Source organism: Emticicia fontis (genome assembly GCF_054779675.1).
Genome location: NZ_BAAGXU010000066.1, coordinates 578259 through 687859, shown reverse-complemented (window position 1 = coordinate 687859; position 109601 = coordinate 578259). Strand labels below are relative to the sequence as shown.

General features: G+C 38.7%; 95 protein-coding genes and 1 pseudogene (1 of these 96 only partly in view). 41 read left to right on the top strand and 55 right to left on the bottom strand.

The window, feature by feature from the left end; genetic code table 11:
- The 13 genes from ACYVFA_RS28235 to ACYVFA_RS28175 all read right to left on the bottom strand — a co-directional run.
- Nucleotides 1-1995: glycine-rich protein (locus ACYVFA_RS28235; protein ID WP_460475219.1), on the bottom strand; the 1995-nt coding region annotated here is incomplete at its 3' end.
- Between the two features lie 110 nt (nt 1996-2105).
- Nucleotides 2106-2450 carry a LytR/AlgR family response regulator transcription factor gene (locus ACYVFA_RS28230; RefSeq protein WP_460475218.1) on the bottom strand — a complete coding sequence of 115 codons (345 nt, stop codon included), beginning with the start codon at nt 2448-2450 and terminating at the stop codon, nt 2106-2108.
- Nucleotides 2451-2810: 360 nt separating this feature from the next.
- Nucleotides 2811-4304, bottom strand: a complete 1494-nt coding sequence (locus tag ACYVFA_RS28225) for an FGGY family carbohydrate kinase (RefSeq protein WP_460475217.1) — start codon at nt 4302-4304, stop codon at nt 2811-2813.
- A gap of 60 nt (nt 4305-4364) precedes the next feature.
- On the bottom strand, nt 4365-5324 hold the full coding sequence (locus ACYVFA_RS28220) for an ABC transporter permease (protein WP_460475216.1): 960 nt from the start codon (nt 5322-5324) through the stop codon (nt 4365-4367).
- 29 nt (nt 5325-5353) lie between these two features.
- Nucleotides 5354-6838 carry a sugar ABC transporter ATP-binding protein gene (locus tag ACYVFA_RS28215; RefSeq protein ID WP_460475215.1) on the bottom strand — a complete coding sequence of 495 codons (1485 nt, stop codon included), beginning with the start codon at nt 6836-6838 and terminating at the stop codon, nt 5354-5356.
- A gap of 6 nt (nt 6839-6844) precedes the next feature.
- The gene (locus ACYVFA_RS28210) at nt 6845-7450 is read right to left on the bottom strand and encodes a DUF2291 family protein (protein WP_460475214.1); all 606 of its coding nucleotides are present in this window, start codon (nt 7448-7450) and stop codon (nt 6845-6847) included.
- A gap of 12 nt (nt 7451-7462) precedes the next feature.
- Nucleotides 7463-8380 carry a D-ribose ABC transporter substrate-binding protein gene (locus ACYVFA_RS28205; RefSeq protein WP_460475213.1) on the bottom strand — a complete coding sequence of 306 codons (918 nt, stop codon included), beginning with the start codon at nt 8378-8380 and terminating at the stop codon, nt 7463-7465.
- 4 nt (nt 8381-8384) lie between these two features.
- Nucleotides 8385-9785 (bottom strand): DUF1593 domain-containing protein, encoded by a 1401-nt coding sequence (locus ACYVFA_RS28200; RefSeq protein WP_460475212.1) that lies wholly within the window; start codon nt 9783-9785, stop codon nt 8385-8387.
- A 6-nt stretch (nt 9786-9791) separates the two neighbouring features.
- Entirely contained in the window at nt 9792-11408 is a 1617-nt protein-coding gene (locus ACYVFA_RS28195) for a DUF5060 domain-containing protein (protein WP_460475211.1), read from the bottom strand.
- A 4-nt stretch (nt 11409-11412) separates the two neighbouring features.
- On the bottom strand, nt 11413-12369 hold the full coding sequence (locus ACYVFA_RS28190) for a transketolase family protein (RefSeq protein ID WP_460475210.1): 957 nt from the start codon (nt 12367-12369) through the stop codon (nt 11413-11415).
- Nucleotides 12370-12418: 49 nt separating this feature from the next.
- On the bottom strand, nt 12419-13225 hold the full coding sequence (locus ACYVFA_RS28185) for a transketolase (protein ID WP_460475209.1): 807 nt from the start codon (nt 13223-13225) through the stop codon (nt 12419-12421).
- A 123-nt stretch (nt 13226-13348) separates the two neighbouring features.
- The gene (locus tag ACYVFA_RS28180; RefSeq protein ID WP_460475208.1) at nt 13349-14743 is read right to left on the bottom strand and encodes an L-fucose/L-arabinose isomerase family protein; all 1395 of its coding nucleotides are present in this window, start codon (nt 14741-14743) and stop codon (nt 13349-13351) included.
- A gap of 73 nt (nt 14744-14816) precedes the next feature.
- Nucleotides 14817-15584: a DeoR/GlpR family DNA-binding transcription regulator gene (locus tag ACYVFA_RS28175; protein ID WP_460475207.1), complete on the bottom strand. Its 768-nt coding sequence runs from the start codon at nt 15582-15584 to the stop codon at nt 14817-14819.
- Nucleotides 15585-15830: 246 nt separating this feature from the next.
- On the opposite strand from ACYVFA_RS28175, the gene ACYVFA_RS28170 reads away from it, so the two are divergent.
- From ACYVFA_RS28170 to ACYVFA_RS28160, 3 genes are read left to right on the top strand one after another with little or no spacing between them, the layout of a single operon-like run.
- Nucleotides 15831-16787, top strand: coding sequence for an esterase (locus ACYVFA_RS28170; protein ID WP_460475206.1), 957 nt, complete (start codon nt 15831-15833; stop codon nt 16785-16787).
- Nucleotides 16788-16817: 30 nt separating this feature from the next.
- A complete protein-coding gene (locus ACYVFA_RS28165; protein WP_460475205.1) occupies nt 16818-16976 on the top strand; it encodes a hypothetical protein in 159 nt (52 codons plus the stop codon).
- A gap of 37 nt (nt 16977-17013) precedes the next feature.
- Nucleotides 17014-18519, top strand: coding sequence for a nucleoside hydrolase-like domain-containing protein (locus tag ACYVFA_RS28160; protein ID WP_460475204.1), 1506 nt, complete (start codon nt 17014-17016; stop codon nt 18517-18519).
- 76 nt (nt 18520-18595) lie between these two features.
- On the opposite strand, the gene ACYVFA_RS28155 is transcribed toward ACYVFA_RS28160, so the two are convergent.
- The 7 genes from ACYVFA_RS28155 to ACYVFA_RS28125 form a co-directional block, all read right to left on the bottom strand.
- Nucleotides 18596-19993, bottom strand: coding sequence for a DUF4832 domain-containing protein (locus ACYVFA_RS28155; protein WP_460475203.1), 1398 nt, complete (start codon nt 19991-19993; stop codon nt 18596-18598).
- 193 nt (nt 19994-20186) lie between these two features.
- On the bottom strand, nt 20187-20429 hold the full coding sequence (locus tag ACYVFA_RS28150; protein WP_460475202.1) for a hypothetical protein: 243 nt from the start codon (nt 20427-20429) through the stop codon (nt 20187-20189).
- 218 nt (nt 20430-20647) lie between these two features.
- A complete protein-coding gene (locus ACYVFA_RS28145; protein WP_460475201.1) occupies nt 20648-23167 on the bottom strand; it encodes a tail fiber domain-containing protein in 2520 nt (839 codons plus the stop codon).
- A 146-nt stretch (nt 23168-23313) separates the two neighbouring features.
- Nucleotides 23314-23925, bottom strand: a complete 612-nt coding sequence (locus tag ACYVFA_RS28140; protein WP_460475200.1) for a TetR/AcrR family transcriptional regulator — start codon at nt 23923-23925, stop codon at nt 23314-23316.
- 187 nt (nt 23926-24112) lie between these two features.
- Complete coding sequence (locus tag ACYVFA_RS28135) at nt 24113-25273, bottom strand: Gfo/Idh/MocA family protein (RefSeq protein WP_460475199.1); 1161 nt, start codon at nt 25271-25273, stop codon at nt 24113-24115.
- 17 nt (nt 25274-25290) lie between these two features.
- The gene (locus ACYVFA_RS28130) at nt 25291-26661 is read right to left on the bottom strand and encodes a putative oxidoreductase C-terminal domain-containing protein (protein ID WP_460475198.1); all 1371 of its coding nucleotides are present in this window, start codon (nt 26659-26661) and stop codon (nt 25291-25293) included.
- Between the two features lie 16 nt (nt 26662-26677).
- On the bottom strand, nt 26678-28087 hold the full coding sequence (locus ACYVFA_RS28125; RefSeq protein ID WP_460475197.1) for a Gfo/Idh/MocA family protein: 1410 nt from the start codon (nt 28085-28087) through the stop codon (nt 26678-26680).
- 668 nt (nt 28088-28755) lie between these two features.
- Here ACYVFA_RS28125 and ACYVFA_RS28120 point away from each other — a divergent pair.
- Complete coding sequence (locus tag ACYVFA_RS28120) at nt 28756-30051, top strand: APC family permease (RefSeq protein ID WP_460475196.1); 1296 nt, start codon at nt 28756-28758, stop codon at nt 30049-30051.
- A 100-nt stretch (nt 30052-30151) separates the two neighbouring features.
- Entirely contained in the window at nt 30152-32059 is a 1908-nt protein-coding gene (locus tag ACYVFA_RS28115; protein ID WP_460475195.1) for a B12-binding domain-containing radical SAM protein, read from the top strand.
- A 9-nt stretch (nt 32060-32068) separates the two neighbouring features.
- Here the strand turns inward: ACYVFA_RS28115 and ACYVFA_RS28110 are convergent, their stop codons facing one another.
- On the bottom strand, nt 32069-32437 hold the full coding sequence (locus tag ACYVFA_RS28110) for a LytR/AlgR family response regulator transcription factor (RefSeq protein ID WP_460475194.1): 369 nt from the start codon (nt 32435-32437) through the stop codon (nt 32069-32071).
- A 304-nt stretch (nt 32438-32741) separates the two neighbouring features.
- Between ACYVFA_RS28110 and ACYVFA_RS28105 the strand changes: the two genes are divergently transcribed.
- From ACYVFA_RS28105 to ACYVFA_RS28080, 6 genes are all read left to right on the top strand, one after another.
- Nucleotides 32742-34256 carry a hypothetical protein gene (locus ACYVFA_RS28105; RefSeq protein WP_460475193.1) on the top strand — a complete coding sequence of 505 codons (1515 nt, stop codon included), beginning with the start codon at nt 32742-32744 and terminating at the stop codon, nt 34254-34256.
- Nucleotides 34257-34317: 61 nt separating this feature from the next.
- A complete protein-coding gene (gene kynU, locus ACYVFA_RS28100; RefSeq protein ID WP_460475192.1) occupies nt 34318-35592 on the top strand; it encodes a kynureninase in 1275 nt (424 codons plus the stop codon).
- A 158-nt stretch (nt 35593-35750) separates the two neighbouring features.
- Nucleotides 35751-36068 carry an ArsR/SmtB family transcription factor gene (locus ACYVFA_RS28095; RefSeq protein ID WP_460475191.1) on the top strand — a complete coding sequence of 106 codons (318 nt, stop codon included), beginning with the start codon at nt 35751-35753 and terminating at the stop codon, nt 36066-36068.
- A 180-nt stretch (nt 36069-36248) separates the two neighbouring features.
- A complete protein-coding gene (locus ACYVFA_RS28090) occupies nt 36249-36677 on the top strand; it encodes an SRPBCC family protein (RefSeq protein WP_460475190.1) in 429 nt (142 codons plus the stop codon).
- Between the two features lie 280 nt (nt 36678-36957).
- Nucleotides 36958-37980, top strand: coding sequence for a tetratricopeptide repeat protein (locus ACYVFA_RS28085; RefSeq protein WP_460475189.1), 1023 nt, complete (start codon nt 36958-36960; stop codon nt 37978-37980).
- Between the two features lie 48 nt (nt 37981-38028).
- A complete protein-coding gene (locus tag ACYVFA_RS28080; protein WP_460475188.1) occupies nt 38029-38670 on the top strand; it encodes an MBL fold metallo-hydrolase in 642 nt (213 codons plus the stop codon).
- 1 nt (nt 38671) lies between these two features.
- On the opposite strand, the gene ACYVFA_RS28075 is transcribed toward ACYVFA_RS28080, so the two are convergent.
- A complete protein-coding gene (locus tag ACYVFA_RS28075; protein ID WP_460475187.1) occupies nt 38672-39064 on the bottom strand; it encodes an iron chaperone in 393 nt (130 codons plus the stop codon).
- Nucleotides 39065-39200: 136 nt separating this feature from the next.
- Here ACYVFA_RS28075 and ACYVFA_RS28070 point away from each other — a divergent pair, with 136 nt between their 5' ends.
- The 3 genes from ACYVFA_RS28070 (at nt 39201) to ACYVFA_RS28060 (ending at nt 40928) form a co-directional block, all read left to right on the top strand.
- Nucleotides 39201-39953, top strand: coding sequence for a hypothetical protein (locus ACYVFA_RS28070; protein WP_460475186.1), 753 nt, complete (start codon nt 39201-39203; stop codon nt 39951-39953).
- Between the two features lie 89 nt (nt 39954-40042).
- Complete coding sequence (locus ACYVFA_RS28065; protein ID WP_460475185.1) at nt 40043-40438, top strand: DoxX family protein; 396 nt, start codon at nt 40043-40045, stop codon at nt 40436-40438.
- 25 nt (nt 40439-40463) lie between these two features.
- Complete coding sequence (locus ACYVFA_RS28060; protein WP_460475184.1) at nt 40464-40928, top strand: hypothetical protein; 465 nt, start codon at nt 40464-40466, stop codon at nt 40926-40928.
- Between the two features lie 78 nt (nt 40929-41006).
- Here ACYVFA_RS28060 and ACYVFA_RS28055 read toward each other — a convergent pair whose 3' ends face one another.
- Entirely contained in the window at nt 41007-42089 is a 1083-nt protein-coding gene (locus ACYVFA_RS28055; protein WP_460475183.1) for an aminotransferase class V-fold PLP-dependent enzyme, read from the bottom strand.
- Between the two features lie 104 nt (nt 42090-42193).
- A complete protein-coding gene (locus tag ACYVFA_RS28050; protein ID WP_460475182.1) occupies nt 42194-43423 on the bottom strand; it encodes a M16 family metallopeptidase in 1230 nt (409 codons plus the stop codon).
- A gap of 96 nt (nt 43424-43519) precedes the next feature.
- On the opposite strand from ACYVFA_RS28050, the gene ACYVFA_RS28045 reads away from it, so the two are divergent.
- Complete coding sequence (locus ACYVFA_RS28045; protein ID WP_460475181.1) at nt 43520-44647, top strand: glycosyltransferase family 4 protein; 1128 nt, start codon at nt 43520-43522, stop codon at nt 44645-44647.
- 1 nt (nt 44648) lies between these two features.
- On the opposite strand, the gene ACYVFA_RS28040 is transcribed toward ACYVFA_RS28045, so the two are convergent.
- Nucleotides 44649-45278: a LysE family translocator gene (locus tag ACYVFA_RS28040; protein WP_460475180.1), complete on the bottom strand. Its 630-nt coding sequence runs from the start codon at nt 45276-45278 to the stop codon at nt 44649-44651.
- A gap of 92 nt (nt 45279-45370) precedes the next feature.
- Nucleotides 45371-46357 (bottom strand): ribonucleotide-diphosphate reductase subunit beta, encoded by a 987-nt coding sequence (locus tag ACYVFA_RS28035; RefSeq protein ID WP_460475179.1) that lies wholly within the window; start codon nt 46355-46357, stop codon nt 45371-45373.
- Nucleotides 46358-46611: 254 nt separating this feature from the next.
- Between ACYVFA_RS28035 and ACYVFA_RS28030 the strand changes: the two genes are divergently transcribed.
- The 6 genes from ACYVFA_RS28030 (at nt 46612) to ACYVFA_RS28005 (ending at nt 51141) form a co-directional block, all read left to right on the top strand.
- Complete coding sequence (locus ACYVFA_RS28030; RefSeq protein WP_460475178.1) at nt 46612-47760, top strand: serine hydrolase domain-containing protein; 1149 nt, start codon at nt 46612-46614, stop codon at nt 47758-47760.
- A 139-nt stretch (nt 47761-47899) separates the two neighbouring features.
- Entirely contained in the window at nt 47900-48715 is an 816-nt protein-coding gene (locus ACYVFA_RS28025; RefSeq protein WP_460475177.1) for a M48 family metalloprotease, read from the top strand.
- A 144-nt stretch (nt 48716-48859) separates the two neighbouring features.
- Nucleotides 48860-49387, top strand: coding sequence for a CvpA family protein (locus tag ACYVFA_RS28020; RefSeq protein WP_460475176.1), 528 nt, complete (start codon nt 48860-48862; stop codon nt 49385-49387).
- Nucleotides 49388-49391: 4 nt separating this feature from the next.
- The gene (gene mscL, locus ACYVFA_RS28015; protein WP_460475175.1) at nt 49392-49763 is read left to right on the top strand and encodes an MscL family protein; all 372 of its coding nucleotides are present in this window, start codon (nt 49392-49394) and stop codon (nt 49761-49763) included.
- A gap of 165 nt (nt 49764-49928) precedes the next feature.
- Nucleotides 49929-50564, top strand: coding sequence for a hypothetical protein (locus ACYVFA_RS28010; RefSeq protein WP_460475174.1), 636 nt, complete (start codon nt 49929-49931; stop codon nt 50562-50564).
- Nucleotides 50565-50670: 106 nt separating this feature from the next.
- On the top strand, nt 50671-51141 hold the full coding sequence (locus tag ACYVFA_RS28005) for a YbjN domain-containing protein (protein ID WP_460475173.1): 471 nt from the start codon (nt 50671-50673) through the stop codon (nt 51139-51141).
- Between the two features lie 79 nt (nt 51142-51220).
- Here ACYVFA_RS28005 and ACYVFA_RS28000 read toward each other — a convergent pair whose 3' ends face one another.
- From ACYVFA_RS28000 to ACYVFA_RS27990, 3 genes are all read right to left on the bottom strand, one after another.
- Nucleotides 51221-52396, bottom strand: a complete 1176-nt coding sequence (locus tag ACYVFA_RS28000; RefSeq protein WP_460475172.1) for an RDD family protein — start codon at nt 52394-52396, stop codon at nt 51221-51223.
- 262 nt (nt 52397-52658) lie between these two features.
- Nucleotides 52659-54254 (bottom strand): RagB/SusD family nutrient uptake outer membrane protein, encoded by a 1596-nt coding sequence (locus ACYVFA_RS27995; protein ID WP_460475171.1) that lies wholly within the window; start codon nt 54252-54254, stop codon nt 52659-52661.
- A gap of 18 nt (nt 54255-54272) precedes the next feature.
- Nucleotides 54273-57659, bottom strand: a complete 3387-nt coding sequence (locus tag ACYVFA_RS27990) for a SusC/RagA family TonB-linked outer membrane protein (protein ID WP_460475170.1) — start codon at nt 57657-57659, stop codon at nt 54273-54275.
- A 650-nt stretch (nt 57660-58309) separates the two neighbouring features.
- Between ACYVFA_RS27990 and ACYVFA_RS27985 the strand changes: the two genes are divergently transcribed.
- From ACYVFA_RS27985 to ACYVFA_RS27945, 9 genes are all read left to right on the top strand, one after another.
- On the top strand, nt 58310-59578 hold the full coding sequence (locus ACYVFA_RS27985) for an ROK family protein (protein WP_460475169.1): 1269 nt from the start codon (nt 58310-58312) through the stop codon (nt 59576-59578).
- Nucleotides 59579-59588: 10 nt separating this feature from the next.
- Complete coding sequence (locus ACYVFA_RS27980) at nt 59589-61130, top strand: sulfatase family protein (protein WP_460475168.1); 1542 nt, start codon at nt 59589-59591, stop codon at nt 61128-61130.
- A gap of 22 nt (nt 61131-61152) precedes the next feature.
- A complete protein-coding gene (locus ACYVFA_RS27975; protein ID WP_460475167.1) occupies nt 61153-62577 on the top strand; it encodes a glycoside hydrolase family 125 protein in 1425 nt (474 codons plus the stop codon).
- A gap of 176 nt (nt 62578-62753) precedes the next feature.
- On the top strand, nt 62754-64187 hold the full coding sequence (locus tag ACYVFA_RS27970; RefSeq protein WP_460475166.1) for an alpha-L-fucosidase: 1434 nt from the start codon (nt 62754-62756) through the stop codon (nt 64185-64187).
- Nucleotides 64188-64200: 13 nt separating this feature from the next.
- Nucleotides 64201-65118, top strand: coding sequence for a metallophosphoesterase family protein (locus ACYVFA_RS27965; protein ID WP_460475165.1), 918 nt, complete (start codon nt 64201-64203; stop codon nt 65116-65118).
- A gap of 35 nt (nt 65119-65153) precedes the next feature.
- A complete protein-coding gene (locus ACYVFA_RS27960) occupies nt 65154-66197 on the top strand; it encodes an isoaspartyl peptidase/L-asparaginase family protein (protein ID WP_460475164.1) in 1044 nt (347 codons plus the stop codon).
- 103 nt (nt 66198-66300) lie between these two features.
- Nucleotides 66301-67677 carry an alpha-L-fucosidase gene (locus ACYVFA_RS27955; protein ID WP_460475163.1) on the top strand — a complete coding sequence of 459 codons (1377 nt, stop codon included), beginning with the start codon at nt 66301-66303 and terminating at the stop codon, nt 67675-67677.
- Nucleotide 67678: 1 nt separating this feature from the next.
- Nucleotides 67679-69847, top strand: a complete 2169-nt coding sequence (locus tag ACYVFA_RS27950) for an alpha-galactosidase (RefSeq protein ID WP_460475162.1) — start codon at nt 67679-67681, stop codon at nt 69845-69847.
- Between the two features lie 23 nt (nt 69848-69870).
- On the top strand, nt 69871-70830 hold the full coding sequence (locus ACYVFA_RS27945) for a glycoside hydrolase family 18 protein (protein WP_460475161.1): 960 nt from the start codon (nt 69871-69873) through the stop codon (nt 70828-70830).
- A 61-nt stretch (nt 70831-70891) separates the two neighbouring features.
- Here ACYVFA_RS27945 and ACYVFA_RS27940 read toward each other — a convergent pair whose 3' ends face one another.
- Both ACYVFA_RS27940 and ACYVFA_RS27935 read right to left on the bottom strand, forming a co-directional pair.
- Entirely contained in the window at nt 70892-72079 is a 1188-nt protein-coding gene (locus ACYVFA_RS27940) for a DUF5009 domain-containing protein (protein ID WP_460475160.1), read from the bottom strand.
- 6 nt (nt 72080-72085) lie between these two features.
- Nucleotides 72086-73201, bottom strand: a complete 1116-nt coding sequence (locus tag ACYVFA_RS27935) for a family 20 glycosylhydrolase (protein WP_460475159.1) — start codon at nt 73199-73201, stop codon at nt 72086-72088.
- Nucleotides 73202-73588: 387 nt separating this feature from the next.
- Between ACYVFA_RS27935 and ACYVFA_RS27930 the strand changes: the two genes are divergently transcribed.
- The 6 genes from ACYVFA_RS27930 (at nt 73589) to ACYVFA_RS27905 (ending at nt 79176) form a co-directional block, all read left to right on the top strand.
- On the top strand, nt 73589-74608 hold the full coding sequence (locus ACYVFA_RS27930; protein WP_460475158.1) for a Kelch repeat-containing protein: 1020 nt from the start codon (nt 73589-73591) through the stop codon (nt 74606-74608).
- A 2-nt stretch (nt 74609-74610) separates the two neighbouring features.
- Complete coding sequence (locus tag ACYVFA_RS27925; RefSeq protein WP_460475157.1) at nt 74611-75303, top strand: glycosyltransferase family 2 protein; 693 nt, start codon at nt 74611-74613, stop codon at nt 75301-75303.
- Nucleotides 75287-76540, top strand: a complete 1254-nt coding sequence (locus ACYVFA_RS27920) for a hypothetical protein (RefSeq protein WP_460475156.1) — start codon at nt 75287-75289, stop codon at nt 76538-76540. The genes ACYVFA_RS27925 and ACYVFA_RS27920 overlap by 17 nt, the downstream gene beginning before the upstream one ends.
- A 133-nt stretch (nt 76541-76673) precedes the next feature.
- The gene (locus ACYVFA_RS27915) at nt 76674-77228 is read left to right on the top strand and encodes an RNA polymerase sigma factor (RefSeq protein ID WP_460475155.1); all 555 of its coding nucleotides are present in this window, start codon (nt 76674-76676) and stop codon (nt 77226-77228) included.
- The gene (locus ACYVFA_RS27910; protein ID WP_460475154.1) at nt 77206-77997 is read left to right on the top strand and encodes a hypothetical protein; all 792 of its coding nucleotides are present in this window, start codon (nt 77206-77208) and stop codon (nt 77995-77997) included. Before ACYVFA_RS27915 ends, ACYVFA_RS27910 begins: the two co-directional genes overlap by 23 nt.
- A gap of 99 nt (nt 77998-78096) precedes the next feature.
- On the top strand, nt 78097-79176 hold the full coding sequence (locus tag ACYVFA_RS27905) for a hypothetical protein (RefSeq protein ID WP_460475153.1): 1080 nt from the start codon (nt 78097-78099) through the stop codon (nt 79174-79176).
- Between the two features lie 55 nt (nt 79177-79231).
- Here ACYVFA_RS27905 and ACYVFA_RS27900 read toward each other — a convergent pair whose 3' ends face one another.
- Nucleotides 79232-80215, bottom strand: a complete 984-nt coding sequence (locus ACYVFA_RS27900; protein ID WP_460475152.1) for an alpha-ketoacid dehydrogenase subunit beta — start codon at nt 80213-80215, stop codon at nt 79232-79234.
- 157 nt (nt 80216-80372) lie between these two features.
- Here ACYVFA_RS27900 and ACYVFA_RS27895 point away from each other — a divergent pair, with 157 nt between their 5' ends.
- The 3 genes and pseudogenes from ACYVFA_RS27895 (at nt 80373) to ACYVFA_RS27885 (ending at nt 83076) form a co-directional block, all read left to right on the top strand.
- Nucleotides 80373-81656 carry a DUF5690 family protein gene (locus ACYVFA_RS27895; RefSeq protein ID WP_460475151.1) on the top strand — a complete coding sequence of 428 codons (1284 nt, stop codon included), beginning with the start codon at nt 80373-80375 and terminating at the stop codon, nt 81654-81656.
- 277 nt (nt 81657-81933) lie between these two features.
- Nucleotides 81934-82296: pseudogene (locus ACYVFA_RS27890) on the top strand (REP-associated tyrosine transposase); the annotation flags it as partial.
- A 90-nt stretch (nt 82297-82386) separates the two neighbouring features.
- Nucleotides 82387-83076 carry an SAM-dependent methyltransferase gene (locus ACYVFA_RS27885; RefSeq protein ID WP_460475150.1) on the top strand — a complete coding sequence of 230 codons (690 nt, stop codon included), beginning with the start codon at nt 82387-82389 and terminating at the stop codon, nt 83074-83076.
- On the opposite strand, the gene ACYVFA_RS27880 is transcribed toward ACYVFA_RS27885, so the two are convergent.
- On the bottom strand, nt 83068-83727 hold the full coding sequence (locus ACYVFA_RS27880) for an ATP-binding cassette domain-containing protein (RefSeq protein WP_460475149.1): 660 nt from the start codon (nt 83725-83727) through the stop codon (nt 83068-83070). The two genes, ACYVFA_RS27885 and ACYVFA_RS27880, sit on opposite strands and share 9 nt — an antisense overlap.
- A complete protein-coding gene (locus ACYVFA_RS27875; RefSeq protein WP_460475148.1) occupies nt 83724-84026 on the bottom strand; it encodes a hypothetical protein in 303 nt (100 codons plus the stop codon). The genes ACYVFA_RS27880 and ACYVFA_RS27875 overlap by 4 nt, the downstream gene beginning before the upstream one ends.
- A gap of 264 nt (nt 84027-84290) precedes the next feature.
- Here ACYVFA_RS27875 and ACYVFA_RS27870 point away from each other — a divergent pair, with 264 nt between their 5' ends.
- Nucleotides 84291-84884, top strand: coding sequence for a hypothetical protein (locus ACYVFA_RS27870; protein ID WP_460475147.1), 594 nt, complete (start codon nt 84291-84293; stop codon nt 84882-84884).
- Between the two features lie 57 nt (nt 84885-84941).
- On the opposite strand, the gene ACYVFA_RS27865 is transcribed toward ACYVFA_RS27870, so the two are convergent.
- The 7 genes from ACYVFA_RS27865 to rseP form a co-directional block, all read right to left on the bottom strand.
- The gene (locus tag ACYVFA_RS27865) at nt 84942-86186 is read right to left on the bottom strand and encodes a porin family protein (RefSeq protein WP_460475146.1); all 1245 of its coding nucleotides are present in this window, start codon (nt 86184-86186) and stop codon (nt 84942-84944) included.
- A 266-nt stretch (nt 86187-86452) separates the two neighbouring features.
- Nucleotides 86453-87700: a hypothetical protein gene (locus ACYVFA_RS27860; protein ID WP_460475145.1), complete on the bottom strand. Its 1248-nt coding sequence runs from the start codon at nt 87698-87700 to the stop codon at nt 86453-86455.
- A 94-nt stretch (nt 87701-87794) separates the two neighbouring features.
- Nucleotides 87795-89036: a hypothetical protein gene (locus ACYVFA_RS27855; protein ID WP_460475144.1), complete on the bottom strand. Its 1242-nt coding sequence runs from the start codon at nt 89034-89036 to the stop codon at nt 87795-87797.
- A gap of 88 nt (nt 89037-89124) precedes the next feature.
- Nucleotides 89125-90024 (bottom strand): 3-keto-disaccharide hydrolase, encoded by a 900-nt coding sequence (locus ACYVFA_RS27850; protein ID WP_460475143.1) that lies wholly within the window; start codon nt 90022-90024, stop codon nt 89125-89127.
- A gap of 202 nt (nt 90025-90226) precedes the next feature.
- A complete protein-coding gene (locus ACYVFA_RS27845; protein ID WP_460475142.1) occupies nt 90227-90409 on the bottom strand; it encodes a hypothetical protein in 183 nt (60 codons plus the stop codon).
- Between the two features lie 51 nt (nt 90410-90460).
- A complete protein-coding gene (locus ACYVFA_RS27840) occupies nt 90461-90982 on the bottom strand; it encodes a DUF6702 family protein (RefSeq protein ID WP_460475141.1) in 522 nt (173 codons plus the stop codon).
- Between the two features lie 60 nt (nt 90983-91042).
- On the bottom strand, nt 91043-92377 hold the full coding sequence (rseP, locus tag ACYVFA_RS27835) for a M50 family metallopeptidase (protein ID WP_460475140.1): 1335 nt from the start codon (nt 92375-92377) through the stop codon (nt 91043-91045).
- A 254-nt stretch (nt 92378-92631) separates the two neighbouring features.
- On the opposite strand from rseP, the gene ACYVFA_RS27830 reads away from it, so the two are divergent.
- On the top strand, nt 92632-93615 hold the full coding sequence (locus ACYVFA_RS27830; RefSeq protein WP_460475139.1) for a YpdA family putative bacillithiol disulfide reductase: 984 nt from the start codon (nt 92632-92634) through the stop codon (nt 93613-93615).
- A 14-nt stretch (nt 93616-93629) separates the two neighbouring features.
- On the opposite strand, the gene ACYVFA_RS27825 is transcribed toward ACYVFA_RS27830, so the two are convergent.
- From ACYVFA_RS27825 to ilvD, 14 genes are all read right to left on the bottom strand, one after another.
- A complete protein-coding gene (locus tag ACYVFA_RS27825) occupies nt 93630-95726 on the bottom strand; it encodes a penicillin-binding transpeptidase domain-containing protein (RefSeq protein WP_460475138.1) in 2097 nt (698 codons plus the stop codon).
- Nucleotides 95727-95756: 30 nt separating this feature from the next.
- Complete coding sequence (locus ACYVFA_RS27820; RefSeq protein ID WP_460475137.1) at nt 95757-96143, bottom strand: FtsL-like putative cell division protein; 387 nt, start codon at nt 96141-96143, stop codon at nt 95757-95759.
- Nucleotides 96144-96386: 243 nt separating this feature from the next.
- Complete coding sequence (locus ACYVFA_RS27815; RefSeq protein ID WP_460475136.1) at nt 96387-97193, bottom strand: phytanoyl-CoA dioxygenase family protein; 807 nt, start codon at nt 97191-97193, stop codon at nt 96387-96389.
- 96 nt (nt 97194-97289) lie between these two features.
- Nucleotides 97290-98267 carry a glycoside hydrolase family protein gene (locus tag ACYVFA_RS27810; RefSeq protein ID WP_460475135.1) on the bottom strand — a complete coding sequence of 326 codons (978 nt, stop codon included), beginning with the start codon at nt 98265-98267 and terminating at the stop codon, nt 97290-97292.
- Between the two features lie 26 nt (nt 98268-98293).
- Nucleotides 98294-99181, bottom strand: coding sequence for a class I SAM-dependent methyltransferase (locus ACYVFA_RS27805; protein WP_460475134.1), 888 nt, complete (start codon nt 99179-99181; stop codon nt 98294-98296).
- Nucleotides 99182-99334: 153 nt separating this feature from the next.
- Complete coding sequence (locus ACYVFA_RS27800) at nt 99335-100000, bottom strand: acetyltransferase (protein ID WP_460475133.1); 666 nt, start codon at nt 99998-100000, stop codon at nt 99335-99337.
- Nucleotides 100001-100013: 13 nt separating this feature from the next.
- The gene (locus ACYVFA_RS27795; RefSeq protein WP_460475132.1) at nt 100014-100712 is read right to left on the bottom strand and encodes a WbqC family protein; all 699 of its coding nucleotides are present in this window, start codon (nt 100710-100712) and stop codon (nt 100014-100016) included.
- Nucleotides 100713-100715: 3 nt separating this feature from the next.
- A complete protein-coding gene (locus ACYVFA_RS27790; protein ID WP_460475131.1) occupies nt 100716-102755 on the bottom strand; it encodes a hypothetical protein in 2040 nt (679 codons plus the stop codon).
- Between the two features lie 82 nt (nt 102756-102837).
- Nucleotides 102838-104124, bottom strand: coding sequence for a threonine ammonia-lyase (ilvA, locus tag ACYVFA_RS27785; protein WP_460475130.1), 1287 nt, complete (start codon nt 104122-104124; stop codon nt 102838-102840).
- A 166-nt stretch (nt 104125-104290) separates the two neighbouring features.
- Nucleotides 104291-105334: a ketol-acid reductoisomerase gene (gene ilvC / locus ACYVFA_RS27780; RefSeq protein ID WP_460475129.1), complete on the bottom strand. Its 1044-nt coding sequence runs from the start codon at nt 105332-105334 to the stop codon at nt 104291-104293.
- Between the two features lie 104 nt (nt 105335-105438).
- On the bottom strand, nt 105439-105978 hold the full coding sequence (gene ilvN / locus ACYVFA_RS27775) for an acetolactate synthase small subunit (protein ID WP_116985660.1): 540 nt from the start codon (nt 105976-105978) through the stop codon (nt 105439-105441).
- Nucleotides 105979-106125: 147 nt separating this feature from the next.
- Complete coding sequence (gene ilvB / locus ACYVFA_RS27770) at nt 106126-107886, bottom strand: thiamine pyrophosphate-binding protein (protein ID WP_460475128.1); 1761 nt, start codon at nt 107884-107886, stop codon at nt 106126-106128.
- Nucleotides 107887-107928: 42 nt separating this feature from the next.
- Nucleotides 107929-108660, bottom strand: a complete 732-nt coding sequence (locus ACYVFA_RS27765) for a class I SAM-dependent methyltransferase (protein WP_460475127.1) — start codon at nt 108658-108660, stop codon at nt 107929-107931.
- Between the two features lie 10 nt (nt 108661-108670).
- Nucleotides 108671-109601, bottom strand: partial view of a dihydroxy-acid dehydratase gene (gene ilvD / locus ACYVFA_RS27760; RefSeq protein WP_460475126.1) — the 3' portion only. It continues 749 nt past the right edge of the window; 931 of the gene's 1680 nt are visible here — the last part of the coding sequence; its start codon lies beyond the right edge, outside the window — the gene reads right to left on this strand; its stop codon occupies nt 108671-108673.

Genomic DNA, 109601 nt, shown 5'->3' with positions numbered 1-109601 from the left:
ACTTGGTGAACACACTACTTTTGTAGCAGGGGCTGTGATAGTTGGCGCAGAGGGTTGGGTTACAATCTGCAAACCTGTAACTGCGGTACTTGATGGGGAAGTACAACTACCCACGGTACAAGTGGCTGTAATACTATAAGTGCCTGCACTTGATAAAACTAAACTTGTTCCTGATGTACCTGTTGACCAGTTTACTGTTCCTGCGCAACCGCTGGCTGTTAAAGTCAAAGTACTTGGTGAACACACTACTTTTGTAGCAGGGGCTGTGATAGTTGGCGCAGAGGGTTGGGTGGTTACTGTAACAGGATTAGTAGCTATCCGGCTGCTTTCGCATGGTGATTCAGCACAGGATGCATAATAATTTATATTAGCTGTTGGATTCTGGTTTAAATTCGTTCCTGTTCCAATTGAAATACCCCCAGTCGCCTGGTTATACCAGGTAACTGTTCCAGCGCTACAAGCGGCAGTCAGCGAAACAGAGCCGCCTGAACAAACACTTGTATTATTAACTGATACATCTGTTGGAGTAGAAGGAGGGATATTAATAGTTAAACTAGTGGTAGCCGCCGGTGAATTACAGCCACTGAAACTATAAGCAATGGTGTAAGTTCCGGTACTACTATTTAATAAATCAATCATACCTGTGTTGGGGTCGATTGCTAAACCTGCCGGAGAACTTGAAAAAGTCCCGTTAGGTAGACCTGTAATGGTTACACTTATGTTGGTAGCAACTGTTGGCTTACAATAGCTGGCGCTACTATAAGAAACAGAGGTAGGTACTGCATTGACAGCCACGGTAAAACTACAGGTTTTAGGAGTGCCGTTATCATCAAATTCAAAGGTATTTGTGGTTATTCCAATCGGGAACAAGGCACCTGATGCTAACCCGGCAGTTTGCGTTACGGTTCCCCCATAGGTTATTTCAATTTTACCATTGCCTGTTTGTATACCTGCCTCCATATTACCATTAGTAACTCCTCCAATATAGCCTGAGCCTCCACCACCACCCCGGCAGTTGCCACTTCCGGCACCGCCATACCAGCCGCCGCCACCACCATAGCCTTCACAGCCACAATTATTTCCTGCTGGAGTTCCTCCTTGTCCGAAACTACCTCCCAGGACAGGAACATTAAAACTGACACAAGTCCCATCTGCGCCACCGGCTGTTTGTGTAGCTCCTTTGCCACCAGGATTTGTATTAAAATCGGAACCTCTGTAGCCATCACCTCCCGTCAGTCCTCCACCTACACCACCTACTACGTGCAAAAAACTCCAATAACCAGCACCACCGCCACCGGCAGCTACTATTTTTCTATCGTTTAATGTATTACCTCCTTGTCTTATATCAGACGCTCCTCCACCACCTTTGCCTGCTCCATCTCCATCACCACCGCCATTCCAGCCACCAAGAATAGAAGTTGCCTGTCCACCCACATATATTTTTAAAGTTTCTCCGGGTGTTACACTCAGAGTACCTTCACTATAACCGCCAAAGTTTGTATTATTTACCCAGTTTGCGCCTCCCTGTGCACCCCATAGTTTAACATTTATGGTTGTTACGCCACTCGGAACCACCCAATCAACTACATCACCTGTAAAATTAAAAGTCTGGCTCTGGAAAGGGACATTGTCTGAAATGGTTGGACTAGTATAATTAACTACTGCCCCACAATTAGTTGTGGCATCAGTAGTAATTGAAGAAGGACATGTAATTGTTGCGTTGGTAGCCGCTGTTGACAATGGTCGCACAAGTTTCTTTTTTATTTCCTGGGAGCCACTTTTATTGTTTTCCTGATTAGTAGTGTTTCTTCTGGCAGAGTTGTTTTTCTTCTTCGCATCTTTGCTGATAATCGTTCCATCGCTTGCATACGAAACTGCTTCAGGCTTACTAATGTCATTTGCATTATCGGGCTTTTGTGCTTTAGCAATGAAACTTGCTAAACACGAAAATAAGATTAGCAAGCAAAGGTTTTTAATAGTAAAAAGTTTTTTCATGGTAGAATAATTCAATTGAGGATATTGTATTTTTTTGATGGTCGTATATAGAATAAAGGAGAAGAGAACCTATCTAGATAAAACTCATAATGAAGTTGCTCCTGTTTTTTCTACCACGAAAGGTATTTAGTATTGGTATTTTTAGATTTTTTTAGAAAATTTTTTACTCGCCTTCTTGAGATAGTAATAGATTCGTCGTTTCCCATTCTGATCGTAGAAGCGTCCTTCTGAAAATCAGCTATATAATTAAGGTTGATAATAACAGAGCGGTTAGGTCTGAAAAAGGATTGGTTGAATAAGCGTCGTTCGAAGATTCCTAGTGTTCGGGAAGACAATACAGTGCTGCCGTCTTCCATTAAGATGTGCGTGTAATTAATATCAGCTTTAAGCATTAATATCTGGCTTGGCCTGACAGTAAGATGCCTGTCAATAGTTATCAGTAATTCGTTATTCATTGCAGAAATTATAAATAGATGAATTTATTGCGACAAAACTAAGCCGCAAGCCCAGATATTTGTTAGCGCATTTTGGACATTATCTTACTCATTTTGAACTCTGCCAATAAAATTACACTGTTCAATAGGTGTTAGTAGTTTAAGGAAAAGAACAAACGACGAGAATGTACTTTTTGAGTGGTACTGCCAGATAGAGATAGGTAGAGAGAGTTACTCAATAAGAGTTGGTAACAGTAAGACTTATGCCGATATGGCTGAGTAGATAGTGATATAAAAATATTACCTTCAATTCCTGACTAAATATCTCTGGAATTGAAGGTAATGGTATTACTATATATTGCTCTTTTAAGAACTGATTCGTTATTGACTTTTACCAGCTAATATCCATTTCTTCCAGCCTTCATAAGCCAGATGGACATTTGTATTTGAGAAGTCTGGCTGTATTTCTTTGGTTTTGGCCTGATTGAGTTTTTTTAATTGTTCAATGCTTTCATAAATGCCGCTCTTCAAACCTGCAAGGTAAGCAGCACCTAGCGCTGAAATATCTGCATTTGATTGTTTTTTGAGTGGAATACCCAATAAATCAACCAGAAAACGAATCACAAACTGATTGCGGGCAATGCCACCATTCACAGAAATAGATTGCAAAGCGCCGGCCATATCCCGACTCATGGCTTCAATCACATCCTTTATCTGATAGGGAATACTCTCTAAAGCGGCTCTTACGATATGGTTTTTGCCAGTGCCAAAGGTCATGCCTTCAATAGATGCCCGGCGATTCATTTGCCAATGAGGCCCACCTAATCCACTAAAAGCAGGTATCAGATATACTCCGGCATTATCAGATACAGCATTAGCCATCGCCTCTGTTTCGGATGAGTGTTGGAACAACTGGAGCCCATTTTTCAGCCATTCGATAGTTGAGCCACAAGCCACAATGGCTCCCTCAAGTGCATAATCAATCCGGTTTTCAGTACTCCAGCAAACAGTTGTCAGCATTCCGTTTGAAGAAATGATTGGTTTGTCTCCGATATTCATCATGATTGAACTGCCCGTACCTAAAGTTACTTTGGCAGTTCCCTGTCCAAAACAACCTTCACCAAAAGTAGCCGCATGAGAATCACCAATGAGGGCATTGATTTTAATAGATACATCGGTATCTCCGAAATCAAAATTCCAGCCTCCAAATTCATGAGATGAGGGATGGACTTCAGGTAGATTCAATTTTTCTAATCCCCAGAGTTTCAGAATTTCTTCATCCCAGCTAAGGGTGTTAATATTAAAAAGGAGCGTTCTGTGAGCGTTAGTATAATCGGTTTTAAAAGATTGTCTCTTTGTAAGTTTATAGAGTAACCAGCAATCAACTGTACCAAAATACAATTCGCCTTTATCTAATTTATCTTTTAACGAACTATCATTTTCAATCAGCCAAAGCAGCTTAGTGCCAGAAAAGTAGGGGTCAATAATCAATCCGGTTCTTTCTTTAATTAGCGGCTCCTGATTTTGAGCTTTCAGTTTTTGGCAAACATCAATTGAACGCTTGCAAGCCCATACCACGGCAGGCGAGAGCGCTTTGCCTGATTCATCCCAAAGGATGAAAGTTTCTCTCTGGTTACTGATGCCACATGAATCAACATCGGTTATACTAAATCCTTTTTCAGTAAAATCTTCCAGACATAGCTTTACTGCTGCTAAAACATTTTTATAAATGCCTTCGGGATCTTGTTCAACAAAGCCATTATCAAAATAATCAGTATATAAATCAGCATGACCTTTGGCCACAGGATTACCTGTTTTATCAAAAACAATCGCTTTGGTACTACTGGTACCCTGATCTATGGCAAGAACAAACATGAATAGGTTGAATTTAAGGTATGGGTGATTGGTGTTAAATGTCGGTTTAGTTCAGGATACTTATTTTTTCTTACTTTTCTGATCGATGATGACAGCTAATAATATTACTAATCCCTTTACCACTTGCTGCCAGAATGGAGAGACATTTAATAGTATCAGTCCGTTGTGTAAAACTCCTATAATAGTCGCCCCGATAACTGTACCAGTTACCGAACCTATACCACCGGATAAGGATGTACCACCAATCACCACGGCTGCAATCGAATCTAATTCATAACTGGTTCCTGCATTGGGTTGTGCAGAATTAAGGCGCGAACTCACTAAAATACCCCCAACAGCAGCCATCATTCCGGCAATACCGTATACTGCCAACTTTACATTATTAATATTAATACCTGAAAGAAAAGCTGCTTTCTCGTTTCCACCAATGGCATAAATATAACGCCCGAAAGTAGTTTTTTTACTGATAAATACTACTACCAAAACCACCACCAGCGAAATCCAGACAGGCACCGGGATGCCGATTAGCCAGCCAGAACCAATAAACTCGAAACTTTTGCCTAAACTTGAAATGGGCATACCTTCGGTATAAAGCATGGTTGCGCCACGAGCAATGGTAAGCATAGCTAAAGTTACTACAAAAGGTGGGAGGGAGAATCGGGTAATGACCCATCCATTGAAAATACCAATGAGCAAACCTATCAATAAAGCGGCCAGAATACCTCCTAAAGTGGTAAAACCAATGAATAAATCGAAGGATTCAATGGCAATGCCATTTTTCAATAATCCGGCACAAACGGCAGACGTAAAAGCCAGTACAGAACCTATTGACAGGTCGATACCTGCAGTTAATACAACTAGAGTCATACCAACCGAAATGCAGACATTAACCGAAATCTGGCGTAATACATTCCAGAGATTATTGGCAGTCAGGAATTTATCTGACAAGAGACTAATAACCAGGCACAGCACAAAAAGTGCTATTAATGACTGCGATTTCTTTAATAGTTCTTTATTCATCTATTTGGGTGAATAGGTTGGGTATCGTGTTAAATAGCGGCTTTCAATAATTTATCTTCATGCGCTTCCTCTGCCGAAAATTCTGCTTTCAGTTTGCCTTCTGCCATCACCAGTATTCTATCTGCCAAAGCCAGCAACTCAGGTATTTCTGAGGATACTACGATAATGCTTTTGCCCTCAGCTGCCAGTTTTTTGATGATTTCATATATCTCTTTTTTGGCATTAATGTCAATTCCCCGGGTAGGCTCATCAAGCATCAGAATCCTTGGATTAGTTGCCAGCCATTTAGCTAAAACTACTTTTTGTTGATTGCCTCCACTTAGATTGACACATAATTGTTGTGCTGACGGGGTTTTAATGGCTAAGGCTGAAATGTAGTCTTTGGCAAGCTCTTGTTCCGACTTAGCATTTAAAATACTATTTTCTGGCAAAGTAGTCAGGCTGATATTTGAAGCAACGTTCATACCTAATACCAAACCTTCAGTTTTTCTATCTTCCGTAACAAATGCCACTCCATGTTTAATGGCATCTTTAGGTGATTTTATGTTGACTGCCTGATTACTAATAGAAATATTCCCGGTACTCTTACTGGCATTCAATCCGAAAATAGTTTCCAGAAGTTCAGTTCTCCCTGCACCCATTAGTCCAAAAATGCCTAGTATCTCACCTTCTTTCAGTTCAAAAGAGATATTATCAAGCAGATTCCTGGTTTTAATAGTTGGGTGGGGTAGGGTGATTTGCTTAATGCTTAATAAGGTTTTTGTCGCTATATTATTGGCTTGCTTTTTCTGAATCAATACCTCCCGGCCTACCATTTTCCTGATTAAGTCCTGCTCTGTGGTGTGGCCCATTTCTCCTGCATCAATACTGTTACCATCCCGCATAACTGTATAGCTTTCGGCAATTCTGAACAGCTCATCCATTTTATGCGAAATGTAAACAATGGTCTTACCCTCTTTCTTTAAATCAGCAATAATGCGGTGCAGGTTTTCAATTTCTTTATCACTTAGAGCTGAGGTTGGCTCATCCATTAAAATCACCTGTGCGTCGGCTAATAAAGCTTTGGCAATTTCTATTAATTGTTGCTCACCTACTTTCAGATTCTCGACTAAAGTATTGGGCGAAATAGTGAGCTGTAATTTAGCAAGTAGTTCTTTAGTTATCTGAGTCATCTTAGGGGTATCCAATAATCCCCAGCTGTTCCGGATTTCCTGACCTAAGAATAGATTTTCTACAATATTCAGTGCAGGAATCAGGTTTAGTTCCTGATGGATAATGGCTATTCCTGCCTTTTGCGCGTCTTTGATATTTTTAAACCTGACAGGCTTTTCATTCAATAGAATTTCCCCTTCATAATCAGTATAAACGCCCGTCAATATTTTCAGAAGTGTAGACTTTCCTGCCCCGTTTTCACCCAGAATCGCATTGACTTTCGATGGATAAAATGTCAGATTTACCTCGTTGAGTGCTTTTACTCCCGGAAAAGATTTCGATATATTGATAGCCTTTAGCACCTGATATTATTCTGATTTAGAGATTTTGACTGGTAAAATGCTTAATGTACTTTGTTTATCCTTTCCTTTGTTTAATTTGGTTGCACCTGTTACAACTATCTTATCTCCTATATTAATATTCTTCAAATCTTCCGGAATAGCTTTCTCCCTGATAATGGTATTCAATGCTTCCGAGAGTTTATTAAAATCAGCATTGGTTTTGAAATCGGTTAATTTAACCAGACCAGAAGCATCTCTGATAGCATTACCGAAGATATATTTAGTATCTATGCTGAAGACCGTATTGTCATCAGTCATTACTTTCAACCCATCGTCTTGTTTTTCCAATACTTTGCCTTCACCCTTTACCATAAAGTAGGCTGAATTGCCAATACCCAGGCGATTCCCATAAGCCTTAAATGTGGAATCCTGATTCGATTGAAGGGATGCCATTAATTGCGAAAGTTCAACAGCATGAGTGCTTTTAAGAATGCCCTGATAATATAGAGAGTCAGCAAATATCTTGAAATCAAAACTGGTTTGTTTCTGCTTTCTTACCTCGCTTAATTTCTTGAAGTAAACAGAGTTATAGCCAAGAATCAACAGGATTACTATGAATATGCCTTTTTTCATAAAGCTATTTTGTTATTGATAATTGCCTGCATTGGCAACCGTTACCAATTCTACTTCTACAGGTACTCTTTGTGGGAAATCCCGTTTGCCTTTAAAATACTCATCGGCATATTGGGCTGCTGTTTTTGCCATTACTTTTGGATATTGCATACCTGTGGCTACAATTTTCTTTTCTTTAATTTTCTCAACCACATCGGAAGCGCCATCAAAACCAAATACCTTTACTTTATCCGCCTTGCCAGCTGATTGTAATGCCCGATAAGCCCCCATCGCCATCGCATCGTTTCCACAGAAAACGGCATCGATATCCGGGTGAGCCTGCATGATGGTTTCTAATACTTCCATAGCCTTATTGCGGTCGAAATCACCACTTTGCTGGGCTACCATTTTCAGATCAGGAAATTTATCTACTACCGAATGAAATCCCCCTGACCTTGCCCAGGTGTTATTATCACCTACCAAACCAATGATTTCAGCATAATTTCCTTTTTCTTTTAATGCTTTTACAAACGTTACCCCAATCTCAACACAGCCCGAATAATTATCTGAAAGTATCTGGCTCGTGGCTGCATTATCGGCGTTGATTTCTCTGTCCATGCAAAAAACCGGAATACCTGCCTTCTTTGCTTTCATTACATTAATAATAGAACCATCGGCATCTGTCGGATTAAAAAGAATCGCATCGAACCCGGATGAAATGAGGTTTTCAAAATTATCCGATTCGGTAGCAGGATTATTCTGCGAATCGAAAATCTTGGCTTCATAGCCTAGTTTCCGGGCATTCTCTGCCGCCGATTCTGCTAAAACCACAAACCAAGGATTATTGAGCGTAGAGATAACTACGGCAATTTTAGGTTTTTCGGATGAACTATCTTTACACGAGATACTTGTTAAGCTCAGCATAAAGACCAAAAAGAATGCTTTTTTCATGTTTTTATGGGATAACATTTACTATCACTCTTTGGTAACGGGTCAGGCTTGGTGTACCGTTGTCGGTCACTTCCAGTATAAAATGCATGGTTTTGGGTTCGGTAACTTTAGGCGCAACAAAACTGATTTCCTGATTTGCAGGCTTATTCAACACAAACCGACTGGCAGGCAGACTGCCCACTTCTTTATAGAAAAACCAGTTATAAGTCAGGTCATTATTATCAGGGTCAGTTGCCTTACCTGTCAAAGTGACATTTGCGCCTGATTTTACAGTGATGTTATTCTCATGACCTAATGAAACTACCGGAGGATGGTTGGCTTCTTTATAGGTTTTGGCTACACACCAATCCATGCGGGCAAAGAAATCATTCTGAAAGGCTTTTCTCCAACGCCAGATAGTGGCTTGGTTGCTTGTATGGTAGGCTTTGGTAATATCACTATATACTTCGTCTTGCGTATCTGTCCAGATTGGGCGGGTTTCCGGCTCATACATATACTTTTTGAATTGCGGGATATACAATTCATATCTACCACCCCAGCTTCCATAGTTTGGATTTTCAGGAGAATTCAGTCCATTATTGATTAAACCCATAAATGCCGGACTGTCTCCTTCCATTAAGAAATCTATTTTTGGATATTTTTCACCCAACGACCCATGATTCTGGCGGACGTGCTGATCCAGGTATTTGTTGCGGACAATAGTCGTATCAGCTCCTGTAAAACGTCCATGAAAAATATCTCCCGAAATACCTGTCCATGTAGCAAAGTGATATTGTCCACCGCCATTCTCTTCATAACCCGGGCTAACGACATAGAATAAATCAGGAAAGTTTTTACGAATCCAGGGGCCTGTATCATCCTGATCTGAAATAGTATAAACGCGAAGTTTTTTAACGATTTGAGAAATCTCAGCAGATTTTTTAATCTTTTGCAGTTTGAATAGAGCTTGTGCCAATACATTGGTACCTCCCCAGGCTTGAATATATAAAGGACGGGTATCGTTTTTCAGCATACTTTGTATGAGCCATTTAGAGCCTTCTGAGTCTTTACCCTCTCCTAAACCCTCTTTACCAAAAACAGGTAAGCCTTTTTTTATAATTGAATGCACGTAAGCTTCGGTAGGATAACCTTTTTCATGTATTTCAAGGTTGTCTCTTACTTTTCCATAAGCCTCTGTAATTTCATGCAAACGCCATTCGGCGGTTTTAGTTCGTTGCCAGCAGGAGGTAGTGGCCACGAGGCCTTCAATATCAAACTGATTGGAGTAAGTCAGGAAACGCACGTAAGACATAGCATCGTCTGGCTCATTTTCAATATCTGTCAACACAAATACCCTGGGTTTTTGTGCATAACTCAATTGGCAGGCCAGAAAGAATAGTAAAAAATTAATGACTTTGTTTTTCATAGGTTGTCAGGGTATTTCAGTAATTCTAAGGGCAATATAAGGTTTTAACGGCAGTCTTACTTTCTGATTTTCTTTGTCCAGAATCCGGTAATCGTTGGGCTCAGTGGCTACAAAAACCGAATTGACAGGGGTGACGGACATATCCCATGTATCTATGATTTCTACTTTATATTTAGAACTTGCTTTTGGTCGTTCGCAACTGGCATTTTTATGAGGCAGGTTAAACGACCATGTTTCGTTGATTTCTTTACCAAAATAGACAAGATAGGTTCCTTTCCCATTAGTCGCAGTTTTAAAATCACGGCTTACATCGGCCATTTCTAATGGCCCGGTCTCTGAGACTATCTTTCTGATAAATCCGGCCCTTTTCCAGCTATTGCCTTTAAACTTTCCTCCCTTTGCCCAGAAAATTGTGTCTCGGAGATCTTTAAACATGAATGACTCTCCGTGTGTAACATAGGTGCCGCCAATCAATCCCATCCAGATCAGGTGATTCATTTCTTCGCCGCTGTATCTTCCCCAACGAGACTTTAAATTTCCTTCATAGCCCACTTCATCAAAAAGAATGGGTTTTGAATAAATACTTCTGACTATTGCAGCCCCTCCCCAATTTATCACCGGTGATTCATCCTGAATAGAAGTATGGGTGATTTCAGGCATCTGGTAATTAAAATATTTGGCGGTGCTGCCATGAATAGAACAGAGGTGACGATATGGGTCTGCTTTTACTACTGCTTTAATCAGTGTGTCCCAATCTTTATCAGTCTTACTTTTTACATAGTCATACTCATTTGCCAATGACCACCATATATTGCGAAAAGAAGACAGACGAGCTACTAAATATTTAATATAGTTGAGATTGGCTTCCATGGGCATTTCATCAAATCCCCAACGGCCTTTGTCATAAGGATGAAAAAGGATCAGATCTGCTTCAATGCCTGATGTTCGTAAATCATCAATACGTTTTTCTAAATGTTGAAAGAAGACAGGATTAAAGCGGTTGAAATCCCAGATCTTTATCTCATTACCTTTACTATCTTTTTTAACTTCTTTTATTTCATAAGGATAAATAACAGGCTCTTCTTTTACCAACTCATAATTCTTAGGAAACACACACATCCTGATTTTATTAAATCCCGAATTCTGTAATGATTTCAGCGTTTGTTCCTGAATATCATTAGCCATGTGTGTCCAGGCATAGGCAGTTGTTCCTAGTGGAAAATAAGCGGTGCTATCGGCATATTTAAAGTGATAGGTTTGAGAAACTCTGACAATGCCATGATTTTTTGCACCAGTCTTTATGCATTGAAATTCTCCTTTTTTATTGTTTAATGTAGCTATTGAGCTATTGGTTTTATATTGCCAAGCACCAGTTTTTTCGGGCATCAACCGAATGATGTATCTGTTATCTCCATCGTAAAATCCGGCAACAGTAATCGTAGTATCCTTATGAGTGAATGTGGCTGATAGGGTATTGTCTGAAAAGTTATTTTTGCCCGAAGCATTTTCTAATATTAACTCAAATCTATCCCATTGCTCAATTTTCTGTTGAGAAAAAAGAGCTGTGCTTCTTAAGAAAAAGCAGATAAATAAGTTGAATATGAAAATCCTAAATCTGAACATTAGCCTAACTTTGAATCAATGATAAAACTGTATTTGTCAATCCTTTTTCTGATATACCATAATGCTCAAAAATCTCTGACTGTGAACCTGAAACCGTGTGGTCATCGGGAAGACCTACTATTTTGAATGTATTATGAAAACCATTTTGCAAAAGCAATGAAGCAACGGCTTCACCTAATCCTCCATAAACAGAATGTTCTTCTACTGTAATAATTGGCTTGCCATTAGCTGCCAGCTCTTTTACTAAAGCACTATCTAAAGGCTTGATGGTGTGCATACTTATCACAGTGCAGGTAATTCCATATTCTTGGCTTAAAACTTCCGCTGCCTGTAAACAGGGTAATACGGCTTCACCTGTCGCAATAAATGTTAAATCATTTCCTTCCTGAATAATTCGCCCTTTACCAATTTTAAAATCATTCCCTCCTGATTCACTATTGAGTGAGGCAGGCATATTTTTCTTGCCGAATCTGATATAAATCGGGGTTTTCATTTCAGCAGCCTGACAAATGGCTTGTTCGGTTTCGTAATTATCAGCGGGGGCTACAATCGTAATATTATTGATGGCTCTCAATACCGCGTAATCATGTAAGCTATGGTGTGTGCTACCTAATGCCCCATAACTGACACCCGCCGAAATACCAATCAATTTAACCGGATTGTCAGAATAACAAACATCATTTTTGATTTGCTCTAAGGCCCTTGCTGTCAGGAAACAAGCCGGAGAAACGGCAAATGCCTTTTTACCCATACTGGCCAATCCAGTAGCTATACCTACGAGGTTTTGTTCCGCTATTCCGACTTCTACGATTTGCTCAGGGAAACGCTGCCCAAATGCTACCAGTTTACCCGAGCCACGAGAATCACTTGTGACTACATAAATATCTTGATCCTGTTCAGCCAGAGACTGCAACGTTTCTGAGAAAACCTCCAGATTTGCTTTACTTATTATATAATTCATAATTCCGGTCAAATACAGATAGGTAATTGATCTGTGTTTTTCTGCCTGCTTAATTTAACTCTGCTAATGCTGCCTCATACTGTTCAGCACTTGGTACTCCATGATGCCATTTCAGTACATTTTCCATATAGCTTACACCTTTGCCTTTGGTAGTATGTGCAATCACAAATGAGGGTTTCCCTTGTTCAAATGGCAAACTTTCCAAGGTTTGGGCGAGGGCTTCTACATCATTGCCATCCACGTGCCGAACTGTCCAGCCAAATGCTTCCAGTTTTTTATCTAAAGGTTCAAGACCCATAACTTCGGCATTAGGGGCTGTAATCTGTAATTTATTATAATCTAATATGGCGCAGAGATTATCTAATTTATAATGTGTGGCAAACATAAATGCCTCCCAGTTAGAGCCTTCTGCCATTTCACCATCACCCAATACAGTGAAAACCCTTACCGGAGATTTATCTTTTTTCGCTGCCAATGCGTTTCCGCAGCAGATAGACAGACCATGACCCAAACCTCCGGTGTTTTGTTCTATCCCTCTGATTTTTTTGGTGGGGTGGCCAATATAAGGAGATTGATACTTGCACAAAGTCAATAAATCTTCTTCCGGGAAAAAGCCTTTATCTGCCAGCACCACATACAGTGCTTCTACACAATGCCCTTTGCTTTGTACATATCTATCCCGCAAAGGAGAATCAAAGTTTTCAGGCGAAATATTCATAATTCTATTATACAATACATTAAGAATATCAATGACCGACAAACTCCCACCCGTGTGCCCGGCTTTGGCATTATAGATGTATTTCAGAATGTTTCTTCTGTAGAGTTTTGATTTTGCCTGTAATGCTTTGATTTCCATTTTCTTTGACCTTTTGGACGGCATTTTTTAAATCAAATGACTTTAGAAAGTGCCGATTTCTTGGTAGAGACAGGGCATTGCCCTGTCTCTACACGATATATTGCAATATTTCTCTGTCTTTTATTAATGCTTATAAATGTCCCAACCCATATAGTTGCCCAATGCCTCTTCCAATATACGGGCAGTTTTAGAGGCATTCATTACTACGTGGTGCTCGAAACCGTTTCTGCAAACATATTTCATGAGCCCCTGTAAATCAGGGATTTGTGCTACTGCCCGATTCCCGAAAGTGTTCAATGGGTCGTTAGTTAATTCTCCTTCTCCGATGTATGCTTTAATAATCCCTTTAGGGTCATCAGTACTGATACGTCCATAAGTTAATGGCATAGCAGGTGTACGACCGTCTAAGGCACCATAAGTATTTTCTACCCCAACGGTTGTTCCTAAAATCGGTGCATTGCTGATTTCAATATCAGGCAAAAATGATTTTGCCCAGTTGCCACAGTGAAACAATACGCATTTGTTTTCATCATCTGCATAGTTATTATTCCAGTCTACTAAGGCACTCGGAGAGCCAGATGCCAATTGCATAGCATACATCGAAAGCGTACCCGTCACATCTACCTCGCAAGCACTAGGCAACATATTTTCCGACATGATACTCATGCTTGTACATACATTACAGCCATAGTTTTGTTGCAGCGATGTCCAGCATTGAATAGCTGTCGCATCCAGCACATTCTCTTCCATTATTTCTTTCAGTACCACATCTAGTCGGGCGATTTGTAGCATAGCTTCGCTAGGTGTTCTGCCTTTCGGTGCGTATGCATTAATTGATTCCAGATGTTTTTTTACTTTAGTATCATCCGTTGCCAGTTTATTAGCCCTTCCTAAAATCTCGGATAAATCGAAAGTCGTTACGGTAATACCATTTCTTTGGAGAATTTTCTCTGAATAGCGAACGGTATTAAATGCACCCGGTCTTGCTCCGATTGCCCCGATTCTTACATTTTTCAAACCTTTTACTACCCGACAAACGGCTACAAAATCTAATAAATCTTTCTGAAAGGTTTCGCTTGATGGCAGACTTACATGCTGACTTGTCAGTGTATACTTGATACCATATTGATAAAGGTTATTGCAAACTGAAATCTTACCACACCATGAATCGCGGCGATTTACCACATTCATTTTGTTGAGGTCATCAGGATAGGCTTGAATCAATACAGGTACATTCAATCCGGCTAATTTAAGCGTATCAGCTACTCCTTTTTCATCGCCAAAATTTGGGAGCAATACCAATATCCCTGTAATTTCCTCCCGATGGGCTTTAAACAATTCGGCACATTTCTGCGCTTCTTTAAATGTTTCTATCCCACCTAGTTTGGTTTCGTTACTATCAACCAGAATAGGTTTAAGATTTAATTTGGCAAAAACATCAATGATTTCGGTTCTTGCTTTTTCTACTAAACTATCAGGAAAAAAATCTCTGTTTCCGATGATGATTCCAATACTCATTTGCTTGTCTTTGAACACAATTTATATTTTGTCGTAAATGTCTGCTGTTTCTGAATCTCTGTCTTTCTGAAGTCTAGGCAACGATTACCTCAATCTCATTTTCTCTGAAAACATCCTTGTGTTTTTCTTCTATTCCTGCATCTGTAATGATGTAATCTATCAATCCTAGTGCACCTAAACTGGCCAAAGCACTCTTGCCTATTTTAGTACTGTCTGCTACCAGATAGGTTACCTCTGCTGCATCAATCATCGCTTTTTTTACTACCAGATCACTGATACTTGGATAGGTCAATCCTGATTTTAGTGAAATGCCTGCTGTGGCTAAAAATAGCTTCTGCACATTTAAGCCCTTAAAGAAATCGGCCGCTTTCTGTCCGGTTAATGATAGGGTAGGAGGTTTGAACTCTCCGCCTGTCATAATTACCTCAATGCTGGGTTCTGTGCCGAGCATCAAAGCTATATTGAGCGCATTGGTAATTACTGTTAAGCTTTTAATGCCTGAAGTTTTTATCTTTTTGGCGATTTCGGTAGTAGTACTGCCCGAATCCAGAATAATGGTATCACCCGTTTCAATAAATTCCAGACATTTCTGAGCGATTACTTCCTTCTTATCCAGATTATCCTGATGTACCAACGAAAAACTCCGCACCTGGTCTTCTACATTTTTCAGATAAGCACCGCCGTGTTCCTTTATAATGAGATCTTCGGCTTCTAGTTTTTCTAAATCCTGTCTGATGGTGACTTCTGTTACTTTAAAGAGACGCGCCAAATCGACTACTTTAGCCGAACCGTCTTCACGCAACAATTCTAAAATTCTATCTCTCCGCTGATTTGGTAGCATGGTCTATATAATGAATAATAAATGTTTATAGATGAATAATCAGCAATTTACATATTTAAAATTCATTTTCCTGAAGCAAAACTAAAAGAAAACAAAAGAAGTAAAAAGAAAATAAACGAAAATATTTGACAAATGATTTTTGCCTTTATTTTCGCAATCAAAAATAAGTCAAAGTATTTATTTGAAAAATTATAAAACCATCAAATAAATGAAAAACGGCATTTTCTTTTTAATGAATAAAAAAATATGCTTTATTGTGTTATGCTTCTGGCATTGCCAATGCTAGCACAAGCACAGAGGCGACCAAGTAAAATTGTTTCGCCTGAAGTATTATCTGATAATTCGGTTATTTTTCGTATCAAAGCGCCTGATGCCAATTCGGTGCAATTGTCAGGCACCTGGCCAAAAGAATTTAAGAATATGATTCTAATGGTGAAGAAGGATTCAGTTTTTGAAGTGAAAGTAGGGCCATTGCCTTCAAATATGTATGAATACGAGTTTATTCTGGATGGTATACCTACGCTTGACCCAAACAGCAGCATGGTAACTCGTGACGGTGCCTGGATTCAGAACCGATTAATGGTACCAGGTGAACAAGCGGATATGTATGAGGTAAAGCCTGTTCCGCATGGTGATTTAAAAGCTGTCTGGTATAATTCTGCTACTCTAGGCACAGAGCGAAGAATGTTTATTTATACTCCTCCGGGCTATGACAAAAGCAAAAAGAACTATCCGGTTTTGTATTTACTACATGGCAGTGGCGGAGACGAAGAGGTATGGTTGAGCAGAGGTAGAGCCAATTATATCATAGATAACCTGATTGCAACGGGTAAAGCAGAACCTATGATTGTGGTGATTACGAATGGAAATCCGGTTACAACTGCCGCACCTTTAGACCGTTCGGCATCCGTGCAGAATAAAATAGCCCCTGGTATGAATTCTATGGCGTCAGGCAAGTTTGAAGAAAGCCTGGTTAAAGACGTGATGCCTTATATTGAAAACAATTATAGAGTGATTGCCGATGCTAACCATCGGGCTATTACTGGTTTTTCAATGGGAGGGTATCAGACGCAAAATATTACCAATGCGAATCCTACCAAATTTAAGTATATTGGCGTAATGAGTATGGGTTTATTCTCAACATTCATAAAAGATGGCAGCTATAATAAAGAAGCGCACGTAAAGCAACTGAAAGAATTATAGAAGAATAACCCGAAAGTATACTGGATTGGGATGGCGAAAGACGATTTCTTGAATGCGAGTGTAGTGAAATTAAAAGAGCTTTACGATGAAGTCGGTGTTAAGTATACTTATAGAGAAAACGAAGGCACTCATGACTGGAATGCCTGGCGATTATATTTAAGTGAATTTGCCCAACTGGCATTTAAGTGATAGAAAGAAATAGTAGGTTGAAACTAAATACTAAAAAATGAAAAACAAGCTCAGTTTATTATTATTCCTGTTTATAGGTATATTTCTGACTAATATGGCTATCGGACAGTCGAAACCCAGAACGATTGTAACTACAGATGGTGAGATAGATGATGTAGATTCGTTTATCAGAATGTTGCTGTACGCGAATGAATTCAAAATAGAAGGGTTGGTATATAGCAGTTCGATGTGGCATTATAAAGGTGATGGGAAAGGAACGAAGTTTGTTTCTGAAATGGCTATGACGAAGAACCTGTATAAAGAAAAAACTGACCTTCGCTGGCCGGGTGTTACCTGGATGCAGGACTTGATTGTAGCTTATGAAAAAGTATACCCAAATCTTATTCTGCATGATAAATCATTCCCAACGGCTAGCTCGCTTCGTAAACTGATAAAAGTAGGGAATATTGATTTTGAAGGCGAAATGGAGAAAGTAACCGAAGGCTCAGAGCATATCAAAAACAAATTACTGGATGCCACAACTGAGCCAATCTATCTGCAAGTGTGGGGTGGAACCAATACAATTGCCAGAGCTTTGAAATCGATAGAAGAGCAATATAAGAATACCCCTCAATGGTCGCAGATTTACAAAAAAGTTTGCCAGAAAGCCATCATCTATGCTATTCTGGATCAGGATGCTACCTTTAAAAAATACGTAGAGCCAAACTGGAAAGACATCAAGGTGTTCTACAATGCCAGCCAGTTCTGGTGCTTTGCCTACCCTTGGAAAAGAGCCGTTCCACAATCGCAACATTATTTACTAGAGGGTAAATTTATGGGGGACGAAATTATCAATAATCATGGCCCGCTGACGAAGATGTATTATAGCTATGGCGATGGGCAAAAACAGGAAGGTGACGACGAGCATATACATGGTGATTTAAGTAAAGTAAAAACCGGACAATGGGGCGAATTTGGTAAGTATGATTTTATCTCAGAAGGAGATTCACCATCCTATTTGCATTTGATAGATGTAGGTTTAGGAAATATCCAGAATCCATCGTATGGGGGTTGGGGCGGTAGATTAAAACAATCGGCAGATAATCCGAATCGTTGGGAAGATGGAAAAGAAGTGGCCGATTATAATCCATATACCCAGAAAATGGACTTAACCTATCCACAAACCCGTTGGATAGAGCCGATTCAACTGGATTTTGCTTCCCGTGCCGATTGGTGTGTGAAAGACTTTAAAAATGCTAACCATGCACCAAAGGTTTCAGTAAAAACCAATGCAATTAAAGCCAAGGTCGGTAGTAAAGTGCAGATTGTGGCAAGTGCCAAAGACCCGGATAATAATAAAGTAAATTTCAACTATTGGCAATATAAAGAAGCCGGAACCGCCAAAGAAGCCGTTGAAATAAACAAGAAAACTAACGAAACAGCTGAAATAACATTGCCGGCAACATTGAATAGCGGAGATACCATTCACATTATTGTTGAAGGGAAAGACGAGGGTACCCCTGCCTTAACGCGATACCAACGCGTGATTATTACAGTTTTGTAACAAGTAAATCTTTTCATAACAAAAAAGGTTTCTCTTAGCCGTAGAAACCTTTTTTGCTGTAAGATGTGTATCACTATTAATTACCAACTGTTAGCTCAACTTTTAAATCATTATATCCTCTCGTTGAATCCCATATATCTTCATTAGCTAATCTGACAGCGTATTCTACTCTATCTTTTATGGAATCAGACATATCAGGTAAATAAAGATATAAGTGATATTTGCCAGTACTGGTATTTGCAGGAAGTTTAATCTGCTCAACAATTTTGCCGAATTTCCCAAGCCATTTCCTGAGGTCAGTTTTTAATACTACTCTTACTTCTTTATTGTTTTTAGTGTTCACTAAAACCAGATAGGCTTTTCTTTCATTAAACATGGCAGCGAAACCTTTATTCTCAATATTTAATTCAATCTTGAATGGTTTTGATCTTGATACTTTTTGGGGATAGCTAATGGAATTTAATTGCAATCGATAACCGAGATTATTAAATATCTCGTCATAGCAAGCATCGCCACTTTTCCACTGGTTTATTAATTCCATCGGATAATCTGTATTGAGAAAAGACCAGTGAAATTTTCTCAATTCTACCAAGGCATTAGGACAATCTGAACGTGGAGAGTTGACCTTACAGGTTTCTCCTCCCATCGGTAAATATTTGGTCTGGTTTTCCATAAAACCATACTCAGTACGAATTTTGGCTTTCACATAAGTGCCTAAGTCTGTATCACTGGCTAAAAAACAATCATTGTGAAAACCTATGCGAGACTGAGTCGATTTATTGAAGGCCACTGAGTTATTAATACTCGAATTGCCATACATTCCAGTTTTGTATCGGGGTGTTCTTATCTGAATCATACGGCTATCAGGTAAAGCATCTAGCAGGGCATCAATTACCTGTTTTCTTGCCGGATATTTTGGTTCAGGGTTAAGTACAGTAGGAATACCAAATTCCTCTTGTGTCGTTGCGTGCCACTCACCATAAGTACCTATAAACCCAGCTTGCAATACGTAAATCACATCTACATTCTTCTGAAAAAGCGGTTTTAATTGTTGGATATGACTTAAAATCATGTCTTTTGTTGCATCTCTTACACTCGCTTTTGAGTTTTTAGTATAAGAGAACCTGATCACGGCTTTTAACCCAACTTTTCGGAGCATATCAAAATCAGCTTGCACATTATCCAGGTAATTTTGCGAGATAGGAGTATTAATAAAGTCTTCCAGATAGAATCCTCTGTAAATCAAGGAGATATTAGCTCGTTTTAATGTATCTAATACATTCTCTTTAAGTCTTGAGTAATACTTTGAATTGGTATCAAAGTGCTGATAAAAACCTCTTTCAGGGTTAAATATTTTCTCTTGTGTAGGCTTATAATCACTATACTTTACAAGTGAAGTGGCATTTTCATTTAGCTTACCCACAAAAGAAAAACAACAGACTGAAATGAATAAAAGAAATAATTTGATTTTCATAATTTTAAATAATGTTTATTCCCGAAATCTGGTCTCTAAGTAACTCAATTAACCTTTACATTGTTATTAAGAACTGGTTAAATTAAATGATAACATCTTAGGCTCCAATGTATTCGTTTCAGATTTGGAATGGCTTTATAAATAATAAAAGCTACTCTGAAAGTAGCTTTTATTAAACCCATCTTATTTCGGCTTATGGCTTTATATTTAGCAGCGCTTCATTTTTAGCCAGAATTCTTTTCTCTTTGTTCTTTCTCCTACGTTCTATTTCGTAGGCATTCACGCGTTCCTTATTTACCTTGCGGTACTCTTTGCAATACTCTTTCATTTCATCCCGATGTTGTTCGGCATACTCACGAGACCTCTGATTCAGTTTATCCCTGTGTTTTTCTCTGTATTTTTTCTGATACTCTCTTTGATAGTCAGTCGTTTTCATAATTGTAAGTATTTTGCAAAAGTTAGATTTACGTATCCAAAAATAGCAAGTTTTTCGAATCATCATAGTTTTTTCAATATTTTTATTTAGCGGAGTATTAGAGCTATTAGATAGGATAAGATTTTATCATACTTTGTTGATTCTAAAAACCAATAATCAATAAAAAAGACAGCCGCTAATAGCAACTGTCTTTCGGAATTCAATCGTTGTAATGTTTATTATTTCCCTTTTTGACTCACCAATAGCCTATTTTTCAGACTTTCTACGTCTTGCGCTAATTGGTTGATACGTTGATTTTCTTTTTCCAGCACCTCAATACGTTTAAGTAATTGTTGAGTAGCAGAAATGTTTAATGTTGTGAGTGCTTCGTAATCGACTGTACGGAAATCGTTTACCTCTTTACCATATACAAAGACATCCCCACTTCTTTCAGAACTGACCTGAATGCCTTTCGCTGAAACAGCTATTACTTCAACAATTTCCTCTTTTTCGTCAGTAATCAATTTAAGTTTGTCACCTGCTTTTAAAGTTGTTCTGGTTAGTGGAATAAATCCTTTTTCGATAGCGCTTAGCTGGTAAATATCAGGAACAAAGTCTGTCATCTTAGTTACAGCAGCAGGAAACACCCTTTCTACCTGTTGGGCAATTACTTTTTTGTATGGTGTATTTCCTTTTGAAAGAGAATCGATTAACTGATAATCAGTTATCTGAATATTTTTTAACACATCGAGGTCTTGTGCATTATCAGATAGACCCTTTACTTTCTTGATACGGACATCAGAGTAGACGTTTAGTTCAGAAGTGGCAATGCGGTCTGAAGTATAGATAGAGTAATAATTTGTTCCATTTGTAGTTCCTGTCGAAGCACTGCTATTCAAATATCCATAAGATAAATTGTTTGTCAGACTACCATTGATTACCAGTCTTGCTTTGGTAGGGTTTTCAGTGCCAATTCCTACGGCACCATTGCTTTTGATAATCATTTTAGACCCCGATCCGTTTTTTAACAATAGATGCCCCGCACCTTCGCTATTGGCATTTCCGGTAGATACAAACTCCCAGTTACCGCCGCCATTAGAAGTATTATTGAGAGCAAACCATGTGCCTGTGGTAGAAGAACTGGTGGCACGTAGTGTAGCATTGCCAGTCGATTTTACCTCTAATTGAGCAGAGGGTGTAGCAGTATTAAAACCTACAGTGCCATTTGTAGAATTAATAAACATTCTGACAGCAGATTCATCCTGTATCAATAAATTACCTGCACCCTCTCCATTATCTTTTCCGGTAGAAATAATTTTCCAGCTTTTTCCACCAGTCGAAGTATTTTCTAATTTAAACCATGAGCCAAGTTTAGAAGTACTTGTTGCGCGGAAAATTTCGTTGTTTGCCCCAAATATTTCCAGTTGAGAATCAGGATCATCGGTTCCTATTCCTACTTTGCCAGCATTTGTAACAACCATGCGCGCTTTGTCACCCCCCTCTACTACAAAAGAGCCGAAGTTATCCTGGCCAATATCTATAAAACTATTGCCAATACCTTCAAAACGCATTTGAGGAGCCACATTAGTTTTTGACAATAACCGGGCAATTACTAAGGCATTATTATAAGATTCCCAGTTCTGTACGATGAATCGCCCGTTTTCATTAGCGATTACCTCTAATTTGCTTGCCCCCTCATATGGGGTATGCGCGCCTATAATTAATCGGCCGTTTATCCCCATATTGCGCTCAAGAAAATCTCCGTAAATTAAAGGGGCAGAATCATCTGAGTTATGAATATATAATTTATCATTCCCAATTGCATTTGCACCGGCAGCGTTTCCTATAAATACATTATAACTTCCTGTTGAATTAAAACCTGCATTGGAGCCTATTGCAACATTTGACCCACCTGATGTATTATTAAGAAGTGCCAACCGCCCGACGGCGACATTAAATGCTCCGGTTATGTTAGTTTCCAAAGCACCTGCTCCTATAGCCAGATTGTTACTGCCAGAAGTAATTTCTTTTCCCGCATTAAAGCCAATAAATGTGTTATACTTTTGAGTTAAATCATCGTTTTTCCCTGCACCTTCACCTATGAATACTCCCAAGCCAGTATTGCGAATATCAATTCTACCATTTATTTGGGCATTTCCATTTACTTCAAGCATTTCTGATGGATTCAGAACTCCTATACCAACCCGACCATTATTGCGCAGAATCATCTTTGTACCGCTCTGGTCTTTGAAATGGAGTTGGCCAAAGCCACCGTTTTCACTCGTGGTACCTGATCCTGAATGGAATAATTGCCACTCTGATGAGATAGGGAATCCATCAGTTGACCCCGTAACTCCACTGGAAAGTCTTATCCCGGTTCCTGAAGAATTATTTCCGCTAAAACTGGCAATTATATTTGTATTGTCTTTTCTGACATCTAATTTGTAGGAAGGCGCATCAGTGCCAATCCCTAGGTTGAATGGAATATTCTGATATAAATGGTTGGTATTACTTACAGCCCAGTATGTATCTGTAAGAAATTGATAAGGCATCCAAATACCATAACCCTTGTCATCTGACAACATGACGTTGAACAAACCTGCACCTTCGGTCATTCTAAAAAAACGTGTTGATAATGTGTCGGTATTGGTTTGTGATTTGGGTAATATAGTTACACTTTGCGAGAAAACTTCTGATAAAGTAATAATGGAAAAAAGAATTGATAGGGTTAAATGTTTCAATTTTATAGATGTATTCATGGGTGAAAAATGATTTATCTGAGGTGAGTATTAGCTTTAAGTTTTAAGAGAATTGATTATAAAAGTTTAAATACACAAAATTGTTCGACAAAATTGTTTAATATGAATTAAAAAAATATGACCCAAAGGTCATTTTTTCGTAAAAATCAAGGCCTGATGCCATTGAGCACGAATGCCTTGATTTTACTTCTTCTTTTCCTGATAAATGCCTTCATGCCTTCTTCGCCTCTATTCTCTTTGGCTTTTACGTAGGCCATTGTCAGGTAGGGCATCACACATAAGCCGTATATATTCATGATTAGATCTTCTCCGGTTACATCCTCATTCACAGTCCCTTGTTCTTTCTCTTTTTTAAGGATTTCATCTAACTGGAAAGGAATGGTATCTTCTCTTGAATGTGCCAGAAAATGGGCTAATTCTTCTGATTCATTAAATAGATTGACCAGAAAACTGGGTAATCCGGGTTTGGCCTCAAACAAATCACTTACTACTTCTATAATGCCACTCACCAGTGTATCTAAATCAACCTGTTCGCCTATCAGACGCTTCATATGAAAGAAGACCGTGTTAAGTGTGCTTTCCAATATCTCCTGAAAGAGCGATTCCTTGGTTCGGAAATAATAGTGCAACATCGTACGGCTAATGCCTGCTTCTTCAGCAATCTGGGTAGTACGAGTACCTTTAAATCCATTCCGGTGGAAAACCTTCTCAGCAGCTATTAATATTTTTTGTTTGGTGTCGTGATCTATTTTGGGCATAAACTAAATTGTTAGACAAAATTGTTTATAAAAAATTTGTAAAGCAAATTTTTGTCAGTTTTTTGAATAAGAATATTTTTTGAGCAAACAAACCATAAAAAAAATGCCATTGCTACTTAGTATGGTTTGTTCTAAGTAACAATGACAATTTGGTAAAGGTTATAAGAAACCTGTAAAAATCCAAGTATTATCCCGTGATTACTAATTTCTTCGCAAACTTCTGCGCTTTCAATGATAATTCAGTTGCTAAAAAACAATGGTCTTGTGTCATAGCTGTTTCGGTTCTGTTCACAATATCACTTACCAACTGACCGCCGAATGGCAATGGCTCTTTGCTACAATCAATATATTTAGTTTCCTTATTATTAACCAGATACAGGTTATTACCTGTGTCTTTGATAGCAATATCTATATTCTTACGAATCTCAATAAAGCCCTCTGTGCCCAGGATAGTTAATCGGCCATCACCCCAGGTTTTTAGTCCGTCGGGAGTAAACCAGTCTACTCTGATATATCCCGCACCCCCATTTCCTTTTACCATCGCATCACCGAAATCTTCAAAAAGCGGAAACTCAGGATGGTTCACATTCCCTACCTGTGAACTGATAACCTCGCCTTTAGTAGACCCTGTGAAGAACAAAAACTGGTCAAACTGATGTGAAGCAATATCTGTAATGATACCCCCGAATTTACTACGGTCGAAAAACCATTCCGGGCGGGTTTTGGTATTCATTCTGTGCGGCCCTAAGCCAATGGTTTGAATTACTTTACCAATTACACCTTCTTTTATTAATTCACCTGCTTTTACGGTCGCTCTGTTTTCAAAGCGTTCGCTATACATAATCGAATAAATGCGCTTGGTTTCTTTCTGTACTTTTCTTGCCTGTGCCAGTTGTTCAAGGCTTGTAATACCTGGCTTATCAGACATAAAATCTTTGCCATGCTGCATGACTCTTACGCCTAATGGCGCTCTTTCGCTGGCAATAGCCGCACTTAAAACCAACTGAATCGATTTATCTTCCAGAATCTCCTGCTCGCCGGTAGCTTGTTTAACATTAGGATACCTCTTTACATAAGCCGCCATTAAGTCAGGCTCTTTGGCATAAACTGCTACTAGCTCGCCACCACCACGGATGATGGCTTCTGTCATGCCATAAATATGTCCGTGATTCAACCCAATCACCGAAAAACGAATACTTGGTACCACATTTTTATAGATATAAGGAGCTTCGATGGTGCTTGTTTTGGCGGCAATTTCATTCACAAGGCTTGAAGATAGTACTATACCAGCGGTGCCTGTCAATGTATTCTTTAAGAATTTACGTCGGTTGTTCTGATTGTTTTCCATAGTTAAATCAGGTTTGTTTATTGGGTTTTGGTTGCCAGTTTTAAGGCTTGGGTAGTTGTATAATATTTGGCGAGCATATTAGGTACTTCCCATGCAGGTAATTTACCTTGTTTCAGATACTCCAGATACTTTTCTGTAACTCTTCCGAAATGGGCTTCATGTCCTTCTTTATATTTTTCCGGAATCTCTACTTCCCAGCCTTTGGCATTTTTCTTCACACTTACACCTGGATATTTTTTCTCTACTGTTGCCACTGCCTGCAGCAAAGAAGTTTCATATGCTTTATCGCTGTTAATAGGTTCAATATAAAGCGTAGGCTTATAGTTCTGCTCAGCCCCTTGTCTGATAATCAGATTGGCTTTTGTCCCACGCATAATAGAATAATGCGTATCGCCACCACCTTCAGGTGCCTGATAAGCCCAGATAACCGAAGCCTTGGCATGCACACCTTTGATCTGATAATTGATTTCGCCATTACAGTAGACCTTTAAAACATCATTTACTACATCTTTTTTCAGATAATCAGGAAACCCTTCTGTTTTGGTGATAGTTTTAAACTGATTCAAGGTCATATCAGTAGTCCAGTGGCGGGCGCTTGTCAGTTTAATATCTTTCTGATAATCAATTAATTGCTCAGGAAAACATTCCCATTGAATCAGGTCTACCAGGTGCGTGTTTACATCTACAATTCCTTCCCCCTGCTGCGCAATATCCATAAACCATGATGGGCGGGTCAATACACTACCAGATACATATTTATAGAAATGATGCACACTTTCTTTCGTTACGGCAGGGTTTTCAGGTGTTCCTTTTTCCAGTTTCCCAAAAGCCGCAGGCAACATTGAAAACTCCCTTTGCAGCATAGTAGAAATCTCATAACGCTCGGTCATGATATCGTAAAGCAATACCTTTTTCTGAGCGGCTGTGGCAAAGGTCTTCTTCAATTTATCAAAATCATTACCATTGATAATCATAGGTTTATCAGCCAAAACGTTCAATCCGGCATTGATTGATTTTTGTACATAATCAGCTTTGATACGATTATTCCCCGCAATCACCACTACATTTCCTGCTTTTTCAGCTAGCATTTTTTCAAAATAATCGGTGCCTGTATACACCTTTTCTACCCATTTCGTCGGGTTATCCGCACGTTTATTATAACCCTCGATTCGTTGCAGGTGAAAGTCTAAATCAGCTCCTTTCGGAGCATAGACACGCACTTCCGGACTTACTTCGGGATACATATTCTTCTGTACCAGTGCTGCATGAAAATGGCCGGGGTCAAGGGTAATCAGTTTGATTTCTTTTGAAGTCTGGGCTGCTATTTCTTGATTGATTCCCATAATTAATGCGAGAGCAAGCCCCGTTGCTAACTGTTTTTTTCTCATCAGGTTGAATATAAGGTTATTTACTAACTTTTATGGCATAGGCACTTCTTTGTGGTCTTGATAAGAGTGCGTTAGCTTCAGTATCATTATTCTTAAAACGCTCGGTTTTCGGATCCCAGTACAATTTTCTTTTCAGCTTCATGGCTGCGTGATGCAATAAACAAGCGGTACATGATCGATGCCCGATTTCAGCCGGAGCAATAGGCTCTTCACGAGAAGCAACACTTTCGAGCCAGTTGCCATGGTGATCATTACTAACTGGCAAATGCAATTCATTCGGACCGATTTCAGACGTAATAATTTTAGGGTCGCTGGCATCTAATTTCTTAGCCGCATTCTGTTTCGCTACCGGGTCACTCGAAGTCACTGCTCCGTCACCACGAGAAACAAAAATCCATCCGTCTGTTCCTTCAAATTTAATTCCGTTTGGAATCTCATTACTGATAATCATTTCTACTCCGTTGTCGTATAGTGCATGAGTAGTAAAAATGCCATGTACATTCCATAAACCGCTTGTCGGGAAATCAGCTTTACCCCAAATCTCAGTTGGCCCTGAGTACTCGGTATCCATACCCCAGTGGGCAATATCAATATGGTGTGCGCCCCAACCTGTAATCATTCCGGCACCAAACTGCTCACAACGTAACCAACCCGGACGGTCGAAACCAACATTTGGATGAACACGTTTTTCAGTGTAATACACTTCCGGCGTTGTACCCAGCCACATATCATAGTTCAGGTTTTTCGGAATCGGCATTTCTGCTTCTTCGTTTCCTGATGGATCGCCTGGTAAACCTACATATACTTTCTGCAATTTACCTATTCTTCCGTTTCTTACCAACTCTACCGCATATCTGAATTGCGAAGTAGAGCGCTGCTGACTACCAATCTGTAATATTCTACCAGATTTCTTCACGGCATCAGCCATCATTCTACCTTCCGAGATAGTTAAAGAAGCTGGCTTTTGTACATATACATCCTTTCCGGCTTCAACCGCATGAATCACAATTGGCGCGTGCCAGTGGTCGGGTGTGCTGACAATGACGGCATCAATATCTTTATTAAGCAATAATTCTCTGTAATCGCCATAACCCGTTACACCCTTAAACTCTTTGCCAGTCTTTTTGGTATAATAGCCATTGACTAATTCCTGAGCTGATGTTACACGATTGCTGTCTAAATCGCACACCGCCATAATCTGGGCGGTGTCATGTTTCCAAACGCCAGGCATATCGTGCCCGCGCGAGATTCTTCCTACACCTATTGCTCCAATATTAATTCTGTTGCTTGGGGCATTTTTGCCAAAAACAGAAGAGGGAACTATGGTTGGAATTCCTGCTAATAAGGTACTTCCGGCTAATACGCCTTTACTACTCAGATCAAGGAATTTTCTTCTCGAAATACTATTGTTTTTTTCGGTAGCCATATTTTTATATGAATGGTTGAATAAAGTATTGATAAAATGAGATTTATGTAGCTGGAATGCCAATGTTTAATAGTGGATTGATGAGATTGAAAATAAGTATAGCTTAAGGATTGGTGATTCTGAAAAAAATACAATTAATACCTGTTCCTGTTTGTTTGATTAAACTTCTCGAACTATTGGTTTGAAAGCAAACTCAAAAGAATATTACAGTTATTTTTGTATTAAACAAAGAGTTTTTTGTCTATTTTTTGTAATTTGATATTGATTTCTATCGGTTTCGTTTTCGGAAACGTTTTCGATAGTTTTTGTAAACTTGTAAAAATTATAGATTTTTTTAGTTGTTTAATTTTAACCAGAATTGAGATTGATTAGGATGAGATGGAGCTAAGAAGACTGAGGCATTAGAAAAGTATAATTTACGGGTTTGTTGTCTTGAACTTTGATTTAGTTGATTTAATGATTTCGCTGAAAATCATATTAATAGGCGGACGCTGCGCAGGTCAATCATAGTTCAGACAATTACTATGTGAACCTCTGGTTCACGGCGAACTGGAAGCGACTGTCGCACGGTTCGCCGCACAATGCTTCATTTAAATCAGTTAAATCAAAGTTCAAGACGAATTTTTTTCCTACTTTTCAGAACAAACAATCCTTACTACCCTAAACTAATGGAAACCGACAAGCTCAAGAGAGAAATTGATATACTAGGCCTGGCTGCTAATACCATCAATATGATTATTGGTGCAGGGATTTTTATTCTGCCCGGCTTGGTGGCTGCCTATCTTGCCGAAGCCAGTATAATAGCCTATATTTTCTGTGGTATACTGATGTTCACTATCGTCTTGTGTTTTGCAGAAATCGGTAGCCGTGTGACTGTTACCGGAGGTGCCTATGCTTATATTCACGATGCCTTTGGCGACTTTGCAGGCTTTCTGGCAAATGCCCTCTTCTGGTTCGGCACAGGGGTTTTGATAAACGCAGCCGTAATTAATGCTATGGCCGATATGCTGGCTGTCTATATCCCATCGCTGCAAATACTTGTTTACAGAAGCCTGTTTTTTATATTGATTTTTGGAAGTTTTGCCTGGATCAATATCAGAGGAGTGAAATATGGTAATTCGATGGTTAAAATCAATACGCTTGTCAAGCTGGTGCCTTTGTTATTATTGATTGTGGTTGGCGTTTTTTATGTTTCTGTTGATAACCTTAAATGGCAGGCATTGCCTAAGTTTTCTAATATCGGAGGCGCCTCCTTATTATTGTTTTTTGCTTTTGGTGGGGGAGAAGCTGCCCTGAGTGTAAGTGGCGAAACCAAGAATCCCAATCGGGTGATTCCGATGGGTATCTTGTTGGGAATGGGTGTTGTGATTTTGCTTTATATGATTATTCAATCGGTAGCACAGGGTGTTTTAGGCAACGATTTGGTGAATCATAAAGATGCACCGCTTGCCGCAGTAGCCGAAAAGATTTTCGGGCACTTTGGCGCTACCTTGATTACTATCGGTGGTATCATTTCTGTTTTCGGTTCCTTAAGTGGTTCCATTTTGTCCTATCCCCGGGTATTGTTTGCAGGGGCACAAAGTGGATGGGCTCCGGCATTTATAGCCAAAGTTCATCCAAAATATGCTACACCTTATTGGGCTATTATTATATATACCATTCTGGATTTTATATTTGCTGTTACGGGTGGCTTCAAGCAGTTAATTATCATTGCCAGTGCTTCTTTGTTAATCATCTATCTGGGTGTGGTGCTGGCAGTTGTAAAGTATCGTTTTATCAACAAAACCTCTGCTAAAATTCCCTTCAAATTACCTTTCGGGTTATTGATCCCAACCATTGCAGCTATTTCGATTCTATGGTTTTTATCGAACCTTAATTTATCTGAATGGATTGGTGTAGGCGTTGCCATCCTGTCGCTCTCGGCTATCTATTTGATAATGAAATCGTTAAAACGTAAGGATTGATTTCTGCTCATGGGACTTTTTTGTTGATTTTTTTGTTCAATACTGGCGGATACCCGAGGGAATAGCAGATTTTCTCGTAAAAATGCGTTAATTTTGTAGCATGATTATAAGACCGGAAAGACCCATAACAGATTGGCTGCCACTTACTTTGAGTGAAGTGGAAAAAAGAGGTTGGGACGAAGTAGACGTTGTACTCGTTTCAGGCGATGCCTATGTAGACCACCCTGCCTTTGGCACGGCTGTTATCGGGCGTATTATTGAAAGTGAAGGATTCAGAACTGCCATTATTGCCCAGCCAAACTGGAGAGACGATTTGCGCGACTTTAAGAAATATGGTCGCCCCAAATACTTCTTTGGTGTAACAGCAGGTTGTATGGATTCAATGGTGAATCATTATACAGCCAATAAGCGTTTACGTTCGAATGACTCCTATACACCGGGTGGTGAAGCAGGCTATCGCCCTGACTATGCAACTACGGTTTATACCAAGATATTAAAAGAACTCTATCCTGATGTGCCTGTATTGATAGGGGGGATTGAAGCTTCTTTGAGACGTGTAACTCACTACGATTATTGGAAAGACCAGTTAATGCCCTCTATTCTGGCTGATTCGGGGGCAGATTTATTGGTGTATGGCATGGGTGAGCAGCCTTTGCGTGAGATATTGAAACTGGTGAAAAAAGGTGTTCCGCTCAATACCATCAGAAATGTAAATCAGGTTGCTTATTTGCAGGATAGCACAGAGGCTTTGCCTGACGATAGGGGCTGGAATACAGTTGAGCTGGCAAGCCATGAGGTTTGTCTGAAAGATAAAATCAAATACGCTTCTAATTTTAAGATAGTAGAGGTAGAATCGAATAAGTGGCAGGCCAATCGTATTATTCAGAAAATAGCTGACCAGACATTGGTGATTAATCCACCGTTCAAGATTATGGACGAGAAAGAGATTGATCAGTCGTTTGATTTACCTTATACCCGATTACCGCATCCCAAATACAAAAAACGTGGGCCGATTCCGGCATACGAAATGATTAAGTTCTCGATTAATATGCATCGGGGCTGTTTTGGGGGTTGTAGTTTCTGCACCATCTCTGCCCATCAGGGTAAATTCATTGCATCCAGAAGCGAAGAATCTATACTGAAAGAGGTTGACCAGATTGTGCAGCATCCTGAGTTTAAAGGGTATATCTCTGATTTAGGTGGGCCATCGGCCAATATGTACCGAATGAAAGGTAAAGATGAATCAATCTGTGCCCGTTGTCAGGCACCGAGCTGTATTCATCCGGTTATCTGTTCTAACTTGGATACTTCACATAAACCATTAACCAAAATTTATCAGAAAGTAGATGCTCACCCCGAAGTGAAAAAAGCTTTTGTGGGTTCAGGTATACGCTATGATTTACTGGTGGATGATTTCAATAAAAATAACCAGGATGGCAACCATGACGAGTACATGGAACAGTTGGTTACCCGTCACGTATCAGGCCGTTTAAAGGTTGCGCCTGAACATACCTCTGACGACACGCTGCGGGTAATGCGTAAGCCATCATTTAAGTACTTTAAGAAATTCAAGCAGAAATACGATAAGATTCAGGATAAACATGAGTTGAAACAACCGCTGATTCCTTATTTTATCTCGTCTCACCCGGGTTGTGAAGAAGCCGATATGGCCAATCTGGCTGCCGAAACCAAAGATTTAGGTTTCCAGCTAGAACAAGTACAGGACTTTACGCCAACGCCTATGACGGTAGCCGAGGTTATCTATTATTCGGGCGTGCATCCTTATACCTTACAGCCAATCAAAACGGCTAAAACCAAAGAAGAAAAACTGGCGCAAAACCGTTTCTTCTTCTGGTATAAGCCCGAGTTTAAAAGCTGGATTCGTAGCCGTTTGCACAAACTCAACCGTGCTGATCTAGCCGAGCGTTTACTATCCCATCCGAAAAAGAAAACACAAGAAAACGAACCTGGTGGTGCGGTGAAGAATAAGAAGAAAAGATTCAGGTGAGAATAATACCTATGACTCGTAGGTTTCATCTGCTGATAAATCAAACGACTTTAAGTTGGCTATAGTATTACCAAGTTTTTCCAACAGAACCTCCTTTTTACGTCGTGAGACTAAAACGGAGGTTTTGTTTTTTAATACTGCTTTGTTGGCCTCCAGGGTCTCAATGTGTTGCAGATTCACCAGAAAAGAACGGTGGGTTCTATAGAAGAAATTAGTAGTAACGAAGCGTTTTTCTAATATACTTAAGGTAGTGGCTACCAGAACTTTTTTCCCGTCTTCAAACATCACAAATGTATAATTATTATCCGCTAACAGAAAAACTACTTCTGCCGGATTTACTTTTTTACGACCACCAATGGCTATTAAATGCGTTTCCATGATTTATATAAAGGGTTTTAAGTAAAGGTTAATACAAACAAAAGAATGTAAAGTGTGTTTTCATGTATAAATAATCAGGTTAATCAATTGAGCGGATAAGGTATCCGATTAAGGTTAGAAAGCGTATCTTTTAAAGAAATAGCAGATTGAGATGTCAAATATGTAATTACCTGATGGGAAATCTTTTGCAAAACCTGCTTTGCTAAAAAAAAAGTTTTGCAAAACCTTTTGCAAAAGCGTATTTTTAAGAAACTTATTCCATGAAAAGGGCTATTGAATAATGCTACTGAAAGACAAGGTGTATATGTTTGAACTGCGTGAGCAGTTTTTACAGAAGATTATAGATGAGTGGGAGGTAAAATGGCAGGCAGACTTTGACGAATTTGTTAGTTTCGAAACCCTCAAAAGTAAGAATGCCTTTTTAGAGTCGCTGCTGGCTGATATAGAACAGAATTTATATGAGCAATTAAATGGCGAAACAAAAAAATACTTATTCAGTAAAGATTTTCTGCGGAGATTTATTTTTGAGTACGGGGGCAAAGAGGTTCGTATTCAGACACACTCCCGGACAGCTATCGCTTTATATTTAGGCTACAAAAACTGGGCGGACTTCATAGAACAAAATAAAGACCTGGAAAACCAGACTGTTAACATCAACTATGTTAATGTAGACCAATCTCTTCTTCCTGCCTTAACCCAATCTCAATTACTTCGGCTAAATAATGAACCTTATACTATTTTTCAGGAAGTAAAACCCGTATCTACGAAAAAATTTCTTAAGATTCTGTATAGTATAGTAGCGCTGGCATTGATTGGCTTGGGCAGTTATTTTCTGTTCAATTGGTGGATAACCCGTCCTTTTTCTGCAGATGAGCTCAAGAATATACAATTTAAGATTGTCAAAACAGTAGGACAATACCCACAAGCCGTCCGTATTGTTTATGATCTTGGAAAAATAAAAAGAGTAAAAAATGTAGAAGTTGAACTAGGAGTAGGGCGTGTGGTAACTATTAATAATACGATCGGATACATTACAAAAAGTAATAAACTAAGAGATACCATTTCACAAACTTATTTTTATCCGGGTGTTTATCGGTTAAAATTGATCGTGAATAATAGGGTTATTAAGGAGTTTAATCATATCGTTTATTCACAACCTGATACATGGGCAGCCTGGGGAAATGGATTGGCTTATGAAAAGGCCTGGACAACCAATATCAGCACAGTGAAGAACTATATTAAAGACGGTGTTTTTCATTTTGACCCTAAAGAACTACGGAATGATCTTAAAAATGAAAATGATTATAACAATGCTATCCATGCACTTACCCAGGATTTTGGCATAAGGATGGATAGTATGAGCTTTGAAGCCCGAATGAAAAATCCTGAAAGCGAAGGGGGAGAAGGTTGTTATAATATGGAAATGGTAGCAATTGACAAAAACTTTAATTTTGCGTATGCAGGCTTTACTATGGTTGGTTGCGCAGATTTTGCCAAACTATCCATCGGCGAAACCGTTTTCAGAAGGATTACGCCTCATCCGGGGAAAAATTATGATTTACATGAGTTTGGCTTGAATCAGAATGAATGGAATAATTGTAAAATAAAACTCCTGGGGAATGTAGTGGAAGTCTTTATCAACGACAAGCTGGTCTTCAAAAATACCTTTGAAGGGAGTAAGACGTTTACAGAATTAGTGGATCTTCGCTTTACTTTTAATGGGGCAGGCTCTATTGATTGGATAAAAGTCTCCAACTCTTATAACGGCAGAATTGTCTATCAGACCGATTTTGATGAAAAAGAAAAACCCCGAAAATAGGGTATTACTGTAATTATCGAAACTTATACACTTCCCCCTGACCTAAAAAACCTCTTCGTCAATGATTAACGAACTATACCAAAAAGCCTTTGAACTGGATAAGAAAGATGAGCTATCTCATTTCAAAGAAGAATTTATTAGTGAACCCAATACGATTTATCTCGATGGTAATTCTTTAGGAAAGCTACCAAAGAAAACCATTGAACAAACTAATAATCTAGTAACGAATCAATGGGGCAAAGGACTGATACGGAGCTGGAACGAACATTGGATAGACCTGCCTCAAAAAACAGCAGCCAAAATAGCCCAAATTGTTGGCGCCCAACCCGATGAAATCTTCGTAGGTGATTCTACCTCGCTCAACCTCTATAAACTGGCTTTTGCAGCTTTAAGCCTGAATTCATCCAAAAAGAAAGTCATTTCTGATACCCTTAATTTTCCTACTGATTTATATATCTTACAGGGCTTGATTGAGCAACAATTCAAAGACCATTCTCTCAACCTGATAGAAAGCCAGGATGGAATTACAGTTGCTGAACAAGCCTTTGAAGAGGCGTTAGATAGCAATACAGCTTTGATTGTATTAAGCCATGTGGTTTTTAAAAGTGCCTTTATGTATGATATGCCACGTATAAATGCTTTAGCGCATCAGAAAGATGCCTTAGTCATCTGGGATTTAAGCCACTCAGTCGGTTCAGTACCTGTTAATATGAATGAATCGGAGGCTGATATGGCTGTGGGGTGTACTTATAAATACCTCAACGGCGGGCCGGGTGCACCTGCATTTCTATATATCCGCAAAGATTTGCAAAAGCAATTACAAAGCCCTATCTGGGCATGGTTCAGCCATCAGACACCTTTCGATTTCAGCCTTGATTATCAACCTAAAGATACCATCCAGCGCTTTGCAGTGGGTACACCCTCCGTTCTCTCACTAGCCGCAATAGAATCGGGTCTGGATATTACCTTAGAAGCAGGTATAGATCGACTGCGAGCCAAGAGTCGGCAGCAAAGTGAATTCCTGATTGAATTGATTGAGCAATTATTAGTGCCATTAGGTTTTAGTATTGCTTCCCCCCTTGATGTCAACCAGAGAGGTTCCCATATTTCCATCCGTCACCCTGAAGGCTATCGCATCAGCCAGGCCATGATTAAGCCCCATGATGAGTCAAAAGTGATTATTCCTGATTTCCGTCCACCCGATAATATCCGATTAGGCATTGCTCCTTTATACAATACTTTTACTGAGCTGGTAGATAGCGTAGAGCGAATCTGGAAGATTGTAGCAGAAGAGCAATATAAAGAATATAGTAGTGATAGAGCCATTGTAACTTAAAATCAGGTATCTGTAAACTTTAACACACAGCTTCTTTTCCTACTCCAAAATCTTCTACTCATTGAACACGAATAGCTAAAAATTAATAAGAAAAATTTGTGTAACCGAATTGTTACAAATATATTCGTAGCTGATTGGTTACATAAACGAGATTGACAATGAGAAGAGACGTTTTTCAGGCCATAGCCGACCCTACCAGAAGAAATATTATTGGCTTGATAGCCAACCAGACCATGAACCTGAATGCCGTGGCTGAACAGTTTGATATTAGCCGCCCTGCTATATCCAAGCATATCAAGATATTGACCGAATGCGGTCTGATTGTTATTCGCAAGGAGGGAAGAGAGCGCTATTGCGAGGCAAAACTCGATAAGCTGAATGAGGTATCAGCATGGGCAGACCAGTATCGTAAATTCTGGAACAATAAATTAGATGCTTTGGATGATTTCTTAAAAAATCAGAATGAAGTTGTTTAGGATTTTCGTTACTTTTTAAAAATAGTGGTGTTTTGAGCGAGTCAAATCAAATGATGAAAACATAGCAGAGCTATGGTTGAAATTATTTGATGCAGGCGTAGCCAAAACAACACATTTTTAAATGAAAGGAATAATCCTAAACAACTTCAATAGTTAAATTCACAAAAACAGCACAGAAAAATGAACAATCAAGCTATTAAAATCGAACGGGTGTATGATTCTCCTATTCAAAAAGTCTGGGCAGCTCTCACCGAAAACGCACAACTGAAACAATGGTATTTTAACTTTGAAGATTTTAAACCCGAAGTAGGCTTTGAATTTAAGTTCTATGGCGGCCCGGATGATGGGAAACAATATTTGCATGTATGCAAAATAACAGAAGTGATTGAAGAAAGAAAGCTGGCTTATAGCTGGCGTTACGATGGCTATCAGGGCGATTCGCTGGTAAGTTTCGAACTATTTCCTGAAGGAGATAAAACAAAACTGGTACTCACACACGAAGGTCTTGAAAACTTTGACCAGTCAAACCCTGATTTTGCAAAAGGCAACTTTGTGGAAGGATGGACATATATCGTGAATACCGGATTGAAAGAGTATCTGGAGAAGTAAAACAAATTATTTTTAGCTCTATTCTCTGCAAAATAGGTAGAGAATAGGGCTTTTAGTTTTCTCAGAACTTCGAGTATAAATATCTTCTTTACGTTTAGGTAATATGTGAAATTTGACTATTTTTACAAAAGGCCATTTTAAATGACATTCATTTTCATTTAATAATTTTATCAACTCAAACCATTACTAATAATTTACTTTGGTAAAGATTAATTTGATATTCAAATATTATCTAAAACCTAAAAGTGTAGTGGCATAAATTCTTATAGAAATTTTTTTAATGAGCACAGCTTTAGAATATTGCAATGAAGGCTTAAAGCTTCATTTAGAGAATGAGTTCGAAAAAGCAATCGAAAAATACAAGTTAGCTATTGAGTTATCTCCTCGTAATAGCCATATTTATTGTTCCTGGGGATTGGTAATTTCCGATTTTGGAAAGTCTTTAAATGATAAGGAACTTCTTGGAAATAGTATTGAGAAATTCAAATTAGCTATTGAAATAAATCCTGATAATGGTTCTGCTTATAATGGTTGGGGAATTGCTCTTTCTAATTTAGCCGAACTATTAAATGATACAGACCTTTACAGAGTTAGTTTTGAAAAATACGAATTAGCTGCTGAGCTAGATCCAACCGATGAGAGTATTTATATGAATTGGGGAATTGCTCTTTCTAATTTAGCCGAACTACTAAATGATGCAGAACTTTATAGAGCTAGTTTTGAGAAATACGAATCAGCTATTGATTTAAACCCAACTGATGATGATACTTATACCAAATGGGGAATTGCCATTTGTAATTTAGCAATATTAATAAGTGATGAAAATCTATATCGTTCGGGTTTTGAAAAATATAGATTGGCTACAGAATTAAACCCCAATAATAGCGTCGCTTATAACAATTGGGGAGTAGCTATTTGTTATCTGGCTGAATTGCTAAATAATGAGGAGCTTTATAGCGATAGTTTTAATAAATTTCAAGTTGCTGTTGAATTAGATTCAAATGATAGTGATACTTACAATAATTGGGGAATTGCTATCGCTAGTCTGGCAAGGCTAACAAACGATACTCATCTTTTTGAAGAAGCTTTCGAAAAATATCAAAAAGCAGCAGAATTAGGTGGACAGTCGTATAACTTAGCATGTGGATATGCTTTAAAAAAAGACAAAACACAAGCGTTAGTTTATCTTGAAAATAGTCTTGAAAATAAAGAACAATCTATAGAGTTTATCAAGAAAGACGAAGACTGGCAAGAATACCTAACTGACCCAGACTTCATAAATCTACTAGAGAAATACAGTTAAACTTATTTTCTTCCTAACTTTACCCCCACAATTCCTGATAGATAGCTAATGATACATATCCATTATTTTACATTTTCGCCATTTTCCGAAAATACCTATGTGCTGTGGGATGAAACCAAGGAAGCCGTAATTATCGACCCGGGTTGTCTGGCGCAATATGAGAAAGAAGAATTAGCCGATTTCATTGCAGATAATCAACTGATAGTTAAACATCTATTGCAAACGCATACCCATCTCGACCATGTTTTTGGTAGCGCCTATGTAAAGCGTAAATTTGGCGTAAAGATGCTTATGCATGAAAAAGAATTGCCTGTCCTCAGAGACGTAGAAAGCCGTTGTAAAATATGGGGTATACAAGGCTACGAGCCTGTTGAGGCCGATGGGTTTATTAATGAAGGCGATACTATTAAATTTGGCAATGCTGAGTTAGAAATTCTTTTTGTACCCGGCCATGCACCTGGTCATATCGCTTTTGTCAACCACGCACAGAAATTTGTTATTGGTGGAGATGTATTATTCAGAGGAAGCATTGGGCGCTATGATTTTCCACTTTCTAGCTATACTGACCTCATGAATAGTATCAATACCAAATTAATGACTTTAGATGACGATTATAAAGTATACCCGGGACATAACGAGCCAACTACGATTGGCCTGGAACGCCGGACAAATCCTTATCTCAATCAATAAATTAAGCTTCGGCTTTTTTCTTACTAGATTTGGTTTTGGCTTTTTTCAGATTTTCATCTACTCTGAATAGCGTAATCTTTTTTATCAGGTCGTAGGGGATAGGTTCATCTAACTGAAATTGGATAGAACCTTTGCCTGTTTTATAGGGTGCCAGGTCTTCTTTAAATGCCTCTGTTCCGGTAGGTGCCGGATAAAACCCTATATGATTTTTAAATGCCGCAAAGTGCACCAGATTCCCATTCAATACAAAAGTCGGCATGGCATACTTAATATCTTCTTTGGCCTCAGGTGCACAAGTCTGAATAATAGCTCTTACTTTCTCTAAAATCTGCTGAACATCTTCAGGGAAACTACCGATATATTCTTCGATGTTTTTTGCTGCGTTGTTTAACATAAAAGTGGGTGTTGGGAGTATATTGGAAATTGTAATTGGGTTATTCAAAGATAAGGAATTTGAAGAGAAATTTTAGTTAAGAAGAAAATATATAATCGTAATTTGCGCGAAAAGAATTTAAACTAATGAAGCTGTGATGAGTACAAATTACTTAGAAAATCTCAAAATCTTACGACAAAAAATCCCGGTAGGAATGGCTCATGCGCTGAAGATTATTGAAGCCACAAATGGAGATATTGAGCAAGCCGAAAATATTCTAAAGCAAGAATATATAAATAATCTGGTAGAGAAAACCAGAGCCCCTAAAGAGTTGGTGGAGGAATGCCTAATAAAAAACAGTTTTGATATTGAAACCTCGCTCAAAGAAATTGAAAGTAAAGTATATAGCAGTACGGAATTAATTTTTAAGTATTATTCTAAAGACAAACGCAGAGGAATTACACTGATTTTGGACGTAATAGAAAAAAAGATAGAAGCCAATGTTAAGGAGGAGCAAGATATAAGAGTGTACGGTTGGTTTAACTTCGAGTTATTTAAAATGTTGGATTCTACGCAGTTTTGTTTCGCTACTGTTGCACAATGGCTTTTTTTTGAATATTGCGAAGACTTTGATAGTGCCATACATTATCATACAGATATAGTGACAGAGCATATTGAAAAAAAACTTGATTTACCTGAATTAGCCAATAATATAAAAATATGCAGAGAAAGAAGTTCGTATTTTAATAAAAAGTATAAGAACAAAAAAAAAGGTTTTTTATTAGCTCATGACAAAATAAGAGAAGACGCTTTATACATTAAGGCTAAAAAAAACTACTTTGATCAGGAAGAATTGCTAATAGAAACGCTTTATAATTTTGTTAAAACACATATCGGTCAATTTCCATAAACTAAATTAATATATTAACTTCAGACTTTATGTTGCCTTCTATTATATTTGATTATTCAAGCGTAAGCTAGACCTAGACTAATCCTTCAATGAACATTAACAATACTTTCTTGTTACGAATAGCCATAGCTATTATCCTGATTATGCACAGCGTACCTGGAATGTTGAATAATGGGATAAATGATTTCGGTAAGCATTACCTGAACGAAGCAGGCTTTGCTCCTTATGGTGTTTTGTTAGCGTGGGCAATCAAACTTTCTCATGTAGTAGCAGCCTTCTGTCTGGTTTTTGAAAGATATGTCAAATGGGCATGTATCGTCACCATCATTATCCTGATTGCAGGCATTGTCATGGTTCACATGAAAGAAGGTTGGTTTGTAGTAGGAGGGGGTAGAAACGGCGTGGAATTTAACGTTCTGATGATTGTGGTGCTGTTGACGGTTATGTACCCTAGTGGATTGAAAGGGAAGATGACTAAATTATAGTGAGTTTCTATTCAACTTTAAATAAATGCGTAATTCATTTGGAATATTTGATATACAAACAGACAATATTGATACTGTTGAATCATTTAGAGGGAAAATATTCAGAAAAGGCGATAAAATACTGATACCAATTATTAATGTTGGAATTAGTGAACATACATTAAACGGTTCGAAAAATCTTCAATTCATTGATTACAGCTATCTGCTTTTTCAAGAAGTAATTTCTCTTGAATGGAACGTTGGATATATAGCTGAAGACCTATTTTATATAGGCGCTACAAATATAGTTTCAGATGAACAAGGTGAATTAGCAATAAAATGTAGCAGGGCTTATATTGTTCTAAAAGCAGAAAGCAAAGTTTCTACAAATATGTGGATACCTGTTAATACGCCAAATTTTAGACCAAATCTCAATATCAAAGATATTGAATATTTCTTGAATGATAATTTTGAGTCAGCCTTACAGGCTATTTGTTTGAACTTTGATTGACCTGATTATTTTGATTGCTCTGATACTATCAATGAAATCAGGTCAATCAGCTAAATCAAAGTTCAGAACAATCATAACTTACTCCAACTTCTTCAACTCCTTCAATAAATTATCCACTTGTTCAGGGGTATTCGAAGGGAAGTTTGAGATACGTATCTGAGAGTCTTTATTGGGGCCATAGCCGCTACCCAGAATCATGTTTTTCTCTTTCAGCGCATCAATAATTACTTTTGATGGTTTGGTGGTATTGGCTACTATCACCGTTTTTGAACGATGCTCAGGGTTTGTAACTGCAATACTGCAAAGACTGCTGGTTTCAAGATATTTATAGATTTTCTTCGCTTTCTCGTCTGTTTCTTTTCTGATGGCATCTATCCCTGTTTTATTCATATCTTCGGCTACTTTGCCTAAGAGATAAATGCCCAGCACATTCGGGGTAGCAGGGGTTTCAAAGGTTTCAAAGTTTTTCCAGAGCGTAGGTAGGGTATGATGCGCACCGATGTGCATGCCATCTTGCTTGGCCAGTTTTTTGGCTTTGTCCAGACATTTTTCATTGGCAATCCATACGCCTAAGCCTGCAGGTAAACCAAATGCCTTTTGTACCGAGAAGAAAGCCGTATCAATCAAATCTAAATCTAATTCCGGGATTGGGGCTGAAGATACCATATCAACTGCTACAAATCTTTTCTGGTTGCTGCGTTTCAGCTTATGAATATCCGCCTCACGCATTTGTACGCCTGTGCTGGTTTCATTCTGGGTAGTACAAATCAACTCGGCATATTCGGGTACTTCTATTTCGGCATAGCTAAAGCCTTCGCCAATGGGTTTCTCTTGTTTATGGGCAAACTTATTGAGGCTTCCAGCATATTTATAGAATTTCTCAGAGAACGAGCCATTCACCAGATGGAAACTTTCGTGTTCTACCATATTCAATAAAATACGTTCCCATACCTCTGAGGCAGAACCTGTGAAGAAAATACCTGAAGACTCAGAAATACGCATCAGAATCCGAAGATTCTCGACACAATGCTGATAAATTTTTCTGAATTGTCCGCTTCTATGAGAGATGGAACCGATTTGTTCATCAACAGCTTGTTTAAGAAATTCCTCAAATTTGGGATATAGTTCGGCTGGACCGGCAGTAAAATATATATTTTTCATTGCGCCAAGAGTTTCAAGAAAATCAAATGTAAAAAAAGTCAGTGAAAGGCTGATTCAACCCATCGTAAATGCTTAAAAAAGTATAATTCTTTCTTGTTATGTTTTTATTCAGGCAAGAAAGTCAGATAGCTCAACTGGTTTTCGTCAAACATTTCCTGGGTAATCGTTTGCAGTTCTTCTGCTTCAATTTTGCGTATTTCAGAGAAGATATTTTCCAAGGATTCTACTCGTCCCAGATCCAATACACTCTTTGCCATCATCAACATATAGCTCTGGTTACTTTCTTCGGCCATAGCCAGTTGCCCCATCAATTGTTCTTTGGCTGTGTGCAGCTGCAATTTGCCCAGAGGTTTGTCTTTTAGCAATTGCATTTCTTTCAGAATAAGCGAATTCGCTTTTTCAAGATTGGCCTTATCCGTAGCAAAGTAAATACCCAGAAAACCAGTATCGATAAACGGCGAGTAACTCGCATCAATGCCATAGACCAAACCATATTTCTCACGCAAAGTCATATTCAGACGAGAATTCATTCCCGGCCCACCGAATAGATTTACCAGCATAAAAAACGGCAAACGGCGTTCATCAGTCAATGAATAAGACGGGCGACCAATCGCACAATGTGCCTGAGTAATGGTTTTGGTAATATTAACACTTTGCGGCAGATAGCTTTGCGGCGGTGTACGCTTTAAGTGCGTTTTACGCGGAGGTATATCTTTCAGGTATTTCTCAGCAATATGAACCGCTTTTTTGAATGGGATATTTCCGACAATGGCAAACACAATCTTGTCGGTATCCATATTATCGTTAATGAACTGTTGTAAACTCTTACGGGTAAAAGATTTTACACTGTCCTGCGTACCCAGAATATTAGCCCCCAACTGATGGTTTGCAAAGACAATACTATCGAAATCATCTTGTATGGCATCCTCTGGTGAATCCTGATACATCGACATTTCTTCTAAAATCACGCCTCTCTCTTTTTCAATCTGATTTTCAGGGAAAATCGAATGAAAAGTAATATCAGCGAGTAATTCTACCGATTTTTCGAAATGATTATCTAATACAGAGGCGTAAAAACAGATTTTTTCTTTGGTAGTATATGCATTTAATTCACCACCTACAGATTCTAATCGATTAATTATATGATAAGATTTACGCTTTTTTGTACCTTTGAACGCCATGTGTTCCCAGAAGTGGGCCAGACCTACCTGATTGGGTTTTTCATCACGGCTACCCATGTCGAGCATTAGTCCGCAGTGTACTATCTGTGTATAAGGTACCTGACGGTGTGCAATGCGAATACCATTGGGTAATGTATAAATTTGATATTCCATAGAGCCCCAAAAGGGAAAAAATATTGAGTGTTATTTGGGGCATTACTAAACATCAGCCCCAATGATTATTTACAAAATTAATGAAAAGATAGTTCAATGCGAATAGGTTTTGATGCAAAGCGGGCTTTTAATAATTATACCGGACTCGGTAATTATAGCAGATTCATTATTGAAGCGCTGCTTGAACACGCACCGGCGCATCAATACTTTGCCTATACACCTAAAATCAAAGGCAACTGGCACAATTCATTGGCTGATTTTCCGAGTAAACTACAAGTCAAACTACCCGTAGCCTACGCCAGTCTACCATCTGCTTTATGGCGAAGCTGGTTTATCGCCAAAGATTTGCAAAAGGATAAAATTGATATTTTTCATGGGTTAAGCAATGAAATACCTTATGGCCTTAAGAAAGCCGGTGTAAAATCAGTAGTAAGTATTCATGATTTGATATTCCTGCGTTATCCAGAACAATATCCCGCCTTTGACCGATTGGTGTATCAACGTAAATTCAGATATGCCTGCCAGAATGCTGATGCGATAGTGGCTGTAAGCGAGCAAACCAAACGGGATATTATCGATTTTTATCAGGTCTCTGCCGATAAGATTGAGGTGATTTATCAGGGATGCCAGCCTACTTTTTGCCAGAAAATACCTGACAAGACAATCATTCAACAGGTATTGCAAAAGTACAATATCCAAAAACATTACCTTTTATGTGTAGCTTCTTTTACTGAAAGAAAAAACCAATTGCGCTTAATTAAAGCATTTCAGCAATTGCCTACAAAAGAACATAATTTAGTTCTGGTAGGAGGGCAATCGAAATATCAGGATGAACTGAAACAATATGTGCAGCAATCAGGTATTCAAGACCGCGTACATTTTCTGACCGGCGTACCAGCCGGAGACTTACCAGCACTCTATCAGGGGTGTTCTTTATTTGTATATCCTTCGTTATTCGAGGGCTTCGGAATACCAATTATAGAAGCACTACATAGCGGTGTGCCGGTAGTGGCAGCCACAGGCTCATGTCTGGAAGAAGCCGGGGGAGAAGGGGCTTTATATGCCAATCCTTTAGACATAAATGATATAGCCGAAAAAATGCATCATGTGCTTACCAGCGAAGCCTTGCAGAATCGATTAATCAATAAAGGCTCGGAGCACGTAAAACAATTTGCTGCCAAACCCATTGCTGAACAGTTAATGAAACTCTATGAAAGACTATAGCTTATTTCTTCAAAGCAATATGAAGGCCTAAACCTACCAGCATCGCACCAGATACCTTATTCTGCCATTTCCAGAATTGTTGAAATTGGGTTAGCTTGGCTACTACTTTGCTGAATAATAGAGCAATTAATACATTCACTACAGTGCCCGAAACATTAAACCAAAGCCCTAAAGCCAATATCTGAGTAGTAACATTCTCTGCCTGATTGTCTACAAATTGAGGCAAGAAAGCCAAAAAGAAGAGCGAAACCTTCGGATTCAATACGTTAGTAATAGCCCCTTGTCGCAAGGTTTTAAGCGATGAGTCTTTATGTACTTGTCCTTCATTGACAAGCATGGTCGATGGCTTCTCCAGGAAACTCTTAATACCAATGTAAATCAGATAAGCTGCTCCGGCATATCGAATCAGATTAAATAAAAACTCTGATTGGCGGATAATGAGTGATAGACCGATCACTGAAGCAAAGATGTGTACAAAACAACCTACTCCAATGCCCAAAGCAGCAAAGATACCTGCCTTGGTGCCATAACTCAGGCTGCGGGTAATGACAAACAGCATATCGTTACCAGGCGTAATGTTCAGCATCAAGGCTGCCAAGGCAAATAGGAGGAAGTGTTGTAAGTCGGGCATAAGGCTTCAAGGTTTAGATTATTAAACAAAATAGGGACAAAATATCTTTTGCCCCTATCCTTACCAAACTACTGTAACAAAATGTTGTTATCTTAAAATTCTTCGTCTAGTGAGAACGACATTTGTTCTTTGCCCGACATTACGCCGGCTTTCTGGTATTCGCCTACACGTTTTTCGAAGAAATTGGTTTTTCCTTGTAATGAGATCATGTCCATGAAATCGAAAGGATTGGTAGCATTATACACTCTCTCTAATCCTAAAGACTCGAGCAAGTGGTCGGCTACGAATTCGATATACTGGCACATCAATTCAGAGTTCATACCGATTAATGAAACAGGTAAAGCATCAGTCACGAATTCTTTCTCAATCGCTACGGCATCTTTTACCAGATCATATACTTTTTGAGCTTCGTATTTATTCTTGATGTATTGCGTATATAGTAAGCAGGCAAAATCACGGTGCAGACCTTCATCACGAGAAATCAACTCGTTAGAGAAAGTAAGACCAGGCATCAAACCACGTTTTTTCAGCCAGAAAATCGAGCAGAAAGACCCAGAGAAGAAAATACCTTCTACTACGGCAAAAGCCAACAGACGGTCGATAAAGTTTCCGTTGTCAATCCAACGTAAGGCCCAATCGGCTTTTTTCTTTACACACGGAATATGATCTATGGCGTTCAGCATTTTGTCACGCTCAACAGGATCTTTGATATAAGTATCAATCAGAAGCGAATAGGTTTCTGAGTGAATGTTTTCCATCATAATCTGGAAACCATAGAAACATTTAGCTTCGGCAAATTGTACACGGGATATAAAATTGACTGCCAGGTTTTCGTTCACGATACCATCAGAAGCAGCAAAGAAAGCCAATACGTGAGAGATAAAATGACGCTCCCCATCACTCAGTCCTTCCCAGTCTTTCAAATCTGGCGAAAGGTCAATTTCCTCGGCTGTCCAGAAAGAGGCTTCGTGTTTTTTATAAAATTGCCAGATGTCGTTATGTTTGATAGGAAAAAGGACAAATCGGGTTTTATCCTCAATAAGCAGGGGTTCTTCTGCCAATAATTGCTCGTCAGTCATACTTAATATATTTTTAGGTTTAGCCAATCGTTTTCATGACAACTAATTCAAACTTACTATTTTTAACAGCAGTTTCCAATAATTAGTTTTAGAATTTTCCTAAATAATGCCTAATTTATTGATAATCAACCCGAACATAAGCAAATAAATTTTCCATTTAAAACCTTGTTTCATTCATCAGAATTAACGTAAATTTCACACAGATAAACAGCACAACTTTTCATAGAATTCTCAACTCCAAACCATTATCCAGTATGTTTAAAAAACTCGTTATTGCCGTCACGGCAATCACCTTCCTATTGTTCGGGCTGCTATTTTTACCACCTTTCGAGCATATCCGAAACTACCTTTCGTGGGGCAAGCATTCTATCTTTGATTTCAGAACTCACCCGACCCGATTAGTTGAAAACAGCAATATGCCACAGCTCTGGCCATTAGATTCAGCATATAATAAATTGCAGATTCCTGCCGATCTGCTTGCGCAGATTGATTCTAACAATACTCATGCTTTTCTGGTTATTCAGAATGGTAAATTATTGTACGAACGCTATTGGGATGGCTATAATAAAGACAGTATCAGTGGTTCTTTTTCTGCCGCAAAGAGTATAATCTCTATGCTGGTGGGAATTGGCCTGAATGAGGGGAAAATCAAATCTTTAGATCAGCCTGTGGGTAATTATGTTCCGCATTTTAAAGAGGGAGATTTATCTAAAGTGCGTATCAAAGATTTACTCACCATGAGTTCGGGCAGTAACTATAAAGAATCAGACCAAAGTTATCTGGGGCTTTCTGCTAGAATGTATTATGCCGATGATGAACAATATGTAATAGATTTGATGGAAGCAAAAGAAGCACCGGGTGTAAACTGGGAGTACAGAAGTGGTGATACTCAGGTGTTAGGATTAGTGCTTGAAAAGGCATTTGGTAAAGATATTTCAACGCTAGCCTCTGAATATTTTTTGAAGCCAATGGGAGCAGAACACGATGCCTTATGGCTATTGGATGGAGAGAAAAAACATGAGAAGGCCTTTTGTTGTTTTAATGGTGTAGCTCGTGATTATGCCCGATTTGGAGAATTAATGCTGACTGACGGCCAATGGAAAGGCAAACAAATTGTGCCGGAAGCCTATATGAAAGCAGCAATGACACCCGCTAGCTATCTGAAAGACCCAACTGAGGGAGGTAAGCCGGTAGATTATTACGGCTATCAATTCTGGATTGTAAACCATAATGGGATGGCTATTCCATCCATGAATGGATTGTTCGGACAGTATGTATTTGCCATCAAAGAAAAGAACGCCATTATTGTGCGTCTGGGTGAAACCAAGGTAGTAAAACCGATTCACCATTTTCAACCAGAGAACTATACGTATATTAATGCAGCACTTTCTATATTAAAATAAACAAAGTAAATAATAGGCCGATAACGGAAATGATGACAATAGTTGATTAGTTTTCTAAAAAAATGTTACTTTTCGCAAACAATTGCTTATAATTTTAGTACTTAAGCGTAGATAAAAGCTTTATAAAATAATACAACCTATGAGATCATCAGGATTTACACTCAGGCTTATCATTGGAGTAATCATGGCAGTGATTGCTGCCATTAGTTACTATGGCAAAAATCAGGAAAACCCCCTGACAGGTGAGCAACAGCACATTGCCTTAACACCTGAACAAGAAGTAGCGATGGGTTTACAAAGTGCACCCCAAATGGCGCAAGAATACGGTGGCGTATACCCTGACAATGAAGTGCAACAGGAAACTAAAGCAGTGGGTTATAAAATAGTAAAGCAAGTAGAAGAAGAAGCCAGAGCAAAAGGTAAACAAGTACCTTATCAGTTTGATTTCCATGTATTGGCAGACCCGGAAACGGTCAATGCTTTTGCCTTACCGGGAGGACAAATATTTATTACCGTAGGCTTATTGAAACGCCTGAAAAGCGAAGCGCAACTGGCTGGCGTACTAGGCCACGAAGTGGGTCATGTCATTCACCGACACTCGGCACAACAAATGGCTAAATCTGATTTTTATCAGGGATTAGTAGGAGCTGTGGCAACAGCCACTACCGACCCTTACTCGGGTATGGGTGCAGGCCAGATAGCGCAATATGTAGCCCAGATTCAGCAAATGAAATTTGGTCGTGAAGATGAATTACAATCAGATGAATTTGGGGTAAAATACATGATTGAGTCAGGCTATGACCCTAATGCCATGATAGAGGTGATGAAGATTCTGGAAGAAGCCAGTGGTGGCGCCCGTCAGGACGAATTTATGAGTACCCACCCAAGCCCTGAAAACCGTATCAGCAAGATAAAAGAGCATATTGCCAAATATGGCGGTGGGAAATATCAATAATAAGCGTATAAACTAAAGGGTAGTTTTGAGAAAGACTGCCCTTTTTTGTTGCAAAAAGGTATATCTTTGTAAGAATTAATAGGATTAGGAAAGAAATATTTCCGGGAGTTTTACGTATTAATCCTGAAAATCCTGCTTTACCACATGAACGTGCTTGACTTAGTTTTTATCGTTATCCTTTTCTACGGTGCTTATCGCGGTTATGTAAAAGGGCTGTTTATTGAAATCATAGGCGTGATAGCCTTTATTGTAGCTATTGTTGTCGGCTTCAAGTTTTTAGGCTTTGGTATGAATCTGCTCGCACCAACTATTGGTGAAAAGCTGGCGAATCGTTTTCTTCCTTACCTGAGCTTTTCTCTCATTTTTTTTCCTACTATATTCTTAATCAATAAATTGGGTTGGATGCTCCGTAGAGCTTTACGATTTACCATTTTAGGCACAATTGATGGTTTTGCCGGAGCTGTAGTAGGGGTATTTACCTGGGTATTTGGTATCAGTACCTTTCTTTGGCTCATGAGTGCTATTGATATATTTTTACCGAAGCATCTTACTAAAGATTCTATTACCTATCCTACCGTTATTAAGGTAGCTCCTACAGTTATTTCTAAAGTCTCAGACTGGATTCCGGCAGGGGGGAACCTTATCCGCCAACTGACAGAACAGAATAAATAGCTTTATGAGTACTTATAAGCGAATTAAAACTTTTTTGATGCGGGGCAATATTCTTGACCTTGCAACAGGGGTAGTAATTGGTACGGCCTTTCAGAAGATTATTTCGGCGTTAATAGATAAAGTCTTTATGCCTGTGATCGGGGTTCTGATAGGAGGTATTGATTTAAAGAACAGATATACAGAAGTACTATCAGTAAAAATCGGTTGGGGAGAAGCCCTGCAAGCAACTTTCGATTTTGTGATTGTAGGTACCATCCTGTATTTTTTCCTGAAAGCCCTGGGGCAAAACACAGAAGCCAAGCCACAGGTAGATGATTTATTAGTCGAGATTCGGGACGAATTGAGAAAGCTCAATGCCAATTCAGATAAGAAATAAACGCTACATTACGATTTTCCCATTCTATTAGTACTTATCAGCCGATTATTAGTATATTTCCTCCATTTACAAAACCGAAACCTCCATATTCAAATTCAGACTTTGGGCATAGGGTTTTTCCCTGCAACTTTGTGGGGTCAATCAAACATAGATTTATTAAAAGCCATGAAAACTTTAGTCTTTATTCTATTCACGCTTATGCTAACAGAAACCACATTTGCACAAACTGGTGCATGGAAAATTGAAGAAGGCAAATTGCCTAACGGAAACTCGTATACAGGAAACCTGACTATCAAAGCAGTGGGCAAAGCTTATGACGTCGATTGGGTTACTTCAGCTGGTAGCTATGGTGGTATAGGTCTTTTAGCCGATGGGAAATTATTTGTAGGTTATGGTGTTGGCGGTGGTGACTATGGGATTGTAGTTTATAAAGCAAATGCCGCAGAAAAGAATTTTGAGGGTGTCTGGACAACCGGAAAAATGAACGGTGCTACCGGAACAGAAGTAGTAACTAAAAACAGCGAAGGAAACTTTGATGTAGCAGGCAAAAATCCTGATGGAGCGCCTTATAAAGGGAAACTCATGTTACAGAAAACAGGTGATACCTATCAGGCGCAATGGAATGTAGGTGGTGCTACCTATAATGGTGTGGGCTTTCTTTCTGGCGATTATCTGATTATCGGCTATGGTTTCGGACAAGCCTTCGGAACAGTAGAATATCTCATTATGGGTGGCAAGGCTCGTGGCCGTTGGGCAATGGGTGGCGGTGCAAGTATGGGTACTGAGAACATCACCCGTTAATCAGATTAAAATTTAAATATTTGTCATTTCTAATTCGTTAATTTGCGAATCATCTATTATCAAAACAAAAAACTAATCATAATTTTAAAAACTCTTTTTTATAGACATGGATAACTCTCAGAATATTTCACCTAGTCCTTTAGATGTACATTATAACCGTGTGACGGAAATGGTTCATTGCTATGCTGAATCTGTTGGACTTACTCGTGAACAAGTGTACAATCCCGAAAAAACTAACTGGCAGTGGAAAAACGGTTCTGCCAATATTGAAGTATGGATTCAGAAGTTGAATTTTGAAAATGGTTCACGACGCGATTTTTTACGCATTTTCTGTCCGATAATGGAAATACCTTTGGCTAACCCGATGGCATTCTACCGTCGTTTGCTTGAACTGAATGATATTAAATTAGGAATTAAATTTGCCTTGACACCTAATTCTTCTAAAGTATGGGCAAGTTTTGAAAGAGACATCAAAGGTATTGATTATAACGAATTATCTACCTTTATTTCTGACTTTGAATACTGGGCTGATAAACTGGATGACGAACTAAAAGCAGAATTTCCGATTTTAAACTAATGCTTGTTTATTCATATAAGCCAAAAGCCATCAGTGTTTTGCTGATGGCTTTTGGCGTTTTTTAGTACATGATTATCGTTTAAATACTATTATTTCCTGTCTCTGCTACAACAGTTTTAGCTACCATATCATGGATGGTTTGTTTGGCGTCATTACTAAATGCGTATAGAAAAATAAGAGGGAACATATTACACAAAGCTTTTACCAGATTTCTGATAACAATCTCTTTAACTGTCAGATCTCCATTAAGTAGAACAACCTTTTGTCTGACAGCCATTTTACCTAAAGAAGAACCTTTCAAGGCAATATCAGCTACAATAAAATAAATAAATGCGACAACAGCACTATACAAATAAGAAGCTTTCATGTCTTCCGGAAGGCTATAATTAATACCAGTAATGATAGCGAAGTCTATCACAAATGCCAGTATTCTTTTACCCATAGGGGCTATCGTAATATTAGCAGGAATATTGACTATACTTGTTGTAGCACTCTCAAATGCTGCCCAGCTATTAAATCCGGCGAAACTGGCTAGTGTGTCGTTAGGTATAAGCGTTAAGATACATAGTATACCCAATACAATTGCTCCGATAATCAACATAATGGCGGTAAAAGAATCCATACCCTTATCACCACGGCTCAGCATGATTACATTGTCGCTGATTTTTACATCTTCTTTGGTCAATAAACGTTTGATATTGTCAGGCAAAGATGTGCCACTGTAACGACCTTCAATACTAAAATCCGGAGAGCTGAAATAGAGACTGTCCAGATCTTTATCTGTTACGTGCGTATCATGGATAACCAGTTTCGCTTCAATGTTATTGGTATTAGCTACGACAGCAAGACCACCTGATGCATCAGTAGTTACTCTGAATGCTGTTGAGTCGTTACCGGCTATATCCCTCAGGCTATCAATATTAGCCATATTCAGTTTAGACTTTACGGTAGCACTCGGATAAACCGGATAGTAAATCTCCTGCAATGAATTGCTTGTGGCCTTACGTATTTCTACATACGAACCTGACGGCACAACGGCATCGGTAATTTTAAGATAACGGGGTAAATCCGTCGTCGGAGTTTTGAACAATTGATCTAAAGTCATTTCTACAGGCTTGCCCGAGGCCATATTAAACTGAAGATCAGGCAAAGCGATTGTGAAAATAGCGATAAGTGCCAGAACGATTCCGGCCAGACGATAAAGGATACTAACCCTTTTTAGGAACACAACAGTTTTTACGAAGAATTCTTTCATTAAGTGGTAGTGAGTTTTAGGTAAAAAATCCCACAAAATTAATTTAAAAACTCAATTTACTATATATACGTAGAAGATAATTGCGGATAAAAATGATAAGCAGTACAAAGAATGGGTAGAATAATTTTAGGTAGTAGGGTTGGTAAATTGAAAAAAGAAAAAAGCCCTCAACAGAGGGCCTTTTTTCTGGAAAAACTATGATGAAACAATTCTACTTAATAATTTTCATTTGTAATTCAAAGATACAAATTCTTCTTTGAAATTATTGTGCTATCCACAATTTTGTTGTATTCAGATTCGTACCACCCGCTGCTGTTTTAAAGTTTTCAGCATTGTAAGTGATTTCATCATCAGGGTACACAAAACGGCTGTAGTTAGCAAAGTTTCCTGTATAATACTGTGTATTCGAAGTCGACATCGGCGTTTTGTTTCCGGTTCTTCTCTTCAAAGTCCAGGCATCAAATGGTTGTCTGAATTGGTCAATCCACAACTGTGCATAAATCTGGTTTAATGCTGTAGTGGCATCAGCCGAATAAGCTACTGCCGGGCTAGCCAACAAAGTAGTCATTTCAGCTGTAGTTGCTTTAGCCGAAGCTGGTTTCGCTACTGTCCATACAGGAGAGCTAACCGCAATACCTTTCCACATATCTACCGATGCTTTCACACCTGCTTCGTATTCAGTTTTAGCTGTTGCGGCATTGGCAGTTACGCCCATACCTCTGTTATAAATCTCAGCTTTGATAAAACGTACTTGCGCTGCTGTTAAGATTAACTCAGGAACAGAAGTTAAATCCTGCTCGAAATACAAGTTTACTGGTGAGTAAAGGTTGCTGGCACCTTTATCGCTCCAGGCTGTATAACGTTTTTTATCGTATGGCAAACCACCTTCAGTTGGTGTTACACCAGAGATTGGGTTTTGTGGATACGCTACCCATTCACCTGCGTTATTTGGCTCATAGAAGATTTTTGCACGAGGGTCGAAAATACCACTACCGTCTTTGTTATCATTTGCCGACATCAGGTGCCACATCGTAGAACCCATTCTCAAATAACAGTTAGCCGAGAACGACCACTCACGCCATTGTAAAGAAAGATTCAACGCTGCAGGCCAGATACCCACATTATCAGTATCAGCCAATAATGGTTTGGTCAATGCTTCGGTGATATGTGTAGTTGCCAATGTTTTGTCTTTGTCATAGATCGTAGCAGCTATATATAAACGAAGACTGTTTGCAAACTTAGTCCACATCGCTACGTCACCTTTGAAAAGCGTTTCGTAGTTGCCTAACGAAACTTGAGATGCATCTGCTTTCAGGTTATCAACTGCCCATTTCAGATTAGTCAAAATGTCGGTATAGATTTCCTGTTGCGTATTGTATTTGGCTTTATATACTCCTGTTCCCTTAGAAGCCGCAAGTGCCGCATAACCAGCTTCTTTATAAGGCATTGCACCAAAATAGTTGGTAGCTTTGAAGCTCTTATAAGCCATGATGGTTTTCAACATGGCCGATACGTTTGTCATTGAAGCCGGATTAGCATCTTTCTCAATGCGGTCTTCGATGATACGTGCGTTTGCTAAAGTATAGTAGTAATTTTCCCACACCGCACCTTTGGCGTTATCATAAGGGTATGAACCCGACGTGATAGCCGCTTGCTGCGTGATAGGGTAAATCCAGGCATTCATTACTGATTGTTCTCCTGCTGTCAATGGCAATGAACTTACCACTGCGTTGAACATCTCAGGAGTAGAGGCGCTATTTGGTTTATCCCAGGGCGCATTGATTTCTTCAAAGTCTTTCTTACAAGATACCGAAGTAACAAGCAAGGCAACGATAGCTATTTTTGATAAATGTTTCATGATTCTGTGTTTAATAGATTATAACCTTGCTTTTAATGAGAAACCTAAATCACGTGTACCAGGGTATTGCGACCATTGGAAACCTTGAGCGTTACCAATACCGTTAATTGCCTCTGGGTTCATTTTGTCAGGCAAGGTTGTGAATAAATAGAACAGGTTACGGCCAACAAACGATACATCTAATCCTTGTAAGAATCCAGTACGTTTTACGATAGCTGATGGTATAGAGTAAGTAAGGTTCAACTCACGTAATTTAGCCCATGAGTTTTCGAAAATCAGGTTGCTTCTTGGCATTTTCACGTTCGACCAACCCATATACTGACCTGCATATTTATACATATAGTGTACTACATCTGTGTTTTTAGTACCGTCAGCAAATACACCTTCTAAAATAACACCGTGGTTAGCCGTGCTACCATCAGGGTATGTATATGGCAATCCGCCACCGTCTCTTTCAACCAAAGTACTTGGCGACAAACCATGACCCATAGAAGCACCGTAATCAGCCGAGTAAATATCTCCACCCCATTTGAAATCAGTCAGGATATACAAGCTGAAGTTTTTGTAACGGAATGTATTACTCAAACCTCCTGTTAATTTTGGTGTAGTATTACCGATAGCTACCGGATCTGCAGTTGTTACATATTGTGTTCCTACTACAGCACCAGTTGTTTTGTCAAGTACTTTTTGTACAACTTTTTGTCCGTTCAGGTAAGTATAATCATAACCATAGATAGTACCATAGTTTTCGCCTGCTTTTACGTACATCAAAGCACCGTTAGTTCCCCAAAGGTCAGCTAATGGATAACGCTCTATACCATCCGCCAGAGAGATAACTTTATTCTGGTTATGTGCACCATTCAAAGCCAAATCCCATCTGAAAGAACCTGAGTTAACCGGAGTTGCTCTTACGATAAACTCAAAACCTTTGTTAGATAACTCTCCTGTATTGAAAGTAACCGCAGTAGCACCTGAGGATGTTGCCAAAGAAGAACTTAAAATCTGGCTGGTTGCTCTTGTTTGGTAATAAGTCAATTCCGCGCTCAATTTACCGTTTAAGAAACCTAGCTCAGTACCAATTTCAAACGATTTGTTTCTTTGTGGTTGTAATAAACCAGCCGGAGGCAAAGTAGTTTGTAAACTACGTACAGGTAAGCCACCGAACGAAGTAGCCGCAGTACCGTTGATAGTATTGGTAATGGTAGAGGTATTGTAAGTATATTGTGTCATGTATGGGCTAGCACCATTCGCACTTTGTGCCAACGATACTTTTAATTTACCATAACTCAATACGTTCTGATTTTTGAATGCATCAATTGCCTCAGTAAACACAAAGCTTAAACTTCCTGATGGGAAGAAATAAGATGAAGTTGCAATAGGCAAAGTTGAAGACCAGTCATTTCTTCCTGTCAATTGTAGGAACAAATAGTTGTTGTATGATAAATCCGCGATACCGAACAATGAGTTCAGGTTCATATCATAACGGGTTTCACCAGTTGTGATTTTGGTTTTATCAAGATTGTTGTTCAGGTAATATTTGAACGGAACATCAAAGTTACCAGCATTCCAGGTATTTACACCATGACTTCTGCTACGTAGGGCAGAGTTACCTACTAATAAACTACCGTTGAATTTAGAACCAAACAAACCATCTTTATGTAAAGTAGTGAAAGCTTCAAAGTTTACATCCTGATTAGCGATGTTTTCCACACCATATTGGCCCTGAATACCTGCTACATCGATTGGCGTATTTTTGCTTTCAATAGAAGTAGTAGCATTGTTGATAGAGGCACGTCCTGCTAAGTTCAACCAAGGTGTAACATCAGCCGATAGACGGATAGAGCCTAACAATTGGTTACGAGAAAGACGTTGGTTGTTTTCGTAGAATTTCCAGAACATATCCTTAAATGCGTTGTTGTTATAAGGATAGTATTTGAATGGAGAAGACTGGTCAAAGATGTTTTTGCTTCCGTCAGCGTTTTTATATGAATCTAATTCTAACGGAATATAATCGCGTGACATACCGTGAATCATGAAGTTAGCCCAACCGTTATCGTTTGCAGACTCAGGGGTATTCAAACGGTTGTAGTTTGTATAGCTACCAGTGATTTCAGCTTTTACTTTTTTCGAGATATTTAACGATGAACCTAAGTTTACGTTAGTCTGGTCGTAGTTACTGTTAGGAACAATCGCTTTGTTGTCTAATCTGGTTAAACCTACACGTAGTGAACCATAATCACCGCCACCGCTGAACGAAAGGTTATGTGTATTGGTATGACCAGTCTGGAAATACGCTTTTCTATTATCTGGTTGTGCCTCCCACTTACGTTTTACACCATCCCACCAGGTTATTTCAGTGCCATCCAGTTTATGACCCCATGAAGAAGCAGGACCATACCAGCTGAAAATATCCCAAGAAGAATATCCGCCAGGAATAGCACCACCACTACGGTAGTTGTTGTTTACATCTTGTGCATCCCAAGGATAGTTGCCCGGGTAGCGTGGTTGACCATTCACAGTAGGAAAAGGTTGCGTAGCCGACCATAACGCAGAAGCTCCGCCATAACCATACGAATTTTGTACATCCATATAACGATAAGCAGTAGTTGATAAAGACGAGAAGTTATAATCTAAACCGAAACCCTCTCTTTTACCACCCTTTTTGCTTGTAATCATAATTACACCATTGGCACCACGGGCACCATAAAGAGCCGCTGCGTTAGCACCTTTCAAAACTGTAATATCTTCTACTTCGTCAGTATTGATAAAGTTCAGAAACGAACCCCAGTCTTTCGGGCTGGTTACGTCACTGCTTTTACCTTGTGTACCACCCACAGGGTCGTTTTGCACCTGAATACCATCAATAACAATCAAAGGTTGGTTAGTACCTAAGATACTGTTGTTACCTCTGATCACGATTCTTTGCGAACCACCTTGAACACCATTCGGTACAGAGATATTCAAACCTGCTGATTTACCCATCAAACCAGAAGCGATATCTGGTGGAGCAGCTTGTACTAAATCTTTTGAAGCGATTTTTTGTGCAGAATAACCGATTGATTTCGATTCTCTTTTGATGCCCAAGGCAGTTACAACCACCTCGTTTAATTGTTTGCTATCTTCAACTAATTCGATATCGATGATAGAACGACCGTTTACTTCAACGTTTTGAGTAGCAAAACCAATAAACGATACGACCAATGTGATTTTTGAATTTGGTACGCTTATAGAGTACTTTCCTTCAGGGTCTGTTACAGTTCCGTTGTTTGTACCTTTTACAGTAACCGAAACACCAGGTATCGGCTCTCCGCCTGAGGTCACCTTACCTGTAACGGTCTGTGCTAATACCGGCAGGCTAAAGCCCATCAATAATATCAGCACCAACTTTGGTAAAAAATTTCTCATATAATTTGACTAGGTTTAAAATGATTGCTTTAAAAGTTCTTGATTGATTTTCCGGATTGTCTTTAGAAAATGCCAATCCGATAGAAAAATATTGAAAGCGGCTTCTGGGTATAAACCGTGCAGAAGTTTCGAAGTAATAATCATTATTACCCACTATATACTTTGCTTCAATAGTGAGGCGAGGCTTTTAGTGTAAATTTTAGCGATAATTTGACGGTTTAGGGTTAAACATTCTTATGGTACTAAACATTTATTCTCTGTAATTCTGATAAGAAAATCAGAGATGAACAGGCTTATAAAGGTATTTATTAGTAAGTGGATTAAGAATGCGGGTTAAAAGCTGTTGTCTGAAATAGATACGGTTTAGGTTAGGGTTGAGTTAAGGTTTTTTTAAAAAACTGTTAAATATGGCTACAAACATAAATAAAAATTATTTAATAAAAAGTAATTATTAAATTTTTTTAAAAATATGGGATATATTATTAAATTTTGTATGATATTTAGGCTTGATTTGCAAAAAATAGCTTTGTGGAAAGAAGCGATAGTATTTTTTTAATAAATTGCTTAGTATTTTTTTTAATTGACGACCCAAAGCTAAACCAGACATCTGCTTGCATACCTTTTTAATTGCTCACCCGGGTATGCATAGTATGAGCCTAACCTTATTTAACTATAAAAAACCTATGTCAGAAGCTACCCTCTATAACGAGATTGAAATAACCAGTAAGGAATCTGTTATTGACATCAAAAAAAACAAACAAAAAAAAGGAATCATATCCGAACTGTATTTCAACGAAACCAACACTATCGCCGAACTGTCTCATTCTTTACACATCAGTATTCCTTCAATCACTGCGCTTATTGAAGAATTAGTTGAGGAAAAATGGATTGTAGAAACGGGCTTTGGCGTATCCAAACAAGGCCGCCGTCCTGCTATTTATGGGATTAATTCAAAGGAAAAATTTGTGTTGGTATTAGACATTAATACGCACGATACCAAAGTATTTATCCTCAATCTTCGCAATCAGGTGGTATTTACACAGGTATTCGATTTACAGCTGAAAAATAACCCATCTTTCCTGGAGACTCTTTTTGGATTGGTAGACGGTGTGATTGAACAAAAAATAACCAAAGGTAAAAAACTGATTGCTTTGGGGGTGTCTATTCCGGGTTTGGTGAACAAGAATACAGGTATCAACTATACCTACAAAAGCCTGAATAGTGAGAACAAGTCTTTAGGTAAAGCTATTGAAGAACATTTCAAATTGCCTGCTACCGTCATCAACGACTCTAAGGCGAATGCTTTTGGCGAATATCGTTTTGGTCTGGCTAAAGGCAAACACCATGTGCTTTCTATCAACGTTGACTGGGGAATCGGTCTGGGGGTAGTAGTAAATGGTGAGATTTTCGACGGTGCATCTGGTTTTGCCGGAGAGTTAGGCCATATTCAGGTCAATCCAGATGGTGTGCTTTGTACCTGTGGCAAAGTGGGTTGTCTGGATACCATTACTTCTGCTTCTTCGCTGCTTAAAAATATTAAAGATGGCTTACGCCAGGGGAAGGTCTCTAAACTAGGCGAATATAAAGATCATATTGAAGACATTAACCTTGAAATGGTGATTGAAGCTGCCCAACAAGGCGATGCTTTTGCCATAGACATTATTCATAACATAGGTTTAGAGTTAGGCAAAGGCCTTTCGATAGCCGTGCACTTATTTAACCCACAGATTATCATTATTGATGGAGTTCTTTCAAAAGCACAGAAATTAATCGTGAACCCGATTGAACACGCCATTAATAAATACTGTCTGACAGACTTCAAAGAAGACCTAAGTATAGAGATTTCCCAACTAGGCGAAAACGCCAAAATCTATGGGGTACATACTTATGTTGTGGAGAATTTATTGAAAACAGCTTAATAACCAGTTAATGAAGAGATATCTACTTAAGGCATTCGCCTTTATCATGCTGGCTTTTTCATTTTCCTCTTTCAATCAGAAAAAAACTGCTCCAATCCGGCCGAATATTCTGATTATTTTTTCTGACGACCATGCTTTGCAGGCCATTAGTGCCTATGGCAGTCAACATATTAAAACCCCGAATATTGACAGAATTGCCAAAGATGGAGCCATTTTCAGAAATATGTTCTGTACAAATTCTATTTGTGGGCCAAGCAGGGCTACACTCCTGACTGGTAAATTCAGTCATAAAAACGGGCATATTAATAATAAGACTAAGTTTGATACGAATCAGGATATTTTTCCGAAGCATTTACAGGAAGCAGGCTATGAAACCGGCTGGATTGGTAAATGGCATCTGGTGAATCTGCCGAAGTTTTTTAATTACTGGTCAATCCTGCCGGGACAGGGGTCTTATTATAATCCTGATTTTATTGAGATGGACGGGCAAACCCGTCGCCAGGAGGGCTACGCCTCGGATATTATTGCAGGCAGGGCGATAGATTGGTTGCAGAATAAACATGATACTGCCAAACCCTTTTGCCTGATTATTGGTCAAAACGCACCACACCGTACGTGGTTACCAGATACTGCCGACTTACATGCTTTTGATGGTGTAAAGTTTAAAATGCCTGATACGTTCTACGATACTTACGAGGGTAGAGTAGCAGCTCAGAGACAAAAAATGCACATTGCAAAAGATCTGCGCATGGACTATGACCTGAAAGTAGATGATAACAATCTGCCTCATAAAAAACGTATGAACGAGGCGCAACTAAAAGCCTATAATTCTTATTATGAGCCTTTGAATGAACAATTCAAGAAGCAAAACCTGACAGGCAAGGCATTAGAGGAATGGAAGTTCCAGCGTTATATGCACGATTATATGGCTTGCGTGAAATCGTTAGACAGAAACATAGGCAAGGTATTAGATTATCTGGATAAAAACGGTTTGACAGAAAATACCTTGATCGTTTATGCCTCTGATCAGGGTTTTTACCTGGGTGAGCATGGCTGGTTCGATAAACGCTTTATGTATGAAGAATCTTTCCATGTACCTTTAGTGATGAAATATCCAAAATTGATAAAGAAAGGCACAGTCATTAATAACTTTGCTCAGAACATTGATTTTGCACCTACTTTTCTTGAGTTAGCCGGAGTAAATGTCCCAGACGATATTCAAGGAAAATCTTTAATGCCGCTTCTCAAAAATCAGAAACCTGCATCGTGGCGTAAATCTCTATATTATCATTATTACGAATACCCTGACGAGCATAATACCATGCCACATTTCGGCGTGCGGACTGATCGTTATAAACTCATCAGATTTTATGATGATGGAGATTTTTGGGAATTATATGATTTGAAAACCGACCCGAAAGAGCTGAAAAACATCTATGCTTCTGCGCCAAAGCCTTTGATAAATTCACTAAAGCAGGAGTTAAACAGATTGATTGCAATGTATGACGATAAAGAAGCCGCTGAGATATTAAGGAAAGAAACCAAGCTATAAGATTTAACCCTAACCTAAACAAATGCAACACCCTGATAGAAGAACTTTCATTAAAACTACCTCTCTTGCCGGAATCGGTATGATGGCAGGCGGCAATGTATTTGCTGCCGATTTTCCAACCGTTCGTGTAGGGTCGGACAAAAGAAACTTCACCAGCCCGGTGATTGAAGCTACCATTCAACGCATGAAATCATCTATTAAAGATGCTGAATTAGGCTGGTTGTTTGAGAATTGTTTTCCGAATACTTTAGATACGACTGTCATTTTTAAAACCAAAAATGACAGACCTGATACTTTTGTCATTACAGGAGATATTCATGCCATGTGGCTTCGCGATAGTTCAGCGCAGGTATGGCCTTATTTACCTTTAATCAAACAAGATCCCAAACTCAAAGACTTAATAGCCGGAGTGATCAATCGCCAGACAGAATGTATTCTGATAGACCCTTATGCCAATGCCTTTAACGATGGCGCGGGTAAATCAGAGTGGCTATCAGACCACACAGATATGAAGCCTGAGCTTCACGAACGTAAATGGGAACTGGATTCCTTGTGCTATACCGTTCGTCTGGCCTATCATTACTGGAAAATATCAGGTGATACCAGTGTTTTTGATGCGAAATGGCTTCAAGCCGCCAAATTGATTATAGCTACCTGTCGTGTGCAACAACGCCTGACAGACAGAGGTCCATACCATTTTGGTCGTACCACTTCATGGTCAACAGATACAGTGCCGGGCAATGGCTATGGCAATAATACCAAACCAAACGGCCTGATTCACAGCATTTTCCGCCCGTCTGATGATGCTACATTGTATCCATTTCTGATTCCTTCCAATCTGTTTGCCGTAGTTTCTTTCCGTCAACTAGCAGAGATTTCGGAGAAGGTAATTAAAGATGTGGCTTTTGCAAAAGAGTGTACTGCCTTTGCCAATCAGGTAGAAGCGGCTATCAAGAAATTCGCTATCATCAGCCATCCGGTTTATGGGCAGATATATGCCATGGAAGTAGATGGTTTTGGCAACCGCCTATTACAAGACGATGCCAATGTGCCTAATTTGCTAAGCTTGCCCTATTTAGGAGCAGTAAAAGCAACTGACCCTGTCTATCAGAATACCCGTCGATTTGTGCTGAGTGATAGTAATCCTTATTTCTTCAAAGGCAAAGCCGCCGAGGGGATCGGTAGCCCGCATACACTGGTTAATCAGATATGGCCGATGAGTATCATCATGCGCGCTATGACCTCAAATAATGATCAGGAGATTATTGCACAATTGCGTTTTCTGAAACATACACATGCAGGCACAGGCTTCATGCACGAATCTTTCGATAAAGACGATGCCACTAAATTCACCCGCAAATGGTTTGCCTGGGCAAATACACTTTTTGGTGAAATGATACTGAAAATTGAGCGTGAACGCCCGCATTTATTGAAGCAGACTTTTTAATGTATCACGAGATTGTATCTCGTAATAAAACTGAAGCAAATAATTAATATAGATATTGGAAGAAAACCCCACACCTCAACCCCTCTCCCCAACAGTAGGGAGAGGGGCTTCGTTCCCTTCTCCACTGTTTGGGAAGGGTTAGGGATGGGGTTCTTTTTCCTCCAAATCCTAAACAAATGAAGAAAGTAATAGTAGGTCTTATGGTGCTCTTTGGGCAAACCCTTTCTGCCCAACAACATTCAGAACAGAATCATGACAAATACGTGGTTCCGAATGACCCTAAGGTAAAAGAAAAACTAAACCAGTGGCAGAATGTGAAATTTGGCTTAATGATGCACTGGGGCACTTATAGCCAATGGGGCATTGTAGAAAGCTGGAGCCTTTGCCCGGAAGACGAAGGTTGGTGCGAGCGCAAAGGGCCTTATAAAGATAACTGGTATGAATATAAGAAAGCCTACGAAGCCCTTCCTAAAACCTTTAATCCAATAGAATTTAATCCAGAGAAATGGTCGGCGGCAGCAAAAAATGCCGGGATGAAATACCTGGTTTTCACCACCAAGCACCATGATGGTTTCTGTATGTTTGATACCAAGCAAACCGATTATAAAATTACCAATACACCATTTGCGTCAAATCCAAGAAGCAATGTGGCTAAAGAGATTTTTGGAGCATTCCGCAAAGATGATTTTATGATTGGCGCTTATTTCTCTAAACCGGATTGGCATACCAATGATTACTGGTGGTCATATTTCCCACCGAAAGACCGTAATCCATCGTATCATCCGGCTAAATATCCTGAAAAATGGAAGAGCTTCAAGCAATTTACCTATAACCAGATAGAAGAATTGATGAGTGATTATGGAAAGATGGACATTCTTTGGTTAGATGGGGGCTGGGTACGTCCGTTTAGCAGTATTGATACTTCTGTGTCGTGGCAAAAGACCATTCCTTTCGATCAGGATATTGACATGGCGCGCATCGCTAAAATGGGAAGAGAACATCAGCCGGGCTTATTGGTTGTAGACAGAACCGTAAGTGGTGAGTTTGAAAACTACGTAACGCCAGAGCAACAAATTCCTGACCATTATATGCCTATTCCGTGGGAAACCTGTATGACTATGGGTGATTCGTGGAGTTATATCCCGAAAGAAAATTTCAAACCTGCCCGAAAATTAATCCATATTCTGACCGACGTAGTATCAAAAAATGGTAACTTGCTGTTGAATATTGCCCCTAGTCCACAAGGAGATTTTCACGCCGAAGCCTATCAGCGTCTGGAAGAAATTGGTAAATGGATGAAGGTAAATAGCGAGGCCATTTACAATACCAGAGGTGATAACGAAATAGGTAAACAAAACAAATTGGTGTTTACGCATAATGCCAATACTACTTATGCTATTTATAGAGCAGACGAAGGCGAGGCTATTCCGGCAACTATTGAAATACACAATCTGGCTTTATCAAAAAATACTTTGGTGAGCCTATTAGGTAGCAATGAAAAGTTGAAATGGGTAGCAAAAGAAGGTAAGGTAATAGTAGAGATTCCGGAAAAAGTGAGAAAGACAGCGGGCAATAGCTATGCATGGGTACTAAAAATCATCAGACAATAAACCATCACATTTTATGAATCGTCGTCGTTTCCTGAGAAACAGCGCCATGGCAGGTACTCTGGCTGGCTTTGAAGCCACCGCCGCACCTACTCGAAAAAAATCGCTAAGAGTTGCCTATCTGAGCGATGTGCATGTATTCCCAAGCAAGATAGCAGAGGAAGGCATGGCAAAGGCCTATCAGAGTGCCAATGCGCTAAACCCCAAACCTGATTTTATCATTAATGGGGGAGACGCTATTTTCGATGGCCTGGAGAAATCAAAAGACGAAACACAGACCCAGTTTAAACTCTTTCAGAAACTATTAAAAGAGAATAATAAACTAGAAGTAAAGCATATTATCGGCAACCATGACATCTGGGGTTGGTTTAGCAAAACAGAAGATGTAAAAGGTGATAAATTGTACGGAAAACAATGGGTCGTAGACGAATTTCAGATGCCCAAAAGGTATTATTCGTTTACGAAGAAAGGCTGGAAATTTATTGTCCTTGACTCTACTCAACTGAATCCTAAAGGTGGTTATATCGCCTATTTTGACCCTGAGCAATTAGAGTGGCTGAAAGGCGAACTGGCAGCGACAACATCAAGCCAATATATCTGTATAGCCTCACATATCCCGATTTTATCAGCAGCATCAGGCTTGTTTCTGAATAAGAATGAAGAAAATGGCGATATCGTAACACCGCGCAACCTGATGCACACCGATGTATTTGATATGGTGAAGCTATTCAGAAATTATCCTAATATCAAAACCTGTCTGAGCGGGCATTTGCATATGCAAGAGTCGCTTACGTATTGGGATTTGACTTATCTAAATAATGGAGCCGTTTCAGGTGGTTGGTGGAAGGGGGCTTTCAGAGATTTTGAACCAGCCTATGCAATCCTTGATTTTTATGATGATGGCACATTTGAACGTACATTTGTAAAATACTAACAATCTTTTCTCATAACCTACGAACCAACAAACTAATGCAATCAAGAAGAAAATTTATACAATGGTCAGCGCTGAGTTTACCATTTATTTCAGCAACCAAGGCTTTTTCAAACAAGAAAACCATGTCTACCAAACCTATTGTAGTTTCTACGTGGGATAGCGGCCTGGCCGTAAATGCCGAGGCATGGAAAGTGCTGAAGAAAAACGGCCGTGCCTTAGATGCCGTAGAGGTAGCAGCCAATTCAATCGAAGATACCATTAATTGTTGCGTGGGTTTAGGTGGGAATCCAGATCGAGATGGAAAAGTGACCTTAGATGCCTGTATCATGGACGAGAAAGCCAATTGCGGTTCGGTAGCCTTTTTACAGCATATCAAACACCCGATTTCGGTTGCACGTAAACTGATGGAAACTACACCACACGTGATGCTGGCTGGTGACGGTGCCTTACAATTTGCCCTAGCCAATGGTTTTAAAAGAGAGCCGGACAAATTATCAGCCGATGCAGAGAAAACTTATAAAGAATGGTTGAAAAAATCAGAATATAAACCTGTTATTAATATTGAGAAACAGCAGATAAAAGCCAAAAAAACGGATGGCGGCCCATTTGCACCAAGCTATTTTGACGATGGCACGCCTAATCATGATACAATGGGAACCATTGCTTTAGATGCGTCAGGCAATCTATCAGGTGCTTGTACTACCAGTGGAATGGCCTTTAAACTGCATGGCCGTATTGGTGATTCTCCTATTATCGGAGCAGGTTTATTTGTAGATAACGAAATCGGTGCAGCTACCTCATCTGGTCAGGGTGAAGAAGTAATCAGAGTGGCCGGAACGCATTTAGTAGTCGAAATGATGCGTTTGGGCAAAACACCTGAAGAAGCCTGTAAAATTGCAGTGGAACGTATCGTGAAAATCAACCCTGAAAAAGCCAAAGGTTTTCAGGTAGGTTTTATCGCCATCAACAAGCAAGGCGAATATGGTGCTTACTCTATTCAGCACGGTTTTAGCTATTCGGTGACCCTTGCCGACGACGGTGGTAAAGTATTTATGGCCAAGAGTCATTTCCCCAAATAAGCAAACTTATATCCTATAATAATTAGTTGCCATAGGCGTGCCGCGGTTTCAAACCGTTTCACGCCTTTCTTTGCGCCTTTATTACACCATTATAACCTGTTTCATGAAAAAATACCTGATAATCCTGACCACACTGGTATGTTTTCACACATACGCCCAATATCAACCCAACTGGCAAAGTCTTGACCAGCGACAGACTCCTGCCTGGTTTGAAGATGCCAAATTTGGCATTTTTATTCACTGGGGAATTTACTCTGTGCCTGCCTGGGCAACCAATTCAAATGCTGATGGTTTTGGTAGTGGCTATGCCGAATGGTATTGGCAGCGCCTGTTTGCACCTAATCTTAAAATCCATAAAGAGTTTGTAGAATTTCATGAGAAAAACTATGGTAAAGCTTCTTATCAGGATTTTGTACAACAATTCAAAGCCGAATTATTTAAGCCTGACGATTGGGCAAAGATATTCGAACAGGCCGGAGCGAAATATGTGGTATTGACCTCTAAACATCATGAAGGTTTTACCTTGTGGCCAAGCCCTCAGTCATGGAACTGGAATGCCGTTGATGTTGGCCCGCATAGAGATTTAGCCGGAGATTTATCTAAAGCCGTAAAAGCCAAAAATCTACACATGGGTTACTATTATTCTTTATATGAGTGGTTTAATCCTATCTATAAGAGCGATGTAAATACCTACGTAAATGAGCGCATGACTCCGCAAATGAAAGATTTAGTTACGAAGTATCAACCCGATATTTTGTGGACAGATGGTGAGTGGGATCATCCGGCTAAAACATGGAAGAGCGAAGAGTTTCTTTCGTGGTTATATAATGATTCACCTGTGAAAAATTCTGTGGTAGTAAACGACCGATGGGGCAATGATACCAAAAGCAAACATGGGAGTTTTTACACTTCTGAATATGGTCATGGAGGAACAGATAATTCACCAACTAACGGTTTTGCCAGACCTTGGGAGGAATGCCGTGGTATTGGAGAATCATTCGGATATAATCGGAATGAAAACCTTGAAGTGTATCAGACAGGCGAACAATTGGTGCATCAGCTAGTAGACATTGTATCACGTGGAGGTAATTTCCTATTGAATATCGGGCCAACCTCCGATGGGCGTATTCCAGTAATTATGCAGCAACGATTGAAAGAAATGGGCGATTGGTTGAAAATCAATGGTACTGCCATCTATGGCACGCGTAAATGGGATAAAGCGCCTGCCTATACCAAAGAATCAAAATTGCATTTTACGCAAAAAGGCAAGAATATCTATGCTATTGCCAGCAAATGGCAGGAAACGATTACGGTTGAAAATGTAGAAAAGCCTGTGAAAGTAAAACTAATGGGTTTCGATGGAGAGGTAAAATATACCTATAAAAACAAGGTACTTACAATAACGGCTCCACAAGTAAACCCGAATACAATCCCTTGTCAATTTGCCTGGACTTATGAACTAACCGACGCTCTGAAATAATATGTTTGCTTCTAAGACTCTACGCCATCTATTATTAACTAGCCTGATAGCGGCTAATACGGTATTTGCCCAATCGCCCAGCAAAGATTGGTTGATTCAACCCTTTACACAAAAAAGCGAGGTAAAAGCTTTGCAAAATGGGAAGCTACTGGAAATCACCAATGGACTCATTACCCGCCAGTTACGGATAAGCCCTAATGCAGCTACAGTCAGTTTTAAGAATCTGACAACTAATGAGCAATTTGTCCGTTCAGTAAGACCCGAAGCAAGTGTGGTGATTAATGGCAAATCGTATAATATTGGAGGGCTATATGGGCAAAAAGAACACGGCTATCTTCTGGAAGAATGGGTAGATACATTTACCAGTCAATCAGAAGATTTTCAATTTATCCGCTACGAAATAGGCGAGGTAAAACCTCATTTCGATTGGAAATCTACTACCTGGACAGCGAATAAAAATCTGCCTGCTGGCAAAAGTTTGATACTGGTATTTAAATCTGATTTGCCTGCATTAAAGGGGATTGAAGTAGCGGTGCATTATGAAATATTTGATGGGATTCCACTTCTGAGCAAATGGGTAAGTATTGAAAATAAATCAAATGGTACTTTTAAGTTGACGCAGGTTGTCAATGAAATATTGGCTACACCGGAAGAGGAATCGGCAGTAGTAGGAAAGCCTGAAAAGATGAAAAAGCCTCAGAAGCTTTACATTGAGAATAACTATGCTTATAACAATGCTATGCGTTATGAACTCTCAGACCAGGCTACCCATTGGAAGATAGATAGTTCTTATACCTCACAGGTTAATTATAATTATGAAACCCCATGCGTTGTAGAAGTGTATCCGAGTTTAGGTGTGGGCATTGATTTAGCTAAGAATGAAAGCTATAAGTCTATCCGTTCTTATGAATTACTTCTGGATAGTTATGATAGAGAACGAAACGGGTTAGCCCGCCGGAAAATGTATCGTACCATTGCTCCATGGACAACCCAGAATCCAATCTTCATGCACCTGATTAGCACTGATCCGACGAAAGTGAAAGCTGTGATTGATCAATGTGCTGAAACAGGTTATGAAATGGTGATTTTAAGTTTTGGAAGTGGGTTAAATATGGAAGATGCTTCGGATGCGAATATCAAAAAGTTTAAGGAACTAGCTGATTATGCGCACAGCAAAGGCATCAAATTAGGGGGGTATTCTTTATTCAGTAGCCGCAGGATTGATGATGAAAACGATGTAATTGATCCTGTGACGGGTTTACCCGATAAAGGTGCCTTCTTTGGCAATGCGCCTTGTCTGGCTAGTAAATGGGGCATCAATTATATTAATAGCTTGAAGAAATTTATTGCAGAAACGGGCTTTGACTTGTTGGAACATGATGGCCCATATCCGGGCGATGTTTGTGCTTCTACCAAGCATCCCGGACATAAGGGTTTAGAAGATTCACAATGGGTGCAGATGCAAATGCAGAAAGAGTTTTACCAATGGCTCAATTCACGGGGTGTTTATATCAATGCTCCTGACTGGTATTTTCTGGATGGTACACATAAGATTGCTCTGGGATATAGAGAGGTGAATTTTTCCTTATCAAGAGAGCAACAGAAGATATTGAACCGACAAAATATTTTTGATGGTACCTGGGACAAAATTCCGTCAATGGGCTGGGGTTTTGTGCCGCTTACCAAGTATCAGGGTGGGGGAGCGGAGGCAGTTTTAGAACCACTAAGTGAACACCTCAACGATTACAAACAATTAATGATGCAATACTATGGCGCAGGTGTGCAAGCCTGTTACCGCGGTCCACGATTATATGATACGGATGCCACTAAACAAGTAGTGATAGAAACCATTAACTGGTATAAAAAACACAGAGATATTCTGAATTCGGATATTATCCATCTTCGTCGCCCTGATGGTAGAGACTGGGATGGGATCATGCATGTGAATCCAGCTTTATCTACCAAAGGCTTGGTGATGCTGTATAATCCATTAAAAGAAGCCATTACCCGGAAAATCAAATTGCCATTATACTATACTGGTCTTACCAAAGAGGCTAAAATAAGAACTGAGAATGGTAAAACAACTATTTACCAGCTCAACAGAGATTATTCCATAGAAATTACCATTCAATTGCCTGCCGAAGGGTATATCTGGTTGGTGATTGAATAATTATAAACCAAATCCAAAGAAAAATGAAAATTAAAAACTTGTTACTGTCTCTATTGATTATCCATGTAACCATTCTTTCCGTATCAGCACAAACCAAAGATTTTAAGGTGGTAGCTTATTATACTCCATCAATTCCCCCTGAAAAATTGCCTTTCAATTTGCTGACGCATATTAATTATGCCTTTGCTATCCCTGCTAAATCAGGAGATACTCTTTTACCAATCAGCCAACCTGAAAACCTGAAGAGTTTAGTGAAAATTGCCCATCAGCATAAAAAATCAGTATTTATCTCCATTGGTGGCTGGGGTATTGGCGATGCGGGCGGAGACGATACCCGTTTCCATAAAATGGCTGAGCGTGCCGAAGGCAGACATACTTTCGTGAAAAACGTGATGCGATTTGTGAGAACTTATCAGGTGGATGGCGTAGATTTAGATTGGGAATACCCGGATGAAAACAGTCCATCAGCAGACCATTATGTGAGTCTGGTTTCTGAATTAGCTGATTCACTCCATAAAAAAGGTAAGAAGCTAACAGCCGCTGTCATCTCTCGTGGTATTAAAGGCGGAGGTATTAAAAAAGAAGCATTTGATAAAATGGACTGGCTGAATCTGATGGCTTATGACGATGATTACGGCCCAAGCTATGTGATAGCGCACTCGCCTTATTCGCTGGCAGTTCAAAGTCTGGACTACTGGATAAAAGAACGTGGTTTACCTGCCCACAAAGCTTTGCTAGGTTTACCATTCTATTCTAAAAAAGGGATGGGTAACTACGGCCCGGGTTATAGTGATTTAATAAAAGACGGGGCAAGTAAATACGATGATTATTGGAAAGGAGCCTTTTATAACGGAACTATTACGATAGAAAACAAAGTGAAATTAGCTAAACAACGCGGTTGTGGCGGGGTAATGATCTGGGAAATCGTGCTTGATACTACGGATGATACTTCGCTGTTAAAAGCTATCCAAAGAAGCAAATAATTATTTTGTATTTTTAGTAGAGACGTATTGCGTCTCTACTAAATAGGATTTATAAGACAACTCATATCTTCAATTTAATACCAATCTTCCCAAGCAAAGCCGTAATCCCGATAATCAGCAAACTAAATACCATAGATTTAATTAAACCTACCATGCCAAAAGTCAGGCTAACAGGCAAAGCAATATAGAACGAGTAAACAATATAGGGTATCAGATAGCAAGTCAACGTACTTGTACCGGCAGGTTTAATGATGTTGAACAAATGGGCTTTATGCTGCAAATCTGTCAACCAGTAAATAAGAGCATAGGTAATAAAGGCTATCCCGCAACAAATAAACACCCAGGGTGGTGTAGCATAAATCTTCGATATAATAAAGAAATTACGTAGGAAGAAACCTATAATCAACATCCCTATACCGATACCAAGGTAGATATAGGTGAGCTTTGTTTTCTTTTCGGCCGTATAAAAATGCTCTAATAGTTTAGTGGCTAATATACCTGTAAAAGTAAAAGCTGAAAAAGCTCCATTCCCTAAAATCCAATCATCAGGACCACCTGGCCATAGTATTTGTAACCATTTGGCATGCCCTGCAATGCAGAGAAGATTAAAAAATAGCCATGCAGCTATTAATAAGGTTGTATTCTTATAGAAGAACAGATAGAGAATAGCACAAGTCAGGTATGTCCAGCCGATAAGCCCCAGAATACCCCACCAATGTAGTTGCATCATGTCTGCTTTTGCACCGCCATCTCCGCCTCTGAACTTATATATAAGAAATAGTAAAATAGCGACTCCCAGCACTTGTAAGGCAATAAAGAGATATTTCTTAGTATCCTCACTTTTAGGATATACGTTCCAGATAAGAAAGAAACCGATAACAGCAACCACCTGAAAAGTTGATTGACTCATGCCAGTTGCCTCAGCATTCAGTTCAGGGATATTTACTGTAAAAAGCCCCATAACTAGCAATGCAATTGACCGCAAAACTATATGCTGAATAATCTGAAAATTATTTTCTCCTTTAGCAATCCTTGCCTTAGTGGCAAAAGGAATAGACATGCCCACAATAAACAGAAAACAAGGGAAAATAATATCTGAAAATCCCAGAAAATCCACATGAGCTTCAGAGTGTTGCAGCCAGTCGGGAATACCTGTCAATGTCCAGAAATCATTTACAAATATCATCAGGAGCATGGTTAATGCCCTGAATACATCAATAGAGGCAATACGTTTAAGTGAAGTTTCCATAGTTTCTTATTTGCTTTCCTCTATTTTCTTAATCTCCTCAAACATAGCCTTAAAACAAGCTGATTGCGTATTCTCTCCAGCCTCGGCATTTACTTTTACTCCATAGAACTCATCCAGAAACTGTCCTGCGCCAGACCATACGGTTTGCATCATGCCTTGAAAACGCTCTTTCATTATAGGTGTAACTGATTTCCTGAATCTGACCATATCCTGCGTTTGTAGTACCGCATTTTTCGGGTTTCTCCATGGGCAGGTGATTACATTCAGCCCTTTTGAAGCAAAAATGACAGCTGTCTGGTCGGGTCTTTCATAGTGCCAGTCGCAAATCATTACGTCTTTTTCTATCAGGTCTATTGCTCTGTAAGTATTATTAAAACTACCTTCCCACATACCAATGCCTGTGGTTTTGCCGTCAATCAATCTGTCGCCCCAAATCCAGAGTTTTCTATTTTTTAAGGCCAGGTGGTTTCTGAGTTTATTCACTTCTCCGGCAAATAATTCTGCTTTATCTCTACCCCCACATCGTGGACATTTATCGTCACCAATATAAAACACCTCATCCATGCCCGCATGAAAAGCGTCTGTTTCAAATACTTCACATATTTCGTCTATTAACTCAAAAACGATTTTATGAACCTCAGGGTGAAGTGGACAATAGCTTTTGCAATACAATCCGTCAGCATTTGGCCATACATATTTTTCAGGCATTTTTACATGTGGCGTTTCATCAAATTGTGGGTATACCTTTAGCAAATTATAGGTAGTTTTAGCCCACGACTGATGCCCTAGTAAGTTGATTTGAGGGATAATACGTATATTGTTTTTCTGGCAAGCTTTTACCATTTTCTTTACCTCTTGTTTTGATAGGGCAATACTATCACGTAATTCAGGGTGGCTTTGAAACTGATAATTCCAGTCTACACGCAATATCAGCGTATTCACTTTTCTTGTAGCTAATTCTTCATTAATAAATTTTACGAAAGTATCTAATTGCTTAGGCTGAGGAGCAGCAATACAAAAGCCTCGAACAGGTAAGAGGCTGTCAATTTTTGATTGTGCCATGAGTGATTCTGAAAACATCAAGCATACAATGGCAATCAACAAAGAAATTTGTCTGACCATAAAGGTGTAGGTTTTTATAGAGCTGAATATGTCCACAAGTTAGAAACACTTTTAAGTAAAAACAAAAGCATAGGCATTTATGATTAAGATAAATTACATAAAGAGCGCAAGGCTATTGTTGGATTTTTTTATTTTGAGCGATTCTATTAAAAATGTAACTTGCACCTTGATTGATTCAGACTTTACTGCAAGTCTGAATCAATTACACCTAGCCATAATTTTTCATTGAAAATGTACACAACTCTTTCATCGCTGTTGTTCTCGTTTTTTGTCTAAGTATTGGTTGATTCTAGAGCTTTATCACTTATTATTTCAAAATTGAAACCTGTTTTTAGCATTACCGAAACGTAATGCCCGAATGCCCTATATACGTAACCCTAAACTTTAATGAAGAAATATCTCATTCTTTTCTCAGTGATGCTTATTGTTTTTTTTCTTGCCAAATGGTGGTTTGTCTCTTGGAGCCTCTTTCCATTATCATCATCAATTGAATCAACAAATGGAACATTTACTTTAGAAAATGAATTGCCGGATCCAAGAACTGAAGCAGGAGGAATTACCCATAATGGTTCATTTTACATTTTCGGCGGCATCAACCAATTCGGACAAACACTTTTGAGTTCGTATAAATATTCTTCTCAAACAAAAGTGTGGGAGAAAATCAAAGATACCCCACAGCCGATTAATCATGTAGGCGTGGTACAGGATAATAAATATGTTTATCTGGTTGGAGGCTTTAAACCCTTATCATTGAGAATAAGAGGCTTTATGTTTGCCAACTGGGAGCCACTCAATACTTTATATCGCTATAATCCTGCTGCAAATAGTTGGGAAACCTTAGCTTCTATGCCTGAGGCACGAGGTGCAGGTGGCGTATGTATCAGTAATGATACAATTTGGTATGTTGGTGGTATCAATCCAGATAAGGCTATTTCGAATGCTTTATTTGGCTACTCGATAAAAAATAACCAATGGTTTACTGCACCATCAATGGAGCATCCCCGTGACCACCTAAGAGCAGAAAGTGTCAATGGGAAAGTGTATGCTCTTTCAGGAAGAAAAGATGATTTAAGATTTAATCTGGCTTTTGTAGAAGAGTATAATCCTGCCACAAAAAAATGGACAAGAATGGCGGATATTCCGACACCGAGAGGAGGATTTGGTTCTTCTGTACATAACAATAAAATCTATACCTATGGAGGAGAAAATGTGTGGAGTTGCTTTAATGTAATGGAGGTTTTTGACCCTGAAACAAACAAATGGGAAAAATATGATCCTATTCCCGAGGCTCGTCATGGAATCATCAGTGGCTGGATAGGCGACCAACTACATCTGGTGTCAGGTGGTAGGCATCCAAGATTATCTATTAGTGGGATTCATCGGGTATATACATCCAAAAAACAGTAATCATGAAAGACATTTCATTAATTATATTAGCGTATAACGATGCCAATTCATTACTGAAGCTTGTGCCTGATGCTTATGCAATCTTAGCGTCAAATTTTGATAAATTTGAATTAATAGTTATTGATGATTCCAGTACAGATAATACTCTGAAGCTTATGGAGTCATTCAAAAAGGAATATAAAAATCTAGTTTATGAAAGAAATGCTACCAATGGAGGAGTAGGATATACTTTTCAGAAAGGTGTAAACTTAGCACGATATAATTGGGTTGCTTACACAGATGGAGATGGACAATTCAATCTGAATGATTTAGTAAATTTGTATAATTTTAAGGGACAATATGATATAGTATCCGGAAACAGAGAAATGAGGGCAGATGGTGTGAAAAGATGGATTATATCTAAAGTATATAATCACATGCTAAAAAGGCTCTTTCATGTAAAACTGAAAGATACGAATTCAGCACTAAAAATTTATAAAAGAGAAATTTTCGACGAAGTGTTGCCTCTGCAATCACATGATGGATTTTATGATGCTGAGATTATCATAAAATCTATGCGGGCAGATTATAGAATCAAGGAAGTACCCATTACACATTATTCTCGACAGTATGGTGTAGCGAGTGGTGTGAAATTGAAAAGTATCACAAGTGTTTTCAAATCTATGCTACGTTTCTGGTATGATTCAAAAAAATAGTGCTGTTGTATATATTACTATATTGGCCTGGGTTTCTCTGATATTTCTTATCATTTTTTCACCTGACAGATTTATACAGGCCGAGTCAATTTATTACGAGAATTTACATTCGAAGTTCCCTCCATTTTCTATCGAATTTATCAGAGATTATAAAGGAACGGCAGGTATAATCACCACCTGGTTTAATCTGCTTATAATAGATATTACCCAGGGAAACATTGTCAGAATGAGAGTTTTTAACCTTTTTTGGCTGTTTTTTACTGCTTTGCTATTTAGTAAAAGTCTTAAAGATGAAACACAAAACACAGATAAATTTTTAGGCTACACACTTGTTCTTACTCCTTATGTTTTCCAGATGACCGGAAGAGTGATGGGAGATTATCCGACTTTCTTTTTTGGATTTGCCTTCTATGTTTTATTGAATAAACTCGATAAAGTTTATAAAGAGTGGTATTGGTATCTGCTAACAGGTCTATGTGGCTCCCTTGCTATAGCCGGAAAACAAACCTTTATTTTCTTATTAATTTTTCTGATATACTTTATTATCACCACTAAAGGTAACTATTGGAAAAAAGCGATGCTGCTCATAAGCACTTGCGCTTTACCAGCTTATTTCTATTGGATATGGGGTGGACTTTTGCCTAAAAGCTCCTCATATAATCATGAAAAAATGGTAAATGTAGATTTTATCTATGTGTTTGTTTTTCTGTTGGCCCTGGTAATGCTGTTTTTCAGTAGTTATATAAAAGATTTTGTGATTAAAAACATAAAGTATTTCCTTTTAATAACGATTGCTGTCCATTTGATATTCGGTGTTGTTGTTCCTTTTCCTTTCCTTAAATCATACATCATACAATTATCAGGTTTATCTTTTTTTATTCTCATTAAATATAGCTGGAGTATCATCATGATATTATCTGCCCTGATAGGAACAGCTTTCTTTTATAGATGTTGTGTAGAGATTTTGCCGAATAGAAAAAATATTCCTCTGATTCTCTTTGTATGCTTATGTCTTTTGGCTACCTCCAGAGTTCCTTATTTTCAGGGAAGATATTTAGCCTTAATTGTGCCTTTTATTCTGATGATATTTTTTAAGGCTAAAAAGTCAAGCATTACTCCATTGACTGCCTTTATTGGATACCTGTTTAATTTAGGAACAATCTTAATTTTGTATCATACTGTAGTAATTACCGACACTATTCAATTATTGTTGAAAAGCGTAGGGGTTGAAAAATGATAATAAACTGACTCTGTGCAGATTATAACTTTATACTGATTTCTTGGGAAAATATAAGATCTGCGATTTTTTTTACTAACACATACAACTTTTTGTGTCTTTTCTGCATTTACTCTAAAAGCCCTGTTTAAACTTGGTTCTAACCTCTACAATCGAACGTTTGCGACACAAAGACGCTGCTGCTCAGAAAGAAATATTTGAGCAATATGGTAGCTTTTTGTATCGTATAGCCTACCGGTATGTTCGGGAACGTATGTTGGCCGAAGATTTGATGGTGGAGTCTTTTTTGAAGATTTTTGAGGGGATTACTAATTTCAGGTTTGATAATCTGAGATCCTTTGAAGCATGGATGAAGAAAATTGTGGTAAACGAAGCGCTGATGCTGTTGCGTCGCCAAGCCAGTTTTCATCTGATGCCCGAGAGTGAAGCAATCGAAATACCGATTGACGATAATGTATTAGATAAGATTTCGACTGAGGAGATTTATCGGCTCATAGCCGAGCTGCCTGATGGTTATCGCACGGTTTTTAACCTATATGCCATTGAAGGCTACACGCATAAGGAAATTGCTGAACAACTGCATATCAGTGAGGGGACCTCAAAGTCGCAGTTGAATCATGCCCGAAAATTATTACAAAAGAAAATATTAATGACCGACAAAAGTCATGCAAGCAGAGGAATTCTATAATAAAATCCGTGAAAATCTCGACAATTCTGACTTTACTCCTGACTGGAATAAAAGTGAGGTTTGGCAACGCATTGAAAAGAAAGATGAGAACAAGGTTCCATCGTTCTGGTTAGGTGCCGTGGCTGCTGGCATTGTGATGGCAAGTTTATTTGGTGGGTATCTATTAATCGAAAATAGAAATACTATTACCAGTGACCCTAATGTAAAAAACCAAGATGCTACTAAGTCTGCACAACTGATTTTACCTGAAAAAACTACTGCTATATCTGTAGCAGAAATACCCGAAAATAGTAAAGAAACTCAAGAAAATCGCCCGGTTCACAAAAGAATCATTCAGCCTGTACATGAAGTAGAACAACAAGCTATTGCTGAAAATGAAGTGCCTAACGAAGAGTTTAATAATATGGTAACCACTGAGGGTGGCGAGCAGGAGTTTAGTTATAATAATGTAACCTCAAGAAACGAACCTGCTTTTGTACGCCCGGTTATTTTTGATGCACCGATTATATTCAGACCTAATAAAGTGGCAGAAAAACCTGCCGCAGCACCCGCTAAACGTGAACGTGTAGCTATTCTGGAGATTCCTGAAGACCAGGAAGATTATGTAATAGCTCCGAAAGAAAAGAAGAAGAAACGCAACGAACGTTTAGCGAAGCAAGTAGAGAAGACCCCTGAGGCTACAGACCCTAATAAGCCCAATAAAATATGGGCATTTGTGAAGCAAAGTTTCAAAAATGAAACAATGCCTGCCGATTCTACAATTAAGTAAAACTGTTTACATTGATTGAAAATATATCTGCCAAACCAATGGTTGTTTGCGTAGTTATATGTCTATGAACGTATTTTAAGAATGCTGACCTGCTTCCACATGAAAAAGATTTTCTTCTTACTGCTTTTTGCCATAAGTGCCGATACTTATGCATCCCTGTTTATTGATAAAGTCGACGTAGATTCGATAGTTATCAACATTGGAAAACGAAAAAGAATCGTTTTGTGGGGAGAATCCAAAGAAGACCTCAAAGCACTGGAGAAATACGATTTAAACAGAATGGTGAAGCAGATGAATCAGGATCTGGAGGAAATGCCGTCTAATGTCAGAAGAAGCATCCGTCAGGATTATGAGGGGAACAATTATACTAAAGAGGCTACTCGCCAGCGAGAACTCGAGGGGTTGACTCCCTGGCAAAGGCTCACACGCAATACTTATCTGAATTTTTCATTTGGCTTTACTTCGGTCAAATATCTGCAAAGAGGTAGTTCGGCTTTTAAAAACAGCGACGAGCTTTTCAGATATAAAACTCTGGCCTCTCCCAGTCTGAGTATAGGTCTTACCAGGCAGGAAAGTTTCATTCGTACAGGGCATAAAGAAGTGCTATTAAGATATGGATTTGACATTAACTGGTATTATCTGAGCAGTGTAAGCACCAGAAAAACTTCTTATTTGCTAAGAGTCAATAATGCCAATACGAGTGTATATGACACCGTGGCAATTTATCGGCCTGCAACTAATGGTAATTACTATACGGTTGAAAACTACGTGAGTTCAGATAATATCAAGCGAGACCCCGAAAGCACATCCAATCAGTCTCTGTTTTATGCCAACTTTAAGATTAATCCAACCATTAATTTTTACGGGGCTGATAATCAGAAGACTTTTCATTTCGGCTTTGGTGCCTATATCGGGCGTTTGATAGGAGGAAGCCAGATTCTTTCTGAGATTAAGGCTATTAACCAGAGAGAAGGGAAAGTTCCTATCAGAAGCAGTGATAATCCCTACCGTTATGGTTTGATTTTAAATATAGGATATAAGGCATTCAGCTTGTTTTTGGAAGGAGATGTCAATAATTTCTTTCAACGCCGTGATACCCGTAATGGTTTTCTTCCTTACGAAGCATCAGACAAATGGTCACAGAATCTGACAACATTTGGCATCAGGATAGGCCGATAACAATAATCCCCGAATCGCTCCGGGGATTATCTATTTCAAGTAGAGATTTTCTATCTTATTTTTTATACATTACGCTTTTCACTGCATCAATGGTACGTTTTACGTTAGGTAAAGTTGCTTCAATCAATGTCGGTGCATAGTGTAGAGGTATATCCATATTATTCACACGAATTACCGGAGCATCCAGATAATCGAAAGCATAACGTTGCAAGTGGTAAGTGATTTCAGAAGAAATCGCTGCCAATGGCCATGCTTCTTCTACTACTACACAACGATTTGTTTTCTTCACTGAGTTGATAACAGTAGCGTAGTCGATTGGTCTTACAGTACGTAAGTCAATCAATTCAGCTTTGATACCCTCTTTTTCTAATTCAGCAATTGCAGGTAATACTACTCTTGGAATCATTTTACCAAATGAAACGATAGTTACATCAGAACCTTCTTTCAATACATTGGCTTGTCCAAGTGGGATTAAGTATTCTTCTTCAGGAACTCCACCTTTATCACCATACATCACCTCCGATTCCATAAAGATAACAGGGTCATTATCTCTGATAGAAGATTTCAATAAACCTTTCGCATCATAAGGGCTATGAGGCACTACTACTTTCAAACCCGGAGTATTGGCAAACCAGTTCTCGAAGTTTTGAGAGTGTTGTGCACCTAATTGTCCGGCATTACCAGTTGGCCCACGGAATACAATCGGACAAGTGTATTGACCGGCTGACATGGCCATCATTTTTGCGGCAGAGTTAATAATCTGGTCGATGGCTACTAACGAGAAGTTAAAAGTCATGAACTCAATAATCGGACGCAAACCATTGGCTGCTGCACCTACGCCAATACCTGCAAAACCAAGCTCGGCAATAGGGGTGTCAATTACACGTTTAGGGCCAAATTCATCAAGCATTCCTTGGCTCACTTTATAGGCACCGTTGTATTCGGCTACTTCTTCACCCATCAGAAAAACGTTTTCGTCACGTCTCATCTCTTCTGAAAGGGCTTCGCGCAGGGCTTCTCTAAATTGTATCTCTCTCATGTATTTTGGCTTAGAATAAAAGCTAATTTTTTGGTGTAAAATTAGGTAATTCCGATTGAATTCTCAAATTTGCATGAATATACATCTATGAAAATTTCATTAATCTTCTCTGATCGGGTCTCAGAAGAGCTTTGAATCACCCTACACTTCATACACTATGCAAAAACTAAAGGCCTATTTAGCCATTCATACATGGGCATTTACGCTATTTACCTCTCTTGCTGCTTTTTTTACGTACCTATGTTTTTATCCTTTCAGGCGTGCCTACACAGCCGCTACCTACGACGAACTTTTTTACTTTGGAGTGAATTATAAAATCCTCATTATCACCGCACAGGTATTAGGCTTTGCGGTTTCCAAAGGTTTGGGTATTAAATATGTCTCCGAAATGCAGCCCGCTAACCGGGCAAAAAATCTTATCATCATTATTCTGCTATCATGGCTTTGTTATCTGTTTTTCGCCTTAGTGCCAGCGCCTTATAACCTCTTTTTTATCTTTCTGGCAAGTTTGCCTTTGGGAATGGTCTATGGGATTATGCTTGGATTCCTGGAGGGTAGGAGAGTAACCGATCTATTAGTAGCAGTACTAACAGCCTCATTCATAATGGGCTCAGGCTTCGCCAAGAGCATAGGTAAATGGGTGATGACAAGCTTAGAGGTAAGCGAATTCTGGATGCCTTTTGTGGCTTGTGCTATTATGCTTGCCCCTTTTAGTTTTTGTGTATGGCTGATGGGGCAAATCCCTCCACCAAACTTGGAAGACAAGGCCAGTCGCTCAGAAAGGAAACCTATGCAAAAAGAAGACAGACGGGCTTTTATTAAGGAGTTTACGCTAAGCCTTACCATTTTTGTTATCTCTTATATATTGCTCACAACCTTCCGTGAGTTCAGGGATAATTTTGCTCCTGAAATATGGAAGACTTTAGGCTATGGGAATAATTCTGCCATTTTTACGCAAACCGAAATTCCCATTGCTATTACCGTTTTGCTGATGATGGCTGCTATGCGCTGGGTGCAAAATAACTATAAAGCTTTTGTAATTATTGAGTGTCTGATGGTATTAGGTGGCGCTTTAATTGGCATCAGCACTTTACTTTATCAACAAGGTGTTCTATCTCCTGTGAGTTGGTTAACATTGCTGGGCTTAGGATTGTATATGGCCTATGCCATGTGCAATAGTCTTTATTTTGAACGGATGATTGCTGCGTTTAAACAATCGGGTACTGTGGGTTTTATGATTACCTTTGCCGATTATTATGCTTATCTGGGGAGTATTCTTGTACTTTTTTATAAGAACTTCTTTCAAAAAAGCATCAATTATCACGAATTTTTCATTTATCTGTCTTATACTATCTCAGTTGTTTACATAATTCTGATTTTATTTTCTATGTGGAATCTGAAGTTGTATCACGATTTTTTAAATCGTATAAAAGAAAAGTAAAATGTACAAAATCAAAGAAGAATATCGGAGATATTTGCCACATTTTTAGCCAACAAATGATTTGGCTTATTTTGTTACAGCTCGTTTAGTTGATAGTCTGCCAAAGTCAATTATTGAAGAATTGCATCAAGATAATGAGAAATCTTTGATTAACATTAACTCTTTGGAAATACTTACTGAAAAGAAATTAGAATTGGTAGACGAGCAAAACAGAAGATATTTTGGAAAATTTGATTAATTACTAGATACTCAACTTAATGAACCTCATTGGTTTAGAAGCCCTACTATTGCTCAACTTGCCTATGATAGTTTTTTATATTTTCACTCAAAACGATATGAAATGATATGTTTTACTATAATGTCGAATCATGTTCATTTACTATTTTGGTTGAATGAAGATAGAGCGTTATATGGAGTTATGCATTCACTGAAAAGGTATATTGCCAATAAAGCTAATCAATTACTTGACAGAGAAGGAGCATTCTGGGCACGTGAAAGTTATGACCGTGCAGTAAGAAATAATCAAGAATTAAAGAGAATTATACATTATATTTTGATGAACCCTGTAAAGGCAGGAGTAGTAAAAAATTGGGAAGATTATCCCTGGACTTTTGTTAATGAAAAATACTTCCCTTTTTAATTTGTATCACGATTTTTCAAATCGTTTCTTTTATCAGATACTTTTAAACGATTTAAAAAATCGTGATACATATAATCGTAAAGCATATATATGACCATATTCTTAATCCCAACCATATTAGCTCCCGATACCCAAGACAATGTCTTATCTCCTCAGATTATTGAGGTAGTAAAGCATCTGAATACCTTTTTTGTAGAAGACCTGCGCACAGCCAGACGATTTATCAGCAGCCTGAAACTTGGTAAAGTAATTGATGAACTGACTTTCTTCGAATTGAATAAAGATACCCCACAGGAGCAGACAATGGCTCAATTGAAGAAACTGAAAACTGATGCAGGGATTATCAGCGAAGCAGGATGTCCGGGTATTGCTGACCCTGGGGCTGTGGCTGTTGGCTTTTCACATCAATTAGGCTATAAAGTAAGACCTTTAGTTGGGCCTAGTTCTATTTTATTGGCCCTGATGGGTTCAGGATTTAACGGGCAGAGCTTTACTTTTCATGGTTATTTACCTATTGAAAAAGCTGCAAAAATAAAAGCCCTTAAAAATCTGGAGCAGACAGCTAAAACCAAGCAGCAGACACAGATTTTTATGGAAACGCCTTATCGCAATAATCAATTATTAGAAGATGCACTACAAAATCTTCATCCTGAAACATTGCTATGTATCGCTGCTAACATCACAGCCGAAGACGAATTAATCAGAACGCTACCAGTTCGGGAATGGAAAAAACAAAAACCTGATTTGCACAAAAAGCCAACTATCTTTTTATTACTCTAGTATATACCCATGCCTTATCAAATCGTCATGCGTATGTATTTTGAAGGTTTTACCATCTCTGATTAAGTATAAATCATCGCTTACTTCCATGATATGCTTATAGAGGTGGTCGGTTATGATGATTCCTTTTTTATGTTTCTCCCTGTTGATGATTTCTTTTAATTTTTCCACATGCAAAGGCATAATATGTGAGAATGGCTCATCTAATATAACAAACTTTACCTCTGATAATAGGACAACAATTGCCTCAAACAAGCGGATTTCACCACCTGATAAGCTGCTTAATTTTTGATACTGATACTTTTCAATAATTGGAAACTCATTTACAATATCGTTGAATGAAACTTTAAATAAATGACATATCACCTGAATGCTAAGTCGTTTAGGAATAAAGGTTTTTTGAGGTAAATATCTGATGGCATCGGGCATCGTTAATAAAGACGCCTGATACTGCTTATTAAGTCTGACTGACTGGAAATTACCCCTCAACGAACCAAAGATAATCCTCATCAGACTGCTTTTGCCACAGCCATTCCTGCCTAAAAAGCCTGTTACTTTACCTGTCTCAGCCTTTACATATACATCAGAAAGAATAGTGCGGGTATTGTACTCTAGATAAACACTATCGGCTTCTAGTAAATCTTTTGTCATAACAGGTCGATTAGTTTTAAGAGTATAATGAAGAGCATTAAATCAAAACCAAGAACAATCAGAATCAATTGGTTGGGCTTAATACCAAGATTTTCATAAAACGGAAATTCATCTATCCGATAGAGGAATTTTAACAAGATAGCTGTCAGAACCAAAGTCAGGGTTTTGGAGAAAATGAATAGTGCCTTACCTTCCTGAAATTGGTGATAAGTATAGAGAAGCCCAAAACTAGCTAATAATGTAAATGGGCAAATGCTTTTATAATATACCCAGAGTGCCTGTAATTTTATCTTTATCATTTTATAGCAGAACTACTTCTTTATCATCATATGTATGGAGTAATTCCGGCTATAAAAGTCTTGGTTAATAGTTGATTATCAAAAAAAGTGAGATTGATTTAATATATTTTAACAGATGAATTGCCTTCTCGCAAACTCCAGATAGGCTTATTTAACTCTGGCATAATTTTTTATATGATTTATTAAGCTTATATACATTTAGATAGAAGGGCTTATTTAAATAATTATGCTGTAATATTTTAGAAACACAAATTAATGCAAACCATGAAAACTATTGTTCCGGCGCAAAGAGAAGGCAATGCCTACGATACTATTTCTGAAAGGATTTTTCCTACTGAAAAATTGGCTAAATCGCATTTTCATGTAGTCAAAGACAGGCTTCTGGCTATAAATCATTGGCATGATTTGGGGGGGGGAGAAAAAGCGACGTTTGAGTTGATTGATGCCAGAGGAGAGCACGTAGAGCGTATACCTGCTATAGGGGATTATATAAAGATTGATATTCCGGGGCCAATGAATCAGTCGGGAGATGGGTTTGACTGGGTAAAAATTGAAGATATTATGGATGATGAGGAAATACATGAGGAATTTATTTCCATACGTGTAAGACCGTCATCAAATCCTCAGCATAATAAGGGAGAAACAGCGCACTTTTTTGACGATTCTGCAACCAGTACTTTTATCATAAAAAGAGAAAGTAATAGAATAACTGCCGAAGTCCACGGCCGGAATGAAAAGCCTAATCTGGAAGAAGTAAGCCTGATGGATAAAATCAGAAACACTTTTGTAGCCTTTGGTGGAATTCTTGGTGCCAGCAAGATTCAGTGGAAAAGTTTTACGGACGGTCTTTTAGCCTAAGCCTGATATTCGCTCAGAAAAAAGCTTCTCTTATCATTGAAATTGTGTAGAATAGGATTATTGAGGAACCTGCCCGAAATTCCATTTGGCTAATAATTCATAACGATTGGTAGGGGCAATACTTAAAATATCGGCCGAAAAACCATTGCCCAAACAAGCTCTACCTTCTATCATGAGCCTTTTGCCTCTTACGCCAAGCCCGGCAATGAGACCTTGTTCGCTTCTTCGGTCAAAAGCTGAGACAAGTTCAGATTTCCCGCCGTCAACATCTTCAACAATACTTCTGTCGTTGACGATGAAAGCATTTGATATACCTCCTAAAACATAGATTGAGGGTTTGCCTACATAAAATGTATATCTGAATAAGTTCTGGATACCTACATAGCGTATATCATAACGAAAACGACTTTCCACATCTGTTGCAGTACTTTTCAATGCATAGGTATGAATCTCGTTCTGAATGGCAAATTTGCCTCTGCCCCGGGCAAAAACATAATTCAGGAATACCCCTCCGGCAGGAGTGATGCTGCCTGTGCCCTGCACATATACATAATTAGGTGAAACAGAGGTAGAAATAATATGTTTGATGCGCGAATACCCAATACCGGCTGCCACTCCATATTCCCACCTACCCCGGCTGGTTTGTGCGATTTCAGGTTTCAGGATAATCTTGAAGCAATCATTATAACTATCTACCAGTTTTTTGATGTCTTTGGCATAATAGTCGGCACTCTGAACCGGAAGCTTTTTGCAGGCATCATTCAGTATATCCGATAACTGTATCTGATATTGTTTGATTTTAGCTGTCTGGTTTCCGGTTTCGATGATATGATAGACAAGTGGCTCGACAGTATTGCCTTGCTTAATTAAAAAATGCTCTTCTGAATCTTTATCTACAAAATTATAAAGTATGGCTTTCCCCTTTGATAAAACTCTTACAAAAGCACTTTTTTGAATTAATTTTTTTGTACGATTATAATAAGCACTTAAACTTGGGAAGACAACTTTACTGCCATTTCTGGGTAGTTTTTCGATGGCAAAACTTAATGAAGTATAGGTTTCCTGGTTAAAATCTATGATAAAGCCACTCAACTCAGTACTGCTGTAAACAAAACTGGGTTGACTCATTTCTCTCTTGAAAAAAATTTCAAGAGGGCTTTTAATCCATTCCTTATAGTCAATATAGCCACTCAGGGTATCTTTATCTGCCGTTATTAATTTTCCTTTGATGAAGTTTCTTTGAGCAAGGCAAAATTTGGCAATAAAGATTAACAAGAGTGTGGTTGTTAGTTTGATTCTCATAAATCCAGCATTCCCTTATTCAAAGTTATTGAAATAATACCTTTATTACTCAAAATTTGAATAAAAAATATTCAATAGCGAATAAACGTAAAATTTTATATTGAAGCAACTAAATGCTTGATTCTTATATAGTTAGGTATTTCTAACTATACGTTATGCTTTTTGGTGAATTTGACAATTTATCTTTATTTCAGAAAATAGAAAGATACTATTAAATCACCTGATTTTGAATAGAATTACTCCTGTCACAAGAACTGATCTTTATATTATTTCTGGTCTACACGGCCAAAATTATATTTGAGTAATACATCAAGCCGATTGTTTGGTCTGGTGGCGTTTGCTCCGGTTGTAAAACCATTGCCTCTATAATATCTGGTTTCTAGCATAAATCTTTTCTGGCTCAGGCCTATCCCGACAATGGCTCTTTGTTCATCATTTCTGATGGCCCAGGGTAATGAAACCAGCTTTTCTACGGAGCCATCTCTGCGCAAAATAGTACTATTCTGTTTAACGATAGTAGCATAAGAGAATCCTGCTAAGGCATATATAGAGGGCTTGCCTACATAAAGTGTATAGCGAAACAGATGTTGTAAACCTAAATAGTGCATATTATAATTATAATGCTCATTATCAAAAAAAGCCTTGCTTTTCAGATGATAGGTATGAATTTCGTTCATCAAGGCAAATCGGCCTCTGCCTCTGGCAAATATATAATTCAGAAATAATCCACCAACGGGTGTTATATTAGCATCACCTATCACATCTATATATCTATAAGGTGTAGCCATGGCGTGCTTTATTTTTGTATATCCTGCACCCACCATCATACCGTATTCCCATACACCTCTGTCCTTTTGCGAAGACACGCTTTTTACAGCTTCACTGAAACATTCATTATAATTGTCCACTAGCTTTTTCATACTACTCACATAATATTCTGTTTTATAAAAAGCCATTGGTTTGCAGGCATCTGACAATAAATGAGATAGCTGCTTTTGATAATCTCTATATTTGGCAGAATAGTTTTTGGTTTCTATGATATGATAGACCAGAACAGTCAGTTCATCATCTTTTTTTAATAAAAAATGAGGTTCAGAGTCTTTATCTACATAATGATAAAGTGTTGCCTTTCCGGCAGAGATAATTCTGACAAAAGCACTGACCGCCTCCATTTTTTTAGTCCGATTGGTATACTCTCGCATATTGAAGTAGACAATTTTATTACTGCTTCTTGGCAGGTTCTCCACCCCAAAATTTAAGGTATGGTAAGTCTCCTGATTAGAATCAATAATAAACCCGGCTATCTGTGAAGGAGTGTAAGTAACGGCTGATTGAGCCATATCTTCTTTAAAAGAAATCTGAGTAGGGCTTTTAATCCATTCTTTATAATCAATATATCCGCTGATGGTATCTTTCTCAACAGTGATTACTTTGGCTTTCGTGAAGTTTTTTTGCGCCAGACAGAATTGGACAATGATTAATAGTAAGAAGGTGAGGTTTAGTTTAGATTTCATAATAAGGCATTACTTTACTCAAATATATCGAAATAATGCTTTATTATTTTCAGTGTTAAATAAAATTAATGATTAGTAATTAAGAAACATAGTATTAAAGTTTCCCAAAATTCAACTTTAATAATAAATCAATTCTGTTATTTGGAATAGCAGTAGTCACTCCGGCACTGAATCCATTACCGCGGTAATATCTAGCTTCTACCATTAATCTTTTTAAACTCAGACCTATCCCAAGAATAGCTCTTTGTTCATCATTCTTTTTAACCTGATAACCCATTGGAACTAAGTCTTCAATAGACCCATCCCGGCGCCGCATGGTACTGTTTTGCTTCGCTATAAAAGCATAGGAAAATCCTGCTAGTCCATAAATTGAAGGCATACCCACATGGAAAGTATAACGAAACAGGTGTTGCAAACCTGCATAATACATATCATAATAGAAATATTCGTTATCGTAAAAAGTTGTACTCTTAAAGTGATACGCATGAATTTCGTTCAATAATGCAAATTTTCCTCTCCCTCTTGCAAAAACATAATTAATAAATAAACCGCCTACCGGAGTGATATTAGCATCTCCCTGTACTTCGATATTTCTAAAGGGAGTACCAATTGAGTGTTTCATTTTTGTATATCCTGCTCCTACTATTAGACCATATTCCCATCTACCCTGACTTGTTTTTGTTTGCGTAGGCTTTGCAGGACCTCCGAAGCAATTGTTATAATTATCAATCAACTTCTTCATACTATTAACATAATAATCAGTACTAAGGATAGGTAGTTTTTTACAAGCATCAGCCAATAAAGTTGTTAGTTGAGTTTGGTATTGCTTGAAATTAGCAGAGTAATTCTTCGTTTCAATAATATGATACACAAGTACTTCTAAAATATCCTCTCTTTTTACCAGAAAATGAGCTTCAGAATCCTTGTCAACAAAATGGTAAAGAGTGGCTTTCCCTGAAGACAAAACTCTTACAAAGGCAGCTTTTTCAACTATTTTTTTTGTCCGGTTAGCATAGGCCTTCATATTCGGAAACATCACCTTATTTCCACTTCTGAGTAATTTCTCAATATTAAAATTCAAAGAATGATATATTTCCTGATTGGAATCAATAATGAAACCTGTTAATTGATTATTAGTATAAGTAGTGGCAGACTGATTAATATCTATTTTAAAAGAGATTTCATTCGGACTTTCAATCCACTCTTTATAATCGATATAACCTATAAGGGTATCTTTATCGGCAGTAAATATTTTGCCTTTAATAAAGTTTCTTTGAGCCGTACAAAAGTTGGCGATAAGTAATAATAAAAGGGTGGTAATTCCTGTAGATTTCATTTTTTAGTACTCAGCTTTTAATGCACGCAAAGGTATAGAATAATTAAATTACTCTATTACATGATGTAGTAAGTTTTAATAATTTCTTTTACTTCTTATACTTACATAAGGAATTATCAGCCTTCAGGTAATAAGACTTGAAGTTAAGCGCCTTTGGGTCCATGCAACCTTTCAGATTCAGTAATTCTATATTCTTAAAATCTATCGGATGGCTCTCGGCTTGTAGGGCTATATAACCTTCTGTTAGGGCTGTGCCGTCTTTTTTTATCCATTCCTGTGCGGCGGCATCATCTACATGGGCTTCTTTCCAGCTATAATCTTTTCCTACAAATCCGCCACCTACCTGTGGTTTTTCAAAGGCAAAAACTACTTTACCATCAATTATATGCTGGATTAATGAATCTCCCAGAACAAGCGCCTCAACCGTCACCCATTGGTCACCATCATAGGTTTTTGACCACGAGTCAATACAATGTTGGGTATTGAGTTTGCCATTCATATATACCTGAGTACCGGGTGTGCAAAGATTGGCGGTATGGCGTTCGCCTTTGCCCAAACCACCCAGTAATTGTAATTCTAAAGAAACAGGGAAATCCTGCCCTTTAGAATTGCTGGCGGCTGATTGTGAGTGTAGCATTACCCCACTATTTCTCACATTCCATGATGCCCCGCCTTTGGTTTGATTACCTACAAAGCGATAAGTAAAACGCAACTTATAATAAGAAAAAGGTTGATTGTAGTAGAGGTGCCCAAATTTGCCGTCAAACTCCTGGTATTCATCATAGGCTATTCGCAGCATACCATCTTCAACACGGAAAGTGTTTTTGTAGTTGTCATTTAGGTCTTGTCCGGCTATTTTAATGTCCCAGCCTGTCAGGTCTTTGCCATTAAACAAAGATTGCCATTCTTCTTTTTTCGGATTATTTTTTTGTGCTTGTGTAACAAAGCAAACGGCCATCAGAACGAGGACCCATAGTGGATTCTTCATATACGGTTATACAGATAAGGTTGAATCCTTAAAGGTATTAAACTCTGTCCGAAAAATCAAAACTCAATAGCTGTACTCTTGATTTTCGAATTGAAAAGTCTTTTTGATGGCGTCTTAGAAAAAATTCACTTTAAACAGAAAGGATAGCCCATAACTATCCTTTTCTATTTAGTCTGCTAAGTATTTTACCAAAAAGTTCTTCTTAGCCACCATAATCAGGTTCGTGAGGTGGTTTTTCTGAAGAAACATTAGGTTTAGGGGTTACTTCAGAATCCTGGCAGGAAGTAAAACCAAATGTCAATAGAGAAAGAAAGAGAAAGATTTTCAGTCTGTTAACAAGATTAACTCTTGAAACAGCAGGTATTGTTTTTTTAAACATAGTCATAGCTGAAAGGGGTTTTAGGTACCTTTCAATTATAAAGATATTAAAATCAATTCAAAACTCAATAGCAGTACTCTTGATTTTTGAATTGAAAAGAAAAGTCTTTTTGCTGCCAGCGTAGAAGAAATTTACCAGATTTGTCTGGTCGTCAAACATTTCCTGCATCAGGTCATTGTAGAGCGTATGGTCTTTCATTACCTGGCTTTCAGGAATTTCAACATATACCCAGGTGGCATCGCCTTCAAGCTCTTTGCCCAGATAATTGATCGCTTTTTTCTGTTTCTGAGGAGTGATAATGGCAAAATGTTGTTGGATGTATTTATTTAGCACAGCATCGCTATTATCATTTTTTCCACCAATCATTACTTTTTGTCCGTTGTTGATTTTGGTCAATGCGTTTTCTAAATCATCTGTAAAAAGACGGATGGTTATTTCTAGAGACTTCTCTCTGGCATTGTATTGTATCTCAGTAAGCGAAGTATGAAAAGCGTGCAATGCCTTTGTTTCCTCTGTTTTTTGAGGTTGAAACGGGAAGATGAAGAATGAAAGAGAAAGTATGAAGTGTAATAATTGCATGCGAATAAAACCTAAAGAATCGGGGTAAGATAGCCAGCTATTTTACCCCGACAGAAATATTTATTTGAACAATGCCTTGAATGTATCGTTGAAGAGTACCAATACCATCAGGGTCAATAAGATGAATGTACCTACTTGTTGTGTACGTTCCATAAATTTCTCTGATGGTTTGCGGCGGGTAATCATTTCATATAATAAAACCAATACGTGTCCACCGTCTAATGCCGGAATCGGAAGAGCATTCATAAAGGCCAAGCCCATTGAAAGTAATCCCGTTAAGCCCCAGAATCTTTCCCAATCCCAATAACCGCCAAACCATTGCGCTAAACCTACCGGGCCGCTTACGGCATTACCAGCAGAGATATGCCCTTTAAAGATACGTCCGAAGCCTTTAATCTGATTTGGAATTACCGATAAAGCTTCTTTAGCTCCTTCACCAAAAGCTTCGCCGAAATTATAAGTTTGTGTACTGGCGTTTAATTGAGATATTGCTCTGAATCCTAATTTAGCATCTTCTGAAACAACCGGATATAGTTTCACTTGCTGACCGCCTCTTTCTACTACCAGTTCCACTTTTTTATTCTTATATTTCTCTAGATCAGTCTGAAACTGTTGGAAGAAAACTACAGGAGTGCTGTCAATTTTTACAATTTTATCACCTTCTTTCAATCCGGCTTTTTCTGCTGGTAAGCCTTTAGTTATTTCACCTACTTTAAAAGGCATAATCGGCTCAATAAATGGTACTTTGGTTGCTACCTTGTCAATCAAGTCATTCGGAACCGGTATTTGTTTGATTTCTCCGGCTCTGTCAACTGTAAACTCTGTATTTTCCTGCATTAAGGCTGCACGAACTTCACCAAAATCGCCGTAATCAGATCCGTTTACTTTAAGAATTTTATCGCCGGTTTTTAATCCGATTTCCTGTGCCAATGGATATGCATAGATACCCGCTTTGTTTACTTCTGCCTTTGAGTAATACTCATCACCCCACACAAATTTTACACCCCAGAATATCAATATCCCTAAGATAACATTGACAATGATACCTCCTAGCATCACAAACAAACGCTGCCAGGCTGGTTTCGAACGGAACTCATCTGGTTGAGGTTCTGACGCCAGCTGAGATGCATCTTTGGTTTCGTCAATCATCCCTGCAATATCTACATAGCCCCCTAGTGGAAACCAGCCTAAACCGTACTCAGTATCACCTTTTTTCTTCTTCCACAAAGCAAAATTCAAGACATTTGGTAATGGAAAAAGGAAGTCGAAGAATATATAAAATTTATTTACCCGGATACCGAAGATACGTGCAAAGATAAAGTGTCCAAACTCATGTAACCCGACCAGAATTGTTAAGGCAAGCAAAAGTTGCCCAATCATTGTTAATACTGCCATTAGAAAATTGAATAAATTTTAAGATAATATGTAGGTTATTTAGCCATAAAATATCCTCCTTTGCAAACGCAAATGTATGGGTGTTCGTTCCATTTTTGTTATTTCCCCCTTATGGCCTGCATAATCTATGCCACTACTAACGAAAATACATTCAAAATTAGCATACTTATTAATGAAAAGAACGTTTTTTAATTAAAACTTTGTTAAACAAACAGAGAATATTATATTTTAATTGCCACAATGGAATTGCCACAATGAATTCAGTAAAGTACGATGTAATTATTATAGGCGGAGGACCCATAGGGCTTGCGTGCGGTTTAGAAGCTCAGAAAGCGGGCTTAAATTATGTAATTTTAGAAAAAGGCTGTCTGGTTAATTCCTTATACAACTATCCGGCTAATATGACTTTTTTCAGCACTTCTGAAAGACTGGAGATAGGGGAGGTGCCTTTTGTATCAAACAATGCCAAACCTACGCGTAGCGAGGCCTTGGAATATTACCGCAGGGTAGCAGCACATAAGCGTCTGAATGTAAGGCTTTTTGAAGAAGTGTTGCAGGTAATGCCAAAGGATTCGGAAGGATACGAAGTAATCAGCAAAAAGAATACTTATGAAACCGAGCATATCATTATTGCTTCGGGTTTTTATGATATTCCACAGAAATTAGGTGTGAAAGGGGAGGATTTATCTAAAGTAACTCATTATTATAAAGATCCGCATTTCTATGCTTTTCAAAAGGTATTGGTAGTTGGTGCCAATAACTCAGCGGTTGATGCAGCTTTGGAAACCTGGCGTAAAGGTGCTGAGGTAACAATGGTTATCAGGGGAGGAGAAGTGGGCAGAAGGGTAAAATATTGGGCTAAACCGGATATTGAGAATAGAATTAAAGAAGACTCTATCAAGGCATTTTTTAACTCTGTCATTGCAGAGATAAGAGAAAATGAAGTAGATATACAAACGCCCGAGGGCATTGTAACCATCGAAAACGATTGGGTGATTTCGATGACTGGCTATCAACCAAATCTGCCATTTCTGAAAAAGATAGGGATAAATCTATCAGCAGATGAAATTATGAAGCCGGAGTATAACGATGATACAATGGAGACCAATATGAAAAATGTGTATCTGGCAGGTGTGATTTGTGGTGGCATGGATACGCATAGTTTGTTTATCGAAAACTCACGCATACACGCCGAGAAGATTATACAAAAGATAATAAAAACCCCACAATTGGCTTAATTGTGGGGTTTTTATTATTGAAGCGTTAGTGAAACCGTTTTTTGGTCTTGCAAAGCAACATCAGCCACCTTTCCTATACCTGAGTATTTTACTTTATACCCTTTATTTTCTAGCAAGTATATCGCATCGCGTAGTGTCATCCCTTCCACATTTGGTACATCGGCATTATCATTTACCTTTCGCCAGGCTATACTGTTTCCATTTTTCACTGCTTTGGCCCAACCTGAATTGCTCGGCACATTTTGCAGACCTAAAGCCTCACTCACTGCTCTGAAATCTTCAGCGTAGCCACTTTGTTCATGTGTTTCAATCTTTTGTACATTGCTATTTTTGTTTTTAGCCGGATGGATAGCTACATCATAAGCAAAAACTTTATCTGCAATTGTACGGAATACCGGAGCGGCCACATCGCGGGCATACAAGTTTGACCCCTGCGGTTCATCAATAATCACCGCACAACTATACTTAGGATTATCAGCCGGGAAGAAACCCATAAAGGCCGTATAATATTGCCCTTGTACATATCCGTTTTCCCTTTTTTGTGAAGTACCTGTTTTTCCGGCTACTTTGCAGAAGCCTGTATTGATATTTTTGGCTGTCCCATGCTCAACTACGCCTTTCATCATTTCATGAACGAGCTTAATGGTGCGGTCTGAACAAATCTGGCCATCTTCTTTCCGCCCTTCAAATCTTTCAATCACTTTGTCGGCCTCACGTATTTCCTTTACAATAAAAGGCTGTACCCAATGCCCGCCATTGGCAATGGCATTATAAAAAGTAAGCATTTGCAGAGGTGTCAGACGGGTTTCATACCCTATCGACATCCAGGGTACGGTAGTTGAACTAAAGGTAGAGCTTTTACCATTTTTGATAATAGGCTCGGTTTCTCCTCTTAACTGGAATCCTACAGGTTTGTCTAATCTGAAATTGCTCAGGTAAGTGACAAAATTATCGGCTCTTGAAAATCCGAAATGCTCTTTCACTAAAGAGTAAATCCCGACATTGCATGAGTGTTCGAACACCTGTCTTACCGTCTGATTTCCATGTTTTTCCGAACACTTCATTTCTATATTATTATGCATGATAGAGCCATCACAAAAGGCAGCAGGAGAATCTAAACCTAACTTGCTTTTCTCTAATATGGCCACCATACTTGCCAGTTTAAAGGTAGAACCCGGGTCGGTACCGCCTTTTACTGCATAGTTAAAGTCTTCTGTATAATAAGTTTCGTCGTTTTTGGTTCTGCGTGAAAGATTCGTAATGGCCTTAATTTGCCCGGTAGCTACTTCCATCACAATAGCAGAGCCGTATTTGGCATTGGTGCTTATTACCTGATTGCGCAGAGAACTTTCAACAATATCCTGAAAATTAACGTCAATAGTCGTTACTACATCATGCCCTGATTCCGGGCGGACTTCCGGGTTATCTTCTACTGGTTTCCATACTCCTCCAGCCAGACGTTGAAAAAGCCCTACGCCATCTCTTCCGGCCAGATAATTATTGAAACTGAATTCAATACCAAAATCCCCTTTAGTTTGGGTATCACGGTCAAGTTTCCCGATAGAGCGCAAAGCCATATCATCAAAGGGCATTACCCGTCTATTCAACTGTTCGAACTTACCGCCACCTTTCATTTTCCCTTCACGGAAAAAAGGATAGGTCTTGATTTGTTCCATTTCCTGAAAATCAACCAGACGGTCGCCAAAGGCCACAAATTTTACTTTTTTGCTTTTTCTGGCGTTCAGGATCAATTCTTTATATTGATTGGCTGAACGATCCTGAAAAAAGTCAGCTAGTAAATTTGACAATGAGTCTAAACGGGTATCAAAATATTTGGGTTTGGCTCTGGATACATCTAAGCCAACCCGATACCGAGGGACAGACGTAGCCAATAAGCTACTGCCGTCGGCTGCATAGATATTGCCACGGGTAGCTTTTATTTGCATTGGTTTGCGTTGTACTTTCTCAACCTTATTCATCCATTTCTTTTTCTGGAACACCTGCACAACAAATATCTGTGCAGCAATAAGGGAGCCTATCAGAAATACCAGGCCAAAGGTAAGTTTGGCTCGCCACTGAATTTCTTCGCGGATAGAGGGCTTCGCTGACATGATTATATAAACTTTGCTGGATTTTAGGACTTATTCTTGTTCTTTCACGACTATTTTATTCGGGGGCGTAATGTTTTCTTCAAGCCCTTTGTCTGTTAGCTTTTTGGCTATTTCAGACTGTTTGCTGGCAAACATATAGCGCGATTTCTGCGAAATATATTCGGCACGTTTTTCTTCCATTTCGTTACGCGAACGTTCAATTTTCTTGATAAAACCTTCGTAACTATGCTGAATATAAATGTAGAAAATACAAAGAACACTTAACCAGACGATACGCTTGAGCGTTTCGGTTGGAAGAGAATCACCTAAATTAAATCGATTAGAGAGCCATGTGTTGATGCGTTCAAAAAGCCCGGCTTTGCGTGGAGCCTTGGGCACAGCAGGTGCAGAACGGTGGCGAAAAGTATTTGTTGCCATTCCGAAAGATGTTTTATGGGTTATTATTAAAGCACGATTGTATAACAAATGTAAGAATTATCTGCAAATTCTATCAGAAACCGCGCAATTTTTTTGTAAATTTTAATACCCACTCAACTAGCTACAACAAAAAAATCGCCCTTAAGAAAAGAACGATTTTTTTGTTGTATTGTTTTAATATTTACAAATTTCTAAGTGATTTACTGATAAGCATTTCACTGAGATTTTTGTTTTAGTTCTACATTAAGAAAAAACAGCTTCTAACTGTTGTTTCTGAGGAAAATCAGGTGTTACCAGATCTGCTTCAGGTTTGTAAATATATGGCATCGGGAAGCCTCTTTCCTGGAAGGTCTGTTCGGCCATATTGTTATAACGCAACTGAATAGACCAACGGATATTTTTAGTAACGTTATCGCCGGAACGGTGTACTAAAAAAGCCGAGAAAACCAATAAATCACCTACTTCAAATTCGGTTTGCACATAGGCATCTTCCGGTAAGTCTTCCTGGATACTTCCTAAATAACCAGATGTATCCGCTTTCAATAGTCCATCTTTATGGCTGGCAGGCAAAATTTGCAATGAACCTAATGCTTCACCACAATCTACCATCGGAAACCACATTACGATACTATCTAAGGAGCCCTGGCCTGTACGCCAGTCCTGATGTGCACCTAATTTCCAGTGGCTACCACCTTTTGACAAGTAACGGCTATTGAATTGCATGGCCGGACGCACACCAATCATCGGGAAATCATACCCCAAAGATTTCAACACGTTAATCAATTTAGGTTCTGTACCCAAGCGGTGTAACGAGATCAAATGCTGGGCTTGTTTTCCTGTACTGACAAAGGTATTGAAATCAGCTTCGAACAAATCAAACATCGCCTGCTCAAATTCGTCTTTATTGTCAATATCTACTTTTTTACCTAAAACACGCTCAATTTGCAAAGCAAAAAGATTACGAGCCTCTGTATATATCTGATTAATTTCTTCTTTACTAAAGAAGTTTTTCAGAATAATATAACCGTCTTTATTGAATTGTTCTTTCATTGTTCCCATAACTTATCATCTATTCTAAAAAATTAAATAATAGGGCAAAACTAAAGCCGGAATCAAGCCATAAAAATGATATATCTCATGAATGCACTATTTCTCTAAAATAGCATAGCCAAAGCCTGCTCTTCCAAATCCATTGCCATTATATAACAGATATTTTTTGTCGTTATGTTCATAGCAATAGGCATAATCTATCATTTCATAATCAAAATCATTCGGATTATCTGATTTATGAATTCCTACTAATTCGTCTTTACGCTCCCATTTAAAACCGTCTTTCGATTCAGCATATCCTAAACGATAGCTCTGGTTGCGATCGGTACGGTAATCTCTCGTATGGCGGAATGAATAATACATCTTAAAAATACCATCTTCAAAAAATACACTCGGACGACCCACTGCATGCAAGAAATCATCAAATGGCAGTGCTACATCTCCTGTAGGTTCCCACTTAATACCATCTTCTGATACAGCTACACGGCAATCATAATATGGTTCAGGGTAGCCATGAATATATTCACACTTCTGACCTGAAATATACCACATCATCCAGCGACCATTGACATACATCACCGATGGTTGTGCTGCCCAGATAGGATTATGGATTGACCTATCCATGATAGGCCCACGGAACATTTTCTTGAATGTAATTCCACTATCTGTACTGATAGATAGGCCCATTGACAGGCGGTAAGAATTATGCGTACGATTCCAGCCTGTATAATACAACCAGATGTCTCCGTTTGATTGAGGCACAAACCATGAGGGCATGGCACCTGTTTCGTCATACTCACCCGGTCCACCTAAATCTAATACAAAGGTGTCGTGGACATAAAGGATTTTAGTCGGGTCGTCATAGTCCACATCAATAAATGTCGGACGCGATTGTCCGTGGTCATCTCTTGATGAAAAATATACTCTTAAAAAATCTTTATGTTTATAAGCATAAGGCACCTGCGCGTGTGAGCGGCTATGTGCTAAAGTACCATCTGGTTTATAGATAACGCCCTGCTTCTTCCATAACCCCCCCGCCCCTGAAGGGGAGCTTTTATCTTCGTTTAATGACATTCTTTTTATTTTTTAATTACCAAAAACTACTTCTTCGCCTTACGGTTGCGTTCCGCTCTAATTCTCCAGTTATCCTTGAAGTCTTTCCCAGGAATCTGTAGATTAACATTAACCGTTGGCGCTTTTTTAGTTTTCTTAAACTCCAATACGTAGTAACCATTACCGAAAATCCATTGCAATTTTACGTCCTTTACGTTTTTTGGTAAATCCTGTAAAGGTACTTGGTCGGCAAACATCGGGTTGGCATCCATTAATATCTGATAGGTTTTCTGGTCTCTTAGCCATGCGCCTACGCTTTCGTCGCCTACTACTACTCTACCGCCTACTTTTACCACACGGTTGAATTCTTCAAATGCTTTGGCTCTTTCAGAGAAGGTGTTGATACCACCAAAATGGAAAACAGCATCAAAATAATTGTCTTCAAATGGCAAGTAAGCACCATTGCCAATGAAATAATCTATCTGTACATCTTTCTTATCGGCAAATTTTTCTTTGGCATGACCTAACATCGCAGGTGATAAGTCAGATAAAACGGCATGACCACCCGGAGTAACCTTATCAATAATATAAGCTGAATCTTTTCCTGTGCCAGCGCCTACTTCCAATACCTTCATGCCCGGCTTTAACTTCAACATACCAATCATGGTTTTGCGTGTAGAAGCTTCGTTAGCATGTAAAGACTCAAATACCCATGATACACCACGGTCATAACGCAAGTGCGCATCATTGTAGGCTACCTGTTCTTTACGGTCTTGCTCGAACAATTCTTTTGGATAAACTAAATCTACAATGTTGTTTATATCATAAGAGATGGGTTCTTCCTGAGAGGTATTATGAAGAGTTTTGCCGTCGGCCGATAGAACCAATTTAGTTCTGGTTTTAGGGCAAATAAGTTGGTCAAAAAAATGCGTCATTATTTGGTCTATATCTATGTTAAAGCGTCAAAGTTCAAGATTTTTGCTGAAAAAACCATAGGAAAAAGGGAGATTCTATGGATTAGTTTATCTAACGGAAATCATAATATGTTAATAAAAAAGAGAGGAAACCCTCTCTTTCACTGAATATGCTTACAAATTAATATCCTTACTAGAAACATCAGATTTCACGGCCGGATTACCTTTCCATATACTCCATGGTTCAGTTTTAGCTTTGGTAAGGTTGGCTCCCATGGCTATTAAAGTACCTTCGCCTAAAGTACAACCGTCACGAATAGTAGCGTTAACTCCAAAGAAAGAATACTCACCTACTACACAACGGCCTGATAATACGACATGAGAAGTAAAGTATACATGGTCTTTGATTTCTCCGTGGTGCCCGATGTGGTTACCACTCCACAATACCACATTATTGCCAATTTTTACAAATGGCTGAATGGTATTATCTTCAAGTATAAAACAGTTTTCACCAATCTGGTCAGTTAAAACAGTAGCTTTTGAACTGATGTATGAGATACAATCATAACCTAATTCTTTGATTTCGCCATATACTTTTGCACGTATCTGGTTCATTTTGCGCTCACTCAATGGGGCAAAGAATTTATATTCTGACGGAGGAAATAATTCGGGAACATCTTCAAAGGCTACTAGTTGGATGCCACAGAAAGATGTCTCGCCTTCTTTAATATATGCTCTGTTTTTAGTGAATGCTACAATTTCATGCTCTGAGTCATGTGTGAGATAATAATGGGCTAATTCTGCCACTAATTCAGTACCGAAAACTACTACTTTTGCCATTGGATTTGCTGTTTTAAACCAATTCAAATTCTTTTAAATACGCATGAATTGCCTCAACCGGGCAAAACATTAATAGGTCAATCATCGAAAGCCAGGGTACAAATTCATTATTGAATTGCTTATATTGAACGGGTTTCGATTTGATAAAATTAAGTAAGATTTTATTATCGGCAAAAAGTTGTTTATCATAGATAGCCATTCCGCCGATGGGATTTATATAATGGTCTGCCTTTTCCTGCAAACAAATATCTAAAATACGCTCCTGTGCTTTTAAGTGTTGATTGTTATAAATTGTCGAACTATCAACAAATTTGGTATTGATGCCTAAATATTGGCAGGTAGCTTTTAGGCTTGTGGTACAAAGCTCGCCTATATTAGCCGGATTCGATTGAAAAACTTCTGTGAGAATCGCCAAAGTCTCCTGATAAAAAGGGGCTTTCTTGTACGATTGCTCAATGGTTTTAAAGAATTTCTTACTCCACGCTTCCAGATTATCTACTTCAATATCTCTGATTAATCTGTTCTGGCTGGCACTGATTAGGGGAAGTGTAAACATAGACGCTTTTCCGCTAATCAGGATATTATTTCGGTTTATCCATCCTTTGTTGATATAGGCCACATCATCATAAATTATGAACTTATCAACGGCATTGATTAGTTGAAAATAACCAACGTAGGGAAAAATGTATGGTTGCATGATTCCGATAGTCATAACTTATTGCGCTTTTACAGTTTGAGGATTCAATTTACGTAAGAAGAAAGCACTTTCTTCTACGGGAGTATCTTTATGTGCGTCGCCTAGTCCAAGTGCAATATCTCCTTCCTGATAGGGGAGAACGCCCTTTGAATAAAACAAGTATTCAGCTTCAGCCGGAATAGGTTTAACCCTGCTACGGAATGGGTGGATAGGAATCAATCTACGTTTAAATTCTGCTCCCCAGAGTGGATATTCAAAATCTTCGTGTTCTTGTTGTGTACCTAAGGCCACAATGGCATTTTTAGGAACAAGTTCATCAAATTTCTTGTAGGCATCATAAATATCCGGACGGGCCAATGTCACTTGTTCCATGCGAGACATATTGAAGATATTCTTTTGGGTAAATATCGGGTGAACCCGTGTAAATGAAATACTACAAAACGCCGAAATACTCACGATTGCACAACAAAGCAACTGCCAGTATTGCCAGATTTTATGTTTTTCTGATAAAACATAAAACGCCACTAACAAAGGCAAACACCATACGGCCATATTGAGAAAATATCTCGCTTTAATAGGGTCATAAGGAGCTGAATAACTCAATGATAGAAAATGTAATATGGCTGCTACAATCAGCACTAATAAGCTTTTCTGAATGGCATTGATTGTCCGGTAATTTCTGATAAAATGATAAAAGAGTATCAATGTAACAGGTAGTACCATACCAAAACTGATGATACCCCAGTAAGGTCTTTCTATATAAAAGCGAATCGGGTGGTCGAACGAAAAATAAGATACTACAGTATATCTGGCTCCTTCCATACCTAAACTACCTAAAATCTTATCAGGTATATATCGAAAGGCGTCATTGAGTTTTTTGCCTATTTCTGTACTACGCAAACCATCAAGATTTAAGAAATCAGAAGAATATCGACCCACATTGAGCGCAATGTTTTTGATTTTCTCTTTACTTGTATAATCTTCAACCCCATGCCATTTCATTACCATTGGTGGTGCTGAAAGGCTTCCTAATCTGAATTTGCCAACCTCTTGTATATTACCAATGTATCCCGTAGGTAATACATAAATAGCAATGCTAAGCATGAAACTACTTACGAACAGATTAATATTTTTATAGAATTCTTTCTTCCACAAAACTGTGTAGATAGCAACCACAAAAGCTGCCGGAGCAATCAATAAAAACGTAACCTTATGCCCAATCCAGACTCCTGAAATAAGGGCTATCATAATAATATTGAGAGGCGTAGGTTTTTGTTTGAATGAGAATAAATTATAAGCCAGAATGCCTAAATACGCACTTAATACAATGTCGGTTTCGGTAGTGGTTGCTTGTACTAGTGCTGTTGGTAGCAAAAGTGTAATCAAGCCTACAAAAAGTGAAGCGATAAAGTTTTTGGAGATTTTATAGGCAATACCATAACTTGATAAAGCAAAAGCCCAATAGGATAGATAATGAATGACCTTAAAGCCTTTTTCACCTAAAAGATGATAAAAGAATATCTGGAGAGTCGGTAATGAGTTCGGATAAAAATCAATCGTCCAGGTAGTACCTTGCAGACGATTCATATTACCATTTTGCAGATAATATGCACATTTTACAAGATGGCCTGTCATACTATCCCATTCATTCGGGAAGGTAACAAATGAGATAATCAAATTTAAAATAGCTGTGATAAATACAGCTAAAAACAGAATACCTAATGAAAGCTTATTTAAAACGGGCTGATTCTGCCAGTTGTTTACGAATTTATTTTGTAAACCCTGAAAACCCGTTAGTAAATTGAAGTGGTGATTATTGGCAATTTGTCTGAAAACAAGATAGAATAATATAGCTATTACGTTGACTGAAACACCCCAATAGACAGGTTGATTAATGAAATTGAATTTAGACAAAAGAAACCCTGTTGGAATGATACACGAAACCAGACCAAGAAACCATTTGAGGCCATAATCGCTCAGGCTTTCAGAAATGTAGGCTGCATTTCGGTGGATTTGCCAGATGAATAAAAGAAAAAGGAGCAGAAATATCCAATACATTCAAATAAAAAGGGCTTCTTGAATTACAAAGGTAAGACGGAATCGTGTCCCGTCCTAAATTATGAATTTGTTTAAAGGGGTTCTAAATTAAAAACTCAAATAAATCTGGTTTTTTATTAATGTATTCAAACTGGATATTATGGTCTTTCATGCGTTGAACTAACGGCTGATAATCTGCTTTGTTTTTTAATTCAATGCCCACTAATGCCGAGCCTCGTTCGCGAGAAGTTTTTTTATTATATTCAAACATTACAATATCGTCGGTTGGCCCTAAAACATCATTCAAAAACTCCTTAAATGCTCCTGCACGTTGCGGGAAACGGATAATGAAGTAATGTTTTAGCCCTTCATATAATAAAGAACGCTCTTTGATTTCTTCGGTACGGGTAATATCATTATTCCCGCCACCGATGATGCAAACCACATTTTTACCTTTAATTTCATCTTTCAGAAAATCCAGCGCAGCAACTGATAATGCACCGGCAGGCTCGGCTACAATGGCTTCTTCGTTATACAATTCCAGAATGGTAGAGCATACTTTCCCTTCCGGAATCAAAAGAATTTCGTGATTAAGGTTTTGTTTGCAGACTTCAAAAGTTAAATCTCCGGCACGTTTTACGGCTGCTCCATCCACAAACTTGTTGATTTCGTCTAAAGTTACTACATGCCCGGCTTCTAAAGACTTTTGCATGGTTGGTGAACCTAAGGGTTCTACCGCCACTAATTTGGTTTTAGGTGATAATTGTTTAAAAACAGTTGATACACCTGAGGCTAATCCACCTCCACCAATGGCAAAAACCAGATAATCTATTTTAAAATTAGAGTCTTTAAAGATTTCGAGCCCTACAGTGCCTTGTCCTTCAATTACCTGTAAATCATCAAAAGGATGTATAAAAGTAGCGTCTTGTTGCTCACAGAAAGTTTTGGCAGCAAAATACGCATCATCATAAGTATCACCCACTAATTCAATCTTCACAAACTCTTTTCCGAACATGCCTACCTGTTTGATTTTCTGAGCAGGGGTGGTAGTAGGCATAAAAATAGTACCAGTTACCCCTAGTTTTTTACAGGCATACGCAAGCCCCTGTGCGTGGTTTCCTGCACTGGCACAAACAACTCCTTTGGCTAACTGCTCTTTGGATAGGCTAGCCATTTTGTTGTAAGCCCCTCTGATTTTATAAGAACGCACTACCTGTAAATCTTCGCGTTTGAGGTAAATATCGGCCCCGTAACGCTCTGACAGGTTCAAATTGTGCATTAATGGCGTATGTGTAGCTACGTCTTCAAGCCTTTCGGCTGCGACATACATATTGTCGATGTCTGGAAAGATTAATGGTTTTTCTGACACGGTTTTGTTGATGGTGGTCATTGGTTAAATGATGGTTTAACCGGATTTTGATTGATAGTAAACTAACAGGTAATGCACATTTTTGTGCTGGAATTTTTGCCAAATGTAATAAAAAATAAAATGAGTAGGTATTTTTTACCTACTCATTCCATGCTTTATCTAATTTAAACAATTGCTAGCCGAAAAATTAGTTTCTTTCTGGTCTCAAGCTACGTACAGTTGCACCTGCTTTCCACATTTCTGAATCACGTAATTCTGCTAATTCAACTTCTAATTTCTCGCGGTAATCTGGTTGAGAGTTACGCTCGATAGATTGAGCCGCTTCTTTCTGTGTTTTTACGCTGTTATATAATTTTTTGAATACCGGTTTAGTTGCATCATGGAAAGGTTTCCACCAGTCTAACGCACCACGTTGCGCAGTAGTAGAACAGTTAGCGTACATCCAGTCCATACCGTTTTCTGCTACTAATGGCATCAACGATTGTGTTAACTCTTCTACAGTTTCGTTGAAAGCTTCTGATGGAGAGTGACCGTTTTCGCGTAATACTTCGTATTGAGCAGCGAAAATACCTTGGATAGCACCCATCAAAGTACCTCTTTCACCTGTAAGGTCAGAAGTTACCTCACGGTAGAAATCAGTTTCGAACAAGTATCCTGAGCCTACACCGATACCCATAGCGATAGCTGTTTCACGAGCGTGGCCAGAAGCATCCTGGTAAACTGCAAAGCTAGAGTTCAAACCTTTACCTTCTACGAATAAACGACGAAGAGAAGTACCAGAACCTTTAGGGGCAACTAATACTACATCGACAGTCTTAGGAGGTTTGATACCAGTCTTTTTGCTATAAGTAATACCGAAACCGTGTGAGAAATACAAAGTTTTACCTTTTTTAAGGTATTTTTTAACAGTTGGCCACAAAGCGATTTGAGCTGCATCTGACAAAAGGAAACAGATAATAGTACCTTTTTTCAATGCATCTTCAATGTTGAAAAGTGTTTTGCCCGGTACCCAACCATCAGCTACTGCTTTGTCGTAGGTTTTGCCAGGACGTTGTCCAACAATTACATTGAATCCGTTGTCACGCATGTTCATTGCCTGACCAGGACCTTGTACACCGTAGCCAATCACAGCGATGGTTTGTTTTCCCAAAAACTCTCTTGCTTTTTCGAGAGGGTACTCTTCGCGGGTTACTACTTCTTCTTCAACACCGCCAAAATTTAACTTTGCCATTTTATTGTTTTGTTTTGTGTTATTACTATATAATTGAGTGATTGAGTGATTGAGCGATTTAGTGAATGTGTGATTATGGTAAGAAAATCACAATGCAAAAAACATCATAAATAATACTCCCATTCAGCAATTTCTTCAGGAAGGTACTCTATTAAACCTTGTGGTGTTTTACCAACTGCCACTCTTCCCGAGCGAACGAACTCGATGATACCATGTGGTTTGATATACTTGAAAAAGTCGAAAATTTCTCTTTCTGTACCTGTTTTTTCAATTACCACGTAGTCGAGCCCCCAATAAACTACCCATGCTTTATGTACTTTGTTGATGTTTTCGACGTCGATTACCTTGCCTTCAATAGGGGTAGAAATTTTGAAGAGGGCAATTTCGTTGTAAACGATGTCTTCGTTGAGATAACCGAAAACAGCTAGTACTTCGACAACTTTACGAATCTGGCGAACGAGTTTTTCTACCTCTTCCCGTTTGTCGTGTTTGATAACAATCGTAAAACGAGAGATGCCTTTTCTTTCAGTTTCCGAAACAGTCAAAGACTCAATATTGATTCTTCTCCTGGTAAATATGATTGTGATTTTGTTGAGTAATCCGATGCTATTTTCGGTAAATACGCAAATAGTGTATGTTGTCATGAGTAGTATCTATTTAGTGATTTAGTGCATGAGTGATTTAGTGATTATTACTTTGAGAATATCTTACATCAAAATTCGATTAAAGATTATCAAGAATTGAGTATTTGATTTTTAATCACTCAATCACTAATTCACACAATCACTCAATTATTCTAATCGTATCTCCGAAACGCTGGTGCCTGCAGGAACCATCGGGAATACGTTTTCCTCTTTTTCTACTAATACTTCTAAAAGATAGGCTTTATCTGATTTGAGTAATCTATCCAATGAGTCGCTAAGATTTTCTCTTTCTTCACAAGTGTGTCCTTCAATACCGAAGCCTTTGGCAATAGTAATGAAATCAGGGTTCTTTAGTTCTACAAAAGAATAGCGGTTATCGAAGAATAATTGCTGCCATTGGCGAACCATACCCAGATAATTATTATTCAGGATAATCATTTTCACGGCCAATCCACTTTGGGCTATCGTACCTAATTCCTGAATAGTCATCTGGAAACAACCATCACCAATAATACCCACTACCTCACGGTCTGGCGCCCCCATTTTTGCGCCGAATGAAGCCGGAATGGCAAACCCCATCGTTCCCAATCCACCTGAGGCAATATAAGAGTGTGGTTTACGGAATTGGTAATAACGAGCCGTTACCATCTGATGCTGGCCTACATCAACTACGATACACGCTTCACCATTGGTCTTATCTGAAAGCATGGCTACTACTTCCGCCATTTTAATTTTGCCTTCACCTTTCAAATCACGGAGTGTTACTTTCTGATGTTCCTTCTGATCCAGTTTTCTGAATTCATTTTTCCATCCTGTAAAATCCCCTTTCTTTACCAAAGGCATCAGCATTTTCAAGGCCTCTTTTGCATCGCCCACAACAGGTGCTTCGGTTTTCTTGATTTTTTCGATTTCAGAAGGGTCAATCTCTATATGAACGATTTTGGCTTGCTTGGCAAATTTGGCAGCATCTCCTGTTACGCGGTCATCGAAACGCATACCAATCGCTATCAATACATCGCATTGGTCTGTCATTACATTAGGTGCATACATGCCGTGCATACCCAACCAACCCATATAATTCGGATGGTCAATAGGCATAGCTGAAAGACCTAGTAATGTACTTGCGCAAGGAATATCTGTTTTTTCAACAAATTCCAATAGTTCCTGCATGGCATCGGCAATCAAAACGCCATGTCCGAATAAGATATAAGGACGTTTAGCTTTGCTGATTAATTCGGCAGCCTTTTCTATCTGCTCTTGTTTAGGGACAATACGCGGACGATAAGTAACCAGTTTATTGACTTTCTTGTATTCAAACTTTTCAGTCATTTTACCCGCTTGTGCATCGCGTGTAAAATCTATTACCACAGGACCCGGTTTTCCACTTTGGGCAATATAAAAGGCTTTTGCCATTACTTCGGGCACTTCATCAGGGCTGGTTATCTGATAGTTCCATTTACAGACAGGTGTGGTAACACCAATCATATCTGTTTCTTGAAAAGCATCTGTACCAAGCAATGTTGATTTGACCTGACCTACAATACAAACCAATGGAGTACAATCAATGATAGCATCGGCAATAGGCGTAATAAGGTTGGTACCTCCCGGGCCGGAAGTAACCAGACAAATACCTGTTTTTCCACTGACACGTGCATAGCCTTGTGCGGCATGCCCTGCTCCTTGCTCATGACGAACCAGAATATGATTCAGTCGGTCAATGTAGTCATAGAGGGCATCATAAGTTGGCATGATAGCGCCACCGGGATAACCAAAAATGGTTTCTACTCCTTCGGCTAACAAACATTCCATCATTGCTTGCGCTCCCGAAAGAAAATCTTTCTTTTCTGGCTGCTCAAGATTGATAGAAAACGTTTCTTGTTTGGCTTCCACTTCTAATAAATTTCCCATGTCAGAATGGTTTTTAAAGTATCATTGATTGTTGTAAGTCCGCTATTTGTGGTTTTTCTTTTTTACAAAGATTCCTTCGCCCTGCATCAGTCTTCCGTCTTTAGGGTCTTTCAGTTCGGGCAGAATCGTAAATAATTCAAAACCTAATTCATCTAATTTGCTGATTACTTCATTGTATAAAGGGCCTTGTTCGTACAAAGTCACAAATGAAATCTCAGCCTGAATCACGTTGATGTAGGGTAATATAGCTTTCGCTCCTTCCAATACATTCAGTTCATAGCCTTGCACATCAATTTTCAGATAGATTGATTGATATTGCTTGGCTATTTCGGGCGTGATTACCTCGTCTAATCGTTTAATCTGAATCTTTTCAGTATCCTGATAGGCCGCCACAGGTGCTAAATCTGTCTGATTTTTGTGCATCCCTAATAGCGAGCTACTCGCATAATTCCCGGCAATATTAATGGTCAGTTCTTCACTTTCCGTACCGATACCTATATTATGGTATTGCCAGTTTGGGTCTTTATCTGCTTTAGCTTTTAGTTTTGCAAAACTGGCTTTAATCGGTTCGAACGATACGATTTTGCCCTTGTACCCCATTTCTCTTGCTTCTTCGCCATAAGTCCCAATGAATCCACCTACATCAAGTAGTAAATCAACTTTATGTGATTCCAATAAATGTTTGATTAAGGCAAAAGGAGAGTTCATGACATTGAAGCGACGAACTTCCATATTCAGGTATTTTCTGGCAAACTTCTTTATAAAATCATCCATAGATTGTTAATTATAAGTCTGTTACGCAACCTTCACTAGCTGAACTAACATTCTTGATATATTTTCTCAAAACTCCTCTCGTAAATGGTGATTCTTTTGGTTGCCATGCTGCTCTGCGCTCTGCTAATTCTTCGTCAGATACATGTAGAATCAGTTTATTATCAACTGCATCAATCGTAATTTTATCACCGTCTTTTACCAGAGCGATAGTACCACCATCGAAAGCCTCAGGTGTTACGTGACCTACTACAAAACCATGTGTACCGCCAGAGAAACGACCGTCAGTAATCATCGCTACCGAATTGCCCAAACCTGCACCCATAACAGCTGAGGTTGGTTTCAACATTTCAGGCATTCCTGGTCCGCCTTTAGGGCCTTCGTTACGAATCACTAATACATGACCCGGTTTGATTTCACCTTTGCTCAAAAACTCAATCACCTCTTCCTCACGCTCACATACTTTGGCAATACCTTCAAATCTTTCACCTTCTTTACCTGTGATTTTAGCCACCGCACCTTTTTCGGCAAGATTACCATACAAAATCTGTAAGTGACCTGTTGCTTTAATCGGGTCAGAAATAGGTCTGATCATATTCTGAGTTGTGAAATCCAAATCAACAACCTCTTCCAGATTCTCAGCAACAGTTTTACCCGTAATCGTCATACAATCGCCATGAAGTAAGCCAACTTTTAATAGATATTTCATTACTGCCGGTACTCCACCTATGGCCAATATATCTTCCATATAGTATTTGCCTGATGGTTTCAGGTCACCTAATAATGGTGTGCGGTCTGAAATAGCTTGAATATCATCTAAAGAAAATTGTATGCCTGCAGAAGAAGCAATAGCTATGTAGTGCAATACGGCGTTAGTAGAACCTCCTAAGGCTATTACAACAGTCATCGCGTTTTCGAAGGCTTTGCGGGTCATAATATCGCGT

What these genes read in the sequence shown, in the direction of transcription:
- ACYVFA_RS28150 (WP_460475202.1), bottom strand. Translation starts at nt 20,429, where the DNA reads ATGAAAACGACTGACTATCAAAGAGAGTATCAGAAAAAATACAGAGAA.
- ACYVFA_RS28145 (WP_460475201.1), bottom strand. Translation starts at nt 23,167, where the DNA reads ATGAATACATCTATAAAATTGAAACATTTAACCCTATCAATTCTTTTT.
- ilvB (WP_460475128.1), bottom strand. Translation starts at nt 107,886, where the DNA reads ATGGGAAATTTATTAGAAGTGGAAGCCAAACAAGAAACGTTTTCTATC.
- ACYVFA_RS28030 (WP_460475178.1), top strand. Translation starts at nt 46,612, where the DNA reads ATGTTTAAAAAACTCGTTATTGCCGTCACGGCAATCACCTTCCTATTG.
- ACYVFA_RS28020 (WP_460475176.1), top strand. Translation starts at nt 48,860, where the DNA reads ATGAACGTGCTTGACTTAGTTTTTATCGTTATCCTTTTCTACGGTGCT.
- ilvA (WP_460475130.1), bottom strand. Translation starts at nt 104,124, where the DNA reads ATGACCACCATCAACAAAACCGTGTCAGAAAAACCATTAATCTTTCCA.
- ACYVFA_RS28010 (WP_460475174.1), top strand. Translation starts at nt 49,929, where the DNA reads ATGAAAACTTTAGTCTTTATTCTATTCACGCTTATGCTAACAGAAACC.
- ilvN (WP_116985660.1), bottom strand. Translation starts at nt 105,978, where the DNA reads ATGACAACATACACTATTTGCGTATTTACCGAAAATAGCATCGGATTA.
- ACYVFA_RS28065 (WP_460475185.1), top strand. Translation starts at nt 40,043, where the DNA reads ATGAACATTAACAATACTTTCTTGTTACGAATAGCCATAGCTATTATC.
- ACYVFA_RS27810 (WP_460475135.1), bottom strand. Translation starts at nt 98,267, where the DNA reads ATGTCATTAAACGAAGATAAAAGCTCCCCTTCAGGGGCGGGGGGGTTA.
- ACYVFA_RS27840 (WP_460475141.1), bottom strand. Translation starts at nt 90,982, where the DNA reads ATGCAATTATTACACTTCATACTTTCTCTTTCATTCTTCATCTTCCCG.
- ACYVFA_RS28095 (WP_460475191.1), top strand. Translation starts at nt 35,751, where the DNA reads ATGAGAAGAGACGTTTTTCAGGCCATAGCCGACCCTACCAGAAGAAAT.
- ACYVFA_RS28230 (WP_460475218.1), bottom strand. Translation starts at nt 2,450, where the DNA reads ATGAATAACGAATTACTGATAACTATTGACAGGCATCTTACTGTCAGG.
- rseP (WP_460475140.1), bottom strand. Translation starts at nt 92,377, where the DNA reads ATGGCAGTATTAACAATGATTGGGCAACTTTTGCTTGCCTTAACAATT.
- ACYVFA_RS28165 (WP_460475205.1), top strand. Translation starts at nt 16,818, where the DNA reads ATGGCGAAAGACGATTTCTTGAATGCGAGTGTAGTGAAATTAAAAGAG.
- ACYVFA_RS28125 (WP_460475197.1), bottom strand. Translation starts at nt 28,087, where the DNA reads ATGGCTACCGAAAAAAACAATAGTATTTCGAGAAGAAAATTCCTTGAT.
- ACYVFA_RS27880 (WP_460475149.1), bottom strand. Translation starts at nt 83,727, where the DNA reads ATGACAAAAGATTTACTAGAAGCCGATAGTGTTTATCTAGAGTACAAT.
- ACYVFA_RS27995 (WP_460475171.1), bottom strand. Translation starts at nt 54,254, where the DNA reads ATGAAACATTTATCAAAAATAGCTATCGTTGCCTTGCTTGTTACTTCG.
- ACYVFA_RS28105 (WP_460475193.1), top strand. Translation starts at nt 32,742, where the DNA reads ATGTTTGAACTGCGTGAGCAGTTTTTACAGAAGATTATAGATGAGTGG.
- ACYVFA_RS27945 (WP_460475161.1), top strand. Translation starts at nt 69,871, where the DNA reads ATGAAAATTAAAAACTTGTTACTGTCTCTATTGATTATCCATGTAACC.
- ACYVFA_RS28190 (WP_460475210.1), bottom strand. Translation starts at nt 12,369, where the DNA reads ATGAATTATATAATAAGTAAAGCAAATCTGGAGGTTTTCTCAGAAACG.
- ACYVFA_RS28080 (WP_460475188.1), top strand. Translation starts at nt 38,029, where the DNA reads ATGATACATATCCATTATTTTACATTTTCGCCATTTTCCGAAAATACC.
- ACYVFA_RS27845 (WP_460475142.1), bottom strand. Translation starts at nt 90,409, where the DNA reads ATGACTATGTTTAAAAAAACAATACCTGCTGTTTCAAGAGTTAATCTT.
- ACYVFA_RS28210 (WP_460475214.1), bottom strand. Translation starts at nt 7,450, where the DNA reads ATGAAAAAAGGCATATTCATAGTAATCCTGTTGATTCTTGGCTATAAC.
- ACYVFA_RS28205 (WP_460475213.1), bottom strand. Translation starts at nt 8,380, where the DNA reads ATGAAAAAAGCATTCTTTTTGGTCTTTATGCTGAGCTTAACAAGTATC.
- ACYVFA_RS27765 (WP_460475127.1), bottom strand. Translation starts at nt 108,660, where the DNA reads ATGGATGATTTTATAAAGAAGTTTGCCAGAAAATACCTGAATATGGAA.
- ACYVFA_RS27985 (WP_460475169.1), top strand. Translation starts at nt 58,310, where the DNA reads ATGAGCCTAACCTTATTTAACTATAAAAAACCTATGTCAGAAGCTACC.
- ACYVFA_RS28070 (WP_460475186.1), top strand. Translation starts at nt 39,201, where the DNA reads ATGAGTACAAATTACTTAGAAAATCTCAAAATCTTACGACAAAAAATC.
- ACYVFA_RS28220 (WP_460475216.1), bottom strand. Translation starts at nt 5,324, where the DNA reads ATGAATAAAGAACTATTAAAGAAATCGCAGTCATTAATAGCACTTTTT.
- ACYVFA_RS28135 (WP_460475199.1), bottom strand. Translation starts at nt 25,273, where the DNA reads ATGGAAAACAATCAGAACAACCGACGTAAATTCTTAAAGAATACATTG.
- ACYVFA_RS28200 (WP_460475212.1), bottom strand. Translation starts at nt 9,785, where the DNA reads ATGAAAAACAAAGTCATTAATTTTTTACTATTCTTTCTGGCCTGCCAA.
- ACYVFA_RS28000 (WP_460475172.1), bottom strand. Translation starts at nt 52,396, where the DNA reads ATGAAAGAATTCTTCGTAAAAACTGTTGTGTTCCTAAAAAGGGTTAGT.
- ACYVFA_RS27865 (WP_460475146.1), bottom strand. Translation starts at nt 86,186, where the DNA reads ATGAGAATCAAACTAACAACCACACTCTTGTTAATCTTTATTGCCAAA.
- ACYVFA_RS28045 (WP_460475181.1), top strand. Translation starts at nt 43,520, where the DNA reads ATGCGAATAGGTTTTGATGCAAAGCGGGCTTTTAATAATTATACCGGA.
- ACYVFA_RS28005 (WP_460475173.1), top strand. Translation starts at nt 50,671, where the DNA reads ATGGATAACTCTCAGAATATTTCACCTAGTCCTTTAGATGTACATTAT.
- ACYVFA_RS28170 (WP_460475206.1), top strand. Translation starts at nt 15,831, where the DNA reads ATGCTTTATTGTGTTATGCTTCTGGCATTGCCAATGCTAGCACAAGCA.
- ACYVFA_RS27860 (WP_460475145.1), bottom strand. Translation starts at nt 87,700, where the DNA reads ATGAAATCTAAACTAAACCTCACCTTCTTACTATTAATCATTGTCCAA.
- ACYVFA_RS27955 (WP_460475163.1), top strand. Translation starts at nt 66,301, where the DNA reads ATGAAAAAATACCTGATAATCCTGACCACACTGGTATGTTTTCACACA.
- ACYVFA_RS28110 (WP_460475194.1), bottom strand. Translation starts at nt 32,437, where the DNA reads ATGGAAACGCATTTAATAGCCATTGGTGGTCGTAAAAAAGTAAATCCG.
- ACYVFA_RS27925 (WP_460475157.1), top strand. Translation starts at nt 74,611, where the DNA reads ATGAAAGACATTTCATTAATTATATTAGCGTATAACGATGCCAATTCA.
- ACYVFA_RS28130 (WP_460475198.1), bottom strand. Translation starts at nt 26,661, where the DNA reads ATGAGAAAAAAACAGTTAGCAACGGGGCTTGCTCTCGCATTAATTATG.
- ACYVFA_RS28140 (WP_460475200.1), bottom strand. Translation starts at nt 23,925, where the DNA reads ATGCCCAAAATAGATCACGACACCAAACAAAAAATATTAATAGCTGCT.
- ACYVFA_RS28180 (WP_460475208.1), bottom strand. Translation starts at nt 14,743, where the DNA reads ATGAGTATTGGAATCATCATCGGAAACAGAGATTTTTTTCCTGATAGT.
- ACYVFA_RS28195 (WP_460475211.1), bottom strand. Translation starts at nt 11,408, where the DNA reads ATGTTCAGATTTAGGATTTTCATATTCAACTTATTTATCTGCTTTTTC.
- ACYVFA_RS27910 (WP_460475154.1), top strand. Translation starts at nt 77,206, where the DNA reads ATGCAAGCAGAGGAATTCTATAATAAAATCCGTGAAAATCTCGACAAT.
- ACYVFA_RS27920 (WP_460475156.1), top strand. Translation starts at nt 75,287, where the DNA reads ATGATTCAAAAAAATAGTGCTGTTGTATATATTACTATATTGGCCTGG.
- ACYVFA_RS27900 (WP_460475152.1), bottom strand. Translation starts at nt 80,215, where the DNA reads ATGAGAGAGATACAATTTAGAGAAGCCCTGCGCGAAGCCCTTTCAGAA.
- ACYVFA_RS27930 (WP_460475158.1), top strand. Translation starts at nt 73,589, where the DNA reads ATGAAGAAATATCTCATTCTTTTCTCAGTGATGCTTATTGTTTTTTTT.
- ACYVFA_RS27800 (WP_460475133.1), bottom strand. Translation starts at nt 100,000, where the DNA reads ATGGCAAAAGTAGTAGTTTTCGGTACTGAATTAGTGGCAGAATTAGCC.
- ACYVFA_RS27965 (WP_460475165.1), top strand. Translation starts at nt 64,201, where the DNA reads ATGAATCGTCGTCGTTTCCTGAGAAACAGCGCCATGGCAGGTACTCTG.
- ACYVFA_RS28185 (WP_460475209.1), bottom strand. Translation starts at nt 13,225, where the DNA reads ATGGAAATCAAAGCATTACAGGCAAAATCAAAACTCTACAGAAGAAAC.
- ACYVFA_RS28060 (WP_460475184.1), top strand. Translation starts at nt 40,464, where the DNA reads ATGCGTAATTCATTTGGAATATTTGATATACAAACAGACAATATTGAT.
- ACYVFA_RS27875 (WP_460475148.1), bottom strand. Translation starts at nt 84,026, where the DNA reads ATGATAAAGATAAAATTACAGGCACTCTGGGTATATTATAAAAGCATT.
- ACYVFA_RS27935 (WP_460475159.1), bottom strand. Translation starts at nt 73,201, where the DNA reads ATGGTCAGACAAATTTCTTTGTTGATTGCCATTGTATGCTTGATGTTT.
- ACYVFA_RS28085 (WP_460475189.1), top strand. Translation starts at nt 36,958, where the DNA reads ATGAGCACAGCTTTAGAATATTGCAATGAAGGCTTAAAGCTTCATTTA.
- ACYVFA_RS27795 (WP_460475132.1), bottom strand. Translation starts at nt 100,712, where the DNA reads ATGACTATCGGAATCATGCAACCATACATTTTTCCCTACGTTGGTTAT.
- ACYVFA_RS27975 (WP_460475167.1), top strand. Translation starts at nt 61,153, where the DNA reads ATGCAACACCCTGATAGAAGAACTTTCATTAAAACTACCTCTCTTGCC.
- ACYVFA_RS27815 (WP_460475136.1), bottom strand. Translation starts at nt 97,193, where the DNA reads ATGAAAGAACAATTCAATAAAGACGGTTATATTATTCTGAAAAACTTC.
- ACYVFA_RS27870 (WP_460475147.1), top strand. Translation starts at nt 84,291, where the DNA reads ATGAAAACTATTGTTCCGGCGCAAAGAGAAGGCAATGCCTACGATACT.
- ACYVFA_RS27905 (WP_460475153.1), top strand. Translation starts at nt 78,097, where the DNA reads ATGAAAAAGATTTTCTTCTTACTGCTTTTTGCCATAAGTGCCGATACT.
- ACYVFA_RS27950 (WP_460475162.1), top strand. Translation starts at nt 67,679, where the DNA reads ATGTTTGCTTCTAAGACTCTACGCCATCTATTATTAACTAGCCTGATA.
- ACYVFA_RS27970 (WP_460475166.1), top strand. Translation starts at nt 62,754, where the DNA reads ATGAAGAAAGTAATAGTAGGTCTTATGGTGCTCTTTGGGCAAACCCTT.
- ACYVFA_RS27940 (WP_460475160.1), bottom strand. Translation starts at nt 72,079, where the DNA reads ATGGAAACTTCACTTAAACGTATTGCCTCTATTGATGTATTCAGGGCA.
- ACYVFA_RS28090 (WP_460475190.1), top strand. Translation starts at nt 36,249, where the DNA reads ATGAACAATCAAGCTATTAAAATCGAACGGGTGTATGATTCTCCTATT.
- ACYVFA_RS28160 (WP_460475204.1), top strand. Translation starts at nt 17,014, where the DNA reads ATGAAAAACAAGCTCAGTTTATTATTATTCCTGTTTATAGGTATATTT.
- ACYVFA_RS28120 (WP_460475196.1), top strand. Translation starts at nt 28,756, where the DNA reads ATGGAAACCGACAAGCTCAAGAGAGAAATTGATATACTAGGCCTGGCT.
- ACYVFA_RS27960 (WP_460475164.1), top strand. Translation starts at nt 65,154, where the DNA reads ATGCAATCAAGAAGAAAATTTATACAATGGTCAGCGCTGAGTTTACCA.
- ACYVFA_RS27805 (WP_460475134.1), bottom strand. Translation starts at nt 99,181, where the DNA reads ATGACGCATTTTTTTGACCAACTTATTTGCCCTAAAACCAGAACTAAA.
- ACYVFA_RS28035 (WP_460475179.1), bottom strand. Translation starts at nt 46,357, where the DNA reads ATGACTGACGAGCAATTATTGGCAGAAGAACCCCTGCTTATTGAGGAT.
- ilvC (WP_460475129.1), bottom strand. Translation starts at nt 105,334, where the DNA reads ATGGCAAAGTTAAATTTTGGCGGTGTTGAAGAAGAAGTAGTAACCCGC.
- ACYVFA_RS28155 (WP_460475203.1), bottom strand. Translation starts at nt 19,993, where the DNA reads ATGAAAATCAAATTATTTCTTTTATTCATTTCAGTCTGTTGTTTTTCT.
- ACYVFA_RS28225 (WP_460475217.1), bottom strand. Translation starts at nt 4,304, where the DNA reads ATGTTTGTTCTTGCCATAGATCAGGGTACCAGTAGTACCAAAGCGATT.
- ACYVFA_RS27885 (WP_460475150.1), top strand. Translation starts at nt 82,387, where the DNA reads ATGACCATATTCTTAATCCCAACCATATTAGCTCCCGATACCCAAGAC.
- ACYVFA_RS27825 (WP_460475138.1), bottom strand. Translation starts at nt 95,726, where the DNA reads ATGTCAGCGAAGCCCTCTATCCGCGAAGAAATTCAGTGGCGAGCCAAA.
- kynU (WP_460475192.1), top strand. Translation starts at nt 34,318, where the DNA reads ATGATTAACGAACTATACCAAAAAGCCTTTGAACTGGATAAGAAAGAT.
- ACYVFA_RS27895 (WP_460475151.1), top strand. Translation starts at nt 80,373, where the DNA reads ATGCAAAAACTAAAGGCCTATTTAGCCATTCATACATGGGCATTTACG.
- ACYVFA_RS27850 (WP_460475143.1), bottom strand. Translation starts at nt 90,024, where the DNA reads ATGAAGAATCCACTATGGGTCCTCGTTCTGATGGCCGTTTGCTTTGTT.
- ACYVFA_RS27830 (WP_460475139.1), top strand. Translation starts at nt 92,632, where the DNA reads ATGAATTCAGTAAAGTACGATGTAATTATTATAGGCGGAGGACCCATA.
- ACYVFA_RS27790 (WP_460475131.1), bottom strand. Translation starts at nt 102,755, where the DNA reads ATGTATTGGATATTTCTGCTCCTTTTTCTTTTATTCATCTGGCAAATC.
- ACYVFA_RS28055 (WP_460475183.1), bottom strand. Translation starts at nt 42,089, where the DNA reads ATGAAAAATATATATTTTACTGCCGGTCCAGCCGAACTATATCCCAAA.
- ACYVFA_RS27855 (WP_460475144.1), bottom strand. Translation starts at nt 89,036, where the DNA reads ATGAAATCTACAGGAATTACCACCCTTTTATTATTACTTATCGCCAAC.
- ACYVFA_RS27820 (WP_460475137.1), bottom strand. Translation starts at nt 96,143, where the DNA reads ATGGCAACAAATACTTTTCGCCACCGTTCTGCACCTGCTGTGCCCAAG.
- ACYVFA_RS28050 (WP_460475182.1), bottom strand. Translation starts at nt 43,423, where the DNA reads ATGGAATATCAAATTTATACATTACCCAATGGTATTCGCATTGCACAC.
- ACYVFA_RS28040 (WP_460475180.1), bottom strand. Translation starts at nt 45,278, where the DNA reads ATGCCCGACTTACAACACTTCCTCCTATTTGCCTTGGCAGCCTTGATG.
- ACYVFA_RS28025 (WP_460475177.1), top strand. Translation starts at nt 47,900, where the DNA reads ATGAGATCATCAGGATTTACACTCAGGCTTATCATTGGAGTAATCATG.
- ACYVFA_RS28115 (WP_460475195.1), top strand. Translation starts at nt 30,152, where the DNA reads ATGATTATAAGACCGGAAAGACCCATAACAGATTGGCTGCCACTTACT.
- mscL (WP_460475175.1), top strand. Translation starts at nt 49,392, where the DNA reads ATGAGTACTTATAAGCGAATTAAAACTTTTTTGATGCGGGGCAATATT.
- ACYVFA_RS28075 (WP_460475187.1), bottom strand. Translation starts at nt 39,064, where the DNA reads ATGTTAAACAACGCAGCAAAAAACATCGAAGAATATATCGGTAGTTTC.
- ACYVFA_RS27990 (WP_460475170.1), bottom strand. Translation starts at nt 57,659, where the DNA reads ATGAGAAATTTTTTACCAAAGTTGGTGCTGATATTATTGATGGGCTTT.
- ACYVFA_RS27980 (WP_460475168.1), top strand. Translation starts at nt 59,589, where the DNA reads ATGAAGAGATATCTACTTAAGGCATTCGCCTTTATCATGCTGGCTTTT.
- ACYVFA_RS28175 (WP_460475207.1), bottom strand. Translation starts at nt 15,584, where the DNA reads ATGCTACCAAATCAGCGGAGAGATAGAATTTTAGAATTGTTGCGTGAA.